General features: G+C 70.9%; 78 protein-coding genes, 3 tRNA genes, 2 pseudogenes and 1 riboswitch. Of the genes and pseudogenes, 41 read left to right on the forward strand and 42 right to left on the reverse strand.

From position 1 onward, the window contains the following. Positions 1–244 precede the first annotated feature (244 nt). The 5 genes from ACTWQF_RS31530 to ACTWQF_RS31550 form a co-directional block, all read right to left on the reverse strand. Entirely contained in the window at positions 245–1,198 is a 954-nt protein-coding gene (locus tag ACTWQF_RS31530; RefSeq protein ID WP_443283151.1) for an aldo/keto reductase, read from the reverse strand. Between the two features lie 199 nt (positions 1,199–1,397). Continuing rightward, positions 1,398–2,546 carry a M23 family metallopeptidase gene (locus ACTWQF_RS31535; RefSeq protein ID WP_443283152.1) on the reverse strand — a complete coding sequence of 383 codons (1,149 nt, stop codon included), beginning with the start codon at positions 2,544–2,546 and terminating at the stop codon, positions 1,398–1,400. A 10-nt stretch (positions 2,547–2,556) separates the two neighbouring features. Then, a riboswitch (cyclic di-AMP (ydaO/yuaA leader) is annotated at positions 2,557–2,731 on the reverse strand. Between the two features lie 140 nt (positions 2,732–2,871). Next, positions 2,872–4,101, reverse strand: a complete 1,230-nt coding sequence (locus ACTWQF_RS31540) for a PP2C family protein-serine/threonine phosphatase (RefSeq protein ID WP_443283153.1) — start codon at positions 4,099–4,101, stop codon at positions 2,872–2,874. Positions 4,102–4,352: 251 nt separating this feature from the next. Beyond that, a complete protein-coding gene (locus tag ACTWQF_RS31545; RefSeq protein ID WP_443283154.1) occupies positions 4,353–5,207 on the reverse strand; it encodes a DUF4232 domain-containing protein in 855 nt (284 codons plus the stop codon). Positions 5,208–5,577: 370 nt separating this feature from the next. Beyond that, positions 5,578–7,494 carry a protein kinase domain-containing protein gene (locus ACTWQF_RS31550; RefSeq protein ID WP_443283155.1) on the reverse strand — a complete coding sequence of 639 codons (1,917 nt, stop codon included), beginning with the start codon at positions 7,492–7,494 and terminating at the stop codon, positions 5,578–5,580. Between the two features lie 18 nt (positions 7,495–7,512). Between ACTWQF_RS31550 and ACTWQF_RS31555 the strand changes: the two genes are divergently transcribed. Both ACTWQF_RS31555 and ACTWQF_RS31560 read left to right on the forward strand, forming a co-directional pair. After that, the gene (locus tag ACTWQF_RS31555; RefSeq protein WP_443283156.1) at positions 7,513–8,151 is read left to right on the forward strand and encodes an RNA polymerase sigma factor; all 639 of its coding nucleotides are present in this window, start codon (positions 7,513–7,515) and stop codon (positions 8,149–8,151) included. Between the two features lie 190 nt (positions 8,152–8,341). Beyond that, the gene (locus ACTWQF_RS31560; RefSeq protein ID WP_443283157.1) at positions 8,342–9,160 is read left to right on the forward strand and encodes an SDR family oxidoreductase; all 819 of its coding nucleotides are present in this window, start codon (positions 8,342–8,344) and stop codon (positions 9,158–9,160) included. Between the two features lie 96 nt (positions 9,161–9,256). Here the strand turns inward: ACTWQF_RS31560 and ACTWQF_RS31565 are convergent, their stop codons facing one another. Together ACTWQF_RS31565 and ACTWQF_RS31570 are read right to left on the reverse strand one after the other, a co-directional pair. Then, complete coding sequence (locus tag ACTWQF_RS31565; protein WP_443283158.1) at positions 9,257–10,921, reverse strand: amidohydrolase; 1,665 nt, start codon at positions 10,919–10,921, stop codon at positions 9,257–9,259. Further along, entirely contained in the window at positions 10,918–12,447 is a 1,530-nt protein-coding gene (locus ACTWQF_RS31570) for an APC family permease (RefSeq protein WP_443283159.1), read from the reverse strand. The genes ACTWQF_RS31565 and ACTWQF_RS31570 overlap by 4 nt, the downstream gene beginning before the upstream one ends. Positions 12,448–12,664: 217 nt before the next feature. Here ACTWQF_RS31570 and ACTWQF_RS31575 point away from each other — a divergent pair, with 217 nt between their 5' ends. Both ACTWQF_RS31575 and ACTWQF_RS31580 read left to right on the forward strand, forming a co-directional pair. After that, positions 12,665–13,441 carry a TetR/AcrR family transcriptional regulator gene (locus ACTWQF_RS31575; RefSeq protein ID WP_443283160.1) on the forward strand — a complete coding sequence of 259 codons (777 nt, stop codon included), beginning with the start codon at positions 12,665–12,667 and terminating at the stop codon, positions 13,439–13,441. A 12-nt stretch (positions 13,442–13,453) separates the two neighbouring features. Beyond that, positions 13,454–14,281 carry an alpha/beta fold hydrolase gene (locus ACTWQF_RS31580; RefSeq protein ID WP_443283161.1) on the forward strand — a complete coding sequence of 276 codons (828 nt, stop codon included), beginning with the start codon at positions 13,454–13,456 and terminating at the stop codon, positions 14,279–14,281. Here the strand turns inward: ACTWQF_RS31580 and ACTWQF_RS31585 are convergent. After that, complete coding sequence (locus ACTWQF_RS31585; RefSeq protein ID WP_443283162.1) at positions 14,244–15,317, reverse strand: aldo/keto reductase; 1,074 nt, start codon at positions 15,315–15,317, stop codon at positions 14,244–14,246. The two genes, ACTWQF_RS31580 and ACTWQF_RS31585, sit on opposite strands and share 38 nt — an antisense overlap. Before the next feature lie 233 nt (positions 15,318–15,550). Here ACTWQF_RS31585 and ACTWQF_RS31590 point away from each other — a divergent pair, with 233 nt between their 5' ends. Further along, positions 15,551–16,111 carry a TetR/AcrR family transcriptional regulator gene (locus ACTWQF_RS31590; RefSeq protein ID WP_443283163.1) on the forward strand — a complete coding sequence of 187 codons (561 nt, stop codon included), beginning with the start codon at positions 15,551–15,553 and terminating at the stop codon, positions 16,109–16,111. A gap of 158 nt (positions 16,112–16,269) precedes the next feature. On the opposite strand, the gene ACTWQF_RS31595 is transcribed toward ACTWQF_RS31590, so the two are convergent. After that, entirely contained in the window at positions 16,270–17,193 is a 924-nt protein-coding gene (locus tag ACTWQF_RS31595; RefSeq protein ID WP_443283164.1) for a LysR family transcriptional regulator, read from the reverse strand. 138 nt (positions 17,194–17,331) lie between these two features. On the opposite strand from ACTWQF_RS31595, the gene ACTWQF_RS31600 reads away from it, so the two are divergent. Continuing rightward, complete coding sequence (locus ACTWQF_RS31600) at positions 17,332–18,807, forward strand: MFS transporter (protein ID WP_443283165.1); 1,476 nt, start codon at positions 17,332–17,334, stop codon at positions 18,805–18,807. A 52-nt stretch (positions 18,808–18,859) separates the two neighbouring features. Then, the gene (locus ACTWQF_RS31605) at positions 18,860–19,945 is read left to right on the forward strand and encodes an NAD-dependent epimerase/dehydratase family protein (protein ID WP_443283166.1); all 1,086 of its coding nucleotides are present in this window, start codon (positions 18,860–18,862) and stop codon (positions 19,943–19,945) included. Between the two features lie 131 nt (positions 19,946–20,076). On the opposite strand, the gene ACTWQF_RS31610 is transcribed toward ACTWQF_RS31605, so the two are convergent. After that, the gene (locus tag ACTWQF_RS31610; RefSeq protein WP_443283167.1) at positions 20,077–21,237 is read right to left on the reverse strand and encodes a sensor histidine kinase; all 1,161 of its coding nucleotides are present in this window, start codon (positions 21,235–21,237) and stop codon (positions 20,077–20,079) included. A gap of 6 nt (positions 21,238–21,243) precedes the next feature. Beyond that, positions 21,244–21,963, reverse strand: coding sequence for a response regulator (locus tag ACTWQF_RS31615; protein WP_443283168.1), 720 nt, complete (start codon positions 21,961–21,963; stop codon positions 21,244–21,246). A gap of 124 nt (positions 21,964–22,087) precedes the next feature. Here ACTWQF_RS31615 and ACTWQF_RS31620 point away from each other — a divergent pair, with 124 nt between their 5' ends. From ACTWQF_RS31620 to ACTWQF_RS31630, 3 genes are read left to right on the forward strand one after another with little or no spacing between them, the layout of a single operon-like run. Then, positions 22,088–22,804 carry a glycosyltransferase family 2 protein gene (locus ACTWQF_RS31620; protein ID WP_443283169.1) on the forward strand — a complete coding sequence of 239 codons (717 nt, stop codon included), beginning with the start codon at positions 22,088–22,090 and terminating at the stop codon, positions 22,802–22,804. Continuing rightward, the gene (locus ACTWQF_RS31625) at positions 22,801–23,544 is read left to right on the forward strand and encodes a TIGR04282 family arsenosugar biosynthesis glycosyltransferase (protein ID WP_443283170.1); all 744 of its coding nucleotides are present in this window, start codon (positions 22,801–22,803) and stop codon (positions 23,542–23,544) included. The genes ACTWQF_RS31620 and ACTWQF_RS31625 overlap by 4 nt, the downstream gene beginning before the upstream one ends. Beyond that, positions 23,541–24,257, forward strand: coding sequence for a class I SAM-dependent methyltransferase (locus ACTWQF_RS31630; protein WP_443283171.1), 717 nt, complete (start codon positions 23,541–23,543; stop codon positions 24,255–24,257). Before ACTWQF_RS31625 ends, ACTWQF_RS31630 begins: the two co-directional genes overlap by 4 nt. On the opposite strand, the gene ACTWQF_RS31635 is transcribed toward ACTWQF_RS31630, so the two are convergent. Then, positions 24,209–24,742 (reverse strand): hypothetical protein, encoded by a 534-nt coding sequence (locus tag ACTWQF_RS31635; RefSeq protein ID WP_443283221.1) that lies wholly within the window; start codon positions 24,740–24,742, stop codon positions 24,209–24,211. The genes ACTWQF_RS31630 and ACTWQF_RS31635 overlap by 49 nt on opposite strands. A 44-nt stretch (positions 24,743–24,786) precedes the next feature. Then, a complete protein-coding gene (locus ACTWQF_RS31640; protein ID WP_443283172.1) occupies positions 24,787–26,190 on the reverse strand; it encodes a molybdopterin-dependent oxidoreductase in 1,404 nt (467 codons plus the stop codon). 217 nt (positions 26,191–26,407) lie between these two features. Here ACTWQF_RS31640 and ACTWQF_RS31645 point away from each other — a divergent pair, with 217 nt between their 5' ends. After that, positions 26,408–27,907 (forward strand): hypothetical protein, encoded by a 1,500-nt coding sequence (locus ACTWQF_RS31645; RefSeq protein WP_443283173.1) that lies wholly within the window; start codon positions 26,408–26,410, stop codon positions 27,905–27,907. 160 nt (positions 27,908–28,067) lie between these two features. After that, positions 28,068–30,353, forward strand: coding sequence for an ATP-binding cassette domain-containing protein (locus ACTWQF_RS31650; protein ID WP_443283174.1), 2,286 nt, complete (start codon positions 28,068–28,070; stop codon positions 30,351–30,353). Positions 30,354–30,367: 14 nt separating this feature from the next. On the opposite strand, the gene ACTWQF_RS31655 is transcribed toward ACTWQF_RS31650, so the two are convergent. Together ACTWQF_RS31655 and ACTWQF_RS31660 are read right to left on the reverse strand one after the other, a co-directional pair. Next, a complete protein-coding gene (locus ACTWQF_RS31655; protein ID WP_443283175.1) occupies positions 30,368–31,153 on the reverse strand; it encodes an SDR family NAD(P)-dependent oxidoreductase in 786 nt (261 codons plus the stop codon). Beyond that, a complete protein-coding gene (locus tag ACTWQF_RS31660) occupies positions 31,150–31,767 on the reverse strand; it encodes a cupin domain-containing protein (protein WP_443283176.1) in 618 nt (205 codons plus the stop codon). Before ACTWQF_RS31660 ends, ACTWQF_RS31655 begins: the two co-directional genes overlap by 4 nt. A gap of 486 nt (positions 31,768–32,253) precedes the next feature. Here ACTWQF_RS31660 and ACTWQF_RS31665 point away from each other — a divergent pair, with 486 nt between their 5' ends. The 4 genes from ACTWQF_RS31665 to ACTWQF_RS31680 all read left to right on the forward strand — a co-directional run bounded on the left by ACTWQF_RS31665 (position 32,254) and on the right by ACTWQF_RS31680 (position 35,911). Continuing rightward, positions 32,254–32,622 carry an STAS domain-containing protein gene (locus ACTWQF_RS31665; RefSeq protein ID WP_443283177.1) on the forward strand — a complete coding sequence of 123 codons (369 nt, stop codon included), beginning with the start codon at positions 32,254–32,256 and terminating at the stop codon, positions 32,620–32,622. 245 nt (positions 32,623–32,867) lie between these two features. Beyond that, positions 32,868–33,851 carry a Bug family tripartite tricarboxylate transporter substrate binding protein gene (locus ACTWQF_RS31670; protein WP_443283178.1) on the forward strand — a complete coding sequence of 328 codons (984 nt, stop codon included), beginning with the start codon at positions 32,868–32,870 and terminating at the stop codon, positions 33,849–33,851. Next, positions 33,848–34,402, forward strand: a complete 555-nt coding sequence (locus tag ACTWQF_RS31675; RefSeq protein ID WP_443283179.1) for a tripartite tricarboxylate transporter TctB family protein — start codon at positions 33,848–33,850, stop codon at positions 34,400–34,402. The genes ACTWQF_RS31670 and ACTWQF_RS31675 overlap by 4 nt, the downstream gene beginning before the upstream one ends. A 3-nt stretch (positions 34,403–34,405) precedes the next feature. Then, the gene (locus tag ACTWQF_RS31680) at positions 34,406–35,911 is read left to right on the forward strand and encodes a tripartite tricarboxylate transporter permease (RefSeq protein ID WP_443283180.1); all 1,506 of its coding nucleotides are present in this window, start codon (positions 34,406–34,408) and stop codon (positions 35,909–35,911) included. A gap of 99 nt (positions 35,912–36,010) precedes the next feature. On the opposite strand, the gene ACTWQF_RS31685 is transcribed toward ACTWQF_RS31680, so the two are convergent. Next, positions 36,011–37,060: a DedA family protein gene (locus ACTWQF_RS31685; protein WP_443283181.1), complete on the reverse strand. Its 1,050-nt coding sequence runs from the start codon at positions 37,058–37,060 to the stop codon at positions 36,011–36,013. A 496-nt stretch (positions 37,061–37,556) separates the two neighbouring features. On the opposite strand from ACTWQF_RS31685, the gene ACTWQF_RS31690 reads away from it, so the two are divergent. The 3 genes from ACTWQF_RS31690 to ACTWQF_RS31700 all read left to right on the forward strand — a co-directional run bounded on the left by ACTWQF_RS31690 (position 37,557) and on the right by ACTWQF_RS31700 (position 40,577). Beyond that, positions 37,557–39,188, forward strand: a complete 1,632-nt coding sequence (locus ACTWQF_RS31690) for a M28 family metallopeptidase (protein ID WP_443283222.1) — start codon at positions 37,557–37,559, stop codon at positions 39,186–39,188. Positions 39,189–39,415: 227 nt separating this feature from the next. Next, on the forward strand, positions 39,416–39,712 hold the full coding sequence (locus ACTWQF_RS31695) for a type II toxin-antitoxin system VapB family antitoxin (protein WP_003999914.1): 297 nt from the start codon (positions 39,416–39,418) through the stop codon (positions 39,710–39,712). A 139-nt stretch (positions 39,713–39,851) separates the two neighbouring features. Next, the gene (locus ACTWQF_RS31700; protein ID WP_443283182.1) at positions 39,852–40,577 is read left to right on the forward strand and encodes a LytR C-terminal domain-containing protein; all 726 of its coding nucleotides are present in this window, start codon (positions 39,852–39,854) and stop codon (positions 40,575–40,577) included. 101 nt (positions 40,578–40,678) lie between these two features. Here the strand turns inward: ACTWQF_RS31700 and upp are convergent, their stop codons facing one another. After that, a complete protein-coding gene (gene upp, locus ACTWQF_RS31705) occupies positions 40,679–41,314 on the reverse strand; it encodes a uracil phosphoribosyltransferase (protein WP_443283183.1) in 636 nt (211 codons plus the stop codon). A 249-nt stretch (positions 41,315–41,563) separates the two neighbouring features. On the opposite strand from upp, the gene ACTWQF_RS31710 reads away from it, so the two are divergent. The 9 genes from ACTWQF_RS31710 (at position 41,564) to ACTWQF_RS31750 (ending at position 48,889) form a co-directional block, all read left to right on the forward strand. Beyond that, on the forward strand, positions 41,564–41,815 hold the full coding sequence (locus tag ACTWQF_RS31710) for a hypothetical protein (protein WP_443283223.1): 252 nt from the start codon (positions 41,564–41,566) through the stop codon (positions 41,813–41,815). 279 nt (positions 41,816–42,094) lie between these two features. Beyond that, complete coding sequence (locus ACTWQF_RS31715) at positions 42,095–42,646, forward strand: tRNA adenosine deaminase-associated protein (RefSeq protein ID WP_443249236.1); 552 nt, start codon at positions 42,095–42,097, stop codon at positions 42,644–42,646. Positions 42,647–42,677: 31 nt separating this feature from the next. Further along, positions 42,678–43,289: a tRNA adenosine(34) deaminase TadA gene (gene tadA, locus ACTWQF_RS31720; RefSeq protein ID WP_443283184.1), complete on the forward strand. Its 612-nt coding sequence runs from the start codon at positions 42,678–42,680 to the stop codon at positions 43,287–43,289. A gap of 10 nt (positions 43,290–43,299) precedes the next feature. Beyond that, positions 43,300–43,386, forward strand: a tRNA-Ser gene (locus ACTWQF_RS31725). 929 nt (positions 43,387–44,315) lie between these two features. Next, positions 44,316–45,263, forward strand: coding sequence for an NADP-dependent oxidoreductase (locus tag ACTWQF_RS31730; protein ID WP_443283185.1), 948 nt, complete (start codon positions 44,316–44,318; stop codon positions 45,261–45,263). Positions 45,264–45,485: 222 nt separating this feature from the next. Beyond that, the gene (locus ACTWQF_RS31735) at positions 45,486–45,650 is read left to right on the forward strand and encodes a hypothetical protein (protein WP_209267574.1); all 165 of its coding nucleotides are present in this window, start codon (positions 45,486–45,488) and stop codon (positions 45,648–45,650) included. Between the two features lie 287 nt (positions 45,651–45,937). Next, on the forward strand, positions 45,938–46,783 hold the full coding sequence (locus tag ACTWQF_RS31740; RefSeq protein WP_443283186.1) for an RNA polymerase sigma factor SigF: 846 nt from the start codon (positions 45,938–45,940) through the stop codon (positions 46,781–46,783). A 199-nt stretch (positions 46,784–46,982) separates the two neighbouring features. Continuing rightward, positions 46,983–47,960: an RNA polymerase sigma factor SigF gene (locus ACTWQF_RS31745; RefSeq protein ID WP_443283187.1), complete on the forward strand. Its 978-nt coding sequence runs from the start codon at positions 46,983–46,985 to the stop codon at positions 47,958–47,960. 98 nt (positions 47,961–48,058) lie between these two features. Then, positions 48,059–48,889, forward strand: coding sequence for a hypothetical protein (locus ACTWQF_RS31750; RefSeq protein WP_443283188.1), 831 nt, complete (start codon positions 48,059–48,061; stop codon positions 48,887–48,889). Positions 48,890–49,073: 184 nt separating this feature from the next. Here the strand turns inward: ACTWQF_RS31750 and ACTWQF_RS31755 are convergent, their stop codons facing one another. Then, positions 49,074–49,298 (reverse strand): hypothetical protein, encoded by a 225-nt coding sequence (locus ACTWQF_RS31755; RefSeq protein ID WP_443283189.1) that lies wholly within the window; start codon positions 49,296–49,298, stop codon positions 49,074–49,076. A gap of 215 nt (positions 49,299–49,513) precedes the next feature. Between ACTWQF_RS31755 and ACTWQF_RS31760 the strand changes: the two genes are divergently transcribed. The 3 genes from ACTWQF_RS31760 (at position 49,514) to ACTWQF_RS31770 (ending at position 53,715) form a co-directional block, all read left to right on the forward strand. Beyond that, on the forward strand, positions 49,514–49,990 hold the full coding sequence (locus tag ACTWQF_RS31760) for a MarR family winged helix-turn-helix transcriptional regulator (RefSeq protein ID WP_443283190.1): 477 nt from the start codon (positions 49,514–49,516) through the stop codon (positions 49,988–49,990). 11 nt (positions 49,991–50,001) lie between these two features. Next, positions 50,002–52,668: an MFS transporter gene (locus ACTWQF_RS31765; protein WP_443283191.1), complete on the forward strand. Its 2,667-nt coding sequence runs from the start codon at positions 50,002–50,004 to the stop codon at positions 52,666–52,668. Positions 52,669–52,854: 186 nt separating this feature from the next. After that, positions 52,855–53,715 (forward strand): YceI family protein, encoded by an 861-nt coding sequence (locus ACTWQF_RS31770; protein ID WP_443283192.1) that lies wholly within the window; start codon positions 52,855–52,857, stop codon positions 53,713–53,715. A 53-nt stretch (positions 53,716–53,768) separates the two neighbouring features. On the opposite strand, the gene ACTWQF_RS31775 is transcribed toward ACTWQF_RS31770, so the two are convergent. Then, complete coding sequence (locus ACTWQF_RS31775) at positions 53,769–54,590, reverse strand: TetR/AcrR family transcriptional regulator (RefSeq protein WP_443283193.1); 822 nt, start codon at positions 54,588–54,590, stop codon at positions 53,769–53,771. Positions 54,591–54,688: 98 nt separating this feature from the next. Then, positions 54,689–55,051: pseudogene (locus ACTWQF_RS31780) on the reverse strand (winged helix-turn-helix domain-containing protein); the annotation flags it as partial. A gap of 176 nt (positions 55,052–55,227) precedes the next feature. On the opposite strand from ACTWQF_RS31780, the gene ACTWQF_RS31785 reads away from it, so the two are divergent. After that, a complete protein-coding gene (locus ACTWQF_RS31785; RefSeq protein ID WP_443283194.1) occupies positions 55,228–55,743 on the forward strand; it encodes a hypothetical protein in 516 nt (171 codons plus the stop codon). 61 nt (positions 55,744–55,804) lie between these two features. Beyond that, positions 55,805–55,942, forward strand: coding sequence for a hypothetical protein (locus ACTWQF_RS31790; RefSeq protein WP_443283195.1), 138 nt, complete (start codon positions 55,805–55,807; stop codon positions 55,940–55,942). 30 nt (positions 55,943–55,972) lie between these two features. Here ACTWQF_RS31790 and ACTWQF_RS31795 read toward each other — a convergent pair whose 3' ends face one another. Continuing rightward, positions 55,973–56,443: an NUDIX hydrolase gene (locus tag ACTWQF_RS31795; RefSeq protein WP_443283196.1), complete on the reverse strand. Its 471-nt coding sequence runs from the start codon at positions 56,441–56,443 to the stop codon at positions 55,973–55,975. Between the two features lie 267 nt (positions 56,444–56,710). Here ACTWQF_RS31795 and ACTWQF_RS31800 point away from each other — a divergent pair, with 267 nt between their 5' ends. Next, positions 56,711–57,226 carry a hypothetical protein gene (locus tag ACTWQF_RS31800; protein WP_443283197.1) on the forward strand — a complete coding sequence of 172 codons (516 nt, stop codon included), beginning with the start codon at positions 56,711–56,713 and terminating at the stop codon, positions 57,224–57,226. Positions 57,227–57,409: 183 nt separating this feature from the next. On the opposite strand, the gene ACTWQF_RS31805 is transcribed toward ACTWQF_RS31800, so the two are convergent. The 3 genes from ACTWQF_RS31805 to ACTWQF_RS31815 all read right to left on the reverse strand — a co-directional run bounded on the left by ACTWQF_RS31805 (position 57,410) and on the right by ACTWQF_RS31815 (position 59,842). Then, complete coding sequence (locus ACTWQF_RS31805; protein WP_443283198.1) at positions 57,410–57,775, reverse strand: hypothetical protein; 366 nt, start codon at positions 57,773–57,775, stop codon at positions 57,410–57,412. 1,696 nt (positions 57,776–59,471) lie between these two features. Further along, a tRNA-Arg gene (locus ACTWQF_RS31810) sits at positions 59,472–59,544 on the reverse strand. A 206-nt stretch (positions 59,545–59,750) separates the two neighbouring features. Then, positions 59,751–59,842 (reverse strand) — tRNA-Ser (locus ACTWQF_RS31815). 336 nt (positions 59,843–60,178) lie between these two features. On the opposite strand from ACTWQF_RS31815, the gene ACTWQF_RS31820 reads away from it, so the two are divergent. Beyond that, on the forward strand, positions 60,179–60,670 hold the full coding sequence (locus ACTWQF_RS31820; RefSeq protein WP_443283199.1) for an SSI family serine proteinase inhibitor: 492 nt from the start codon (positions 60,179–60,181) through the stop codon (positions 60,668–60,670). 333 nt (positions 60,671–61,003) lie between these two features. Beyond that, positions 61,004–65,872, forward strand: a complete 4,869-nt coding sequence (locus tag ACTWQF_RS31825; RefSeq protein ID WP_443283200.1) for a PAS domain-containing protein — start codon at positions 61,004–61,006, stop codon at positions 65,870–65,872. A gap of 43 nt (positions 65,873–65,915) precedes the next feature. On the opposite strand, the gene ACTWQF_RS31830 is transcribed toward ACTWQF_RS31825, so the two are convergent. The 9 genes from ACTWQF_RS31830 to ACTWQF_RS31870 form a co-directional block, all read right to left on the reverse strand. Further along, on the reverse strand, positions 65,916–67,574 hold the full coding sequence (locus ACTWQF_RS31830) for a long-chain fatty acid--CoA ligase (protein ID WP_443283201.1): 1,659 nt from the start codon (positions 67,572–67,574) through the stop codon (positions 65,916–65,918). Positions 67,575–67,828: 254 nt separating this feature from the next. After that, complete coding sequence (locus ACTWQF_RS31835) at positions 67,829–68,467, reverse strand: SigE family RNA polymerase sigma factor (RefSeq protein WP_443283202.1); 639 nt, start codon at positions 68,465–68,467, stop codon at positions 67,829–67,831. A gap of 147 nt (positions 68,468–68,614) precedes the next feature. After that, entirely contained in the window at positions 68,615–69,715 is a 1,101-nt protein-coding gene (locus ACTWQF_RS31840) for a glycoside hydrolase domain-containing protein (protein WP_443283203.1), read from the reverse strand. A gap of 81 nt (positions 69,716–69,796) precedes the next feature. Next, positions 69,797–70,957 carry a lipid-transfer protein gene (locus tag ACTWQF_RS31845; RefSeq protein WP_443283204.1) on the reverse strand — a complete coding sequence of 387 codons (1,161 nt, stop codon included), beginning with the start codon at positions 70,955–70,957 and terminating at the stop codon, positions 69,797–69,799. Continuing rightward, positions 70,954–71,412, reverse strand: a complete 459-nt coding sequence (locus tag ACTWQF_RS31850) for a MaoC family dehydratase (RefSeq protein WP_443283224.1) — start codon at positions 71,410–71,412, stop codon at positions 70,954–70,956. The genes ACTWQF_RS31845 and ACTWQF_RS31850 overlap by 4 nt, the downstream gene beginning before the upstream one ends. 59 nt (positions 71,413–71,471) lie before the next feature. Continuing rightward, positions 71,472–72,602, reverse strand: a complete 1,131-nt coding sequence (locus ACTWQF_RS31855; RefSeq protein ID WP_443283205.1) for an acyl-CoA dehydrogenase family protein — start codon at positions 72,600–72,602, stop codon at positions 71,472–71,474. Beyond that, positions 72,602–73,537: a Zn-ribbon domain-containing OB-fold protein gene (locus ACTWQF_RS31860; protein ID WP_443283206.1), complete on the reverse strand. Its 936-nt coding sequence runs from the start codon at positions 73,535–73,537 to the stop codon at positions 72,602–72,604. The genes ACTWQF_RS31855 and ACTWQF_RS31860 overlap by 1 nt, the downstream gene beginning before the upstream one ends. Next, a complete protein-coding gene (locus tag ACTWQF_RS31865; RefSeq protein WP_443283225.1) occupies positions 73,534–74,664 on the reverse strand; it encodes an acyl-CoA dehydrogenase family protein in 1,131 nt (376 codons plus the stop codon). The genes ACTWQF_RS31860 and ACTWQF_RS31865 overlap by 4 nt, the downstream gene beginning before the upstream one ends. Before the next feature lie 150 nt (positions 74,665–74,814). After that, entirely contained in the window at positions 74,815–75,096 is a 282-nt protein-coding gene (locus tag ACTWQF_RS31870) for a hypothetical protein (protein WP_443283207.1), read from the reverse strand. A gap of 319 nt (positions 75,097–75,415) precedes the next feature. On the opposite strand from ACTWQF_RS31870, the pseudogene ACTWQF_RS31875 reads away from it, so the two are divergent. Further along, positions 75,416–75,881 (forward strand): annotated as a pseudogene (locus ACTWQF_RS31875) (bifunctional DNA primase/polymerase); the annotation flags it as partial. A gap of 8 nt (positions 75,882–75,889) precedes the next feature. Here the strand turns inward: ACTWQF_RS31875 and ACTWQF_RS31880 are convergent. The 9 genes from ACTWQF_RS31880 to ACTWQF_RS31920 form a co-directional block, all read right to left on the reverse strand. Beyond that, complete coding sequence (locus tag ACTWQF_RS31880; RefSeq protein WP_443283208.1) at positions 75,890–76,570, reverse strand: TIGR03086 family metal-binding protein; 681 nt, start codon at positions 76,568–76,570, stop codon at positions 75,890–75,892. 137 nt (positions 76,571–76,707) lie between these two features. Beyond that, positions 76,708–79,062 carry an ATP-binding cassette domain-containing protein gene (locus tag ACTWQF_RS31885; RefSeq protein ID WP_443283209.1) on the reverse strand — a complete coding sequence of 785 codons (2,355 nt, stop codon included), beginning with the start codon at positions 79,060–79,062 and terminating at the stop codon, positions 76,708–76,710. 402 nt (positions 79,063–79,464) lie between these two features. Beyond that, complete coding sequence (gene tgmC, locus ACTWQF_RS31890; protein ID WP_443283210.1) at positions 79,465–80,703, reverse strand: ATP-grasp peptide maturase system methyltransferase; 1,239 nt, start codon at positions 80,701–80,703, stop codon at positions 79,465–79,467. Then, positions 80,700–81,662, reverse strand: a complete 963-nt coding sequence (tgmB, locus tag ACTWQF_RS31895; RefSeq protein ID WP_443283211.1) for an ATP-grasp ribosomal peptide maturase — start codon at positions 81,660–81,662, stop codon at positions 80,700–80,702. The genes tgmC and tgmB overlap by 4 nt, the downstream gene beginning before the upstream one ends. After that, on the reverse strand, positions 81,662–81,907 hold the full coding sequence (gene tgmA, locus ACTWQF_RS31900) for a putative ATP-grasp-modified RiPP (RefSeq protein ID WP_443283212.1): 246 nt from the start codon (positions 81,905–81,907) through the stop codon (positions 81,662–81,664). Before tgmA ends, tgmB begins: the two co-directional genes overlap by 1 nt. A 317-nt stretch (positions 81,908–82,224) precedes the next feature. Continuing rightward, positions 82,225–82,449: a hypothetical protein gene (locus ACTWQF_RS31905; protein ID WP_443283213.1), complete on the reverse strand. Its 225-nt coding sequence runs from the start codon at positions 82,447–82,449 to the stop codon at positions 82,225–82,227. Next, positions 82,442–82,624 (reverse strand): hypothetical protein, encoded by a 183-nt coding sequence (locus tag ACTWQF_RS31910; protein WP_443283214.1) that lies wholly within the window; start codon positions 82,622–82,624, stop codon positions 82,442–82,444. The genes ACTWQF_RS31905 and ACTWQF_RS31910 overlap by 8 nt, the downstream gene beginning before the upstream one ends. 175 nt (positions 82,625–82,799) lie before the next feature. Then, entirely contained in the window at positions 82,800–83,063 is a 264-nt protein-coding gene (locus ACTWQF_RS31915; protein ID WP_443283215.1) for a hypothetical protein, read from the reverse strand. After that, the gene (locus ACTWQF_RS31920; RefSeq protein WP_443283216.1) at positions 83,060–83,260 is read right to left on the reverse strand and encodes a hypothetical protein; all 201 of its coding nucleotides are present in this window, start codon (positions 83,258–83,260) and stop codon (positions 83,060–83,062) included. Before ACTWQF_RS31920 ends, ACTWQF_RS31915 begins: the two co-directional genes overlap by 4 nt. Before the next feature lie 440 nt (positions 83,261–83,700). Between ACTWQF_RS31920 and ACTWQF_RS31925 the strand changes: the two genes are divergently transcribed. The 4 genes from ACTWQF_RS31925 to ACTWQF_RS31940 form a co-directional block, all read left to right on the forward strand. After that, positions 83,701–84,531 carry a Scr1 family TA system antitoxin-like transcriptional regulator gene (locus ACTWQF_RS31925; protein WP_443283217.1) on the forward strand — a complete coding sequence of 277 codons (831 nt, stop codon included), beginning with the start codon at positions 83,701–83,703 and terminating at the stop codon, positions 84,529–84,531. Then, entirely contained in the window at positions 84,528–84,737 is a 210-nt protein-coding gene (locus ACTWQF_RS31930; protein WP_443283218.1) for a DUF397 domain-containing protein, read from the forward strand. Before ACTWQF_RS31925 ends, ACTWQF_RS31930 begins: the two co-directional genes overlap by 4 nt. Positions 84,738–85,998: 1,261 nt before the next feature. Further along, positions 85,999–86,883, forward strand: coding sequence for a tyrosine-type recombinase/integrase (locus tag ACTWQF_RS31935; RefSeq protein ID WP_443283219.1), 885 nt, complete (start codon positions 85,999–86,001; stop codon positions 86,881–86,883). Positions 86,884–87,628: 745 nt separating this feature from the next. Then, positions 87,629–89,069 (forward strand): ice-binding family protein (locus ACTWQF_RS31940; protein WP_443283220.1); only part of this gene is annotated, 1,441 nt, incomplete at its 3' end.

The raw sequence follows: 89,069 nt of genomic DNA on the forward strand, positions 1-89,069 counted from the left end.
CGGCTCGGCGTCACGCACGTGTACGGGCAGCAACCGCGATGACGCGCTGACGCCGAGCCGCACGGCCAGGGGGCTACTCTCCCCCGACGAGGGCAACCCCGAGCCGCAGGGCCACGACTACTCCGAGCCGCCCGGCCAGGGCTATCCCGAGCCGTACGCCGGCCAGGACTGCTCCGAACGGCGTGGCCGGCCACGACCCCGCCGAGCGGCCCGACGAGGGCTACCCCGAGCCGCCCGGCGAGGGCTACGCCGAGGCGTCCGTCAGGAGGCGGAGTTCGTCGTTGGTGAGGCGTAGGTGGGCGAGGGCCAGCAGGGCGGGGAGCTGTTCCACCGTGCGGGCGCTGGCGATGGGAGCGGTGATGGTCGGCTGGGCGGCGAGCCAGGCGAGGGCGACGGTGGCCTCGGAGACCTGGTGGGCGTTGGCCACGGTGGTCAGTGCGGCGAGGACACGCTGGCCGCGCTCGGTGGCGAGGTGCTGGGCCGCCTTGTCGGTGCGTGCCCCCTCGGGCGCGGTCTCGCCCGGCCGGTACTTGCCGGTCAGGAAGCCGGAAGCCAGCGCGTAGTACGGCAGCACGGCGAGGGATTCACGCCGGGCGAGTTCGGCCGGCTCTCCCTCGTACGTGTCGCGCGAGACGAGGTTGTAGTGCGGCTGGAGCGCCACGTACCGGGCGAGGCCCTCCCGGTCGCTGAACGCGAGCGACTCGGCGAGGCGGGACGGCGAGATGTTCGACGCGGCGATCTCGCGGACCTTGCCCTCCCTGACGAGGTCGTCGAGGGCGCCGATGATGTCGGAGACCTCGACCGACTCGTCGTCGAAGTGCGTGTAGTACAGGTCGATGCGGTCCGTCCGCAGGCGGCGCAGCGAGTCCTCGCAGGCGGCCTTGATGGTGGCCGGGGCGAGGCCCATGTGGTCGGGGTGGCGGGCGACCTTGGTGGCGATGACGACGCTGTCACGTACGGACGAGCCACGTGCGGCGAGCCATTCGCCGATGACGGTCTCGGACTCGCCGCCCTTGTTGCCCTCGACCCAGGCCGAGTACGCGTCGGCCGTGTCGATGGCGTTGCCACCGCCGTCGGTGTAGGCGTCGAGGACGGCGAAGGACGTGGGTGTGTCGGCCGTCCAGCCGAAGACGTTGCCGCCGAGCACGAGCGGCGAGACGGACAGCTGACCGATCTTCTTGTCGGCATTCATCTGCATGCCGCGACCGTAACTCGGGGGCGGGCGGTGGCGCGTGACCTCGCTCACCGGGCCGCCCCCCGGTCAGCCCCCGTCAGCCCCTCTCGGCCCTCGGGGCCAAGCCCACGGGCTGCCGTCGGACCCACCGCCCGTCAGCCCGTCGGGCCCATCGCACCTCAGCCGCGTCGGCGCTGCCGGTCCCTCGGCCCTGGACCGGGCCTCAGACGTCGACGCCCTTGGCGCGGAGCCATGGCAGCGGGTCCACCGGGTCGCCGCCGTCGGGGCGGACCTCGACGTGCAGGTGCGGTCCCGAGGAGTTGCCGGTGGAGCCGACCCGGCCGATGACGTCGCCCGTGCCGACCTTGTCGCCCGCCGACTTGGTCATGGACGAGAGGTGGCAGAACGAGAGTTCGGTTCCGTCCTCCAGCTGCAGCACGATGCGGTAGCCGTACGAACCGGCCCAGCCCGCTTCCTTGACGGTGCCGCTGTGGATGGCCTTGACGGGTGTGCCGTTGGGGGCGGCGAAGTCCTGGCCGGTGTGGTCGTTCTGCCACATACCGCCGGCCTGGCCGAACCCGGCGGTGAGCTGGAAGGAGGCCAGCGGCGCCGTGTAACTGCGGGCGAGCTTGGCGCGGCGTTCGGCCTCGGCCTTGCGCTTCCTCTCGGCCTCCGCCTTGCGCTTCTCCTCGGCGGCCTCGCGCGCGCGTTCGGCCTTGGCCTGCTTCTCGGCTGCTGCGGCCCGCTTCGCGGCTTCTTCCGCTGCCGCGTTCGCCGCCTGCCGGGCAGCCTTCTCGCGGGCTTCCGCGTCCTCCGCCGAGCGATGCTGTTCGGCCTGCGCGAGGATGCGGGCGCGCAGTGCCTCGCCGGCGTTGGTGCCGGCCGCCGCGTCCCCCTTGCCCGTACCGGAGACGTCCGCACCGGCTGCGCCGTCCGAGTCGGCGGATCCGTCGGAGTCGTCCGAGTCGTCGGAGAGGAGGGAGCCGATGCCGGGCAGGTCCTCGGCGTCGGGCAGCTGGTCGGGGATGCCCCGTACGGTGTCGGCCGCGGTGTCCAGGTCCGGTACGGATATCGCGCCGGGGTCCTTGTCCTGGGCGGTCGCCATGCCGCCGGCGCCGACCGCCGCGATCATGCCGACGCCGAGTACGGCACCGCCGCGCGCCACGCCGCCGGAACGCTGTTTGGCGACCCGGTGCTTGCCGCGGAGTGGGCGGGTGGACTCCTCGGTGGGGTTCCACTCGTCCCACGGTTCGGCACCGGGCGGCTCGCTGGGGACACCGTAGGGAACGGAGGAGCCGGCCTGGTCGGCGTGCGGGTCGTAGGCGACGGTCTGGGGCGCATGACCGGCAAAGCCCTGGGTTCTGGACGCCACGGGGGCGCTCTCCTTTCCTTCCTCTCGCCTACCGGGTTAGCTGACGGGTTCGGAGCAGGAAGGTCTCCTACGGGCGTCCTCTCGCAAGGGCGTCCGATTCACCCCATCCTCCTCGTCTGGCTGACGAGAAGAGGTGGTTCCCCGGTTCCCACGGTGCGGTCCAGTCGGTTGGGCGCTGCTGGTGCCCCGTATGCGGGATTCGGCGATGGCGCACGGTGCCGTCTTCGTGACGACAGTGACGACCGTGCTGCGTTATCGGACGGTAATAGAACAGGGGCCGTGATTCCAAGTTGTTCCCCGTAATTGGTGGCTGAGCCGGCTGAGCTCAGGAGCGGCTGTGCGACTCGTGGGCGACGGCGAGCAGCGCCATGTCGTCCACGGACCTGCCGCCGGTGTGGGCCGCGACGTCGATCAGGACCGTCTCCAGAAGCTCCTCGGGGTGGGCGAAATAGGTGCGGGCGAGTCGTTCGGCCGGGTCGTAGAAGACACCGTCGGAGTTGCGCGCCTCTGACAGACCGTCGGTGTAGAGGAGCAACTGAGCACCCGGAGGGAAGGGAACCTCCTCCTCGTGGTCCGGCCATCCGCCCAGGTCGGACATGCCGAACGGAAGCGCCGGCAGTTGGGGCTCCAGAAGGGACGCCCTGCCGCGGTGGAGGAGGACCGGCGCGGGGTGGCCCCGGTTGACGATGCGCACAACTGTGGGGCTGTCGCTGTCGGCGCTGCCGTCCCCGGCGCGCTGCGGCGGGCTCTTGCCGGGGGCGGAGGCGTGGGCAGGGGGGTTCTCGGGGGCGGAGGCATGAGCAGGGGGGTTCGGGACCTCCACCAGCACCGCCGTGCTGAAGCCCTCCAACTGTGCCATGCCGAGCTGCCGCCGTCCCTCCCGGTCGAGGGCCCGGTCGAGGCGGGCGGCCACGCCGGAGAGCGATTCCTCCTGCTCGGCCGCCTCACGGAACGTTCCGACGAGGAGTACGACGGCCGACACCGCGTCGAGCCCCTTGCCGCGTACGTCACCGAGCAGCAGCCGTACGCCGTGCGGGGTCTCCTCCGCGGCGTAGAAGTCACCGCCGATCCGGGCTTCGGCCTGCGCGGCACGGTAGCGGGCGGCCACCGCCAGGCCGCCGACCCGGGAAGGTGGGGCGGGCAGCACGGCGAGCTGCACAGCCTCGGCGATACCGCGCGCCGAGGCCAGCCGGCTGCCGCTGCGGAGCAGCACATAGTTGACGCCCACGGCGAGGGCGGAGACGGTCAGGCTGGTGATGGCTCTGGCTTCGGCCTCGATGGCGCTGCCGGTGTCGTGAAAGATGGCGAACAGGATGGTCGCGCCGGAGGAGACGACTGCCGTGACCATCGTGCCCCGGAGGGACAGGAAGGCCGCGGCGGCCAGCGGGGCCGCGGCGAACGGCGCCGAGACGGTCACGTCCCGGGGCGTCGCCATCTCCAGGACGACGCCCAGGACGAACAGCACAACGGGAGTCTGCCGCGCCAGGCGCCACAGCCGTCCCACGTTGTCCTCGTACCTGTTCGCCTTCTTGGTCCCGGCCTCCCTCTCCCGCACGGTCCCAATCTGGCCTGAGAGCGGACTCCGGGCCACTCGGGAGCGTTCGGAGAGGTACGGGGTGCGGGGTACGGGGCAGGCACGGCCACGGGCGCGGATGGAGGGCGGCGGCGGGCGTACGGAGCGGATACGAGCAGCAGGCGGTCCCTACCACGTACGGGACCGCACCGCCTGCGGGCCTGCGCCGATCGGGGCCAACGGTGGGGAGGGGAGGGAAAGGGACGGCAGGCGGGGGGAATCGGGTCGGGGGCTCAGCCGCCGGTGCCGGGGGCCAGTGGGCCGATCTTGGGAACGGATGCCTTGCCGGTGTTGGTGACCGGTCCGCCGGACCAGGACGTCCGGAGGGAGGCCCGCTCGTCGGGCGGGGTGATCCGCACGGCGCTCGGCGTGACCGTGGTGACGTTCGTCAGCTCCGGGTTGGTGTACGAGAGCGGCGCCCAGGCGCTCTTGCCGGGCGCGAGCGTGACGGTCCGGACCTGACCATCCGTCCGGTGGGGGTCGAAGGACACCTGCTCGCCGCTGCTGTTGACGAAGGCGAGCCCGGGATAGCCGCGTACGGTGCATGTGCTGTCGGACCGGTTGGTCAGGACCAGGGCGAAGTTCTCCTGCCCGGCGCCCGGGTGGTTCGGGCCGAACGATGCCTTCAGGTCGGCCGTGTGGCACCGGGAGCCGGAACCGGAGCCCGGTCCCGACCCGCTGCTGCCGGTGTCCGAGCCGCTGCCGCTGGACGAGGAGCCCCCGGAGGAGTCCTCACTGTCCGAACCGGAAGAGTCCGAGCCGCCCGTGCCACCGCTCTGCGAGCCGCTCCCGCCGGTTCCGTTCTCACCGCTGCTGCCGTTCCTGTCGCCGCTCTTGGAGCCACCGTCGGAGTTGCCGGCGGCGGGCGCGGCCTCGCCGTCGACCTTGTCCGGGGACGCCTCCGGGTCCTTGTCGCAGCCGATCAGCAGTGCGCCCGCCGCCAGCACCGCTGTCGTGGCGGCCGCGATGCGGGCCACCCGGCGACGGGGGCGGTACGGGGCGGCCGGGCGGCCGGGCGCCGGGGCCTCGGTGTCGTACAGGGCCTGTGAGAGGTGGGGGGTGGTCGTCGGGTCCTGTCGCTTCGTCATGGCTGCCGTCCCTGGTCGTCCTGTCTGCGGTCGTCCGGCCTCCCGGCGGCTCGCGCGCTGGCTCGTCCTCGTTTCCCAGCCTGCCCTCGGGCATCTGCGCCGTACACAGCCTTCGATGGGCGACTTCCCGGGAAAGTTCCCGGCCCCCGGGGAGTTTTTCCACAGCACCTCGGGCGGGCAACTCTGCACCGTGGCGGGCGGTTTTCAGGTGACGTAAGAGACGGGACAGGACGTGTGGGAGACGGCCCGAACGGCTGGAACCCGACTGCAGATGGCGGACGTCGGATCCCGAGCGCCGGTTTCCGTACGCCGGGGTCGTACGCCGGGGCCAGGAACATTGGAGGGGCGGCGCAAGGACCGCGGGGTACGCCTACAACGGTTTGACGCGCAAGCTGGTCAGCACTCGGTCCGTCCGGGCCGAGCAGTCCTTGTCGCAGCGGATCTGCACGTACACCGGGGGCTTGCCCTTCTGCTTGGGGGACAGGCCGATCTCTTCCAGCGAGTGTCCGGGGGTGGAGCAGGCCGACCAGGTACGGATCCGTCCCTGCCAGCTTCCGTTCTGGAACTTGCGGCTCCCTGTGTACTGGCAGCCTTTGTGGGTGAGTTCAGCCACCTTGTCGGGCAACCGCGGCTGGGTGTCGGCGTTTCCCTGGGGGCGCAGCGTGGTCCGGGGTGTGGGCTCGGCGGCTTCGGCGGCCCTGTCGTCCTTGTCGGCCGGGGCACCGAGCCCCACGAAGACGCCGCTCGTCCCCGAGGTGAGGTCCTGCCAACGGCCCACGTCCTCCGCCACGAGCAGCCCGGGGGCCTTGTCCGCGGAGAGCCCCAGCGCGGAGGGGCTCCAGCCGGAGTCGGTGGTCTCCTGCGCCCACGCTCCGGGCACATGCACACTGACCCGCCCGCTCGCGTCGTCCACCCGTACCGCGGAGGGCTGCCGCGTACGGTCCGGCCCCAGTACCTCACTGACAACTCCCGCCCCGGCCAGCACCACCACGGCGGACCCGATGGCGACGGCACGCCGCCGACGGCGAGTACGCACCGGCCGAGCGGTCCCCCGGGACACCCCGGGCAGCTCGGCGGCGGCCGACTTGGGCGCAGACGTCTGCGGCGCGGAGGCCCCGAGGCGAGAGTTCTCGGACGCGGAGGTTCCGGCCGCGGAAGTCTCGGACGAGGGCGGTTCCGTCGCGGAGCTCTCCACCGCGGAGTTCTCGGATGCGGGCTTCTGGGTCGCCGACGAGGGCGGCTCCGTCGCGGCTGTCGGCGGCTGACCGGGCACCTGGGACACGGGTCGTACGGCCAGGAAGGACAGTTGGGCCGCCGATGGTGCGAGGCTTTCACGTCCGTCGGTGCTCCGGCCCTGCTCCCCCGCCAACCCGCTCGACCGGTCGGACGCGTCCGGCCCGGCCGACCCGGCCGACCCGGCCGCCTTTTGCTGCGGCCCCTCCGTCGGCCCGTCCGGCGCGTTCGTCCCGCCCGCAGGGGCCGAGTTCCGGTCGAGTTCCGTCGCGATCCGGTCAAGTTCGTCCGCGAACTCGGCCGCCGTCGGCCAGCGGCGCTCGCGGTCGGGCTCCATCGCGCGCGCAACGGCCTCCGTCACCGCCCACGGCAGCCCGGGACGCAACTCGTCCAGCGGCATCACCCGCCCCGGATTCCCCGGCACAGCGCCGGTCACCAGGTGGTAGAAGACGGCGCCCAGGCTGTAGATGTCCGCGCGCGCGTCGATGCCCTCGAAGGGTTCGGCCTGCTCAGGCGCCATGTAGCCGACCGATCCGGCAACCACGGTCAGCCCCGACGCGTGCGCGAGGTTCTTGGCCAGGCCGAGGTCGGCGACCAGCACCCGCTCGCGGCCCTGCGCTCCGCCGCTCGTCAGCAGCACGTTGGACGGTTTGATGTCGCGGTGCACCACGCCCGATTCGTGCAGCGCCTCCACTCCGTGCGCCGCCTCCGAGGTGAGCCGCAGCGCCTCGGTCACCGGCAGCGGCCCCGCCGTCATCCGGTCGGCGACCGTGCCCCGGTCCGCGTATTCCATGACGAAGTACGGCCGTTCGTCGTCCAGTTCACCCACGTCGAAGACCTGGACGACACCGCCCGACGACGCCCTGCGCAGCAGCCGCGCCTCGGCCAGGAAGCGCTCCCGGATATCCATCCGGTGGGCCCAGTTGTCGGCCATCACCTTGACTGCGACAGGCGCCTCCAATCGGTCGTCATGTGCGAGCCACACGACTGCGAAGGCACCGGAGCCGAGACGACGGTCGACCCGGTAGCGGCCGATCTGATCAGGTGAAGGCATGCCCCTTATGATGCCTGGATGTGCCCACCGTCCTCCCCCCACACCGTGAACCAGCCATCCGGACGGCCTGAGTCGGCGGGCTCCGGCGATTCGCCATCGGCCACCGACACCGAAGCCCTCGCCACCCGAGCGGCGAGCGGCGACAGCGCGGCGCTCGACGCACTGCTGCGCGCCATCCGCCCCGACGTAGTACGACACTGTGGTCGGTTCCTCCTCTTTCGCGAGGATGCCGAGGAGGCCGCGCAGGACGTACTGCTGCAGGTGTCCCGGCACATCGAGCGCTTCCAGGGCCGTAGCCGCTTCAGCACCTGGCTGCACACGATCGTTGCCAACTGTTCACGTCAGAAGTACCGCGAGCTCAAGCGCCGGTCCGCCGAGCAGCCGGTGCTCCCGGACCAGCCGGGAGCACCGGAAACCCGCCCCGACCCGCGTACGACGAGCGTGATCGCGGGCTCTCGGGTGGACCTCCTCGAAGCGCTGGAGCGGCTGGAGCAGGAAAGCCCGCATCTGGTGGCGCCGCTGGTCTACCGGGACCTGTGCCAGATGGACTACGCCGAGATCGTCGACAGGCTCGGCATCCCGCTGGGCACCGTCAAGTCGCGCCTGCACCACGCCCGTCGGCAGATCCGGCCTTGGCTCTCCTCACAGGAGCCGTGAGCCTGTCGGCCGGACGGAGGGCCGCTGCGAACGCTCGGCTTCACGGGCACGCTCGATGAAGGCGTCGGCGGCCCGGTTGTCGGCCGGTCGGGTAGGCGAGTTGTCACATCCGGGGCCGCTGTCCAGTCCTCAAGGGAGAGCGCAGACAGACTCCTGAGAGTGCAGACAGACCCCTGGAGGAACGAGTTCCATGGCCCCTTCGAACAACGCCACCGACCCCGCCGCGAACGCCGCTGCCGACCATGACGGGCCCGTACTGGTGACCGGCGGCACCGGGACCCTCGGCCGTCCCCTGGTGGACAGACTTCTGGCTGACGGCGTCGCTGTTCGCGTCATGAGCAGGCGGCCCCGCCGGACGGGCGACGGCAGGCCCTGCGAGTGGGCGGTCTGCGATCTCACCAAGGGCGTCGGACTGGCCGCCGCCGTGTCCGGTGTGCGGGCGATCGTGCACTGTGCCACCGACCAGTGGCGGGAGACGAAGGTGCTCTCCCGGGTGGTCGAGGCGGCGCGGGAGGCAGGCGTTCCGCACCTCGTCTACATCTCCATCGTCGGCGTCGACCGGATCCCCCTCCCGTACTACAAGGGCAAGTTCGAGGCCGAACGGCTGCTGGAGACGTCGGGGCTGCCGTACACGATTCTGCGGGCCACGCAGTTCCACAACCTGGTCGCCGCCGTGACGACCGGGCAGCGGCGGCTGCCCTTTGTCGTCCTGCCGGCCGGTTTCCGCGTCCAGCCGGTGGAGGTCACCGAGGTTGCCCACCGCCTTGCCGAGCTGGTGCGCGGCGAGCCCGCGGGCCGGGTGCCGGACATGGGAGGGCCGCAGGTGCACAGCGCGCGCGAACTCGCCGAGCAGACCCTCCGGTCGACCGGACTGGCCCGCCGCATCGTCGACGTGCGCTTTCCCGGCCGTACGGCCCGCGCCTTCCGCCAGGGCGGCAACCTGGCCCCGGACCACGCCACGGGAAAGGTCACCTACGGCGAGTTCCTGGCGGCGCGGAGGGCGGACTAGGGCTTGTCCGGGGGCCCTTGCGTACCCGCAGCCCGCGGCCGTCGGGCAGGGCCCCCCAGAACCAGGAGAGCGGCGCCGGAGAGCGCTCTCACCCGCTCAGGCGTCGTCGGCGGCATACACCCGCTCCCCGCCCACATAAGTCTCCAGCACCCGCGCCTCGGCGATCTCCTCCGGGGGACGGTCGAAGATGTCGCGGTCCAGCACCGCGAGGTCGGCGAGGCCGCCCACCCGGAGGGAGCCGGTGTGGTCGAGGTGGTGCACATACGCGCTGCCCGCCGTGTACGCGGCCAGCGCGGCGCCCAGGTCGATGCGCTGCTCGGGCAGGAAGACGGGAGCGGCCGGGGGCGCGCCGGGAAGCCGCCGGTTGACGGCGACGTGCAGCGCTTCGAGCGGGTCCGGGCTCGATACGGGCCAGTCGCTGCCCGCGGCGAGGACTGCCCCGCTGCGCAGCAGATCCCCGAACGGGTACTGCCGCGCGGTGCGTTCGGGACCGAGGAACGGGATGGTCAGCTCGTCCATCTGCGGTTCGTGCGCCGCCCAGAGTGCCTGGATGTTTGCGGTGGCGCCGAGCCGGCGGAACCGGGGCACGTCGTCGGGGTGGACGACTTGGAGGTGGGCCAGGTGCGGCCGGTTGCCGCTCCAGCCGTTGGTCCGCCGGGCGGCCTCCACGGCGTCCAGCGCCTCCCGTACCGCCCGGTCGCCCAGCGCGTGGAAGTGCACTTGGAAGCCCTCGGCGTCGAGGCGGGTCACATAGCCGCGCAGCAGCTCCGGCGGCACGAAGGAGATGCCGCTGTTGTCCGAAGTGCAGCCGCACGCGGTCAGATAGGGGCCGAGCAGCGCGGCAGTGTGGTTCTCCGCGATCCCGTCCTGCATGATCTTGACGGTGCGGACCCGCATCCGCCCCTGCGTCAACTCCGCTGCGCGCTCCCTCAGTTCGGGCAGCTGCTCCAGGCCACGGGCCCGGTCCCACCACAGGGCGCCGGTGACCCGCGCGGTCAGCAGCCCCCGGCGGGCGGCGTCCGCGTAGGCGGGCGAGGGGTCGTGCATACCGGCGTGGTCACCCAGCAGCGCGTCCTGCCAGGCGGTCACACCGTAGGAGTGCAGCAGCTGCTGGGCACGCAGCAGCCCCTCGGTCAGTTCCTGCGGCGCCGGGTCCGGGACGGCCGAGGAGACCAGCGTCATGGCGCCTTCCTGCAGCATGCCGGTCGGCTCGCCGCCCTCGTCGCGCTCGATACGTCCGTCGGCCGGGTCCGGTGTGGCGGCCGTGACGCCGGCCAGCTCCAGCGCGCGGGTGTTGGCCCAGCCGCCGTGGTGGTCGCGGTTGACCAGATAGACCGGCCGGTCGGGCACCAGCTCGTCCAGCAGTCCCCGGGTCGGGGTGCCGCCTGGGAACGCCTCGAGGGACCAGCCGCCGCCGGTGATCCATGGCGCGTCCAGGTGGCTGTCGGCGTACGCGCGGATGCGGCGTCGGTACGCGTCCACCGTGACCTCACCGGTCAGATCGCACTGCCCCAGCTCCACCCCGCCGCCGACCGCGTGCACATGCGCGTCCTGGAAGCCCGGGATCAGCAATTTGCCCGCCAAGTCCACGACTTCGGTGCGTGGCCCGATCAGCTCGCGCACCTCCTCGTGCCCGACAGCGACGATCCGCCCCTCGCGCACCGCGAGGGCACTCGCCCGGCTGCGGGCCGGGTCGACGGTGTGCACGGGGCCGCCGGCCAGAACGAGGTCGGCAGCGGCCGGATGCCGGCGGGTGGTCATGAGGGGGCTCCCTTCCGGGGTGCGGGTTCGGATACCGGTTCGGGTGTGGTCCCGCCCGCGGGCAGATGGACGGTGTCCGCGTCGGTGCCGCGGCCGGTGGTGAAGTAGGGCGAGCGGCGGCGCCACTTCGCCCAGGCGGCCACGCCCAGTCCGGTCGTCAGGAAGAGTCCCGGGACCAGCAGCATGAACCAGCCGTTGTCCGGGCGGGCCGCGAAGTGGTCGCTCATGGTGGCGTAGTGGTGCGCGAGGGTGGCACCGAGACCGAAGAGCGTGACGGAGCTGAGCGCCGGGACGATCACCGAGCACAACGCCTCGACCGGGCCCGCCCGCAGCCGGTGCCGGAAGCGGACCGCGCAGGCCAGCGCGGTGAGTCCGTAGTAGAGGGAAACCAGCAGGCCGATCGAGTTCACGGCGGTGAGGATCATGTCGTTGAGCTCGGGAATACCGAAGGCCAGCACGGCCAGCCCCGCGGCGAGAGCCATGATCAGCACCGTCCCGGTCGCGGGGGTGCCGAAGCGGGGGCTCACCCGTGTCCACACTCCGCCGAGCGTGCGGTCCCGGCCCATGGCCAGGGCGCCGCGCGCTGTGGGGATCACGCTCGACTGGAGCGAGGCGAACGCCGAACACATGAGCGCCGCCAGCGGCAGCGAAGCCCACGGCTCCGGCGCCAGATGGCTGCCGAGGAAGGTGAGGGCCTGCGGGCCGTTGCGTACCAGTTCCGCGTCGCTCATCACCCGTTCGAAGGCGATCGAGCCGAAGAGGAACAGTCCGAGCATCGCCAGCAGCGCGATGAGGCCGCCGCGTGCCGCGTCCCCCGGGTCGCGGGACTCCTCGGTGACGGAGAACGCCGCGTCCCAGCCCCAGTAGATGAAGACCGCCAGCACCAGGCCCTGGGACAGCGACTCCACGGAGCCGATCGCGAAGGGGTTCAGCCAGGAGAGCGAGAAGCGCTGGTCGCCGACGACGAGCGCCCAGCCGCAGAAGACGAACAGCACCACGTACTCGAAGACGAGCAGCCAGAGTTGGAGACGGGTGGCGGCTCGTACACCGGTGACTGCCGTCAGCGTGACCGCCACCAGAGCCGCCAGCCCGACAACCGTGCTGACGCCGGTGGAGGTGGGATCGAGCGCGACGCCGAACGCGCTGTGCAGCCCCGTCTTGTTGAGGAACTGGAGCACCACCGAGCCGGTGACCGCCCCGGTGTACGCCATGAACACCACGGTGCCCGCCAGCAGCACCCAGCCCGTCAGGAACCCGGCCCACGGACTGAGCGAACGGCCCACCCAGACGTAGGCGTTGCCACAGTTGGGCTCGGTGCGGTTCAGCCGCGAGTAGGCCACGGCGATGCCGAAGACAGGAAGGAAGGCGAGCAGCAGCAGGCCCGGGATCTGCCTCCCGGCACTGACTGCCAGCGCCCCCATGCCGATGCCGAGGCTGGTGGTGGCCGCAGTACTGGAGGCGGCAATGGCCATGCCGTCCCGCACCCCGAGAGTGCGCCGCAGGGCAGGCTGCCCTTCGCTTCGCATGGATCTCCTCCTCCGCTCGCCGGACGCCTCGCCGTGCGGCGCCGGCCGCCGGTGTGCGGACGATGAAACAGCTGGGCCACTTCTTACGTCAATGCTGTTGACGTAACTTCCTCCGAGAGGGCCGGAGAGGCCGGTGGTTAACTGGGGGCCACGGGGTCGGGGGCGGGCCCGCGACAGGAGGGCTCACGCCCGGACCGAAGCACCGAAAGGGGACGACGTGGTGCCGCGCGAACGCGTCGCGACCGAACGCAAGCGGCGGCGGCCGACCAGGTCAGGGGTGGTACTGACGGCGGACATGATCGTCGACCGGGCCCTTGGACTGATCGACGAGCACGGCGGCGAGGCCCTGACCGTCCGCCGGCTCGGCACGGCGCTCGGCGCGGACCCCAGTGCCGTCTACCGCTACTTCCGCAACACCGATGAACTCTTCCTCGCGGTGGCCGACCGCCTCATCGGCGAGGCCCTGGAAGGCTTCTCCGCGCAGGGTCCGTGGCCGGAGCGGCTGCGGGAGCTGGGGCTGCGCGTCTACCGGTCCGCCCTTCGCCATCCCAAGATCGCCGCACTGAGCACCAGCCGAGTCACCCGTCGCCCGCACGAGTACCACGCCGTCGACACCGGCATCGGGCTGCTGCTGCGCGCCGGATTCGACGAGGCGGCAGCCGTACGGCACTACCACGCCTTCATCGACACCGTGCTGGGCCACGCCGCCCTGGACGCCGCCGTACTGCGGCTGCCGGCCGCTGCCCAGGAGGGTGACGCGCAGGCGTGGCGGGAGGCGTACGCGCAGGTGCCTGCCAACACCTACCCCCATCTGCACGCGGTCCGTGCGGAGTTGCCTGCCATGGCCGACTCCGCCTTCGAGAGCTCCCTGGACCTGCTCCTGGAAGCCCTGACCGCCCGCGCGGCGAGCCTTCCCGACGAGGCGGGGCAGGACCGCGGCGAGGGCCCTCCCGGCAGTGCGGGGCCCGACGGCGATACGGGTCCCGCCGCGTGAGAGCGTGACGGCATGCCCTTTGCTGTCGCGGCAGACGGTGCCGCCCTGTACTACGAGGTCCACGGCGCGGGTGGTCCGCCGCTGCTGCTGTTGAGCGGGCAGGCCAACAGTCACCGCTGGTGGGACTCGGTACGGGCCGGGTTCGAGGGCGACTTCACCACCGTCGTCATGGACTACCGGGGCACCGGCGCGAGCGACCGGCCGGACACCGACTCCTACAGCACACCGGGCTTCGCCCGGGACGCACTGGCGGTGCTCGACCACGCGGGGATCGGCCGGGCGCATGTCTACGGCACCTCGATGGGCGGCCGCGTCGCCCAGTGGCTGGCCGCCGACCACCCCGAGCGTGTCGACCGGCTCGTGCTGGGCTGCACATCGCCTGGCGCGCCGCACGGCATCGAGCGTGGGCCCGGGATACGGCGCGCCCTCGCCGGGCCCGACCCCGAGGCGGCCCGCCAAGCGCTGCTCGACCTGATGTACACCCCTTCCTGGACCGCCCGGCACCCCGGCCCCTTCCACACGCTGGGCGATCCCTCGATGCCGGGCCACGCGCGCCGTCGCCATCTGCGGGCCAGCTCCGAGCACAACGCCTGGGGAGCGCTCCCCCGGATCTCGGCGCCCACCCTCGTGGTGCACGGCACGGACGACCGCTTCAACCCGACGGCCAACGCGCCGCTGCTCGCCGAGCGGGTGCCGGGCGCCCGGCTGGAGCTGATCCCGGGCGGCCGGCACGCCTACTTCGAGGAGTTCGCCGACGTCACCACCCCGCTGGTGCTGGACTTCCTGCGGGGCGGCGAGGAGGTCAGGCCGCCTGCGAGCCGGGCGGAGCAGGCTGGTTGAGGGTGACGGGCGGCGGGGTCAGCCGGGCGAAGCCCTCCTGCCGCTGGTACGGGAAGTAGGGATAGGCCGCGTCCTTGGCGCCGGCCTCGTCCAGCCTGGCGACCTGCTCGGGCGTGAGACTCCAGCCGACCGCGCCGATGTTCTGCCGCAGTTGCTCCTCGTCGCGGGCGCCGACGATGACGGAGGAGACGCTCGGGCGGCGCAGCAGCCAGTTCAGCGCGACCTGTGGGATCGTGCGCCCCGTCTCCTCGGCGACGACATCGAGCGCGTCGACCACCCGGTGCAGGAGTTCGTCGTCGACGGGTGGGCCGAAGGCGGCGGTGCGGTGGAGGCGGCTGTGCTCGGGCAGCGGCTGCCCGCGCCGTATCCTGCCGGTCAGCCGGCCCCAGCCCAGTGGGCTCCACACGACCGCGCCGACCCCTTGGTCGAGCCCCAGGGGCATCAGCTCCCACTCGTAGTCGCGGCCGATCAGGGAGTAGTACACCTGGTGGGCAACATGCCGGGGGTAGCCGTGCTTGTCCGCCGTGGCCAGGGACTTCATCAGCTGCCAGCCGGAGTGGTTGGAGACGCCGGTGTAGCGGATCTTCCCCTCGCGCACAAGCTGGTCGAGGGTGGCGAGGACCTCTTCCTGCGGGGTCGCCGCGTCGTGGGCGTGGAGCTGGAAGAGATCGATGTAGTCGGTGCCGAGGCGGCGCAGCGCATCCTCGGTCGCCTTGACGAGGCGGGCCCGTGAAGTGCCGTACTCGGCCGGTCCGTCGCCCATGGGCAGGCCCGCCTTGGTGGAGATGAGCACCTGGTCACGGCGGCCCTTGACGGCCTGGCCCAGCACTTCCTCGGAGGCTCCGGCCGAGTAGACGTCGGCGCTGTCGAACATCGTGATTCCGGCGTCGAGGGCGATGTCCACCAGACGGCGCGCGGCGCGGGCGTCGGTGTCGCCCCACTCGCCGAACAGCGGTCCCCGGCCGCCGAAGGTGCCGGTCCCCAGGCTCAGCGCCGGGACCCGTAGCCCGGAGGCACCCAACTGTCGATATTCCATGGCTCGTTCCCTCTTCCCTCTTTGCAGGCACCTCTGCATGTGCCTCTGAGCACCCTGGCGAGTCTTAACGGTACTGTAGTTCCGTTAAATCTGCCAGTACCGTAGCAGGTGCGAGCCGTTAAGGGAACTGGAGACCCGTTGTGAGATCAGGGCCGGGAAGCCGGCGGAAGACGACCGCGCCGGAGGCCGGCGCCGTACCCGGCACAGTGCGACCCGGGGGGCGCACGGCGCGGGTGCGCGAAGCAGTGCTGCAAGCCGCCGGCGACGCACTCGCCGAACACGGGTTCGCCCACCTCGACCTCGCCGAGGTCGCCCGCCGCGCCGGGGTCGGCAAGACGACCGTCTACCGGCGCTGGGGAACGGTCACAGCGCTGCTGGCAGACCTGCTCGAGGACATGGCCGAGCAGTCGGAGCGCCGCACTGAGATGCCCTCTCTGCTGGCCAACCTGGAGGCGAACGCCACGCTGGTGCGGCGCACCCTGACGGACCCCCGGCAAGGCGCGCTGTTCAAGGCCGTCATCGCCGCCGCGACGTGCGACGCCCTCGCCGCCGAAGCACTGCACCGGTTCTACGCGGCCCGCGTCGCGGAATGGGCACCATGTGTGCAGCAGGCCGCAGAACGGGGAGAGGTACCGGCGGACACCGACCCCGAACAGGTCATCCGCGCCGTCTCGGCGCCCCTGTACTACCAGCTGCTGACCACCGGGACGCCGCTCGACCAGGCAGCCGCCGAGCGCGCGGCCCGGTCCGCGTACGAAGCAGCCCGCGCGGGAGCCTTCCGCCGCGACCAGTGACGCCTGCCCCGAACAGTGACGCCCGTCCGAGCGGTGACCCGCCACGCGCCGTGACGCCCGTCCCGACAACAGTGACCCCGCCGCGAGCGGTGACGCCCGTCCCGACAACAGTGACCCCGCCACGAGCGGTGACGCCCGCCGCGGACGGCCGGGAGCCCCTACAGCCGCCCTTCGGACCGAGCCGTCTCCGTCATCGCCTCCGTGAACGCCTGGAGCTGCGGCGTGAGGGGGCCTCGGCGGCGCACCAGTCCGTACGCCAGTGACGCGGCCTCCGGGAGAGGGACGTAGCTGACGCCGGGGCGGGGGAAATACGTCTTGGCGTGCGCGCCCGACAGCAGGGCGCCTTTGCCCGCCGCCACCAGGACGAGGGCCTCCTGCAGGCTGGTGACCGGCAGCCCCGGCGGGATCGAGCGTCCCGCCGGCGTGCGCGCGGGGGCCAACTGCTCGCGGCAGAGCACCGGCAGCTCATCCCGCAGGGTCAGCAGAGGTGTCTCCCGCAGATCGGCCAGGTCCTCCGGGGACGCCATCCCGCGCAGCGCCAGCGGATGCGCCGCCTGCACGGCCAGCACCCGAGGCTCGCTGAACAGTTCGGGTCCCTCCAGCAGGTCGGCCTCCCCGGCCGGGAGTTCCGCGAGCTGTACGTCGAAGGCGCCCGCCCGGAGCTTTCCGAACGGGTCGGCCAGCGGGACCTCGCAGGGCTCGACCGTGAGCCCGGGCCACCGTTCGGCCAGTGCTTTCGCCGCGCGCATCACGACCTCCCCGGCCAGTGGGCCGGAGAAGCCCACGTGCAGCGCGCCTTTCAGCTCCCCGGCCGCCCGCCGTGCGGCGGTCGCCGCGGCGCGGGACAGCGCCGCGTCCATGGCCTGCTGGTGCGGCGCGAGGTCGTCGCGGAGCTGCCGCCCCAGCTCGGTGAGCGTCACGGTGCGGCTCGTACGGTGGAACAGCGGGGCGCCGACCCGCCGTTCGAGCCGCTGCACGAGCTGGCTGACGCGGGCGCGGGAGAGGTGCATGCGCTCCGCAGTGCGGCCGAAGTGCAGCTCCTCGGCCAGGATCAGCAGGCACATCACCTCGTCGCGTTCCATACCGACGCCACACCTCCCGCATCATTCAGTCCGGCTGAACGCAACGTTGCGTTGTTCACCGTTGTTCCCCGCGCCCGCCCGACGGAGGGTGGGAGCGTGGCAACTCACCTGAAACCCCAGAATTCCGCTGCTCTCCCCATGTCTCCTCGCGAAAGGGGCATCCTGCTGGTGCTGTGTGGTGCCGTCTTCCTGGAGGGCATCGACATCGGCATGCTCAACGTGGCCCTGCCCGCCATCCGGGCCGATCTCGGCATGCCGGTGGGCGAGTTGCAGTGGGTCATGAGCTCGTACGTGCTCGGCTACGGCGGTTTCATGCTCCTGGGCGGCCGCGCGGCCGACCTGTACGGGCGGCGGCGGATGTTCGTACTGTCGCTCGCTGTCTTCCTCGCCTTCTCCGGACTCGCGGGGCTGGCCGGCGAGGGCTGGACGCTGATCGTGGCCCGCTTCGTCACCGGCGTCGCGGCAGCGTTCATGACCCCGGCCGGGCTGTCGCTGATCACCACGAGCTTCACGGAGGGCAGACAGCGGAACAAGGCGCTGCTCGTCTACTCCGGCACCGGTGCCGCGGGCTTCTCCACCGGGCTGGTCTTCGGCGGGCTGCTGACCGTACTCGGCTGGCGCTGGGTGTTCTTCGCCCCTGTCGCGCTCTCCGCGCTGATCCTGGCCGCCGCGCTCATGCTCGTACCGCGGGAACCCCGAGCCGAGCTCCGGGCCGAACCCGGCGCCGACGCGGAACCGTGCCGCAGCTTCGACCTGGCGGGCGGAGTGACGATCACGGCAGCTCTCGTCCTGCTGGTCCTCGGCATCGAGCGGGCCACACACAGCAGCTGGCCACAGACGCTGACCGTACTGGCTGCCGGTGCCGTCCTCCTCGGCGTCTTCGTACTCATCGAACGTCGCACTGCTGCACCGTTGATACGGCTGGGCATGTTGCGTTCCGGCCCCCTCGTACGCGCCAACGCGGCGGCGCTGCTGTTCGCCGGTGCGTTCTTCGGCTTCCAGTTCCTCGTCGTCCTGTACCTCCAGGAGCTGCGGGACTGGTCGACGCTGGAGACGAGCCTGGCGATGCTGGTGGCCGGTGTGGACGCTGTGCTCTCTCCCACGATCGTGCCGCGGCTGGTCAACCGCTTCGGGAGCGCGCGGGTGGCCTTCGCCGGAGTGCTGGCCGCCGCACTGGCCTACGCCCTGTTCCTGCCCGTCGGCGCTGAGTGGTCTTATCTGGCGATGCTGCCGAGCCTGACCCTGGTCGGGGTCGCCTTCGCGCTGGCCTACGGGCCGCTGACCATCATGGCGACCGACGGCGTCGCCGAGGAGGAGCAGGGTGTGGCAGGCGCCCTGCTGTTCGCCTCCGTCCAGTTCGGAGCCGCACTCGGCCTCTCCGGTGCGGCAGCCGCCAACATGGCGGCCACCCGGGCGGACACCCCCGCAGCGCTGCTGGACGGCTACCAGGCCGGGCTCCTGGTCCCCCTTGCCGCAGCGCTGCTGGCCGCAACCGTTGCAGCGTTCGGACTGCGCGGGCGGCGCGGGCAACGCACCCTGGCACAGCAGCCGGTGGCGGGGGGCGAGCCCGGTGGGGCCGAGCCTGTCGAACCCGTGGTTCTTACGGAGCGGTGACACGGGCGCCGCGTAGCGGTACGCGGCGCCCCGGCGCGCCTAGCGTGACGGTATGCGCGTTCTTGTCACCGGCGGTGCCGGGTTCATCGGTTCCCACATCGTGGAGGCCCTGACGGCCGTGGGCCACGAGGCGGTCGTCCTGGATGCCCTGCTGCCGTCGGCGCACGGGGGAGGCGCCGAACCTCCGGCCACCGCACCGGGGGTTCGGCACCTGCACGGTGACGTACGCGACCAGGAAGCGCTCGCCGACGCGTTGCGCGGCGTGGACGCGGTGTGCCACCAGGCGGCGATGGTCGGCCTGGGCAAGGACTTCTCCGACGCACCCGAGTACGTCAGCTGCAACGACCTGGGCACAGCAGTGCTGCTGACCGCAATGGAGCGCGCCGGGGTGCGTGCACTGGTGCTGGCCGGTTCGATGGTCGTCTACGGCGAAGGGCGCTACGAGTGCCGGCTGCACGGGGTCGTGCGACCGGGGCCGCGTACCGTGCCGGCCCTGCGCGCCGGGCAGTTCGAGCCGCCGTGCCCCGACTGCGGTGCCGCGCTGCGCCCCGGGCTGGTCGGCGAGGACGCTCCGCCGGACCCGCGCAACACCTACGCGACCACCAAGCTCGCCCAGGAGCACCTGGCCGCGGCGTGGGCGCGGGCCGTCGACGGACGTGCCGTATCGCTGCGCTACCACAACGTCTACGGTCCCGGGATGCCCTGCGACACCCCCTACGCGGGTGTGGCCTCGTTCTTCCGCTCGGCGCTCGCCCGCGGTGCGGCCCCCACCGTCTACGAGGACGGTGCGCAGCGGCGGGACTTCGTCCACGTACGGGATGTCGCAGCAGCCAACCTCACCGCACTGGAAGCCGTGCACACGGGAGCGGCGGGGCACGGGCCCGGCTCCTTCGCGGCCTACAACACCGGCAGCGGCGACCCGCACACCATCGGAGAGATGGCCGCCGCACTGGCCGAGTTCCACGGCGGCCCCGACCCTGTGGTGACGGGTGAGTACCGGCTGGGCGACGTACGGCACATCACCGCGTCCTCCCAGCGGGCAGCGCGCGAGCTCGGGTGGCGGGCACACATCGGCTTCGCGGACGGCATGAAGGAGTTCGCGGCCTCGGAGATGAGGGCACCGTTGCAACGGGCGTAGCAACGGCGTTGCAGCGGGCGTAGCAACCGCCTTGCTGTGGCCGTAGCAACCGCCTTGCAACGGGCGTAGCAACCGCCTTGCAGCGGACGTAGCAACGGCGTTGCGGGGGGGGGGACGTAGAGCCACCCCTCTCAGCCCACCTCCGCGCTCGTTCTCCGGCCCGGCAGTGCCCTCGGCGCCCTCGGCAGGGTGAGCTCGAAGCAGCAGCCGCCGGTCACGTTACGTACCGCCGCTGTGCCCTGGTGGGCCTCGACGATGCCGCGGACGATGGCCAGCCCCAGGCCCGCGCCTGGCGGCGTACGGGCGTGGGTGCCGCGCCAGCCGGTGTCGAAGACGCGCGGCAGGTCCTCCTCGGGGATGCCGCCGCAGCCGTCCGTGACGGACAGTACGACTTTCTCGTCCTCCTCCGCGCTGCGCACATGCACGGCCACGGTGCCGTCCGCCGGGGTGCGCCGGATGGCGTTGACGAGCAGATTGCCGAGCACCCTGGTCATCTCGCGCGGGTCCACCTCGACAGGCACGGAAGCCACCTCGTCGCCCACCAGACGGACGCCGTTCTGCCGGGCGAGCGGGTCGGCGCCCGCCAGTGCCTCTTCGACAAGCTGGGACATGGGCACCTGGTGCGGGGTCAGGGCCAGCGTGCCCGCGTGGATACGGGAGAGCTCGAACAGGTCGCCGACCATCGAGTTGAGCCGTTCCACCTCGATACGGATCTGCCGCAGACAGCGCCCGGTGTCCTCCACCATGCCGTCCTCCAGCGCCTCGGACATGGCACGCAGTCCGGCCAGCGGGGTGCGCAGGTCGTGCGAGATCCAGGCGACCAGTTCGCGCCGTGAGCTCTCCAGTGCCCGCTCGCGGTCCCGGGAGGCGGCCAGTTTCTCGCTGGTGGCGGCGAGTTCGCGGGTGAGCGCCGCGAACTCGGCCGGATCGCCCGCCTCGGCCTCACCGGGTGCCGGAAAGCTGCCGCCGTCCCCGAAGGACCGCGCGGCCTGGGTGAGGGCGTTGCTGCGGGCCGCCACCCAGCGGCCCAGCAACAGCGCGGTCGCCAGCGAGACGACGGCCGCCATGGCGACGACCGTGGTGACGACGAACAGGTCGTGCCGGGAGAGGAACATGGCCCAGGCGACGGCGAGCGTCCCGGAGAACATGGCCGTCACGGCGACTGTCGAGACGACCATCAGCGAGACGACGAGCGAACGGTGCCGCAGTGCCCGCAGCACCAGGGCGCCCAGCAGTCCGGCCACGGCGGCGCCGAGGAAGGCGAACAGGGCGATCAGCAGCATGTCGTACACGGCGGTTCAGCCCTCCTGCACGGTGGCGTCCGGGTCGAGCCGGTAGCCGACGCCCCATACCGTCTGGATCAGCCGGGGGTGCGCGGGGTCGTCCTCGATCTTGGCGCGCAGGCGGCGGACATGGACGGTCACCGTCGAGAGGTCGCCGAAGTCCCAGCCCCACACCTCGCGCATCAGCTCCTCGCGCGAGAACGCTCTCGCCGGGTGCCGCAGCAGATGGGCCAGCAGGTCGAACTCCCGTACGGTGAGGGAGAGCTCGGCCCCGTTCCTGGTGGCGAGCCGGGCGCGCGGGTCGACGGTCAGTCCTGCGGCGCGCAGCGGCGGCGCCGGGCGCGACACGTCCTCCGCGCGGCGGCTGCGGCGCAGTACGGACTCGACGCGCAGCACCAGTTCGCGCGGGCTGAACGGCTTGGTGACGTAGTCGTCGGCGCCGACCTCCAGGCCCAGCACCCGGTCGCCCTCGTCCCCGAGCGCGGTCAGCATGATGACGGGCACGGGCCCCTTCTCGCGCAGCCGGCGGCAGACTTCCAGGCCGTCCAGCTCGGGCAGCATCAGATCGAGCACCACGAGGTCAGGCCAGTGCGCCGCAGCACGCTCCAGGGCGCGGAGTCCCGTCTCCGCACGGTCGACGGCGTACCCGGCGCGGTGCAGGTACCCGGTGACGACTTCGGCGACGGTGGGGTCGTCGTCGACGACCAGGACGCGCCCGGTGGCTGATGGCTGCATGGCATCAGGGTGGCACCAGACAGGTGGGCGCGGAGGGCCGGTCGGCGGCAGCACCGGGCGATGTCCGTGTTTCGTAAGAACGCGAAGTCCGGAATGCCCGTTTTGTTTTCATAGGGTGTGCGGCGTGATCGAACCTCGCTCGAAGGAGGCCGCGCCCGTGCCCGGTGTCGATGTCGTACTCCCCTGCCTCGACGAGGAGCAGGCGCTGCCCTGGGTGCTGGAACGGATACCACCGGGCTGGCGTGCAATCGTCGTGGACAACGGCTCGACGGACGGCTCCGCTGCGACGGCACGCGAACTGGGCGCGACCGTCGTGTCCGAGCCCCGGCGCGGCTTCGGCGCCGCCTGCCACGCCGGGCTGACGGCCGCCGAGGCGGACATCGTCTGCTTCTGCGACTGCGACGCCTCTCTCGACCCGTCCCTCCTGGTGCCGTTCGCCGAGGCGGTACGCGAGGGCCGCAGCGACCTCGTACTGGGCCGCAGGCGCCCGCAGACGCGCGGCGCCTGGCCCGCGCACGCCCGTGCGGGCAATCTCGCGCTCTCCCGCATGCTGCACGCGCGTACCGGCGTACGGCTGCACGACCTGGGCCCGCTGCGGGCCGCCCGCCGCGAGGGACTGCTGGCGCTCGGGCTGACCGACCGGCGCAGCGGATACCCGCTCCAGATGGTCGTACGGGCCGCCGACGCCGGCTGGCGGATCGAGGAGCGCGACGTGCCCTACCTCCCCCGCACCGGCAAGTCCAAGGTCACCGGCACCTGGCTGGGCACCTGGCATGCGGTACGCGACATGCGCGCGGTGCTCCAGGAGCCGCCCGCCACCGGAGCGGAGGCTGCCCGATGACGGACCGCTGCTGTCCCCCGGAAGGGACCACCACGCTGCTCGTCATCGCCAAGGAGCCGGTGCCCGGCCGGGTCAAGACGCGACTGTGCCCGCCGTGTTCGCCGCACCAGGCCGCGATGCTGGCAGCCGCCTCGCTGCACGACACCCTGGAAGCCGTACGGGCCATGCCCGCAAGGCGCCGCGTGCTGGTGCTGTCCGGACGGCCCGGCGAGTGGCTGCCGCCCGGTTTCGACGTCGTCCCGCAGTGCGCCGGAGGGCTGGACGAACGGCTCGCCGCAGCCTTCGCCGAAGCGGGCAGCGGGCCGGCGCTGCTGGTCGGGATGGACACCCCGCAACTGACCCCCGCACTGCTGGCTCCCGCGCTCGGCCCGGACAGCTGGCGGGAGTGCGACGCCTGGTTCGGACCGGCCCTGGACGGCGGTTTCTGGGCGCTGGGGCTGGCCCGCCCCGACCCCGCACTCCTGCGCGGAGTTCCCATGTCCACCCCGACGACCGGACAGGCGCAGCTCGCCCGGCTGGCACGGGAGGGGCTGCGGGTGCGCCACCTTCCGGCGCTGCGCGACGTGGACACCGCCGAGGACGCCGTACGGGTCGCCGCCGAGGCACCCGGCGGCCGGTTCGCGGCATCCGTCGCCACGCTCCCGGAACTGCGGCCCGAACGCTTCCCGGCCGTACCCACCGTCCCCAGGAGACAGGTCCGCGGGGACGGTCTCGACGTACGCTGGACGGCCATTCCATGACGACCACCACACCCACCACGGCAGCCACAGCGTCGACGGCAACCCCGGCGGCCACGGCACCAGTGACGCAGTGGAGTGCCGACCCGTACGCCGACGCGCTGCGCAGCGGCTGCGGGCCGCTGTTCCTTCGCCGCAGCGACGGCTGGCTGCTGCCGCTGGAGGTGGAGCGCTGGTGCGCGAGCGCGGACGCGGCCGACATGTCGGTGCTGCGCCGCTGCGAGGGAGCCGTGCTCGACATCGGCTGCGGCCCCGGCAGGCTGGTGGCAGCACTGTCCTCGCTCGGCCACCGGGCCCTGGGCATCGACGTGAGCCCGGCGGCTGTCGCGCGCACCGTCGGCCTCGGCGGTACGGCACTGTGCCGCTCGGTCTTCGACCCACTGCCCGGGGAGGCCCGGTGGGGAAGCGTGCTGCTGCTGGACGGCAACATCGGGATAGGCGGCGCCCCCGAGGCACTGCTGGAGCGGTGTGCCCGGCTCCTCGCCCCGCGCGGGCTGCTGCTGGCCGAGACCTCGCCCCTGGACATCGACGAGCGGGCCGAGGTGCACATCGACAACGGGCGCAGCGCGCACACCCGCCCCGGCAGTGGGCAGTTGTTCCCCTGGGCCCGGCTGGGTACCCGCGCACTGCTGCGGTACGCGCTGCCCGCCGGCTGGTCGGCCGCGGGTCAGTGGGAGTCCGGCGGACGCTTCTTCGTCGCACTGCGGCGCGCCTGAGACACACTGCGGCGCAGCTGATACGGCCTGTGCGGGGGCCGCCTGCCGCGCACTGTCCGTACGGCCAGCCACAACCCCGAAACGGCGAACAGCCCGACCGTCACCCACAGCCAGTGCAGCGCGTAGCCGTTGTTCCCCTCCGGCCGCCCGGTGAGCTTCGGGTACCGGTCGGCCGGACCGACGATCAGCGGGAGCCAGACCAACAGCAGCAGAAGGGACAGCAGGGCGGGGATCCGAAGGTGGTTCACATACCGGCCGGTCAGTCTGGGCACCCGGTCCGCGAGCGAGTACAGCGGCAGCAGCACCAGATCGTGCAGCAGCGCTGCCCCCACGAACCACACAGCGACGCCCAGCCAGTCGTCCGCCAGCAGCCGCACACCCGCATAGCCGGTCAGCACGAAAGAGGCCAGCAGCAGGACGATCTGGAGCGGGCTGCCCACCGAGCGGCGCAACCGCCCGGCGCCTGCTGCCGGACCGGCCTCCATCCGGCCGCCCGCCGCGGGCCCCCGCGACCGGCCCGGTCGGCCCCTCATCGGTCCGCTCCGAACGCCAGCCGGGTGACCCATTTGGTGTTGTGCACCCCGGGTGCCGCCGGAACGATGACGCGGGCCGGATAGCCGTGGTCGAGGGAGAGGTCCTCGCCACCCACCCGCAGTGCCAGCAGGGACCGCGAATCGCGTACTTGGTTGTCCCGCAGGGACGCGTGCCGGAACGCGCCGGAACGCTGGAGTGACGCCACGAAGACGCCGGGCAGCCCCTCCCTGGGGTCGAACCCGGCCAGCTCCGCCAGGTCGCGCAGCCGTACGCCGCTCCAGTGCTGGTCCGAGGTCGACCAGCCCTCCACGCAGGCGATCGGCAGCGCCGCGGAGTGCTGCGGCATCTTCAGCAACTCGGCCCGGGAGAGCCGCAGCTTCCGCCCGCGCGGGCCCTCGATCGTCAGCCGCCAGCGGTCACCGGCCTCCTCTTCGGTGACGCCGACGGCGGCGGCCGTTTTGTTGATCTGGAAGGCGTTCGCCCCGGTTCCGGGGTCGGTGCCGCCGTGCGGTGCCAGCAGCGCGGTGCGCCGCAGCGGCCCGTCGAAGTTCTGGCCGATCGTCACGCCCAGCAGCAGTACCGAGCCGCCGCCCACCGCGCCGAGCGCTCCGCGCCGCGTCAGCGTGGGCGCGGCCGGACGGGGCGCGACCAGCCCGGTGTCGAGACCCGGCTCGCGCACCCCCTCGCCCCCGGGTTCCTCACGACTGCGTTCCCCGCTCCGCTCCGCACCGTCCGCCGGCCCTCTGCGTTCTCTCCCGCCTGATGGTTTTCTCCTGCCTGATGGTTTTCTCCTGCCTGATGCGAAGTCGTCCGGGGGCCCGTCCCGCAGCACCCGCACGGCCTTGGGCAGCCGCAGCGCGACGTGCACCAGGAACGCGGCGATGAAGACCCACGCACCGTAGAAGTGCAGCGTGTAGAACGAGCCGGGGAACAGATAGTCGAGCTGGATGTTCAGCAGCCCCGTCACGAACTCGAACAGCACACCGCCGACGAGCAGCAGCAGCGAGATCCGCTCCAACGCGTGCGCGGCAGAGCGAGCGGGCGGCATGGTGAACAGCTTCGGGATGACCGACCAGAGCTTCGCCAGCAGCACCGGCACCAGCACTACGCCGAGCGTGGTGTGCAGTCCCTGGGTGAGCCGGTAGAGCCAGTACGGATCGGTCGGCCAGGCGAACAGATAGAAACCGAGCAGCCCATGGTCCGGTGTCCGGTCGTTGGACCGCAGATCCGGGTTGTACGCCGCGTAGGACAGCAGGCCGGTGACGAACAGCACGGTGATACCGGCCAGCAGTACGGCACCGAGCAGCGCCGTCAGCCACGGGCCGCGCAACGGACTGCGCCAGAAGCCCGGGTCCGAGGGGAGCCGGGTGGGCCGGGGAAGGGTGCGGTGGTCGCCCATGCGGTGACCGTAAGCGCCGGTACGGCCCGGGAGAGGGCTGCGACCCATGACGAAACGCTGACGTCCTCCGCCGGTGGCCCCTGTGCGGCCCCGCGCGGCCTAACGTGCCCCTGTGCCTGCCGACCCGAACCCCCCACGCGCCCCGAAGGGGCGCGGGGAACTGCGCGCCCAGCCACAACCCACCCGCAGCCGGCAGGCGCCGAACAGGGGCACCCCCTTGCCGGAACAGCCGAAAAGGCTGACGCCGGAAAGGCAGGCACCGAAGGGCCGGGCAAGAACCGCCGCACACGGCCTGGTGCCCGACCTGATCGTCGTCACTGCGGCCGGGGCACTGGTGACCGCGGCCGTCCTCATCGGCTGGGCCATCGAACGGGAGCACGGCACGCTGCGCGTCCACCTGCCGCCCTTCTACGCCGAGCTCGAACCCCACCTGGGCCCGGGCACACCGGCCGCGCTGCTGGTCGCTGCGGTCGTGCTCGGCTACGGCCCTGCGCTGGCGTCGCGCCTGCCGTGGCGGCGGCTGCTGGCGGCGGCCTGGGGCGCCTCCATGGCGTGGATCTGGTCGCTCGCCCTGGTGGACGGCTGGCACCGGGGTGTGGCGAACCAACTCACCTCCGCCTACGAATACCTCCAGGAAGTCGACCGGTTCGGGGACGTCGGCGCCGCACTGCGCACCTTCACCGACCACATCCTGCTGCACTCCCCCGACAACTGGGTCCCGCACGTGGCGGGCCATCCGCCCGCCGCCGTCCTCACTTTCGTCGGGCTCGACCGCGTGGGGCTGGGCGGTGGCCCATGGGCGTCCGCGTGGGTCATCACCGTCGGCTCGTCGTCAGCCGCCGCCGTACTGGTGGCGCTGCGTGCCCTGACGGACGAGCAACAGGCCCGCAGAGCAGCGCCGTTCCTCGTCCTGGCGCCCACTGCGGTCTGGATGGGCGTGTCGGCCGACGGCTACTTCACAGCAGTGGCCGCCTGGGCACTCGCGCTGCTCGCCCTGTCCGCGCGTTCCACACGTGCCGTACGCACAGGGCAGCACGCGCCCCGCGCCCCGCGCACTGCTGCGCTCGGTGCGGGGCTGCTGTTCGGGCTCACCTGCTATCTGTCGTACGGGCTCACCCTGTGCGCGCTGCTCGGGCTCACTGTCCTCGCACTGTCCCGCACCCTGCGGCCCCTCCCATGGGTGCTCGCGGGCGTCGCCGTGGTGGCCGCCGCCTTCACTCTCGCGGGGTTCAACTGGTGGGAGGGCTATCGACTGCTGACCGAGCGCTACTACGAGGGCGCCGCCCGCGTACGGCCGTACAGCTACTGGGTGTGGGCCAACCTCGGCTGTGCGGTGACAGCTGCGGGACCCGCGGTAGTGGCCGGGGTACGACGGGCACTGGTGTGCGGCGCGGCAGCCGGGCACCAAGTGCCGCTCCGGCTGCGAAAGCGACGAGCGGACAGCGCGCCGGGAGCTGGCGGCCTGGCGGACGGCCCCGCCCACCGCCTCGGCAGCCGCGAACGCCTCGCCCTGCTGGTCCTGGCGGCCCTACTGACGATCGCCGTCGCCGATCTGTCCGGCATGAGCAAGGCGGAGACCGAACGGATCTGGCTGCCCTTCCTCACCTGGCTGCTCCCTGCCGCAGCGCTGCTGCCCCGCCGGGGCGCACGGTACTGGCTGGCGGCCCAGGCGGCAGGCGCACTGGCGGTCAACCACATCCTGCTGACCGGCTGGTGAGGCTCAGCCCAACCCGGGGCAGACCGCGCCGAGTTGGCGATCGCACCGGTTCCGGCGGTGAACCGCGATTGTCAGACCCTCCGCCTAGGCTGGCCAACCAATCGCTTCAGCAGGACTGTCCGGGTGCGGGGCGCCCGGACAGGGACCGAGGAGAGCCAGGATGCCAGCCCAGAACACGCCGCTGACGCCCGCCGACAGCCACAATGTGATCGAGGTGCGCGGGGCGCGGGAGAACAACCTCGCGAACGTCTCCCTCGACGTGCCCAAGCGCAGGCTGACGGTCTTCACAGGGGTGTCGGGTTCCGGCAAGTCCTCGCTGGTCTTCGGGACCGTCGCGGCCGAGTCCCAGCGGCTGATCAACGAGACGTACACGGCGTTCATCCAGTCGTTCATGCCGAGCCAGGGCCGCCCCGACGTGGACAGCCTGCGCAACCTGAGCGCGGCGATCGTCGTCGACCAGGAGCGGATGGGCGCCAACTCCCGCTCCACCGTGGGCACCGCCACCGACGCCTACACGATGCTGCGGATCATCTACAGCCGTCTGGGCACCCCGCATATCGGCACCTCGACCGCGTTCAGCTTCAACAGCACGGAGGGCATGTGCGCCGAGTGCGAGGGGCTGGGCGAGACCACCACCATCGACATCGACCAGATCGTCGACCGTGAGCTGTCCGTGCGCGAGGGCGCCGTCACCGCACCGGGGTTCGCCGTGGACACCTGGTTCTGGCAGGTGATGGTCAACTGCGGGTTCTTCGACCCGGACAAGAAGGTCCGCGACTTCACCCAGCAGGAGTGGGACGCGCTGCTGTACCAGCCGACGACGAAGGTCAAGGTCGGCACCTCGAATCTCACCTACGACGGCGTGATCACCCGCATCCAGCGCACCTACCTGTCCAAGGACCGGGACGCGATGCAGTCCCACATCCGGGAGTTCACCGACCGGGCCGTCGTCTACACCAGCTGTCCGGCGTGCGGCGGCAGCCGGCTCAGCCAGGCGGCGCTCTCCTCGAAGATCGACGGCGTGAACATCGCGGACTGCGCCCGCATGCAGATCAGCGACCTCGCCCCGTTCGTCCGGGGCCTGACCGACACCTCCGTGGCGCCGCTGCGCGACACGCTCTGCCAGACGCTCGACTCATTGGTGGACATCGGGCTGGGCTATCTGAGCCTGGACCGGCCCGCGGGCACTCTCTCCGGCGGCGAGGCACAGCGCGTCAAAATGGTCCGCCACCTCGGCTCCAGCCTCACCGACGTCACCTACGTCTTCGACGAGCCCACCATCGGCCTGCACCCGCACGACATCCAGCGCATGAACGAACTGCTGCTCCTCCTGCGGGACAAGGGCAACACGGTGCTGGTGGTCGAGCACAAGCCGGAGGTCATCGCCATCGCCGACCATGTGGTCGACCTCGGCCCCGGCGCGGGCACCGAGGGCGGCCGGATCTGCTACGAGGGGGACGTGGCGGGCCTGCGCGGCTCCGGCACGCTCACCGGCCGCCATCTGGGCCACCGCGCCCGCCTGCGCGAGACGGTCCGGGAGCCCAAGGGGACGATCGAGATCCGGGGTGCGAATCTGCACAACCTCAAGGATGTCGACGTGGACATCCCGCTGGGCGTCCTCACGGTCGTCACGGGTGTGGCGGGCTCCGGCAAGAGCTCCCTCATCCACGGCTATCTGTCCGGCCGGGACGACGTACTGGTGGCCGACCAGTCGCCGATCCGCGGCTCGCGCCGCAGCAACCCGGCAACCTACACCGGGCTGCTGGGCCCGGTCCGTACGGCCTTCGCCAAGGCCAACGGCGTCAAGGCGGCGCTGTTCTCGGCCAACTCGGCGGGCGCCTGCCCGAACTGCAACGGCATCGGGCTGGTCTACACCGACCTGGCGATGATGGCCGGGGTCGCCTCGGTGTGCGAGGAGTGCGAGGGCAAGCGCTTCACGCCCGAGGTGCTGGAGTACACGCTGCGCGGGAAGAACATCAGCGAGGTGCTGGCCATGTCGGTGGCCGAGGCACGCGAGTTCTTCCCCACCGGCCAGGCCGCCGCGATCCTCGGCCGCCTCGCCGATGTGGGCCTGAGCTACCTACGCCTGGGCCAGCCGCTGAACACCCTCTCGGGCGGCGAGCGCCAGCGACTCAAGCTGGCCATCCACATGGCGGAGAAGGCCGCCACCTACGTCTTGGACGAGCCGACGACAGGGCTGCACATGGCGGATGTCGACCAGCTGCTGTCGCTGCTGGACCGGCTGGTCGAGGACGGCAACTCGGTCGTCGTCATCGAGCACCACCAGGCGGTGATGGCCCACGCGGACTGGATCATCGATCTGGGCCCGGGCGGCGGCCACGACGGCGGCGAGATCCTGTTCACCGGCCCCCCGGCCGAACTCATTTCCAAGGCGGGCACATTGACGGCACAGCATCTGCGCAGCTACGTGGGTGAGGACGCCTGACCCAGGCGCCGCCGTCACCACGAGGGCCGTGCCGACACCCCGCCGTCCAGCACCAGGTCGTGGCCGTTGATCCAGCGCGCCTGCGGCGAGGCGAGGAACACACAGGCGTCGCCCACGTCCTCGGCCGTCCCCAAGCGGCCGTCCGGAGCCGCCGCGCGCCAGCGCCGTACACCCTCGGGCCACTGCTCCTCGATGCCCTCCCGCTCCACCAGCCCGGGCGAGACGGTGTTCACCCGCACCCCGAGCGGCCCGTACTCCAGCGCGGCGGCCCGCGCGTGCGTGACGATCGCGGCCTTGGAGGCGGCGTAGTGCGCGTGCCCCGGCGCGGGCTGCGTCGCCTCGATCGAGGCGACGTGCGTGATGCTGCCGCCATCGCCCTCCGCGAGCAGCGGAGCCGCCGCCTGCGTACAGCCGAAGACGCTGGAGAGATTGGTGTCGACGACCGCTCGCCACTCCTCGGCCGTCATCCCGCGCAGCTCCCGTACGGGCTGCACGCCCGCGTTGTTGACCAGCGCACCCAGCCCCGCGGGACGCCACTGCGCGGCCTCGGCGACCACGGCACGGCAGCCGTCCGCCGTGGCCAGGTCGCCGTGCACGGCGAGGGCCGCGCCGCCCTCCCGCAGAATCAGCTCGACCGTCCGGTGCGCCCCCGCGGCGTCGCTGCGGTAGTGGACCACCACCGGCATGCCCGCCGCCGCGAACCGGCGGGCGATACCGCGACCGATACCGCCGGAGGCGCCGGTGACCAGCACGGTGCGTGGCTCGGTGGGCGGGGCAGTGGGCGGGGCCGGCGGCCTCATCGGGCCAGCTCCCTGATGAGCTGCTCGTGCTCCGGGTAAGCCCGGGCGAGCGCGTCCGCGTCGCCGTGCTCGTACCCCGCGTCGGTGTAGCCGGGCGCCATCGTGCAGCCGAACAGCGTCCACGCACCGCCCGCCCTGCCGACACCACCGGACCCGCCGACACCACCGACCCCGCTCACCCTGTCGGCCCCGTCCACGCTGCCTGCCCCTCCCGTACCGTTCACGTCCCCCGGCGCGACCCGGGCTCCCATCCACGTTCCGGCCGGCACGGTGAGCTGCACCTGGTGCCCTGCGCCGAGCACATCGGGACCGAGCACGGGGGTGCTGACAGCCGTACGCTCCCCGCGCTGGGCGAGCAGCAGCAGTTGGAGCGGGGCGCCCAGGTAGTAGTGCCAGACCTCGTCGTTGGGCAGCCGGTGCAGCGCGCAGTAGTCGCCGGGTTCGTCGGTCAGCAGCATCACGATCGCGGAGCCCTCCGGCCGTCCGTCACTCCGCTCGGGCCCCGCCCACAGCCGCCGGAACCGTCCACCCTCGCGTGGCAGTGGCTCCAGTCCGAAGTGCGCGGCCAGTGCCTCAGCCGTAGCGCGCGCCTCATCTCCCACCTCACGTCGCATCCTTCAGCCCTGCCCTCACAGCACACGGGCCATGCGCCCTTCATGCGCCCCCACCGGCGCCGCCGGACCCCGCCATCACTCGGACGGGTGAGATCAAGGCACTGAGGGGTTCGGTGTCCGCACTCACGCCTCAGCGCCCTCAGGACGTGCTTAGAGTGCACATGTTCGGCCCCGGACCCCGGCCGGACGACCGTGTCGCCGCCCGCGCACGAGACCCACCTGGCCTGCCGCCGAACGCACGCGCCGCGCGGCCGCACGCCGTATCGCCGACAATGCAGGTCCGCGGTCATGCCGCACCGCCGCGAGGCTGCACCGCACGCACCACCGCACCACCCACGCCACCGCACCGCCACACACCACCGGCCCACACACACCACCGCACCGCCACACACCACCGGCCCACACGCGCCGCCACACACCACCACACCGCCCGCACCGCCGTACCGCATGCACCGCCGTACCGCCCGTCAGTGGAAGGGGTCTTCCATGGTCGCCGTCCCGCGCTCCGACACCCCGGGCCCCGCCCGGTTCCGGACCGTACGCGCGAGGGGCGAACTGGACATCGCGACGCTGCCCGAGCTGGAGACCGACCTGGTCCGGGCACTGTCGGACGCCGCTCCGCCCCGCGTCGCACTGGACATGCGCGACGTGACGTTCCTGGACTGCTCGGTGGTCCGCGTCCTGCTGCGGGCCCGCACGGCAGCGCTCTCCCGGGAGGGCTGGCTGGTGCTGGTGTGCGAGCAGGTACCGGTCGGCAGGCTGTTGCGGCGGCTCGAACTGGAGCACCGCCTGCCGCACTACCCCTCCCTCGATGCCCTCGACGCGGCACTGGTCCCCGCCGAAGACACCAGCTGAAGACACCAGCTGAAGCCACCACCGAATTCGGCGGCAGAAGACAGCGGCAGAAGACGGCAGCAGAAGACAGCGGCAGAACCGACCACACCCCACCATTCCGGTCACCCCGCCCTCGAGACCACAACGAACACAACGACCAATACTTTTCTTGCCGTACGAGGGCAGACACCGCCCCGCCACCCGGGCAGCATGTGGGCCTCCCCCACCCCCGTCCCCCGGACTGCCCTGGAAAGGCGGTGTTCCGCGTGCGTACGCGCGCCCTTCTCTCCCCCCTGGCAGCCGCGGTCGTCGTGCTGCTCGTACCGCCGCTGATCACCTCCGGCAGCGGCGCCGCAGGCGGTACGAACATCCCCGGCCTGCGCTTCATGGTGCCCAACACCCCCGGCGGCGGCTACGACATCACCGCGCGTACGGCCGCCAAAAACGCCGAGGACGCCGAGCTCAACCACAACATCGAGGTCTTCAATCTGCCCGGCGCCGGCGGCACCGTCGGCCTCAGCCGCCTCGTCAACGAGCGCGGCAACGGCAAGCTGACGATGTCCATGGGGCTCGGCGTGGTCGGCGCCGTCCACACCAACCACGCGCCCTCCACGCTCGCCGACGCGACACCGATCGCGCGGCTCACGGAGGAGCCGGACATCGTGGTCGTCGCCAAGAACTCCAAGTACAAGACGTTCGAACAGCTCCTGGCCGACTGGAAGAAGCACCCGCGGTCCATGCCTGTCGGCGGCGGTTCCTCGCCGGGCGGCCCCGACCACCTGGCGCCGATGCTGATGGCCCGCGCGGCAGGCATCAAGAGCAGGTCGGTCAACTACGTGCCGTTCGACGGCGGCGGCGAGCTGCTGGCCTCCGTACTGGGCGGCAAGGTGAAGTTCGGTATCTCGGGCCTCGGCGAGTACCGCGACCAGATCAAGTCCGGCGAGCTGCGACTGCTCGCCGTCACGGGACCGAAGCGGGTCAAGGGCTTCGACGCGCCCACCCTCAAGGAGGCGGGCGTCGATGTGGAGTTCACCAACTGGCGCGGCATGATGGCGCCGCCCGGCCTCTCCCGGGCCCAGCGGGACAAGCTGATCCGCTTCATGCGCGAGCTGCGTGACTCGAAGGAGTGGCGTAAGTCGCTGCGTACCAACGGCTGGGACGACGCCTGGCTCCCCGGCGACAAGTACGGCCGCTTCCTCAAGAGCGAGGACAGGCGCGTGGACTCCGTCCTGAAGGAGCTGGGACAGTGAGCGCAACGGAAACACCGGACACACCGGGCACGACCCCCGACACGAAACCGGCCCCCACCGGCCTGCGCGCCTACTCCGAACTCGGCGTATGCGCCCTGCTGCTGGCCGTCGGCGTGCTCGTCCTCACCGACGCGCTGACCATGGAGACCGTCGCCGGGGCACGCGGCCCCGTCGGTCCCCGTACGGTCCCCCTGATCGTCGGCGCCGCGCTGCTCGTCGTCTCCGTCCTGCTCGCCGTCGACGTACTGCGCGGCGGGCGCGGCGAGGCGGAGGGCGGCGAGGACATCGATCTGTCGGAGCCGGGCGACTGGCGTACGGTCGCGCTGCTCGCGGGCGTCTTCCTCGCCTTCGCCGCGCTGATCGACCCGCTCGGCTTCCCGCTCGCGGGCGCACTGTTGTTCTGGGGCTCGGCCTACGCGCTGGGCAGCCGCACGCACGCGCTCACCCGCGATCCACTGATCGCCGCCGCACTGTCCCTGATCACCTATGCGGTCTTCCACCTCCTCCTCGGCGTCCAGCTGCCGGGCGGACCTCTGATGGGAGTGATGTAACCGATGGACTCCGTCAACTCCCTGATCGACGGCTTCGGTACCGCCCTGACGCCCCTCAATCTGCTGTGGGCCGCAACCGGAGTACTGCTGGGCACCGCCATCGGCGTACTGCCGGGCATCGGCCCGGCCATGGCCGTCGCCCTGCTGCTGCCCGTCACCTACGGTCTCGACCCGACGGCGGCGTTCATCATGTTCGCCGGGATCTACTACGGCGGCATGTTCGGCGGCTCGACGACCTCCATCCTGCTCAACACCCCGGGGGAGAGCGCCGCGGTGATCGCCGCCATCGAAGGCAATCCGATGGCCAAGGCGGGACGCGGCTCCCAGGCGCTCGCCGCCGCGGCCGTCGGGCACTTCGCCGGCGGCATGATCGGTACGGTCCTGCTCGTCGTCCTCGCCCCGGCCGTGGCGAGCCTGGCCGTGGACATCGGCGCCCCCGACTACTTCGCGATCATGGTGCTGGCCTTCATCGCCGTCACCTCCGTCCTCGGCTCCTCCCGCATCCGCGGCTTCGCCTCCCTGCTGATCGGACTGACGCTCGGGCTGGTCGGGCTGGACCAGATGACGGGCCAGCAGCGGCTGACGTTCGGCAGCCTCCAACTCTCGGACGGCATCGACGTCGTGATCGTCGCCGTCGGCCTCTTCGCCATCGGGGAGGCGCTGTGGGTGGCCGCACATCTGCGGCGCGGCACGGGCGCCTCCATCCCGGTCGGCCGCCCCTGGCTGGCGCGGGAGGAGCTGCGGCGTACGTGGAAGCCGTGGCTGCGCGGCCCGCTGATCGGGTTCCCGTTCGGCGCCGTGCCGGCCGGCGGCGCGGAGATCCCCACGTTCCTCTCGTACATCACCGAGAAGCGGCTCTCGAAGCACCCGAAAGAGTTCGGCAAGGGTGCCATCGAGGGCGTCGCCGGACCGGAGTCGGCCGCCTCCGCCTCGGCCGCCGGCACGCTCGTCTCGATGCTGACCCTGGGTCTGCCGACGACCGCCGTCGCCGCGGTGATGCTCGCCGCGTTCCAGCAGTACGGCATCCAGCCGGGCCCGCTGCTGTTCGAGCGCGAGCCCGAACTGGTGTGGGGCCTGATCGCCTCGCTGTTCGTCGGCATGGTGATGCTGCTCGTCCTCAACCTGCCGCTGGCACCCGTCTGGTCGAAGCTGCTGCGGGTACCCCGCCCCTACCTGTACGCGGGGATCCTCTTCTTCGCAGCGGTCGGCGCCTACGCGGTGGGCGGCGAGGCCGTCGATGTGGTGATCCTGCTGGTCATCGGCCTCATCGGCCTGATGATGCGGCGCTACGGACTGCCCGTACTGCCCGCGATCATCGGCGTCATCCTCGGTCCCAACGCGGAGCAGCAACTGCGCAGGGCGCTCCAGATCAGTGACGGCAGCGTCACCGGCCTGGTCAACACCCCCTTCGCGATCACCGTCTACGCGGTCATCGCCGTCCTGCTGCTCTGGCCCCTGCTGAAACGACTGCTGCCGTCCAGGCGCCGCCCAGCAACTGAGAAGAGCTGAGCGCAAGCGCGGTTCCCCGCGCCCCGTCCGGGGCGCGGGGAACTGCGCGCTCAACCACGACGCACACCTCGGCCGGGGGCACCCCCTTGCCGGAACGGCCTAGCGGCGGGCGTGCCGACCCCGGCCACCGGGCCGGTTCTGCGGAGCCGACGGATCCTGCGGCGGAGCCGGAGGACCCTGCGGCGCCCCGCCCTCCTCGTACGGACCCTGCGGTGCCGCACCAGTGCCGTACTGCCCCTGAGGCGCAGCGCCGGGGCCGCCGCCGTACGGGACCTCCGGGGGCAGCGGGTAGCCGTCACCGTAGGGAGCCCCGGGAGGCATCGCGCCCTCGGGCCCGGAAGGGCCGGAACCCGCACCGTGACCAGGGCCATAGCCGCCGGGAACACCAGGGGCGCCCGGCGCACCGGGGGCACCCGGGTGCTGCCCCGGAGCGCCGTAACCCGCGGAGCCGTAGGGCGTGCCCGGCGCCGGGGGGTAGCTCTCCGGATGGGAGGGAGCAGCAGCGGCCTCCGACTCGGCTGCGGCGGAGCCGCCCTTGCGGCGGCTCCGCAGATACTCGATCACGATCGGGAGGATCGACAGCAGCACGATCCCGATGAGGATCGTCTCGATGTGCTCGTGGACCAGATCGATCTGCCCCAGCGCGGCGCCCAGCAGGGTGACGCCGGCGCCCCACAAGGTGCCGCCGACGATGTTGAAGATCACGAACGAGCGGTACCGCATCCCGCTGACACCGGCGATGATCGGCGTGAACGTCCGCACGATCGGGACGAACCTGGCCAGCACCAGCGACTTCGGCCCGTGCTTCTCGAAGAACTCGTGTGCCTTCTCGACGTTCTCCTGCTTGAAGAACCGTGAGTCGGGCCGCTTGAAGAGCGTCGGCCCCACTTTCTTGCCGAACATGTATCCGACCTGGTCGCCCAGTACTGCGGAGAGCACGATCAGCAGGCACATCAGCCACAGCGGCATGTGCAGCTGGTCGGTCACGATCAGCAGCCCCGTGGTGAACAGCAGCGAGTCGCCGGGCAGGAAGAAGCCGATGAGCAGGCCCGACTCCGCGAAGACGATCGCCAGGATCCCGACAGGGCCGAAGGTCTGGATCAGGAAGTCCGGATCCAGCCAGCTGGGTCCTAGTGCGAGGTTGGTCACGGAAGGCTCCTGATCAGGGGCGCGGGACTGGGGGGGCCGCCCGGCCGGTGGCCGGAGGAGGGCGCGGAGACGACACGCAGGCGGTATCGGACGCTACACGCTACCAACGCGGTTCCCCTCCCCATGCGTTCCCGAGCCACCGTGACAGCAGTACGCGCCACACCGGGACCGGCAGTACGCACGACGACGGTACCCGCAGTACGCGCCACACCGGGATGGGCAGTACGGGCCACACCGGAACCCGCAGTACGCGCGACGCCGGTGCCGGCAGTGCGCGCACAGACGTTCCCTCCGGGCCCGCCGCCCGCTAGCTTCCCTCTGACCGAGTCGGCGCGTCCGTATGCCGGACGCCGCCGGACTCGAAGCACCAGAGCACCAGAGAGCACAAGAGCGCACCAGAGCACCACACGTCGAACGGCCGTTCCCGGAAAGGACCACGACTGTGTCCGTACCGCTCCGCTCCGCCCGCTCCCTGCACGCACTGCGCAGGAGATCCATGGCGGCTCTGGCCGCCACCGCCCTGGCCACCCCGCTGCTCCTCGCCTCCACCACGGCAGCCGGCGCCGCCACCAACGACGCGGACGCACATCCCGCCGGGCAGTCCGCCGAACCGTCCGCCACGCAGTCCGCGAAAGAAGCCGACAAGCTCGCCAAGAAGCTGGTCCGGCGCACCAGTGGACACGGCGCCATGAAGCATCTGAAGGCCCTCAGCAACATCGCGGAGTACAGCGACGGCAACCGGGGCGCGGGCTCCGAGGGCCACGACCGCTCCGCACGCTACGCGGGCACCCTGCTCAAGGCGGCCGGCTACAAGGTCACCTACCAGAAGTTCGAGTTCACCTTCCGCGAGACCCTCGCGGAGAAGCTCTCCGTCGTGAGCCCGGACCAGCGTGACGTCCCGATCACGCTGATGACGTACACCAAGAGCACCCCGGAGGGCGGCATCAAGGCGCCCGTCACGGCCGTACCGGTCGACGCCGACGGCACCAACGGCTGCGAGGCGGGCGACTACGCCAAGGGCACGTACGACGGCCGGATCGCGCTGATCAAGCGCGGCGGCTGTTCGTTCGCGCAGAAACAGGCGAGCGCCGCCGACGCGGGCGCGGTCGGCGCGGTGATCTACAACAACGAGGACGGCACGCTCAACGGCACCCTCGGCAGCCCGGACGCCGCCCGCATCCCCACCGGCGGCATCACCAAGGCCGACGGCGAGGCGCTCGCCGAACAGGTCACCAAGGGCGAGGTCACCGTCAATCTGGAGGTACGGGAGCACCAGGAGCAGCGCACCACCGACAACGTCATCGCCGAGACCCGCGGCGGTGACCCGGACAACACGGTGATGCTCGGCGCCCACCTCGACTCCGTCCCCGAGGGGCCCGGCATCAACGACAACGCCTCCGGCTCGGCGGGCGTCCTGGAGACCGCCCTCCAGCTGGCCAAGGCCGACCCCAAGGGCAAGCACACCAACAAGGTCCGCTTCGCCCTGTGGAGCGCCGAGGAGCTGGGCCTGCTCGGCGCCGAGCACTACGTACAGCAGCTCCCGGCCGCCGAGCGCGCGAAAATCGCGCTCTACCTCAACTTCGACATGATCGCGAGCCCCAACTACGGGATGTTCGCCTACGACGGAGACGACTCCGACGGCACGGGCGCGGGCCCCGGCCCGGAGGGTTCGGCGACGCTGGAGAAGGATCTGGTGGACTTCCTCAACTCGCGCGGCACGCCGACCCGAGGCACCGATTTCACCGGCCGCTCCGACTACGGCCCCTTCATCGAGGCGGGCATCCCCGCGGGTGGCACGTTCACCGGAGCCGAGGGGATCAAGACCGCCGAGGAGCAGAAGCTGTGGGGCGGCACGGCGGGAGCGGCGTACGACGGCTGCTACCACCAGTCCTGCGACACGCTGAAGAACATCAACACCCGTGCCTTCGACCTCAACGTCAAGGCCATCGCCAACGCGGTCGGCCACTACGCCTGGGACACCAGCGGGCTGCCCCACGGCACCGACCGGCCGGCCGGTAACCGCCTGACCACGGCCGATACAACCGGGGAAACGGCCGGAAAGACCACCGGGGATACGGCCTCATCGCCGGTCACAGGTCCGTACAAGGGCGCGCGGCTCATTCGCTGACCCCTGCCCCGTGCAACCACGCGCCCCGTTGTCCACAGCCTGTGGACAACGGGGCGCCGCCCAGCTCCCACACGACTTGCACACCGCCTACACCCGAGCGGCGCCCACCTTCCGCCCGCCTTCCATCCACGGTCTGCCCACTTTCCTCATGCTTCACCGCGAATCACCCGGATTGCACCAGCGGCACAGGGCTGCGCCCGGTACCGGTAGCCCGGTAGGCTTTCCGTGTGATCTTCAAGCGAATCGGAAACGGGCGGCCGTACCCCGACCATGGCCGGGAGAGCACCCGTCAGTGGGCGGATGTGGCCCCGCGCCCGGTGCGCCTTGACCAGCTCGTCACCACCAAAGGCCAGCTCGACCTGGAGACCCTGCTCGCGGAGGATTCGACGTTCTACGGCGACCTGTTCGCCCACGTCGTGAAGTGGCAGGGCGACCTGTACCTGGAGGACGGGCTGCACCGGGCAGTGCGCGCGGCGCTCCAGCAGCGCCAAGTGCTGCACGCCCGCGTCCTCGAACTCGACTGACCCCGCCGCGGACCCGAGTGGGGAGTTCGCGGGCGCAGGAGCACACACATTCCCCCGTTCGGGTACGTGTTTGTGGGCGTATCGAGAAGCCGCTGATCATCTAGTAGGCAGTACTGCCTGCCGCCACTACTCTGCGCACATGAGCATGTTCACTCCCCCGGACATGGGTGGGCAGTACCGCATCACGGGAGACCGTTATCCACGGATGCGCAGGCCACGCAGGCGGGGGCGGATCATCGCCGCCTCGCTCGCCTCCGCGCTGGCCGTCTCGGTACTGGGGTGGGGCACGCTCCAACTCGTCGACATCTTCTCCGGCGGCGGCCCCGCCAAAGCCTCCGGCCGCCCGGCGGAGCACACGAAGTGCGCCTCGCCCAACGGTGCCGAGAAGGCCACAGCGGGCGGCAGGAACGCAGCCATCGGCAGCAAGCACGCTGCCGCCGGCGGCACCGAGAAGGCCGTGACCGACAGCGAACTCCCGAAGCCCGGCGACATCACCGTCAACGTCCTCAACGCCACCTCGCGCAGCGGCCTGGCCAAGGACACCGCCGACGAGCTGAAGAAGCGCGGCTTCAAGATCGGCAAGATCGGCAACGCGCCCGCGGAGTTCGACGAGAAGGTCAAGAAGGCGGGCATCCTCGTCGGCGCCCCCGGCTCCACGACCTCCGACCGCCTGCAAGTCCTGGGCACCCAGCTCGAGAACACCGAGACCCGGTACGACGAGCGGGACGGCAAGGACGTGGATCTCGTCCTCGGCAAGGAGTTCGAGCATCTGACGAAGAAGAAGACGGCCACCGCAGCGCTGGCCGAGCTGGCCGGCTCACCTCGTCCGGGAAAGTCGGCGCCGGCCTCCCCCGCCACCTGCTGAACTCGCCACCTGCTGAACTGCCCCGCGTACTCGCCAACGCACCTTCGCACGCAGGCCCTTCACACCCAGGCCTTCGCGTGCAGGCCCCTCGCGTGCAGGCGCTACCCGGCGGTCCCGTACATCCGGTCCCCGGCGTCGCCCAGGCCCGGCACGATGAAACCCTGCTCGTTGAGGCGCTCGTCAACCGAGGCCGTCACCACGGTCACCGGCGTACCGGCCAGGTCCCGCTCCATGACGGCGACACCCTCGGGCGCCGCGAGCAGGCAGAGCGCGGTCACATCGTCGGCGCCGCGCCGGATCAGCTCGTTGATCGCGGCGACCAGCGTGCCGCCGGTGGCCAGCATCGGGTCGAGGACGTAGACCTGGCGCCCGGACAGGTCGTCAGGCATGCGGTTCGCGTACGTCGAAGCCTGCAAGGTGTGCTCGTCGCGGATCATCCCGAGGAAGCCGACCTCGGCCGTCGGCAGCAGCCGGACCATGCCCTCCAGCATGCCGAGCCCGGCCCGGATGATCGGCACCACCAGCGGGCGGGGCCGGGAGAGCTGCACACCGGTGGTCCCGGTCACCGGCGTGGTGACCGCGACCTCCTCGACCCGCACATCGCGGGTGGCCTCGTACGCCAGCAGCGTCACCAGCTCGTCCGCGAGACGGCGGAAGGTCGGTGAGTCGGTGCGCTCGTCGCGCAGGGTGGTGAGTTTGTGCGCGACCAAAGGGTGGTCGACGACGTGGATCCGCATGCTTCGACAGTATCCGAGGCCGCGCACGGCGGATCCCGCCGGTACCCGACCGGTTAACGCCCGTACGCGCCCGTACGCGCCCGTACGCGCCAGGGTCGCATGCACCGAGCTCCGGACGGAGCACTCGGATACGCCGGGGCGCTCTGGCGTACGCCGGGCGGACCAGGGAAAGTGGGCAAGTACACCGGAGGTGTGCATATGTCAGAGCCACGTGAGCCCGGGCAGCAGCCGCGCCGGCAACCGGGACAGATTTTTCGGCCCCGCAAGGAATCGGACTTCCGTCCGGACTTCCGTGCGGAAAGCGACCGTCGCACGGAGCGCCGCACGGACCGCTCCCCGAAGGCGGACCTCAGCGCGGACGCCGAGCGGCTGCGCCGCCGTGCCCGCTTCCTCCGCGAGCTGAACGAGGCGAAGGAGTTGCGCGAGCGCGTCCATCCACGCCGCTCACGCGCGGTCCGCAGGCGCCGGCAGGCCCTGCGGATGCGTACGTTCCGCTGGTGAGGCCGACCCCCGGGGCCACACCCCGGAACAAGGGGTCCCCAAGCACCGTTGCCCCTTCGGGCAGCACCCCTTCCGGACAGCTCTGAGTCGCGAGTTGTCACAGTGAGTCGTCGCAGGCGAGCGCCCGGGTAAACGTTCGGGCAACAGTCGGGCAAACAGCGTGACGACGCACTGTCGAAGACCCTCCGCACGGCGCGGGTTTCTGCCACGATTCCGATGGGGCGGGGGCACGGTCCTCGTCAGCACTCGGGCACATCTTGAATCAGTGGGAGAGTCACGGTGTATTTCGCCGCGCTGCTCGCGCGCACCGAAGACGGGTGGGAAGCGAGCGACACAGAGCTGGACGATGTGGAGACCCTGGCCGACCTGGCCGACCTGGCCCGTGAGGCCACGACAGACGACGAGACGGTGCTGGTCTGCATCGAGCAGGACGGCGAGTGGTTCGGCGTCGTCCGCGTGGACGGCGAGGACGACCCCCGCGTGTTCGTCTCGGACGCCGCGGCGGCGATGCGCAGCTCGTACGGCGAGATACTGCTCTCGGACGAGCTGCTCGGCCGCCAGCCGGAAGACCCGTCGGCCCTCGACCAACTCGTGGACCTGGACGGCACGGAGGAAGGGGAGCCGGAGGGCAGCGAGGACGACGACGGAGCGGCGGAACGCGCCGCGGTGGCGGAGGCGGAGTCAGCACCCGCGGGTCCGCTGGGCGACGCGGAACTCCTCTCCGACCTCGGAATGGAGGAGAAGGTACTGCTCTCCCTCTCCCCCGAGGACGCGCTGAGCGAGGTCGCCGACGCGCTGGGCTGCACGGACGTACTGGAGGCGGTCCGCTGAGCCGCCGGGCGACAGGCGCGACACTGTCCCCATGACCCCCGCAGCCGACGACCGACCGACCGCCGCGTCCCCCGCCCCCGACCCGGGCAACCCCCCGGGCCCGGGGGCCACCCCGGAAGGCGACCCCGTACGCGATCCCTGGCGCGAGCCCATGCGGCTGGCGCTCGCGGAAGCCGTACAGGCGCCCGGGACGGGGGACGTGCCGGTCGGCGCCGTCGTCCTGGGGCCGGACGGCGCGGTGCTCGGCCGGGGGCACAACGCCCGTGAGGCGAACGGCGATCCGACGGCACACGCCGAAATCCTCGCCCTGCGCGCCGCCGCCCACACCCTGGGCGGCGGCGACTGGCGACTGACCGGCTGCACCCTCGTCGTCACCCTGGAGCCGTGCACGATGTGCGCGGGGGCTGCGGTGCTCGCCCGCGTCGACCGTGTCGTCTACGGCGCCCTCGACACGAAGGCCGGCGCCGCCGGCTCCCTCTGGGACGCCCTCCGCGACCGCCGCCTCAACCATCGGCCCGAGGTCATCAACGGGGTACTGGCACACGAGTGCGCCACCCTCCTCACCGACTTCTTCCGCACCACCGGCCCCCCACCCCCCACCCCTCCGGATACCGATTTCGATCCCGGGCCCTCATTGGGCTAGAGTTCCTCTCGGTAGCGTGTCCGAGCGGCCGAAGGAGCTCGCCTCGAAAGCGAGTGAGGGGGCAACTCCTCCGTGGGTTCAAATCCCACCGCTACCGCTTTGAGCAGGACAGATGAAGGGCCGGACCCGGCGAAGGGTCCGGCCCTTCGTCGTGGGTGGGGCTCGCCGGTCGGGGGTGGGCGGCTCGGTGGGCCGGTCGTCGTGATCCCGCGGCGGACGAAGGTGGGCAGCCCCCGGAGGGCCCTGGCGTACCCGTGGCGGGCAATTCAGGGGATTCCTATTCGGAAATTCCGCATCGATCCTGGAGCCCTGCCCGGCCTTGCTGTTCGGCCGTCCGGCCGAAGGGAAAAGCGCGGCGAAGTTCGCGGGAACAATAATGGCGTTTTTCGCGGGGAAATGCTTGAACGCTGCGGTATCGTCATCTCAACCTCCCGATGAGAGGGGGTGAGGAGTAATGGCCGGTGCGGGCTGGAAGTCTGAACCGGCGAGGACGACGCTTCAGCGATTCGCTGATCTCGCGCGGGCAATCGCCGGCTTCTTCCAGGCGGTGTACTACGCCGTCCGGACGGAGCAACTGTGGTAGCCCCCGTACGAGCTGATGGGCCCACCCCCGGCCCGAGATGAGCCCATCGCAGGTCCTCGTCCGCGGCCCCGCTCTTCGTCGGACCAGAGGTGCGGGGTCCGCGCCGTGCGGACCGGCAGCAATTGTGCTGTTGGTCGCAGACTAGCATTGATTGCGCGGTTTTCGCGTTGCGCGACGACGGCATGCATATTCGTTGCGATGCCGCTGGTTGATCATCCGGCGGCGTCACGATGGGGGTTTGTTTTTCTGCGGGAGATTGGCGGCACCGACGACGTCGCCCGGGATTTCCCCTTTACCGGCGTGCGATGCGTCGCGCCCACGGCGATTTTCCGTACGCGGTATTCGGCGGCAGGGCGGGGAGCGGACGATCTGCGGGTGACCGCGGGCTGTCGTACGTTGAGAGCGTCCGCTGGTCCCAGGGGGGAGCAGGGAGGCGCGGGTGAATGCGTGCTGTCGGTGTGCGGGAGAGGAACGGGCGGCCCGAGGTTCTGCAGGCGCGGCGGCCCGAGCCGGGCGAGGGCGAGGTGCTGGTGCGGGTCGTGGCCGCGGGCCTGAACCCGCTGGACTGGAAAATCGCCGAGGGCATGCTGGAGGAACTGGTTCCGTATGACTTCCCGCTGGTCATGGGGGTGGACTTCGCGGGCGTCGTGGAGGCCGGCGGTCCGGAGACCTATCGATTCGCCCTGGGCGAGCAGGTGTTCGGGCACGTGGTGAGCGAGCCGGTGGGTGGCGGAACGTACGCGGAGTATGTGGTGGTGAACGAGGCGGGCAGCATCGCCCACGCGCCGACGAGCATTCCGCTGACCGCCGCCGCGGGTGCTCCTACGGCGGGAATGACGGCACTGGGAATCATGGGCTCGGCCGCACTCCGCTCGTACGAGAGCCTGCTGATCATCGGAGCCGCGGGCGGCGTCGGTACGTTCCTCACCCAGCTCGCAGCCGCCCGCGGGCTGCGCGTCGTGGCCGCAACCCACGGGCACGACCAGGCCCGGATGGGGGCCTTCGGCGCGGCGCTCACCATCGACACCCGCGAGCGGGAGCTGGCGGACGCGGTGCGGGAGGAGTACCCGCGCGGTGTGGACGCGCTGGTGGACCTGGGGTCGGCCGAGCCGGAGGAGTTCGCCCGGCACGCCGCGCTGGTACGGGACGGCGGCGTGGCGGTCTCCACACTGGACGCGGCATCGGTGGACGCGCTCTACGGGCGCGGCATCGAGGGCATCAACTACCACATCGCGGCCTCCGCGGAGCTGCTGGAGCGGCTCTGCGAGGAGATCGACAGCGGGCCGTTGACCGTGCCCATCGAGGCCGAGGTTCCGCTGGACCAGGCGCCCGGTGCCGTGGCCCGCAACCGGGCGGGCGGCGCCCGGGGCAAGACCGTCCTCCTCCCGTGAGCACTCGTGAGCGCTCGTGGGCCACCCGTGAGCCACCCGTGCGCAGCTCGTGAGCCGCTCGTGAGGGCTTCCGAGCCACCGCTGTCCTTCTACCGGCGGCCCGCTGTTCCCGTCTGCTGGCGGCCCGTTGTTCCCGCTACACTCACACAGCCGCACAGGTGTACAGAGTGTCGATGATCGAACGCGCCCGGGGGGCCGAACGCCCGGGGGAGGGACAGCGCGATGGCGCAGACGAAGAAGATCGCGGGCTATGTGCTTGTCGTCTTCGTGCTGTACACGATCATCACGTCCCCCGAACGCGCGGCCGATCTGGTCCAGATAGGTTTCGAAGGCATCTCCAGCGCCGCGCAGGGCGTCGGCCGGTTCATGACCTCGCTCGTCAACTGAGACCCCTGCTCCGCCCTACTGAGACACCTGTTCCGCCCGTCACGCGCGGGCTCCCGTGACCTCTTCGACCAGGCGCTTCCGGCTGCAACTGGCAAGCAACACGGAGTTATACGGTGCTTGCGCACGGTGCACATGTCTTGTGATGCTATGACCGCTTTTTGGCTGACGAATCCTGCCTGCACGCTCAACGCGGGGCAAGCAAGCGAAGCATCCGAAGCATCTGAAGCACCCGAGGCGATCGAAGCGATCGATCAAGACAGATCTGCACCGTAAGGGGTGGTGGCTGAGTGGACGGGACCCCTACCCCCACCCAGACTCCCTCCGGCGACGCCGAAACGCCCCCCTCCCCCGCCGAGGCGCAGCGGGAACGAGCCGCGCGGACCCGGGCGCTGACGCAGTCCCTCTTCGAGCAGCTCGCCCGGCACGAGCCCGGCTCCGCGGAGCACGAACGCATCCGGGCAGCGCTCATCGAGGCCAATCTGCCGCTCGTACGGTATGTCGCGGCGCGCTTCCGCAGCCGGAACGAGCCGATGGAGGACGTGGTCCAGGTCGGCACCATCGGGCTGATCAACGCCATCGACCGCTTCGACGCCGAGCGCGGGGTGCAGTTCCCCACCTTCGCGATGCCGACCATCGTCGGTGAGATCCGCCGCTACTTCCGCGACAACGTCCGTACGGTGCACGTTCCGCGCCGGCTGCACGAGATGTGGGTGCAGGTGAGCGGCGCAACCGAGGATCTGACGACGCTGCACGGGCGGTCCCCGACCACCGCCGAGATCGCCGAGCGGCTGAAGATCACCGAGGAGGAGGTGCTGGCCTGCATCGAGGCCGGACGGGCCTACCGGGCCACCTCGTTGGAGGCCGCACAGGAGCGCGAGGACGGAATGCCGGGGCTGCTGGACCGGCTCGGCTACGAGGACCCCGAGCTGGACGGGGTCGAACATCGCGACCTCGTGCGCCATCTGCTCGTACAGCTGCCCGAGCGCGAGCAGCGGATCCTGCTGCTCCGGTACTACCGGAACCTGACGCAGTCCCAGATCAGCGCCGAGCTCGGGGTCTCGCAGATGCATGTGTCACGGCTGCTCTCGCGCAGCTTCGCGCGGCTGCGGGCCGCAAATCGAATCGACGCGTAACCGGTTCGAGCTACCTCAACTTCCGTCACATCGCTCTCAACTGTGCAGTTTTATCGACATGAGGCTACGTCGCGTTGCCTACTTGTGACATTCTGCAAGAGCTGCGTTTGCCGCAGTGGCGTGCCCGGTATGGAGGGGGAGGTGCTTCCCTCAGAGCCGAGGGCGCCGCAGCGACCGTCCGCGACCTCAAGGGGGTGGCATGTCCGTAGAACTGGGCAGCTCCAAGGTGCTCGCCGAGAACACGTCCCCGGCCCCGGGGGCACCTCCCGGGCCCGCTGAGCCGGGCAGTGTGTCACCGGTGCTCGACGAGGTGCCGCCGGACGGCCTCGCGGGCGCGGAGCCGGCGGAGCTCGCCGGGGCCGTCGCCACGGTGCCCGACAGCGACACGATCGACACCCGCACGCTCTCCCGCTCGCTCTTCCTGCGGCTCGCCGCACTCGACAAAGCGGCGGCCGATTCCCCGGAAACGGCCAACACCGCGGAGCGGATGTACGTACGGGACACGCTCATCGAGTTGAATCTCCCGCTCGTCCGCTACGCCGCGGCCCGCTTCCGCAGCAGGAACGAGCCGATGGAGGACATCGTCCAGGTCGGCACCATCGGGCTGATCAAGGCGATCGACCGCTTCGACTGCGAACGTGGCGTCGAGTTCCCGACGTTCGCGATGCCGACCGTGGTCGGGGAGATCAAGCGCTTCTTCCGCGACACCTCGTGGTCGGTGCGGGTGCCGCGCCGTCTCCAGGAGCTGCGGCTGGCGCTGACGAAGGCGAGCGACGAACTGTCGCATACCCTGGACCGCTCCCCGACCGTCACCGAACTCGCGGGCTGCCTCGGCGTCTCCGAGGAGGACGTGGTCGACGGTCTGGCCGTCGGCAACGCCTACACCGCCTCCTCGCTGGACTCCCCGGCGCTGGAGGAGGACGGCGGCGAGGGCTCGCTCGCCGACCGGCTCGGTTACGAGGACAGCGCGCTGGAGGGCGTCGAGTACCGCGAGTCCCTCAAGCCGCTGCTGGCCAAGCTGCCGCCGCGGGAGCGCCAGATCATCATGCTGCGCTTCTTCGCGAACATGACGCAGTCACAGATCGGCGAGGAGGTCGGCATCTCCCAGATGCACGTCTCCCGGCTGCTGACGCGCACGCTCGCACAGTTGCGCGAGGGGCTGATCGCAGAAGACTGAGCTACGGGGGGCGGAGTGCGGCGGGGGACACCGAATGGGACATCTGGGTTCGCGGAAGGAGGGTTCACTTCTGACGAGGCGTCAGTGACACTGTCGCCATGCGAAGCCAGGGGAGCAACACGCGAAGCCGCCGGGGCAGCCGGATAGCCGCCTCGGCGGCTCTCGTATGTCTCGGGGCACCGCTGGCCGCGGGGTGCGGCGGAGGCGGGGACGACGGCTATGTGGCGGTCGGCGCCGCGGACCCGTCGGGGCGGAGCGGCGACGGCAACGGTCCTGTACGGCCGGACGACAAGGTGCGGATGGTGCCGCTGCCCGGCGAGGGCGACGGCGCCGAGAAGGGCAACGGGAACGGGACAGGCGACGGGAGAGAAAGCGCCGGTGACCCGAAGGGGGCGCGCGGGAGCGGGGGCGCGGACGAGGGGCGTACCGAAGCCGGGGAGGGCGCGGACAACGGCGCCGGGGGGACGGCGGACGGCGGGCCGGGCACCGGACCGTCCAACTCCGCATCACCGGGCCCGGGCGGCGCGTCGCCGGGTTCCGGCACGGACGGCGGCGGCCAGCAGTCCGGAGGCGGCTCCTCCGGGTCAGACTCCCCGCAGTCGCCGGATACCCCGAGCGGCCCGGCCGTACTGACAGCCGGCGAGCCGGAGCGGGCGAAGGCGGACGACCGGTGGTGCGAGAAGGTGACCGTCCGCTTCACCAATTCCGGCGGCCGTGCGGTCACGGGCGGCAAGGTCACCTTCGGTACGCACATCATCGGGGCGCTCGGCGTCGACTGGGCCACCCGCGAGAGCACGCGTGCGCTGCCCGTACCGATCAAGGCCGGGGAGAAGAAGGAGAAGACCTGGACGGTGTGCGTGGACCCGTGGCGGGTGCCGCTGGGCATGCACATCGAGACCCGCGAGGTGCGGCTCTCCGACTGGAAGTAGTCGGTTGGAGCAGCAGTCAGGCCGTGTCTGGCGAATCCTGCGTGCCCGCCCCTTGTGCCGGTGAGGCGATGCCCCTTGCCCGATCCCGCGGGATACGGGTGGGTTGTGGCTGGGCGCGCAGTTCCCCGCGCCCCTGACGGGGCGCGTCCCCCATGCCGGGTGCGCCAGATTCGCCGGGGCGCCGTCAGGAGAAGGCGAGCCAGGCGACGCCCGCCAGTACGGCGAGCACGACGACGACGCCGACGATCAGGCCGACGCGGGGCCCGCCGGGGGCCGGCGCTGCCGCCTGCCTGCTGCCGGGCCGGGAGGCGCCCTCGTCGACGAAGGCGCGGAACATTTGGGTGTTGCCTGCCGGGTCGGGGTGTCCCTGTCCGTCCGGACCCTGCGGCACCTGCGGGTTGTGAGCCATGTCCCAGGACCCTAGCGAACCGTCCCCCGGATGGCACAGCCGCGCCCGGTCAGCCGCTGTGCGGTCGCTCACACGCCCTCGGGGTGCGCTTACTCGCGCTTCTGCGCCCACGCGCACTCTTTGCGAAGCGTTTGCCTCGGTTGCCCCCAAATCAATTTGCCTACAGCAACCAACCATCTTATGGTTGCCTTAAGCAACAAGTTCATGGGATGCAGATGGCCGAACGCAGTCAGTACGAGGAGCTGGCCCGGCAGATCAGCGCCATCGGCGCCGTCAAACGAGAGATGGCGCGTGGTCTCCCCCCGGAGTGTCCGCCCGCCTCGGCAGTCGTACTGACGCTCCTGGAGAAGCACGGGGAGATCCGCACCAGCCGGCTGGCCGAGCTGATGGCGATCGACATGTCGGTCACCAGCAGGCACGTCACCCACGTCGCCGACCGTGGCTGGATCGAGCGCCGCCCTGACCCGCAGGACGGCCGGTCCCGGCTGCTGCGGATCAGCGAGAGCGGTGAGCGGTTCCTGGCGGACCTCTCGGCACACACGATCGAGGTGCTCGCCGCCCACCTGCACGACTGGAGCGACGAGGACGTCGCCCAGCTCAACACGCTGCTCAGCCGGCTCCGTACGAGCTTCGGGGACTGCCGCGCCCGCGGCGGGCCACCCCACGAGAAAACGACCGCACCACTGAGTTAGAAGGACGCCGAATGGCAACAACCCGACCCCAAACGCCGGTTGGGGGGTCCCGCGACGCCGTACAGGGGACCGGCGGCGGGGCCCGGCACGCGGCGCACGCCGCGTCGTCAGGCCACTCCACCGCCGCCCAGGCCCAGGCTCAGGCCCAGGCCCAGGCCGCCCAGGGCACAGGCACCGCCGCAGCGACGGCATCCGGGAGCGCGGCGCCGATGACGCACCGGCAGATCATGGAGGCGCTGTCCGGGCTGCTGCTCGGCATGTTCGTCGCCATCCTGTCGTCGACGATCGTCTCCACGGCGCTGCCCAAGATCATCTCCGATCTCAACGGCAGCCAGAGCTCGTACACCTGGGTGGTGACGGCCTCACTGCTGGCGATGACCGCTTCCACCCCGCTGTGGGGCAAGTTGGCGGACCTGACCAGCAAGAAGCTGCTGGTGCAGATAGCCCTGATCGTCTTCGTGCTGGCCTCGGCCGGTGCCGGTCTCTCGCAGAACCCGGGGATGCTGATCTCCTTCCGGGTCGCCCAGGGCATAGGCATGGGCGGGCTCTCGGCGCTCGCCCAGATCATCATGGCCGCGATGATCTCCCCCCGGGAACGCGGCCGGTACAGCGGCTACCTCGGTGCCACTTTCGCCATCGCCACCGTCGGCGGCCCGCTGCTCGGCGGCGTGATCACCGACACCAGCTGGCTGGGCTGGCGCTGGTGCTTCTACGTCGGCGTCCCGTTCGCCGTCATCGCGCTGATCGTCCTGCAGAAGACGCTGCACCTGCCCGTCGTCAAGCGGCCGGGCGTCAAGGTGGACTGGGCCGGCGCGTTCTTCATCGCCGCCGCGGCCTGCACCCTGCTGCTGTGGGTCACCTTCGCGGGGGACAAGTACGACTGGCTGTCGTGGCAGACCTACGCGATGGTCGGCGGGGCCGTCGTGCTGGCGCTGATCTTCGTGCTCGTCGAGTCGAAGGCCAAGGAGCCGATCATCCCGCTGCGGCTGTTCCGCAACGGCACCATCACGCTGGCGTCGGTCGCCTCGCTGTTCGTCGGTATCGCGATGTTCGGTGCGACCGTCTTCCTCAGCCAGTACTTCCAGCTGGCGCGCGGCAAGTCGCCGACGATGGCCGGTGTGATGACGATCCCGATGATCGCGGGGCTCTTCGTCTCCACCACGGTCTCCGGCCAGGTCATCACCCGTACGGGCAAGTGGAAGAAGTTCCTGATCGCGGGCGGTGTGCTGATGGCGGCGGGCATGGGCCTGCTGGGCACGCTGCGGTACGACACCGAGTACTGGCACATGTCGATCTTCATGGCACTGCTCGGCCTCGGCGTCGGCATGATGATGCAGAACCTGGTGCTCGCCACCCAGAACCAGGTGGCGGCGGACGACCTCGGGTCTGCCAGCTCCACGGTCAACTTCTTCCGTTCGCTGGGCGGTGCGGTCGGTGTCTCGGCGCTCGGTGCCGTGCTTTCCAACCGGATCACCCACTACATGGAGGACGGCTTCGCCAAGCTCGGCATCAAGCCCGGCGGCGGCGCCACGGGCGGTGGCGGCAGCGCCCTGCCCGACCTGGACAAGCTGCCCCCGCCGGTCCGTACCGTCGTGGAGAGCGCATACGGGCACGGCATCGGCGATATCTACCTGTACGCCGCACCGGTCGCGCTGCTGGCGCTGGTGTGCGTGCTGTTCATCCGGGAGGTCCCGCTGCGGACCACCGCCGGGAACCAGGCGAGCCAGGACGCCGCGGCGCTGTCCGCGACCGAGGCGGCCGGGACGGCCCCGGCAGCCGAGGCAGCGGAGCCGGCCGAGGCACCTGCGCCTGCGCCGCAGGCAGCGACCGCTTCAGCGGGGGGCGACACTCAGCAGCTCAGGGAGTACGCAGCCATGGCCACAGCCCAGCCCTCCGCCCCCATACCGACCAGCCAGTACGGGGTGCACGGCACCGTCCGCAACGCCGACGGCACCGGTGTCGCCCGCGCGGCAGTCACGCTGATCTCGCTCAGCGGACGCCAGCTCGGCCGCTCCATCACCCACGCGGACGGCTCTTACGGGCTGGACGCGCCCGGGCCCGGCTCCTACGTCCTGATCGCGGCGGCGGACGGCCACCAGCCGCAGGCGTCCACGATCGTGGTCGGCGAGGAACCCCTCAGCCACGACCTGCTGCTTTCGGGCACCAGCGGCCTGGCGGGCCAGGTGCGCGGGCTGGCCGACGGCGCCCCGGTGCACGGCGCGATGGTCGTCGTCACCGACGTACGGGGCGAGGTGCTCGCCACCGGCGTCACCGGTCAAGCAGGTGACTTCCGTTTCGACGACCTGGTCACCGGCAGCTTCACGCTCGCCGTGAACGCCGCCGGCTACCGGCCCACCGCGGTCCCGGTCGAGGTGCAGGGCCAGGGCACCACCCGGCTCGACGTCGACCTGGCGGCGGGCGCCCGGGTGACCGGCACCGTCCGGGCCGGCGCACAGCACAGGCCGCTGCCGGACGCCCGCGTCACGCTCGTGGACGCGGCCGGCAACGTCATCGCCACGTCCACCACCGGTGAGGACGGCGCGTACGCCTTCACCGACCTTGACGCGGGCGACTACTCGGTCATCGCCGGCGGCTACCCGCCCCAGGCGAACGCCCTGCGGGTGACCGGGCCCGGAGTGGACGCGTACGACATCGAGTTGCACCACCCGGACGAGTGACCCCCCGGTCCTGGCGGCGCGTGAATCGAGCGGAGCGCGCGCCGTCGGGTCCGGTTCGGGAAAGGGCCCCGGCGGCCCGGAGAAACGCACTGAGCGAGCGCGGGCAAGGGACGGCCCGCCGCCGAGGCGCCGGGGCCCGTCGGATGCGAGGCCGGGGCCGTCGGATGTGAGAAGGAGCTGGAAGAGATGACAGGCGGGGCAAGCGGAGCAGACCCGGCCGGCGGCGCCCGAGGCGGCGTACGGGCGCGGGTGCGTACCCGGGACGGCTGGGCGGTGCAGCACGCCGTGCTGACGGTCACCGATATGACGGGCAGCCAGGTACTGCGCGCGGAGGCCGACGAGGAGGGCATCGTACGCGGCGGGGAGCCGCTGGCCCCGGGCGCGTACACCGTCATCGCCACGGCCATCGGCTACGCGCCGGCCGCCTCCACGGCGATGGTCACCGCCTCCGGGCGCGCGGAGCTGGGCACGCTGGTGCTGGCCCGGCAGGGCGGCGTCGAACTGCCGCCGCCGGGCCCGTGGGCCATCGACCCGATGCACTCCACGGTCGCCGCGACCGCGCAGCACCTGGGGATGACCAGCGTGCACGGCCGGTTCACCGAGTTCGGCGGCCGGATCGAGATCGCGGAGGACCCGGAGAAGTCGTCCGTCGAAGCCGTGATCAAGGCGGAGTCCGTCAACACCGGCAACGACATGCGCGATCAGCATCTGCGCTCCGGTGACTTCCTCAATGTCGAAGCCCATCCCGACATCACCTACCGGAGCTCCGGCATCGACGTGGCGGGGCCCGACCGGTGGACGGTACGCGGCCACCTCGGGATGCACGGCGCCGTCCGCGACGTCGACCTGGACCTCACCTATCTGGGCAGCGGTCCCGACCCCTGGGGCGGACTGCGTGCCTCCTTCCACGCCACGGCCGAACTGCGGCGCTCGGACTTCGCGATGAACTACAACCAGGTCGTCGCGGCCGGGATCGCGGCGGTCGGTACGACGCTGCGGGTGGACCTGGACATCCAGGCGGTGCAAGGGGAGTCGCTGCCGTTCTGACAGCGCCCCGCTGACGCAGCCGGCATCCGCCCGAGCCGGAGGCCGAGGCGAGTTCAGCGGTCCTCAGGAGCCGGAGGCTGCGGCGGAATCACCAGCGCGGCGCGGTCCTGCGGGACCGCGCCGCGCCCGTACCGGGCCATGGCCTCGATGCCCGCGACGACGCAGTCCAGCGCGACGCCGAAGTCCCGCTGCTCCATGGAGCGTACGGCCTCTCCGCGTACGCCCTCCCCGCACTCCGCGTACTCGGGACGTGCCCCCACCGTCGCACGCAGCGCATCGACACAGTCCTGCGAGCTGACGCCCGCCTCACTGCACCGGCGCTGCCAGCTGGCCTCGACGGCGGCGTGTCCGTAGACGAACGAGAACAGCGCGGCCAGCGCCCCGTCCGCCTGCTGCTCGGGGAGCCCGGAGCGCAGCAGTACGCGGCGCACGCCCAGCTGGAAGGACATCGCGCTCGGCCCGACGTTCAAGAAGCTGCCCAGCGTGCCGGACGCCCACGGGTGACGGCGCAGCAGCCCGCGCAGCGCGTACGCCGCCTGCCGCAACTGCTCACGCCAGTCGATGTCTTCGGCGTCCGCGTCGGGCACCTCCAGTTCGCCCTCGACGGCGTCCAGGGCGAGTTCGAGCAGGTCGTCCTTGCGGTCCACGTACCAGTACACCGACATGGCGGTCACCCCCAGGTGGGCGGCCAGCCGGCGCATGGAGAACTTCGCCAGCCCCTCGGTGTCCAGCAGCCGTACGGCAGCTGCCGTGATCTTCTCCCGGTCCAGCCCCTCGGTCTGTCCGCTCCCGGCCGCTCTGCGGCGCGTCTCCGTCCGCTCCTCCAGCCATACGCTGGTCCTGCGCATCCGGCTCGTGCGGCTGCCGTCGCTCATGGCACGCGCTCCTTCGGGGGCCGGCTCCGAAGGCCGGTCGGAGAGACGGAACGGGGCGGCAACGGCCGAGGTGACTTACGGACCGTTACCCCTTGATGCTAATCCGTATCCGACCCTTCATCCGCCTTCGGCGACCCGAACGCCGGTATGACGGACTCACCGGGTTTGAAGACGTAGCCTGCCCCGCGCCGCGTGTGGATCATCCGCTCCCGGCCCACATCGATCTTCCGCCGCAGATACGAGATGTAGAGCTCCACCAGGTTGGCGTGCCGGCCCACGTCGTAGTTCCACACTCTGTCGAGGATCTGCGCCTTGCTGAGCACCCTGCGCGGATTGCGCATCAGAAAGCGCAGCAGCTCGAACTCGGTTGCGGTCAGCCGTATCCGGTCCCCGCCCCGCCACGCCTCGCGGGTCTCCTCGTCCAGCACCAGGTCCCCGACGACGAGCAGCCGTTCGGGCCGGTGCGTGCGCTCCCGCGGGGTGCGCACGCGCGGGGCGCGCTCCCGGGGGGCGAATTCGCGCGGGGCGCCCGTCCCACTCCTGCAACTCCCACTCATGGTTCCACCCTCGAACACCCACGTGAGAGAAGGCTTTCCCGCATCTGTGAATCGCCTGAGAAAGACCTAAGGTCGGGCGGGTGAGCGCAGTCATAACAGCGATGATCACGGCCGTCGTCGGCGTACTGGGCACCTTGTTCGCCCCCGTACTCACCCAACGGGTTGCCGCTCGGCAGCGGGAGGAAGAGCGCGCGGAGGCCGACCGACTCCGCCGCCTCGACGAGCGCCGCGCCGCATACACCGCGATGAACCGCGCGTCCCGTCAGTTCAGCACCCTCCTCAAGGACGCCCTGCACCGGCTGCGCGACGAGGTCTACACCGACCAGGAGCGCACCGCCCTGGAAGAGGTCCGTCTCGACTACCGCGACCGCTATGCGGAGGCCCAGATGATCGTCCCCGAGCACATCATCGAAGCCTCCCGCGCCGTCAACCGCGTCCTCGCCGAGGCCGACGGCGCCGTCAAACGACTCGACCGCGGCCGCGCCCACCCCACCGAGACCCCCGACTCCGTCCGCCACACCCTCACCACCGAAGGCGACCCCCGACTCGCCGCCATGCGCCAACTGATGCGCGAAGACCTGGGCGTCCGGGACTGAACGACGGCCGACGAACCGGAACGAGGAAGTCAGACGAACAGGAAAGAGGGAGGTCAGCGGAATGGGCAGCGTCCTTGAGGCAGTGGGCTCAGAACTCCTGAGCGCCGCCGTCGCGGCAGCGCTCACCGGTCTGGTCGCATGCCGCGTTCTCCCCGACGGACATGTCTCCCGCCCCCGTCTCCTCCAGCTCAGCCGGTGAGCCGCGCCGATGTACGTACGCTGTAAGGGGTCAGCCCAGGTGGGGCCGTTCGCGGTGCTCCAGGAAGTGGCGGAGCCTCAGCCGCTGCGTGTGGTGCATGGGCAGTTGGTCGATCTCCGCCGGCGGGACAAATCGCAGCTCCGTCGACTCGTCCGAGATCGTGAGTCGGCCGCCGACAACGCGGGCGGTGAAGCAGATGTTGAACTGTCGGCGCACCTCGCCGTCCGAGTAGGCGATGACGTGGCGAGGGTCGGTGTACGTGCCCACGAGGCCGGTGATCTCCACGTCCAGGCCCGTCTCCTCCTTCACCTCCCGGACGGCCGCTCCCGGCAGTGACTCGGTCATCTCCATGCCGCCCCCGGGCAGCGCCCACAGATCGTTGTCCCGTCGACGCTGCAGGAGAATGCACCCTTCGTCGTCGGTGACCACGGCGGACGCGGCAACCACCAAGCTGTTCGGCTCGGGTGCCGCCGGGTCGTCGTGATACTCGGTCCGCGCCATGGCCACCCTTCTCCCACCGGCGTCGCGCACTCCCTCACCACGTCGCAGCTCTCGACGCACGTGCCGACCAACCGTCCTTCCCCCCGCACCGAAGATGCCACACGGAAGCGCCGCCCCTCCTCCACTGCGCGCCAGGCCTCACCATCCCGCGCCGGAGCACGGGCCGCGCAATAGTCACAGAATGGACTCCTCTCCCCTATACCCCTCACACTTCGCTCTGCCGAGCACTACGGTCACTCCACCCGAAACGCTCTGGGGGGGGACGAGATGACCAACCCGTACACCACGCCCATACGGCCGACACCGCGCCCGCCCGACGCCCGCCCGCTGCGCAAGCGCGTACTCGTGTGGGTCGGAGGCTCGGCTCTCTTAATCGCAGGCGTGATCATCGGCTCCACCGACGACGGGAAACAGCCCGTCGACAACAAGGCCAAGCCCGCGACGACCATCACCGCGACCGCCACCGCCACGCCCAAACCCAGCCCGACCGTCACCGAGACCGTCAAAGCCAAGGCGAAGCCCGGCCCCACGGTCACCGTCACCAAGACCGCCACCGCCACCGCCAAGGCAGCCGACAATGGCAGTGACAGCGACAACGGCAGCGACAACGGCGGTGATCAGGACAGCGCCGGCGCGTGCACGATCGTCTCGAACTCGGGGAACTGCTATTCGGCGGGACAGTTCTGCCGGAGCAGCGATCACGGCGCCATCACCTCCACCGCGAGCGGCAGGAAGATCAAGTGCGCGCACAGCTCGAACGCCTGGCGCTGGACCTACATCTGAGGCGACAAGCCCAACGCGGCGACCGGTCACAGGCGTGCTTGCGCGGCTGCCCTGTGCGTGGTCGAGACCCGCGCGGGGTGACGGACTTCGAGCGCGTGCTGTGTCTTTCGGGGAGGGAGGCGCGGGGCGGGCCCCAGTCGGAGGCCCGCCCCTGAAACAGTGCTGTCAGGTGAAACAGTGCTGTCAGGCCGGGATCACGCACATGTTGGGCACATAGCCCTTGGTGCCGCGGTACGAGATGTAGCCCCAGCCGTCCCAGTCGTCGGGTGCGCCGCACTTGCTGGTCTTGCCGCCGGAGACGCCATCGATCCAGCAGCCCTTGGTGTTCTTGTACATGAGGCGCAGCGACGTGGAGTTGTGGCTGGGCTTCTTGTGGATCTTGACGTTGTTGGGAGCCTTGATGGGCTCCTTGCACGCCTTCGCCTCCGCGCTGGAGGCGGCAGTCGTCTTCGCGCTGCCCGCGGCGGCGGTGCTCGCCGTTGCCGCCGGGGCTATCCCCATCAGAGCGAGGGCGGTCAAGGCCGCGGGGACGATCAAGCGCTTCTTCATCCAGGTGCTCCGTACTTTGTGCATCGAGCCTTGTGCATCGAGCGGGGTCGTATCTTTTCCTAGATCGCATATCCGCTCAACTGGCTGGCAGCCAGCCCACTTTGAGCTCCCCCGGCAGTCCGGGCGCTCACACCCTTGTCGTACGTCTCGACGAGGTTCCGCGAGGAAGGCGCCCAAGCCTCGCGTGCCGCAGTTGTGTCTACGGCCTCAGCAGAGGGAGCGCGACGGAAGTCCCCCTGAACAGGCCCGTGTCCACAACGACGTCAGCGGCACGGTGTGAACGGGCCCGTGGGCCAGTTCGGCGCCTGCACGGCAAGTCCGTATGCACGGGCGGGAAGAGCGGGTGAGGTCGAGTACGCGTACTCCGGGGACGGCGGAGGCTGACAGCCGTTGCCTGCCGTCGTTGCCGTCATTACTGCCGTCAGAGAGGGCATCGCACGGAGCCTTCAAGGCGCGGCTCCACCTTCCCTTCCGCATGAGGCGAAAGCGGAAGTACGGCCAACTTGTTCTGGTCCCACCCAGCGCTCCACGACGGCAACCCCGGGCTCCGTTCCGTCGTCCCCATAAGGGGTGATGCAGATGAGACGAGACAGCACTGCGGCCAAGGTCGCCTGTTGGGCTTGCGCGGTTCTCCTGTCACAGGTCGCAGCAATCTCCCTGCTCGCAGCGATTTCCGGCTTCTTGGACGGGAAGTTCGAAGTCGGCATCCTTCTGGTGGGCCTGATGGGCTCCGTGGCCGCAACTGCGGTATGCATAGCCCATATTCCCTACGGACCGATCAGACGAACCACCCCACCGGCGCGAGTCCCTGCGGCGTTCCCCGATCTCGCCAACCGCCCTCACTCCACCTCCTGGAGCATCACCTTGGCCGACGGCGGAGGTGGAGGGGACGGCGGGGGCGGAGGGAGCGGAGGAGACTGACGACCTCCACCGTAGGACCAAGAGGAACGTGAACGGCGAAAGGACGCACACGACAAGCTCACCCGACTCAAGGCCAACTCCCACAGCGGTCTGCCAGTGGCTGCGAACAAGATGGCAATCGGCTGCGGGCTGCGGGCTGCGTACGAGCTGACCGTACGGCTCGGCCTGCGGTGGGAAGGCGTGGCTGTACGAGAGCGTACTGACCGTGCGGCAGGCGCTTCAGAGGGTCGGCGGCGTGCTGGTGACCGTCCGCCGAAGACCCAGCGGTCCGCACGCCGTACCCCCTCCCGCGCGAGCGCGTCACGGCGCTCCGCGCCCAGCGGGCACAGCAGCTTGCGGACAAGCGGCTAGCTGGAGACAAATGGCGGGGCACGGGAAGCGCGCTGATCTTCACGACGAAGAATGGCACCCCGATCGGCCACCGCAACCTCAACCGCTCGTCCCAGGCGCTGTCGGCTCGCGCCGGCGCGCGCAAGGTCCGGTTTCACGATCTGCAGCACACCTGTGCCCCGCCCTTGCACGACACGAGCAGGGTGCCGACCCCCGGACGATCACGCAGGTTCTCGGGCACAGCTCGATCCGGGCGACGATGGACATCGGCACCTTCGTGCGCCTGGACGAACAGCGCGACGCGATCGGACGGCCGGCCGACGCCCTCAGCGGGGACATCGACCCGGAAGAGCCGTGATCCACTAACCGGTTGCCGTCAACATTGCCGTCAATGGGATACACCAAGGGCCCTGTCCGATACCGAACAGGGCCCTCGATCTTGCTGCGCGCTCGGCAGGATTCGAACCTGCAACCTTCTGATCCGTAGTCAGATGCTCTATCCGTTAAGCTACGAGCGCTTGCTGTCCGGCTGATTTTTCGGCCGGGCGGCGTTGCGGGAACAACATTACATGACCTGCGGGCGTAGGTGAAATCCTTAACGTTCACCCCCGCTGACCTGCGGAAACAGTGCCGTGGCGGGTGGGCGGAAATGAGAGAAGCCCCGGACTGGCCGGGGCTTCGGTGATCTTGAATCCGTGGATATCCGGGATCCGGAGATCATGAGCGGAGGCTGAGGGATTTGAACCCTCGATCAGGGGGTTACCCCGAAACCGCATTAGCAGTGCGGCGCCATAGACCAGACTAGGCGAAGCCTCCAGACACACTCGGGACGCCCGAGGGGCGGACAAAGTGTGTGCCGATGATGGCACAGCCCGGGGGGCTGTCTCCAATCGGCCCCTACCGTACTCGGTCGGCGGACCCCTGGGCAAAGCCTTAAAGCGGTGGTCCAGGAGGTGGGGCCCTCCCGACCGGCACCGGTGCGTCCGGACGGGGGCGCGCTGCGTCCGGACGGGTCCGCCCGCGCAACGGCGCGGGCTCAGGGACGTTAGGCAAAAGGGGCGTACTCGCGGCGCCCCCCACCTCCCTCCCACCGGGAAGGGCAGGCACCCGTCCAGCCAGGCGGGAGCCGCTCTCGAACCTCTGGAGCCCGCCATGCCGCGTCGTACCGTCCCCGTATCCTTCCGCGTCCGCCCTCTCCTCACCCTCACCGCGGTCAGTACCGCGGCGGCCGGCCTGCTCTCTCTCGTCGGGGCGCCCGAGGCGACGGCCATCAGCCGGTCGGCTGCGGGCGGCGGGTCCACGGCCACCGTGCCGCCCGCCGACGAGCTCAGGTTCAAGGTCGCCCATACCGGACGCGCGGCGGGCGACGGGTCGTACACCCTCCGCTGCCACCCTCCGGGCGGCAGACACTTCGCGCCGAGCCGGGCCTGTGCGACGCTCGATCGGGCGACCTCGGACGGCCGGGATCCCTTCGAGCCGGTACCGGCGGATGCGACGTGCACGATGATCTACGGCGGTCCTGCGACGGCACATGTGACGGGTACCTGGCGCGGCCGGAAGATCGATGCCTGGTTCAAGCGGACCAACGGGTGCGAGGTGGCGCGGTGGAACAGGCTCGTTCCGGCACTGCCCCGGACGTCCTGATCCCGGTCTCTTCCTTTCGCACCTGCTGTCCGTCTCCTGCTCCCCCGCTGTCCGTCTCCTGGCCGTCCCGCTGTCCGTCCCCTATTCGCCGTTGTGCGCCGCGTGTTGGCCCGCGGCGGCGACAGGGGCGGCCTTCCGTGCGGCGACGCGGCGGTGGCCTCGCCCGGATCCGCCGCCGCGCGCAGGAGTGTGGCCCGTAGACTCCCCCCTAGTGACACGCCCGGGGTGAACGGCAGACTGGCAGCCGTGGCCCGCCCGGACCAACACGACCAACAGGGAAGAAACGGGCGGAAGGTCACGAGCACCTGAGGTCAGCAGGAGGGAATTGTCGCCGTGAGCAGCAGGCCATCCCGAGGCGCTGCTCGCCTCGCCGCCATACTCGACGCACTGCCCGACGCGCTCCTCCTGGTGAACTGCAACGGCACGGTGGTGAACGCCAACGCCATCGCGTTGGAGACCTTCGAGACACCCGGCACCGCACTCGTGGGGCGCGGACTGCTCGACCTGCTGCCCGAGTTCGACTCGAAGCGCATCCCGGGCTCGATGCGGCGTCCGGACGAGGCCGCGCAGGCCCAGGGCCGCCAGAAGCCGACCCGCATGGTGGCACGGCGTACGGACGGCAGCGAGTTCCCGGTCGAGGTGACCAGCGCGAACCTGGAGGACGGGCGGACGCCCTACGCCTCCGCGTTCGAAGCCGCCTTCGCCGACCACCCGAGCGGCGGCGGGTACACGGGCGACGAACTGCTGATGCTCGTCGTACGCGACCTCACCGGCACTCTTGACACCGAGGCCGAACTGGCGCGCCAGCAGCGTCAGACGGAGATGATCCTGCGGGCCGCGTCCGAGGGTGTCGTGGGGGTGGACGCCGAGGGCCGGGTGGTGCTCGTCAATCCGGCGGCGGCCCAGCTCCTCGGCTACCGCGCCAGCGATCTGGGCGGCCGGGAACTGCACCCCCTCGTGCACCACTCGCGCCCCGACGGCTCCGCCCTCCCGTTCGAGGAGACCCCGCTGGCCGACACCCTGCGCTCGGGCCGCAAGCACCGGGTACGGGCCGGGCAGGTGCTGTGGGCGAAGGACGGGCGCGCGCTGCCGGTCGACATGACGACGGCGCCGGTACGGGACGGCGAGCAGCTGGTCGGCGCTGTGCTGACGTTCGCCGACCGCCGCCCCTACGACGCTGTCGCGGCGCGCCAGACGCAGTTGCGGGCCGTGCTGGAGGAGTCGCTGCGCGGACCGCTGGAGCAGCTGCGCCAGGAGCTGTCGGGGCTGACCTCCGATCCGGCGGCGCAGCTGTGGCCGGAGGCGAACCAGATCCTTCACCATCTGTCCGCGGGCTACGCCCGGATGACGACGCTGGTCGACAACGTCCTGGGCTACCAGCGGCTGGACGCGGGCCAGGAGCGGCTGCGGACCGAGCCGGTGCCGATGGACGCGGTGGTCTCCGCAGGCGTGGAGGGCGCCACCGAGCTGATCGGTCCGGGGCGCGCCCAGTTCGCCGTGCACGCGCCGCCGATCGAGGCCGAGGTGGACCCGGAACGGCTCGCCGTGGCACTCGCGCATCTGATCGCGGACGTGGCGGGCGTGGACGCGACGGGCCGCGCGCTCTCCACCCCGCCGCCCGGTGTCGACCCGACGATCGTGGTCGCCGCGGCACAGCGCGGCGAGGTCGTACGCGTCGAGGTACGCGGCCCGCACAGCGGCGGCAGCCCGGTGCACGAGCCACTGGTGCGCGGCATCGTCAACCAGCACGGCGGTGTGCTCCAGACCCATGAGGTGCCGGGCTCGGCGGGCGGCAGCGCGTATGTGCTGGAGGTCCCGGTCAAGGCGGTCGGCAACACGACCCGCCAGTCCGGCAGCCGGGCACGCAAGGCAGGGCCCGGCGACACGAGCGGTACGGGCAGTACGGGCGGCGGCCGGAGCTTCGGCGGTACGGGGCACGACGGGGACGGTTCGACCGGTGCGGGCCGCTCAACGGGTGGCGGCCGGTCGACCGGCGGCGGGCGCAGCGGAAGTCACGCCCGGGGCGGCAGCCATGCCCGCGGGGGCCCCTCGCAGGGCGGCGCGGGCGGGGCCTTCGGGGTACCGAGCGTCGTGCCCGGCACGGAGCGCGGCGAGACGACGGTGATGCCCGTACCGTCCGCTCCGGCACGGGGGACCGGGACCGCCGGGCACCCGCAGGAGGACAGCAGCCAGGGCCGGGCCCTGGAGCCGGCCGGGCGCGCAGGCGGTACGGAGCCCGGGCAGGACCAGGCGGCCGACAGCGCGTCGGCGGCTGCGCTGGAGCCGGTGGCGGATCCACGGCAGTCGGCGGGCGCGCTCGCCCCGGCGCCCGACCCGCGGCAGAGCATCGAACTGGGGCCGGGCCCGTCCGCGGGTGGCGGTGGCCAGGGGCGGCTCGAGTTGGGGCCCGCGCGGCCTTCCGTAGGGAGCGAGCAGCCGGACGCGGGGGCGGCCCCGGCGCCGACGCCCGTCGAGGCCCCGTACCAGGAGGATCGGCGCCAGGAGGGCGCGTACGCGGATGCTTCGGCCATGCCCCGGCCCACCGGGCGGCGGCGTGGGCGGCCGAGTCCGGCCGAGGAGCAGCACGAGCAGGCGTCGCTCGGAGGCGGGGTCGGTGCCCGTAGCGCGTCCGGGGCTCTTGAACTCCCCTCGGGAAGCTCGGGCGAGGGCGGGGACGAGGGCGCGAACATGCCTGTGCCCGCGCAGGGTTCGGGTCGGCGTGCGCGGCGTGCACTGGGCGAGCGCGTGGAGAGCGCATCCGCCCCGCAAGGCGCGGAGACGGGCCAGGACGCCGTAGCAGCACCGGGGCCGGTCCCGCAGGACATGGGCGCCGCCGAGGGCGCGGAGGCGGGCGGCGGTCTGGAGCTCCCGCCGGCCGGCGGAGGGCGCCGGGCACGGCGTATCGCGGCGGCCCGTGCGCGGGCGCAGGCGGAGGCCGAGGCGCAGCAGGGGCCGCACCATGCGCCGTTCGCCCTCCCGCCCGCCCCTGCGGAGGACACTTCGGCACCTTCGCCCTCCGGCGCCCCCGCGGCCGCAGCCACTGCCGGGGCCACCGACTTCCCGGCTCTCTCCCCCGCGACCTCCGGTCCGGACGCCGGTCCCGGCAACCCGGGGCCCGCCGACCCCGCGTACGACACGAGCGGGGGCGCGGGAGGCGCGAGCACGGGCGCAGGGACGGATGCGGGCACGGACGCGGGCACCCCGGAATCGCAGCAGGAGAGCGGCGGCCGTCCGCAGCGGAACGAGCACTCGGTCGTCGCCGCCAGCCCGATCCTGGGCGGCGGAGCATTCCAGCAGACACAACAGGCGCAGCAGGATCAGGAGTCACAACAACCACAGCAGGCCCAAGCGCACCAGCAGCGCGGTCCGTCCATGCAGGAGCAGGGGCAGGGGCAGCCGGGCGGTGCGTCCGGCCCGTACGGCACCGACCACGGTCCCCGCGTACGGACACTGGGGCAGGGGCTGCCGTTCGCCGAGCAGATGGCCGAGCAGAACGCCGCGCAGCAATGGCCTCCGGCGCAGACCTCGACGCCGTCGGCGGCCTCCGCCATACCGTCCACCCCCTCCACCCCAGGTCTGCCCCCCGGCTCCGGCCGCCGCCGGAAGCTGGCCACCCCGGAGGAGCGGGCGCAGGGCAGCACGCCTTCCGGATCGCCCCAGGACGGCACCGCCCAGCCGGGAGAGCCCCCGCACGCCGAACCGCAGCATGGACAGCACGGTCAGCCCGCCCTGCACGGACAGCACGGGGCGGGTGACGGCGAGCAGGCCGAGCACGGCGCGAACCATGGCGCGATCCCGGCGGACCAGCCCGCCCAGCCGGGGCCGGGAACGGCACTCGGCGTCCGGCCCCAGCCGGGATCGCCCCAGCCTTGGGGAGCCCCGGACCACGGCCAGCCGCAGCCCGGGCAGCCGCAGCTCGAACAACCGCAGCCCGGCGGACCCGATCACGGGCAGGCCCGGCCCGGCGCACTCCCCGCGGGCCCGGCCCGGCCCGGTACTGGCGCGCCCGGTCAGGCGCAGCCCTGGGCCGGCGTACCCGGCCAACCGGAGACGGGTGCGGGGGCCCAGCCGGGCGTCCCCGGGAACCCCTCCGGGCAGGTCCCCGCACTTGGCCAGGCGCAGGGCGCGGCACAAGGCGCAGTCCCCGGCCCGAGGGCGCAGCCGCCCGCGCTGCGCCGGCCGCAGGGACAGGGTCAAGGCCAAGGGCAGCCCGGGACGATGCCGGGCCCGATGCCCATGCCACAGCCCGAAGCGGGGCCCGCGGGGACTGCTGATCCCCGGCACGGTCGCGGTCAGGGCCAGGCCCATGGCCACGGCCGGAACGGCGGCCCGCAGCAGTTCGCCGTCGGCGCCTCCGGCGGTGCCCCGGACGCGGAGGTGACGGAGGGGCCGGAGCCGCTGGACGGGCCGGACAGCCCGGTCGAGATGACGGACGGACGGGGCTTCGGCGTACCGCCGCACGTCAGGGACGACGAGCTGCCGCCCGAACCGCTCGACAACCCGCGGCGGCTGCTGGTCTGGCCGGAGCCGGACGTCTCCACCCAGCAGGCGCTCTCCGAACGTGGTTACCGTCCCGTCCTGGTGCACTCGCGTGAGGAGGTGGACGCGCAGATCGCGGCCTACCCCGCCGCGCTGTTCGTCGACCCGCTGACGGGGCCGATCACCAGGACGGCGCTCCAGTCGCTGCGGACGGCGGCCGTTGCGGCGGAGGTTCCCGTACTGGTGACGGCGGGGCTGGGGCAGGCCACCCGGGAGGCTGCCTACGGCGCGGATCCGGCGGTGCTGCTGAAGGCGCTGGCGCCGCGCGACAGCGAGCAGCATCCGCCCCGGGTGCTGCTGGTCGAGGAACAGCAGGCGATCGCCGCGGCGTTGGCGGCGACGCTGGAGCGGCGCGGTATGCAGGTCGCGCACGCGCCGACGGACTCCGACGCGGTGCACGTGGCCGCGCAGATCCGGCCGAACCTCGTCGTGATGGACCTGATGCAGGTGCGGCGGCGGCGCGCGGGCATCATCGACTGGCTGCGGGTGAACGGGATGCTCAACCGCACCCCGTTCGTCGTCTACACCTCGGCGGACCTGGACCCTGGCGAGCTGCCCCGGCTGGCCTCCGGCGAGACGGTGCTGTTCCTGGCGGAGCGTTCCACCAGCGCGGAGGTGCAGGCCCGGATCGTCGACCTGCTGACGAAGATCGGCGCCCACTGACCGAGCCGGGGGCTGCCCGGACAGCCCCCGGCCCAGGGCCCGTTCAGCCCAGCTTGGTCACATCCAGCTCACCCGCCGCGTACTGCCGGCGCAGCACCTTCTTGTCGAACTTCCCCACGCTCGTCTTCGGTACGGCGTCGACGGTGGCCCAGCGCTCGGGGAGCTGCCAGCGAGCGACGGTCTTGCCGAGGAAGGTACGCAGCTCCTCGTAGGAGACCGGCTCGCGGTCCTCCTTGAGGACGACGCAGGCGAGCGGGCGCTCGCCCCACTTCTCGTCGGTGACGGCGACGACGGCGGCCTCGGCAACCGCCTCGTGTGCCATCAGCGCGTTCTCCAGCTCCACGGAGGAGATCCACTCACCGCCGGACTTGATGACGTCCTTGGCACGGTCGGTAAGCGTCAGATAGCCGTCCGGACTGATCACGCCGACGTCCCCGGTGCGCAGCCAGCCGTCCGGGCTGAACTTCTCCTCGGGGCGCAGCGGCGGCTCGCCCACGCCGCCGAAGTACGCCGCGGCGATCCACGGGCCGCGCACCTCCAGCTCGCCGGGCGACGTGCCGTCCCAGGGCGCGAAACTGCCGTCGGGGGCCGCCAGCCGGGCCTCCACGCCTGCGGGGAAGCGGCCCTGGGTGACCCGGTAAGGCCACTCCTCCTCGGGGGAGAGCCCTCCCGGCGGGTGCGCGAGGCTGCCGAGCGGCGAGGTCTCGGTCATCCCCCAGGCGTGGCACACCCGTACCCCGTGCAGGTCCTCGAAGGCCCGCATCATGCTCGGCGGGCAGGCGGAGCCGCCGATGGTGACGGTCTTGAGGCTGGAGATGTCGCGCGGGGTGGCGGCGAGCTCATCCAGCAGGCCCTGCCAGATCACGGGGACGGCGGCGGCGTGGGTGGGCCGCTCAGCCTCGATCATCTCGGCGAGCGGCGCGGGCTGGAGGAAGCGGTCGGGCATCAGCATGCTGACACCGGTCATGAACACGGCGTGCGGCAGCCCCCAGGCGTTGACGTGGAACATCGGCACCACGGGGAGGGTGGTGTCGGCCGAGGTGAGGCCCATCGACTCGGCCATGTTGACCTGCATGGAGTGCAGATAGACCGAGCGGTGCGAGTAGACGACGCCCTTGGGGTCCCCGGTGGTGCCGGAGGTGTAGCACATGGCCGCGGCGCTGCGCTCGTCCAGCTCCGGCCAGTCGTAGGAGGTGGGTCGCCCGGCCAGCAGCTGCTCGTAGTCGTGCACCTGTGGGGCGCAGCCCGCCAGCAGTGACGTGTCGCCCGGGCCGACGACGACCAGGTGCTCGACCGTCTCCAGGCGGGGCAGCAGCGGCGCCAGCAGCGGGATCAGGGTGCCGTTGACGAGGATGACGCGGTCCGCCGCGTGGTTGACGATGAAGACCAACTGCTCGGCGGGCAGCCGCAGGTTGAGGGTGTGGAGCACGGCGCCCATGGAGGGGATCGCGAAGTACGCCTCAACATGGTGGTTGTTGTTCCACATGAGGGTGGCAATCCGGTCTTCCGGACGCACACCCAACTCGTCGCGCAGGGCGTGGGCGAGCTGCGCGGCACGTTCGCCGGTCGCCCGGAACGTCGTGCGGTGCGGCTCCGCCTCGCCGGTCCACGTGGTGATCCGCGCGTCCCCGTGGACGGTCATTCCGTGGCGCAGGATGCGCGAGATGGTCAGCGGTACGTCGTCCTGCATCGTGCTCAGCACCGGGGCCTCCCCTTGAGCGGTGGTTACGCGGAGCAAGCGCATATCACGCACGTTCCCGTCCCGGAGCGTTCACGCCCAGGAGTGGCTACGCACGGGTGCGTCTCACCGCACCGGTGCGTTAACGCGCGAGTAATGCGCCGGTTCCGCGGAAGCCTGCCACCGACCGGTCGGTATGTCACGGGTACCTGCCCGAATCCGCTGCCCGGACCGGCCCGCGGCCCGGTGCCGTGGGGAGCCGTACGCCGACGAGGTGCTCAGGCCGCGACCGGCTCCTGGTCGGCTGCGCCGTGCCCCTCCGTCTGGGAGTCCGCACGGACGTCCGCCGCCAGCTGCGGGTCTTCGCGCAGCTTGGCCAGGGCGCGCGAGACGGCGCTCTTGACCGTGCCGACGGAGACGCCGAGCACCTCGGCCGTCTGTATCTCGCTCAGGTCCTCGTAGTAGCGCAGCACCACCATGGCGCGCTGCCGGGCGGGCAGCTTGAGCACGGCACGCCACATGGCGTCCCGTACGGCCTGCTGCTCGGCGGGGTCCGGCGCGGGCAGCGGGTCGGGCTCCGGCAGCTCGTCGCAGGAGAACTCGTCCACCTTGCGCCGGCGCCACTGCGAGGTGCGGGTGTTGACCAGCGCCCGGCGGACGTAGCCGTCCAGAGCGCGATGGTCCTCTATGCGCTCCCAGGCCAGATAGGTCTTGGTCAGCGCCGTCTGGAGCAGGTCCTCGGCGTCGCTGGGGTTGGCGGTCAGGGAGCGGGCGGTGCGCAGCAGCACCGGGCCCCGTGCTTGGACGTAGGAGGTGAACGTCAGTGGCTGTCCCCCGGAGCCTGGCTGCATCGCAAGGGACCGCGCGCGCTTCGCATTGGTGGTCCGGGGAGTCCGAACTGTCCCAGGCGTGGTCATGGCACCCACGCTATGAGCCGCCCGGCTTCCCCGGATCGCCCCAAGGTCCCGATGCCGCGTCCGCCTCAGGGTGTAGTGGTGGTGTTTCCTACACCTCCTGAAGGTGGAGAGCATCCACCACGCGGATCAGGGCTGACCCTGGGGACCTCATCCGAAGACCGCCACCGGAGCGTCCACCAGGTTCTGGTCGATGTGCACCGTGTGACCGCCGTAGGTCCGCTTGACGTTGCCCGTGTGCTGGTGGATGCGGCGGTGCGGCTGCCACGCCCGGGGGTGCAGATTCCGTTCGCCGTTCACCGACGGGCGCGTGTGCCAGCGGGCGAACCATACGGCGGTGGGCAGCCCCCGCGCCCCCGCCGCACGGGCCCTCTCCAGGTGCGCGATGCCGTAGTTCGCGCTGCTGTAGTAGCCGGCGACGTACCCCCGGGCGCGCACCGCGCTGTTCCAGCCCTGGATGAAGCGCAGCGTGGTGTCGGCACAGCCCTTCCGCTTGTACCGGTACGCCTCCATGTCGAGGTAGACGGCGCTGCGCTTTGCCATGCCCAGCTGCTGCGCCCGGCGCACCGCGTCCAGTCCCTCGCGCTTGCCCTGCCCGTAGGGGTGCTTGCCGGACATCCGGAACTTGCGCTTGTTCTTGGCGATGACGCAGGGCGACTGGGAGCCGACGTAGACCGGCAGCAGCTTCCAGCCCTGCCAGGCGACGCTGCGCACCCAGCCGGGGCTCAGGTGCTTCTGCTTCGGGCACGCCCTGCCGCGTCCGCCGATGTAGACCCCGGCGGCGCCGAACGGCGAGGCCCGATGCCATGCCCGCATGGTGGCAGCGGAGGGGGCCTGGCAGGTGTCGAAGGCTTTGCCCTTGAAGATCTGCGCCCCGAAGTGGCGAGGGTCGCCCCGCACGAGCGAGGGCTGCCCGGCCGGCACCCCCGCGGCGCCGGGCGCGCCCGGGTCGGCGGGCGCATCGGGAGCCGCCGGGTCGATCATCCCCCGCGGATCGGTGGGCCCGCCGGGGGTGCCGTGCCCGGCGGTTGCGCCCGGCTCGGCGGGGGAGAGGGCCGTGGTGCCGGGCAAGGGAGCGGCATCAGGCGCCGGAACGGTGCCTGATTGGGGCGCGGTTGCGGGGTGGCTGGTGGCGGGGGCCGGGGGTTTGGGTTCCGCACCGGAGGCGGGGACAGCACCTCCGGTGAGCACGGTGGCGAGTGCGGCCGACAGCAGGGCCGTCCATCGCATCATCTGATTTTTGGTCGCCATGGGCCGAGTGAACGAGCCGCCACCCGCTGTGCCGGTCCGCCACGCCCATCGCGCTTCAGGATTCAGCCATCTGCTCGACGGTCACCGGGTGAGCAGCAGCCCGGACGTCGGAACGCCGGTGCCTGCTGTGACGAGCACTCGCGCACAGTCGTCAACCTGATTGACGGCAGTGCCGCGGAGCTGGCGTACCGCCTCCGCGATGCCGTTCATGCCGTGCAGATACGCCTCCCCAAGCTGCCCTCCGTGTGTGTTGAGCGGCAGCGTCTCCGCGGCGACGAAATCCGCGCCCCCACCGCGCGCACAGAAACCGAACTCCTCCAGTTGCATGAGCACGAACGGGGTGAAGTGGTCGTACAGCACGGCCACGTCGATGTTCTCCGGTCGCAGCCCACTGGTGCGCCACAGCTGCTGCGCCACGACACCCATCTCCGGCAGTCCGGTCAGGTCGTCGCGGTAGAAGCTCGTCATCTGTTCCTGTGCGCGCCCGGCGCCCTGGGCCGCCGCCGTGATCAGCGCGGGCCGGTGCGGCAGGTCGCGGGCGCGCTCGGCCGAGGTGACGACCAGCGCCTGGCCGCCGTCCGTCTCCTGGCAGCAGTCCAGCAGCCGCAGCGGCTCCGCGATCCAGCGCGAGGCGGCATGCTCGGCCAGGGTGAGGGGTCTGCCGTAGAAGTAGGCGGCCGGGTTGGTCGCCGCGTATTTCCTGTCCACCACCGCGACCTGTCCGAAGACCTCCGGACGCAGCCCATAGGTGTGCAGATAGCGCTGCGCCGCCATGGCGACCCAGGAGGCGGGGGTCAGCAGTCCGAAGGGCAGCGACCAGCCGAGCGCCGCTCCCTCGGCCGAGGGCTCGCGCTGCTGCACACCCGAACCGAAGCGCCGCCCGGAGCGCTCGTTGAACGCCCGGTAGCACACGACCGTCTCCGCGAGGCCGCAGGCGACCGCCAGTGCCGCCTGCTGCACGGTGGCACAGGCCGCACCACCGCCGTAGTGCACCCGCGAGAAGAACGACAGTTCCCCGATCCCGGCCGCCTGCGCGACGGTGATCTCGGGGCTGGTGTCCATGGTGAAGGTGACCATGCCGTCCACGTCGTCCGGCGAGAGCCCCGCATCGTCCAGGGCCGCGCGTACGGCCTCGACGGCGAGCTTCAGTTCACTGCGCCCCGAGTCCTTGGAGAACTCCGTCGCACCGATGCCGACGACGGCCGCCCGGCCACCGAGGGAGTCGGCCTTCCGCAGGCTCATGCCGGAGCCCCTTCCGGGCCGGCGGGCGACTCCCGGAGGGTGACGGTGACTGTGCCGGTGACGTGGCTGCCGAGCCGGTTGGTGCCCCGTACGGCGATCTCGACAGTGGCGCCCTCGCCCTCGGGCGCATCGGCGGCGGGCGGCGTGACCGCGGTGACGTGTCCGGACAGTGCCATGGTGTCGCCCGGATAGTTGGGCGCGCCCAGCCGGATGGCGACCTTGCGCAGGACGGCATGCGGGCCCGCCCACCCGACGACGTAACGGCCCACCAGGCCGTTGGTCGTCAGGATGTTCATGAAGATGTCGGGGGAGCCCTTTTCGCGTGCCGCCTCGGCGTCGTGGTGGACGTCCTGGAAGTCCCGCGAGGCCAGGGCGCCGGAGACGATGAGGGTGCGGGTGATCGGCACCTGCAGCGTCGGCAGCTCGTCCCCCTCGCCGGGCTGCGGCGGCGGCACGGTGGGGGTGCTGGTGCTGGTGCTGGTGCCGGTGCGGGTGTGGGACCGGGCGTGCGGGGTCACAGCTCCTGCCTCCATTCGGTGTCGTGTTCCGGGTCGGACAGCGCCTCGCCCAGTTCGGCCAGCAGTGCGCCGGGGGAGCCGAGGCAGGCGTCGAGCTGCCGCCCCCACAGGAAGTGCCGGTGCACCGGATGGTGGAGATCGGCTCCGATGCCGCCGTGCAGATGCTGTCCCGCGTGTACGACCCTGCGGCCCGCCTCGGCGGCCCACCAGGCGGCAGTCAGTGCGTGTGTGTGCGCGGGCAGCCCTTGGTCGAGCCGCCATGCCGCCTCGTAACAGGTGACACGGATGGCCTCGGTGTCCATATAGGCGTCGGCGGCGCGCAGTTGCACCGCCTGGTTGGTCGCCAAGGGACGGCCGAACTGCTCGCGCTGCGAGGTGTGTTCGACCGCGCGGGCCAGCGACCCCGCGCACACGCCCGCCTGGAGCGCGGCGAAAGCCGTACGGGCGCGGGCGAGCGTCACCCCGTACGCCGCCGTCCCGCGCGCCAGCGGTTCGCCGCACACGTCCGCCAGTTCCAGCCGTCCGGCGCCCCAAGGAGCGGTCGTCTCCACCGGCGTGACGGTGATGCCCTGTTGCGCCCTCTGCTCCGGCCTGCGTGCCGCCTCAGCGAGCTCCACGAGGTACAGCTCGACCGTGCCGTCGTCCGGCGGTACGGCCGAACGCCGGGCGGGCACCAGCACATACGTCGCCTCCCGCAGCCATGGCACCATCGGCACCGTCCCCCACAGCCGCCCGTCGTCCCGTACGGCCACTCCCGCGCCGGTTCCCGCAGGCGGCAGCGGGAAGGCGCCGGTCGCCACCGCCGTACCGTCCCGCAGCCCGGGCAGCAGCCGTGCGCGCTGCGCCTCCGTGCCGTGGGAGGCGACCGGCAGCAGCCCGTACACACAGGTCGCCGCCAGTGGCACCTGTGCCGTCCGGCGGCCCTGCTCCTCCAGGAGGAGCGCCAGCCCGAGCAGTCCGGTCTCCTCCACGGCCGCGACGAGGCCCGCGCCGGACAGCGCCTTCCACAGCTCCGCGTCGGTTCCCGTGCCGAGTGCGGAGAGCCGTTCGTGGGTGGCGAGATCGGCGAAGATCTCGGCCGCAAGACCGCGGGCCGCGCGTTGCTCCTCGGTGGGGGTGAAGTCCATCAGGCGGCTCCCCGGAAGACGGGCAGTTCCAGATCGTCGTCCACCCGCAGGAACTCCAGCTCGACCGGCATCCCGATCCGCACCTCGTCGTGGCGGACACCGATGAGGTTGCTGACGATCCGTACCCCCTCCGCCAGCTCGACCAGCGCCACCGCGTACGGCGGATCGAAGGCCGGGAAGGGGGGATGGTGCATGACGACGTACGAGTAGACGGTGCCGCGCCCGCACGCCGCGACGGCCCGCCACCCGGCACAGCCGCAGGCGTTGCAGCCGGGCAGCCACGGGAACCGCGGGGTGGCGCACTCCGTGCAGCTCTGGAAGAGCAGCTGGTGCCGGGCGACGCCTTCCCAGAAGCCCGCGTTGTCCCGGTTGACGACGGGGCGGGGCCGCCGTGGCTTGTCGGCAGCGGGGCCGGGCACGGTGGAAGTGCGCTTTTCCGGGCGGTATTTGAGGATCCGGAAGCGGTGTGTTCCGACGAGCGCGGTACCGACCCGCACATCCATCCGGGTCGTCACGAAGTACCCGGTGCCCAGCTTTGTCGTCTTGCGGGGGGAGACCGACTCGATCACCGCATCGAAGGTGATCTCGTCCCCGGGGTACAGCGACCGCACGTACTCCTGCTCGCAGTCGGTCGCGACGACCGAGGTGCAGCCCGCACCGTCCAGCGCCCCCAGCAGCTCGCCGTACGGCCCCGAACGTCCGCCCCCAGGGCCCGCGAGCCCGGCCATCGTCCAGACCTGGAGCATCGTCGCGGGCGCCGAGCCGTCGGGCGGTACGGGGTGGCCCAGCGCCTCGCACCAGTGCCGGATCATCGGCTCGTTGACGGCGTCCCGGCCGCGCGCCGAGTGCGCTGCCGGACGGCCCGCGTACGCACGCAGCCGCTCGTACAGCGCGTCGCCCTCACCCACCCCGCGCGTCTCCCCCGCACCGCTCACCGCCGCCCCCTCCGCATGCCGAGCCGCATCGTCGCGACGATCTCCCGTTGGATCTCGCTCACTCCGCCCCCGAAAGTGTTGATCTGGGCGGCCCTGTTCATCCGCTCGACCTCGCCGTCCGCGAAAGCGCCCGGCGATCCGGCCCGTACCGTCCCGGCGTCCCCCAGCACCTCCTGGCACAGCGCGTAGACCGCGACGGTGCTCTCCGTGCTCGCGAACTTGACGCCGCTCGCGTCGCCCGGCGCGAGCGTGCCCGCGCCGACGTCCCCGACCAGCCGCCGGCTGAGCAGCCGGGTGGCGGCCAGTCGGGCGTGCGCCTCGGCGAGCCGTGCCCGCACCCATGGTTCGCGTACGAGACCGGTCTCGCGAGCGTGTGTCAGCACCGCGTGGTAGTGGTCCTCGGCCTGCATACCGAGCGCCGCCAGGGCGACCCGTTCGTGGTTGAGCTGGTTGGTGATCAGCTGCCAGCCGGCGTTCTCCTCCCCCACCAGGTTCCCGGCCGGGACGTGGACGCCGTCGTAGTACGTCGCGGTGGTGGTCAGCCCGCCGACGGTCTCGATCGGCGTCCAGGAGAAGCCGGGCGCATCGGTGGGCACCAGGAGGACCGAGATGCCCCGGTGTTTGGGTGCTTCGGGGTCGGTGCGGCAGGCGAGCCAGATCCAGTCGGCCTGCTGCGCGTTGCTGGTGAAGCTCTTCGCGCCGTCGATCCGCCAGCCGCCGTCCGGCTCGCGTACCGCGCGGGTGCGCAGCGCGGCGAGGTCCGTACCGGCCTCGGGTTCGGTGTAGCCGATGGCGAAGACGAGCTCCCCGCGCAGGATGCGGGGCAGGAAGTACGCCTTCTGCGCGTCCGTCCCGTACCTCATCAGGGTCGGCCCGACGGTGTTGAGCGTGACCATCGAGATCGGGGCGCCCGCGCGGTACGCCTCGTCGAAGAAGACGAACTGCTCGTCCGGGCCGCGCCCTTGGCCGCCGTACTCGACCGGCCAGCCGAGCCCCAGCAGTCCGTCGGTACCGATACGGCGCAGCAGTGCGCCGGAGTCGGCGTCGGGCTGGGACATCAACTCACGGAAGTACGCACGCAGGTCGGCACGGAGGCGGCGCTGTCGCTCGGTGGGTGCGAAACGCATCATCTGACTGTCCGTCAGCTATGGAGGGGTGTCAACAGCACGGAGACGCCCGAAGACGACCGCGCGCCCGCGATACGGAATCGCGGGCGCGCGGCCTCAGCCCCATCCCCATGAGCGCCCGGCGTCCCGGACCGGGCACCCGTCAGTCCGTCACCACAGGTTGCCGAAGACGACGGTGCCGGTCTCGTTGTGCGTCTCGTTCTCCTGGTTCACGACAGCACCGTTGCCGTTGACGGTGGCGTTGTTGGCATTGTTGGTGTTGTTCCCGTCGCCTACTGCGCCCTGCACCTGGGTGTTGGCGCTCGCGTTGGAGTTGGATCCGTCGTCCGCGAGGGAGCCGTTGTCCGCCTGGGCCACGCCGGACATGACGGCGAGGGCGAACGGTAGGGCGCCGGCAGCCGCGATGACGCGGGCGGAACGGATGCGTGCCATGTTCATTCCTCCAGGAACGGTAAGTGCGCCCCAAGGGACGCTGCACCGGAATTGCGCTCTCGCCGAGGACAGTTGGCCCGCTGTCTTCGGCCTCGCTTGCGACGTCGCGGGTCCAGAGTTGCCCACGGCGCCGGGGACGGATTCGCCCGGACAGTCTCTTTCCCCCGCACGAATGACGACGTGTCGATAAACCCCCCGTACGCTCCCAACACCGCTCATTCCACCCGCTGTGACCCGCTTCGGGCTGCGGCGGCGGCACGTGGGAGTACAGGGGGAGCACGTAAGGACACGTCAAGGGACGTGGTGGAGGGGCTGATGCGGGCGGCCGACCCCCGGCATCGATGTCCGGGGCACGGGCGGCTACCTGGGGGCCCGGCTCCGTCACCGTACGCGGCACCTACCGGCTCGCCCCCGGATCGGGGACCCGGCCGTCCGCCCGCGTACCACCGGCGCTGCTGGCCCTGCTGCTGCCGCCACCCATCACGCGCGACGGCGCTGCGGCGGGAGCGGAGGCGCGGAGTGCGGCGGGCAGGAGGGGCGCGGCAGCCGGGCGGGCCGCGGCGGACGCCGGCGGCGCGCTGGTGCGCTTCGTACGGGGCGCGCCGGTGGGTCAGCGCAACGCACGGCTGTTCTGGGCCGCCTGCCGGGCCTATGAGGGCGGCCGGGGCGACAGCCTGGCGGAGCCACTGGTCAGGGCCGCCCTCGCGCTCGGCCTGCCGGAACGCGAGGCCCGCTCGACCGTCGCCTCCGCGGCCCGGCGCGCGGGCCGGTACGCGGCGGGGTGAGAGGGCCGTCAGCTGCCGGGGGCGTGCCACGCCGGGTCGCGGCCGGCGAGGCCCACGACCTTGTCGAGCAGCGGAGCGTCCTCGGGGACGTGCACGACCGGGCCGAAGATCCCCACTTCCCCGTCCTCGCTCACGGCACCCGCCAGAAAACCGTGGACGGCCCGCAGGCCCGGCTCGTCGACCTGGTACTCCTGACCGGTGGCGCGGGCTAGGTCCCAGCCGTGCACGACGAGCTCGTCCAGCGTGACCAGGCCACCTTCCGTGCCCGTCAGCATGAAACCGCCCGCCTGGGTACTGCCCGTCCAGGCGTCCGGCGCCGACCAGGCGACCGCCAGATCCGCCAGATCGTGCGGCAGCCGCTCGCGCCAGTCGTCCGGCAGGGGCTCTTCCCGCGGATGCTCGGCCGGGCCTGTTGCCGTGACCTCGCCCAGCTCCTTGCGCGCGGTGTACTGGAGGCCCACGGCGAGCTCGCCGATGTGCCGCAACAAGTCGCGTACGGCGAACTCCGTGCACGGGGTCGGGTCGTCGAGCTGGGCATCGTCCACCCGGGTCACGAGCGCCGCCGTACGACGTGCCGCGGGGCGCAGATCGACGGGTGCTCCGCCGCCCCCGCCCGGTCCGGGACCGAGCCCTGCCTCCGGCACCGCTCCCGGCCCTGGTCCCGCCGCACCGTTCGCACCGTCCGCCATGTCGCTCGCCTCCCGTTCCGCAGACACTTCGCCGCCGCACGTACGAGCAGCCTGTAAGGGCCGTGCACAACAGCCTCCGTGGATACGGACCATCCGGCACGGCGAAACTCATCGCCCTGCGGTCCGGTACCCGGCCGTCACCCGGGAAGGGCTCGCCGCAGGTACTCCGCCGTATGGGTGGCGGCGGCGTGCGCCAGCTCTTCGGGCGTCCCGGAGAAGAGGACCCGCCCGCCGTTCGCGCCCGCTTCCGGACCGATGTCGATCACATGGTCGGCATGCTTGACCATGTCCAGATCGTGTTCGACCACGACCACCGTGTTGCCCGCGTCCACCAGCCGGTCGAGCAGCGCCAGCAGGGCCGCCACATCGGCCATGTGCAGCCCGGTGGTGGGCTCGTCGAAGACATAGATGCTGCCGGTCTCGTGCAGCCGGTGGGCGAGCTTGATCCGCTGACGTTCACCACCGGACAAATGGGAAAGCGGCCGTCCGAGCGTCAGATAGCCCAGCCCGACCTCGTGCAGCGGGCTCATCCTGCGCCGAACCGTACGGTCCGCCTGGTCGCCCTGCGCCGCGAAGTGTTCCAGCGCCTCGTCGACGGTCATCGCCAGCAGGTCGGCGACGTTTTTGCCCGCCATACGGTACGAGAGAACGTCGTCCCGGAACCGCCGCCCCTCGCACACCTCGCACACGGTGGTCACCGGATCCATGAACGCCATATCCATGGTGACCGTGCCGCGCCCCTGGCAGCCGGGGCAGGCGCCGGTGGAGTTGAAGCTGAACAGCCCGGGCTCGACACCGTGCTCCCGCGCGAACATCCGGCGTATCGGGTCCCAGATGTCGGTGTAGGTCGCGGGGGTCGAGCGCGGAGAGATGCCGACCGCGGACTGATCGAGAATGATCGCTTCGGGATAGGTGCTGGCGAAAACTCCCACCAGGGTGCTCTTGCCGGACCCGGCGACCCCCGTCACCGCGGTCAGCACCCCGGCCGGAAAGTCCACGCTCACCTCGTGCAGGTTGTGCACCGAGGCGTTCCGTACGGGCAGCGTCCCCGTGGCCGTCCTCCGCCGCGCCGACGGCTTGAGGCCCTTCCGCTTCCGGAAGTGCTCGCCCGTGACCGTTCCGCTCCGTTCCAGCTGAGCCACGCTGCCCTCGAACACGATCGTTCCGCCCTGTGTGCCGGCGCCCGGCCCCATGTCGACCACATGGTCGGCCAGCGCGATCACATCCCGGTCGTGCTCGACGATCACCACGGTGTTCCCTTTGTCGCGCAGCGCCCGCAGCAGCCCACCGAGCCGGTCCACATCACGGGCGTGCAGCCCCACGCTGGGCTCGTCGAAGAGGTACGTCATACCGGTGAGGCTGCTGCCCAGGTGCCGCACTGTCTTCAGCCGCTGGCCCTCGCCGCCCGACAGCGTTTTCGTAGGTCTGTCCAGCGTCAGATAGCCCAGCCCCACCGCGTCGATCCGGCCCAGCGCGGCCAGCGCGGCCGACACTGCGGGCCCGCCCACGGGATCGCGCGCCACCTTCGCGTCCGCCAGCCACTCCACCAGCTCGCGGACCTCCATCGCACACAGGTCCGCCAGCGACCGCCCCTCGATACGCGAGGCCAGGGCACGCGCATTCAGTCGCGCGCCCTGACAGTCCGGGCAGACGCCCTCGCTGACCACCCGCTCGGCGTGCTTGCGATCCCGCTCGCTCAGCGATTCGAGCCCCGGTTCGATGAAGCGCCGGGTGAAGCGCGGCACCAGTCCCTCGTAGTCGTTCACCGCGATGGACGGAGGGCCCTGGTCACCCTGCGGCCGGTGCGGCCGCTGAGTCCGGAACCCGCCGCCGTGCAGCAGCAGTTCGCGCTCTTCCGGTGAGTAGTCGCGCAGCGGCTTGTCCGGGTCGAACAGCAGCTCGGCGTCCTCCCACGCGGGGGAGGCAGCGCCGTCGTACCTCGTGACCTCCGCGTAGCGCTTCCAGTAGTTCGTCCCCACCGCGAAGGCCGGGTGCCGGATCGCGCCCTCGTTCAGCGACTTCGACTGATCCAGCAGCTTGTCCGGATCAAGCCGCACCCTCCGCCCGAGCCCCTGGCACCCCGGGCACATGCCCTGCGGATCGTTGAACGAGTACAGATGCGAGAGTCCCGCACTGGGCTCGCCGCAGCGCGAGAAAAGCACCCGCAGCACCGGGTTGACCTCGGTCATCGTCCCCACGGTCGACCGGGCCCCGCCGCCGACCGGCTTCTGGTCCACGATGATCGCGGGCGTCAGGTTCTCCACGAACTCGAACCTCGGCCGCTCATGTCGCGGCAGCCGGTTGCGGACGAACCACGGAAAGACCTCATTCAGCTGCCGCTGGGACTCCACTGCCAGGGTGCCGAACACCAGCGACGACTTCCCCGACCCGGACACCCCCGTCACCACGGTCACCCGCCCCAACGGCACCCGCAGTGTCACCCCCCGCAAGTTGTTCTCGCGCCCCCCACGCACCACGAGCTCCCCGCGCAACCCGATCTCCCTCCGCTCCGCATCTCACCTCATGCCGAGCCCTCAACCCTCACCCCGAAACCAGACACCCTCTGTCCCCTTTCCCAGCACTCGGCCCCCCGGCACAGCGAAGGGGCACCACCCACAGGTGGTGCCCCTTCACGTCTTCAGCTCTGCAGCGGTGCCACCGCCGATGCTGAGGCGGTGGGATTTGAACCCACGGAGATGTTGCCACCTCTACGGTTTTCAAGGGGGCTGTGACCAATACGGCGGTTGCAGCCCTCATCTGCGCAAACGTCCTCTCTGACTGCCCGTTAGCGGCTTCGTGGTCCACCAGGGGTCCGCAGCCTCGTCAGAACGCCCCGGGGCGCGTTCCCTCATGGCCCCCAGGGCGGGAATGATCTACACCCGCCAGCCTGGACATCAAGCAGTCAAGGGTGGATGTGAGTGTTTCCAGCGAAGGGCCGATTCCTTCCCTCCGAGCCAGTACGACCGTTGGTCGTTGGTGATCTGCTTGCCGCCGATCCAGTAGGCGTGCGCGTCCCGCGTAACCGCCATGCGGACAGAAGTGATGTCGGGCTTTCCTGCCTTCTCCCAGGCGGTTACCGCCTCTTCGATGGCGTCCCAGATGGCGACCGGGCCGCCCTGGCGGACGTTCCACTGGTCCCCGTCGGCAGTGAGGGCCGCGAACGCCTCCCGGCCGGTGTCGAACAGATACACCGTCTCCCGGCTGTCGCTGATCGCACGGACTAGCTGGGCGCCGGGGGCGGCGAGCTGGGCCAGGAAGGCGGGCATCCAGTCGTTCAGCGTGTCCGGGGACAGGCTGGTCTTCCGCTCGGTGTCGGCGTACGCGGCACGGGCCGCAAGGTCCCCGGAGAGCGGGACGACCGCCTCCGCGCGGGCGGGCATGAAGGAGGTAAGGCCGATGATGCGTCCCTCCGCTGTCCCGTCGTCCTTCACGGTGAGCTTGGCCAGTCCGGTGCCGTAGGACCAAGAGCTGGGGCCGAGGGTGGCCAGGATGATGCCGCCGGGTTTGGTCTGCCTCACCCACGAATACGGGATGCGGCGGAGTGCGCACGTGGCAATGGTGCGGTCGTAGGGTGCCCGGCGGGGGTGGCCCAGGAGTCCGTCCCCGGTGACGGTCCAGGTGGAGTATCCGGTGGCTTCCAGGGCATCGTCCGCCCGCCGGGCCACCTCGGGGTCCACTTCCACACTGGTGACGTTGTCCTCCCCCAGGCGGTGGCACAGCAGGGCTGTGGAGTAGCCGGTCCCGGTGCCGATTTCCAACACGGTCATGCCATCTTCCACGTCCAGGGCTTCGTTCATCCCGACCACGGTTGCGGGCATCGTGGAGGAGGAGGTGGGAAAGCCGGTCATCGGGCCGTCTGCGGTGTCGGCGGTTACGTGGTCGTCCAGCTGGGTCACCCACGTTTCATTCCGGTAGACGAGAGCCAGCCACTCCTCCTCGTTGGTGTCCGGGCTGATGGGTGTGTATCGGAGGTGGCCGTCAGGACCGGGAGCGTCTTTGAAGAAGAACCGGAGGAATTGTTCCCGGGGCACCTCTTCGACCGCCTTTCGCCACGCGGCGGTCTTCAGGACGCCTCCCTGTTCCAGGATGTCCGCGAGGCCGTGGCGGAGGGTGGTGGAGTCGGGACGGGTCACGTTGTGGCTCCTTGCTCCAAGAGATCAGCGAACGCGGCGGCGATGGGTAGTCCGGTCTCGTCTTCGAGCCAACCCCATTGGCCGTTCGGGTTCAGCTCCAGCCAGTGGAGGTCATCGTCACGGGTGATGCACAGGTCGTAGCTGCCGGAGGCCAGGCCGAAGTGGTCAAGGTGCGCAGTCAGGGCCTTTTCCACTGCGGCGGGGAGGGCCATGGGGGTGTAGGTCAAGGCGCTGTAGTCCGCGCGCCAGTCCAACAGGTCGGAGTCGATACGGACGGCGAACACCCTCTGGCCGACCACGACCACCCGCACGTCCGCGACCTTGGGGACCTGGGCCTGGAAGAGGTGGGGTACCACGGTCACGCTCTCGTCCACGTCATCGGCGGAAACCGGTTCGGTCCACGTGGTCATCCCCACGCCGTCGCTCCGGCGGTAGGGGGTCCAGCGAAGGGTCTTGAAGATCACCGGGGCGTGTTCGGTGATAAAGGACCGGATGGTTTCCAGGTCGTTGGAGATCAGAGTGGGCGGGACCGTGAGGCCCAGGCGTTGGGCCACGGCCAGTTGAAGAGGCTTGTGTTCGGCGGCACGGTTACTCAGGGGGTGGTTGACGTAGCGGCAGTTCGGCAGCGCGTACAGCGTCCCGCCGAGACCGTGGCGGACGTGGGCCTCCGCGTACCGAGCGTCCTGGGCGTCCAGGTGCTCAAAGTGGGGCCAGGTGGGACGGCGCCAGTACATGGCCCGCACCCCCTCCAGGTTGGCGGTTCTGGAGGGGGTACGGAGAATGCCGGCCGGAGTGACCGAACCGGCGCCGAACCGGGCAGAGAGCGTAAGACGGTCGCCTATCTCGGAGGGGTCGAACCGCACGACGGGGACACCACGCTTGTTGAGTTCAGTAATCACCATGTCGGCTGTCACGTCGTCCACTTCGGTGACGACCGCGACCGGTTCAGCGCCGCTCATCAGTCCTGCTCGTCGTCCTGGTCGTGGTCGGTGTCGTTGCGGCTGTCCTGGTTGGTGGACTGCGGGCTGGTCTCGGTTCCCTTGGCGGTGCCGTGCTTGCCCATCTCCACGACGCCGCCGCGCTCGTCGCGGAAGACGGTGACCTGGGTTGCGGGGTCCAGTTCGGCAGTGGCGTACCCGGGCTGGTAGGTGCTCGGGTAGGGGCGCATGCGAGTGATGCCCCAGGGGGTGAGGGGACGATCCATGGTGGTAGCCGACATGAAGTGCCCTTCTCTTCGCGGCGCGGCGGGGTCGCCGCGCTCCAGGTGTCCATCCTTCGCGGTGGTCCTACCCGCCTCCGCCGGATCTCCGATGGGAGTGGGAGAACCTCTCGGTGTCGTCGGCGGAGGCGGGGCGTTGATGGCCCGTCCCTGCCGGTGAGAGCGCACACCTTGGTATCCGGCAGGGACAGGGGTCTAGTGGCCGAATCGGACGGCTTGGCCGATCACGAACTCGCACGATCCGCTGACGGCCACGATGAACAGGGAGCCGGCGTACGCGGCCACACCGTGGTAGAGGCGCTTCACTGGGCACCGCCTCCGCCGGTCAATTGCTCGCCGTACAGCGGAGGCAGCTCGCCCACATGCTTGCGGTCTCCCGCGCTGTAGCGGACCTTCAAGCCGAACAGTCCGCCGCCCCACAACTCGTAGCCGTACCGATTGCAGAGCGCCACCAGCTCCTCCTTGAACTGGTCTGCATGAGGCCGGTGTTCCGGGTCGGGGGTTGCGTATCGCTCCCACTCAGCCATGGTTAGCTCCGTCTCCGGTGGGCGGCTGAACGGGCGGAGAGAGACGGGCGCGCATCCGGTCCAGGAGGTCCGCGCGGCGGGCGTTCTGCTGCTTCACTGCCTGGTCGTCCTTGTCCACGGTGCTTCCGCCCTTCGTCTTGCCGGACGGTCGGCGGAGGTGCTGGGGCCTGCTCACGAGGATTTCCCTCCAGGTCTGGAACGTCATGGTCGAGGGCCTTCCGCCGGGGCAGGAGGGGCGCCGTGGTCGGGGTGTCGGCGGAGCAACACTCGGCAGTCCACGGCCCGGGACGCGTCCCCGGACTCTTCGGCTTGGGCCAGCCTCTTCTTCAGTTCCTGGCACGTCGGGCACTTCACGTCAGCCCCCGGCGTTGGGCGCGGTGCAGACGGGCCAGGGCGCGGAGCTGGTGCGCGTCCCGTGAGGTGCCGGGACGGAGGCGCCGGTATTGGGCTTCCCAGGCCAAGCCGCTGGGACGTTCCACGGTGACCAACTGGCCGACCACCTGCCGGGCGACGGCCACCATTTCCTTGTCCCGGTCGAAAACCACAGTCCCGGGGCGGATTTGGGCCGGGGAACGGAAGTACGCGAGGGCAGGTCTCTCGGGTGCGGTCGTCACTGGTCCGACTTCCGCTGGTGGGGGTGTCCGGCGATCACGGCGTTGCAGCTCCGGACGGTGAGCGTGTGCCCGTTTGCTCGGGCGTCTTCCCTGTCTTTGGCGAGTAGTTCGCACACGTCGCACTCGGGTACGGGGACAGGCTCCAGCTTCGGGGTGCACTCGGCGGGAACCACGGGGGCCTCTTCACGAATGCTCACGGGACACCCTCCTCAGCCCGGCCTCCACACTCCGCAGGAGGGCCCCGTCCGATACGCAGTGCGGGTCACTCCCGCCGGGCACGTCCACGTGGAAGGGCACCCAGGCATCAGGGCGGAGGCGTTTCCACTCCCACGCCAGGACTCGTTCGTCCTGAGGCGTCAACTGCGTTGACAGGCGGGGTTTTTGGGCACGGGTACCCATAGGAATCTCCTCTGCCGGACTGGTTGAGCTACGTTCCCCCCAGGAGCGCGCCGAGCGGCCACCACCGCGGGCTCACGCTGTGCGGTGGACTGGTCACAAGAGTGGGCCACGACTCGGTACGCTGGCGAGCGTTCCAACTTCCAACCTGGGATTTGGCACTGGCGGCATATGCACAAGCCACTGACCGCCGAAAACAGCAACCCGCAAGGCGCGACCAGAACTGTGGTCAGGGGGAGATATGAGCGCAGAGGCCCCGGAAGATGCGCAGGACCCGCGCCGCCGGTTCGCGGAAGAGTGTCGAAGCGAACGGGAGTTGTACCCGGGCAGGCCGCTGACACAGACCGACTTGGCCAAGATGACCCGCACGTCGAAGAGCACGATTTCGCGCGTGGAGAGGTGTGAAGGACCTATCCCGGCGGCTCTTCCTCCACTCTTGGACCAGGTGTTCAACACGGATGGGAAGTTCAAGCGCCTCTACGAAGAGGCAATCGCTTCCTCGTTCCCATCCCTGTATCGACGACGGATGGCGTTGGAGCGCTCCGCCGTGGTCATCCGGGAGTGGTCCCCTACCATCGTCCCTGGTCTCTTCCAGACGGCTGACTACGCGCGCTACCTCGTCAAGGGTGGCTCCCCTCTCGCGGGTAAGGATGAGGTGGCGGGATTCGTAGATAACCGGGTCACACGGCAAGCGATCTTCGATGGCGAGACGCCACCCGATGTGCGCTTGGTGCTGTGCGAATCAGTCCTGCGTCGTCGTTTCTGCCCGTCGGACATCATGCGCAGCCAACTGCAAGCCCTGTTGGACGCAGGGGAGCGTCCCACGGCCCGGGTTCAGATCCTCCCGCTTGACGCTCCGGCGCATCTGTTCATTGACTGGCCGGTCACGCTGCTCACCTCACCGAGCCAAGCCGTCTCGGTCTGTGTGGAGAACTACCGAACAGCGGGCATCGTTGAGGATTCCGCTTACGTACAGACGGCGTTGCGGACCTACGATGCACTCACCAGCGACGCACTGTCGCCCAGGGAGAGTGCGCGCCTGATCGTAAAGCAGATGGAGACTCTGTCATGATGATCGGACCAGCCCAGTGGGTTAAGTCGAGCTACAGCAGCCCCGAGGGCGGCAACTGCCTGGAGTGGTCCCCCAGCGTGGCCCAGACGACGGGTGTCGTCCCTGTGCGGGACAGCAAGGACCCAGCGGGCCCTGTCCTGTCGTTCCCGCCTGACTCGTTCGCTCAGTTCGTCGCGGGCGTCAAAGCCGGGGAGTTCCTTGTCTGACCACGGAGCGCTTCTGTCGGCCTAGCTGTGCGTGGGCAGCAGTACGGCCCTCCTCGTCGCGTGGCGAAGGGGGCCGTTTGCCTGCTGCTGGCTGGCCGTACACCTTCAGCTCGCCCGGATGTCCTTTGATGCGGCTTGCGACGGTCACCACCGACAGCACGCCACCGCGAAAGGGATAGACGCCCGAGCACGTGCACGTGTGCCCCCTCAACCACCCACCTTCATCAGCCACGCTTCGATGTTTTGATCTTTGACCCGCAGACGCCTCCGCTCTGCCTCACCCGGCCACCTGGAGCTGGCGGGACCGGCCCGCAGACCGCAACGAGATCTGGGCGCCGCGCCACGGGCCTTGTCGGTAGGCGGTGCCAGTCGTCCAGGGCTGTGGCATGCGGGAGACGCGAGGCCGGGCTGTGCTCCGGCGCTCCTGGCCCTCGGGCGGCTACTCGTCGGCGGGGGCGCAGGGGGCGTATCAGAGTTGCCACGGGACAGGCGTTGTCGCTGTCGTCTTCTTGCGGCGCGAGCGGCGGGGCCGTCGCGAAGTGGGGCGGCAGACAGGAACGAAGCGGCGGCACGGCCGCCGCGCCGCGAGGGCCGCGCCAGCGGCCCACCTTTAAGCAGTAGGGAAACTTTTAACAGCCCCCGTGTGCCTTCGTGCTGCCGGGGCTGCGCGCGTTGCCAGCAAGCAGTCCATGCGTGTGGGCGGGCCCTGCATCCTCCAATCGCGTGATCACGTGCCCAGCTGGTGGCAATGTCCGGCACCGAGAGCTCTATAGACGGGTGATGAGGCCGGTTCAAAGTTCCGTTGTCCGCTTGGCGTGCTGGGCTGCGATCGAAGAGACCGAGAAAATCTCGGCCGCGCTGTCACAAATCGCGCTTTCAAGCCCCGTTCTTGGGTCGCCGCTGGCGAGTAGGGGCACAACCGCACTCCAAGAGCTACACCCTCAAGGCGCAGGCGGACGGGCGGCGGGCGGAACTACTCACGGCCCTCCGGAACCGCGAGCAGTTCGACACTGTGACGGGACTGCCCAGCTCGGAGCTGCATGAACAGCAGTCCCCAACCTGGTACGCGCACGCATGCGCCTATGCGCTCATGAAATGGCCCGACGCGTCAGCCAAGCACCGCGCGAGCATCGCGGACGCCCTTGCGACGGTCACTCCCGCGCTGGTGTCCGACTCACGCGGCGCCCCCGCGCCCCGCGTGTTGCGACGGGCGCTGTACTCGTGGGCATTCAGCTTCCGGACCGCCAAGGATGGCGCGCTCGTGCCCCGCACACAGCACGAAGAGCCTCCTTCGGAGATCACAGCGGCCCTCGACCGGATCGCCCGGAAGTCCATCAAGGTCAACGAGCTGGACACGCCCACAGTGCTTCGCCGCGCACTCGACGCCCTCAAGCTGAAGCTCGACGGCAAACCGGCTGCTGCGAACACGGTGCATCGCAAGTTCCCAGTCTTCACGAACTGCCTCCGGTACGCGGTGGAGCGCGAACACCTCCCAGCGCTCCCGCTCCACAAGGTGGACTGGAAGGCGCCCGAGACGGACGACGAAGTGGACTTCCGCTTCGTTCCTGGCCCGGCTCTGGCTCGGAGGCTGATTGCTGCGGCCGGCGGTCAGGGAAGGCGCGGCCAGCACCTCCACGCCTTCTTCGGCTGCCTGTACTACACGGCCATGCGACCGGCCGAGGTCACCGACCTGCGCCTGTCGAGCTGCACCCTGCCCCAGTCGGGCTGGGGCGAACTGGTGCTGTCGGGAACCTCGCCGCAGACGGGGTCAGCCTGGACGGACTCCGGCGAGTCCCACGACTCTCGGGGCCTCAAGAAGCGCGCACGCAGGGTCACCCGCTCCGTGCCGATCCCGCCCGTCCTGGTGCGGATGCTCCGCGACCACATCGCCATGTACGGCGTCGCCGAGGACGGCCGCCTCTTCCGCGCCAGTCGCGGGGGACGCGTGACGAACAAGGAGTACGGCGAGATCTGGCAAAAGGCTCGCTGTGCGGTGCTCTCCGCCTCGGAAGCGGCCTCCCCGCTCTCAGAGGTCCCCTACTCGCTCCGCCACGCGGGCGTCTCGCTCTGGCTCACCTCTGGCATGTCTCCTACCGAAGTGGCACGCCGCGCGGGCCACAGCACCGCTGTGCTGTACCGGTTCTAGGCCAAGCTCATCTACGGCAGCCAGAAACAGTCGAACGCGAAGATCGAGCGGGCACTGGAGGCTGCGGAGAAGGAGGGCCAGGGCCTGTCCGATGGGTCGTGTGACCGGGCGCCTGCGGATCGATCGAATTGGCGTGGCTGGCCGGGCTCGCACGGTCGAATGGTGGCAGAGGCGCCGGAATCGAGCCCGGATTCGCCTGTGGCCGCACCAAATGCAATTGAAGCTCAAATTATATTACCTTCGATATCGCGTAATGGTGCCTTTCCGTCGACTATCTGCATCGGAGGCAAACTGCTCTGACCTGTCGCGCAAGGCAGCATGTGGCGGCGGCCGACGGCGGGACGCCACGCCCGGATTCATTCTCTTTGGACTGTTCGGGAAGCTCGCCTGGCGATGGAGGTCGGCACGATTAAAAGCTTCTTCATCCTGTTTGACATGCAGTTTCTTGCTTACGGCGTCAGCTCGCCTTAGGCGAGATGGTCGTGTCGAACGGATTGCATGCGCACATACCGCGGTTCAAATGCGTATGGTGTGCCAGTGCTCCGCCCCGACGTTGCAGTCAGTTTTCAGGGGGCGCGCAACGGCGCGAGTCGCCTCGCTCAGACCTGACCCGTCAAGCGAATGCCGTTCGCTGCCCCTGGTCTCGCCCCAACCATGCCGCTGGCATGTGATGCAGCGATTCTCTGATGAAGCGCGAAGGGTCGTGAAATTGTCCGCAGAGTTTCGTACACGGGTAGGAATCTTCATGAGATCCAGCCTCAGTGGTGCGCTCAACCGACGCGCCATCCCCGCCTGGCTCGCGACGATCGCGGTGATCACCGCAATCATGGTCGCAGTAACCGCTTCGCGAGCGCAGGCCGTCGCGACAGCTGTCCCTCTCGGTACGGCACAGAGCTACGCCGTTCTCGGAGGCCAGTCCGTCACCAACACTGGGCCGACCGTGGTCAACGGCGACCTCGGGGTGCACCCCGGGACCGCTGTCAGCGGGTTCCCGCCCGGAACAGTCAACGGTGCCACTCACGTGGCAGATGCCGCAGCCCTACAGGCCCAGAGCGACCTGACCACCGCGTACAACAACGCTGCGGGTCAGGCTCAGGATGCCAGCATCTCCGGTGATCTGGGTGGACAGACCCTTCTTCCGGGGGTCTACAACGCGTCGAGTTCCATCGGTCTCACGGGCACGCTGACGCTGGACGCTCAGGGCGACCCCAACGCGGTCTTCGTCTTCCAGATCGGATCAACGCTCACGACGGCGTCTGCCAGCCGTGTGCTCCTCGTGAACGGCGCTTCGCCGTGCAACGTCTTCTGGCAGGTGGGCAGCTCCGCCACGCTCGGAACCAACTCAACCTTTGTGGGCAGCATCCTGGCCCTGACCTCGATCAGCGCGAACACCGGGGCGACCATCCAAGGCCGGGCGTTGGCGCGCAACGGGTCCGTCACGCTGGACAACAACGTGATCACCCGGCCTTCGTGCAACGGCGGCACCACGACCGGCACGACCACGGGCACCACGACCGGGACCACCACGGGCACCACGACCGGTACGACCACGGGCACCACGAACGGAGGGGCCACTACAGGCACCACGACCGGGACCACCACGGGCAACACGAACGGGGGGGCCACCACAGGCACCACGACGGGCGTTCTGGGCGGCGTTCTGGGCGGCACAGGCGTCCTCACAGGCGGCACCGGCGGCTTGGTCACGGGCGGCGGCGGATCGATCGCAGGCAACACTGTGGGTGGCGACACCCAAGGCAACGTCCAGGGGAACACTGCCGGTACCACGTCAGGAAATGACGGCAACACGGCAGGAAACGACGGCAACACCTCCGGCAATACCTCTGGGAACACCCGGGGCAACACCGCCGGAATCACCCAGGGCAACACCGCCGGGAACACCCAGGGCAACACCGCCGGGAACACCGCGGGTGACGGAAAGGGTGGGCACCACAAGCCGTGCAAGGGCCACGGCCACGGCAAGTGCGAGCACCACAAGCCGTGCAAGGGCCACGGCCACGGCAAGTGCGAGCACCACAAGCCCTGCAAGGGCCACAGCCACGGCAAGTGCGAGCACCACAAGCCCTGCAAGGGCCACAGCCACGGCAAGTGCGAGCACCACAAGCCCTGCAAGGGCCACAGCCACGGCAAGTGCGAGCACCACAAGCCTTCTGCAAGGGCCACAG

It is taken from the genome of Streptomyces sp. 8N114 (assembly GCF_052245835.1).
Lineage (GTDB): Bacteria > Actinomycetota > Actinomycetes > Streptomycetales > Streptomycetaceae > Streptomyces.

Coding starts and splice junctions, on each gene's coding strand:
- ACTWQF_RS31530 (WP_443283151.1), bottom strand. CDS start 1,198: ATGCAGATGAATGCCGACAAGAAGATCGGTCAGCTGTCCGTCTCGCCG.
- ACTWQF_RS31545 (WP_443283154.1), bottom strand. CDS start 5,207: ATGACGAAGCGACAGGACCCGACGACCACCCCCCACCTCTCACAGGCC.
- ACTWQF_RS31550 (WP_443283155.1), bottom strand. CDS start 7,494: ATGCCTTCACCTGATCAGATCGGCCGCTACCGGGTCGACCGTCGTCTC.
- ACTWQF_RS31555 (WP_443283156.1), top strand. CDS start 7,513: ATGTGCCCACCGTCCTCCCCCCACACCGTGAACCAGCCATCCGGACGG.
- ACTWQF_RS31560 (WP_443283157.1), top strand. CDS start 8,342: ATGGCCCCTTCGAACAACGCCACCGACCCCGCCGCGAACGCCGCTGCC.
- ACTWQF_RS31565 (WP_443283158.1), bottom strand. CDS start 10,921: ATGACCACCCGCCGGCATCCGGCCGCTGCCGACCTCGTTCTGGCCGGC.
- ACTWQF_RS31570 (WP_443283159.1), bottom strand. CDS start 12,447: ATGCGAAGCGAAGGGCAGCCTGCCCTGCGGCGCACTCTCGGGGTGCGG.
- ACTWQF_RS31580 (WP_443283161.1), top strand. CDS start 13,454: ATGCCCTTTGCTGTCGCGGCAGACGGTGCCGCCCTGTACTACGAGGTC.
- ACTWQF_RS31585 (WP_443283162.1), bottom strand. CDS start 15,317: ATGGAATATCGACAGTTGGGTGCCTCCGGGCTACGGGTCCCGGCGCTG.
- ACTWQF_RS31595 (WP_443283164.1), bottom strand. CDS start 17,193: ATGGAACGCGACGAGGTGATGTGCCTGCTGATCCTGGCCGAGGAGCTG.
- ACTWQF_RS31600 (WP_443283165.1), top strand. CDS start 17,332: ATGTCTCCTCGCGAAAGGGGCATCCTGCTGGTGCTGTGTGGTGCCGTC.
- ACTWQF_RS31605 (WP_443283166.1), top strand. CDS start 18,860: ATGCGCGTTCTTGTCACCGGCGGTGCCGGGTTCATCGGTTCCCACATC.
- ACTWQF_RS31615 (WP_443283168.1), bottom strand. CDS start 21,963: ATGCAGCCATCAGCCACCGGGCGCGTCCTGGTCGTCGACGACGACCCC.
- ACTWQF_RS31625 (WP_443283170.1), top strand. CDS start 22,801: ATGACGGACCGCTGCTGTCCCCCGGAAGGGACCACCACGCTGCTCGTC.
- ACTWQF_RS31630 (WP_443283171.1), top strand. CDS start 23,541: ATGACGACCACCACACCCACCACGGCAGCCACAGCGTCGACGGCAACC.
- ACTWQF_RS31635 (WP_443283221.1), bottom strand. CDS start 24,742: ATGGAGGCCGGTCCGGCAGCAGGCGCCGGGCGGTTGCGCCGCTCGGTG.
- ACTWQF_RS31640 (WP_443283172.1), bottom strand. CDS start 26,190: ATGGGCGACCACCGCACCCTTCCCCGGCCCACCCGGCTCCCCTCGGAC.
- ACTWQF_RS31650 (WP_443283174.1), top strand. CDS start 28,068: ATGCCAGCCCAGAACACGCCGCTGACGCCCGCCGACAGCCACAATGTG.
- ACTWQF_RS31655 (WP_443283175.1), bottom strand. CDS start 31,153: ATGAGGCCGCCGGCCCCGCCCACTGCCCCGCCCACCGAGCCACGCACC.
- ACTWQF_RS31660 (WP_443283176.1), bottom strand. CDS start 31,767: ATGCGACGTGAGGTGGGAGATGAGGCGCGCGCTACGGCTGAGGCACTG.
- ACTWQF_RS31665 (WP_443283177.1), top strand. CDS start 32,254: ATGGTCGCCGTCCCGCGCTCCGACACCCCGGGCCCCGCCCGGTTCCGG.
- ACTWQF_RS31680 (WP_443283180.1), top strand. CDS start 34,406: ATGGACTCCGTCAACTCCCTGATCGACGGCTTCGGTACCGCCCTGACG.
- ACTWQF_RS31690 (WP_443283222.1), top strand. CDS start 37,557: ATGGCGGCTCTGGCCGCCACCGCCCTGGCCACCCCGCTGCTCCTCGCC.
- ACTWQF_RS31700 (WP_443283182.1), top strand. CDS start 39,852: ATGAGCATGTTCACTCCCCCGGACATGGGTGGGCAGTACCGCATCACG.
- upp (WP_443283183.1), bottom strand. CDS start 41,314: ATGCGGATCCACGTCGTCGACCACCCTTTGGTCGCGCACAAACTCACC.
- tadA (WP_443283184.1), top strand. CDS start 42,678: ATGACCCCCGCAGCCGACGACCGACCGACCGCCGCGTCCCCCGCCCCC.
- ACTWQF_RS31730 (WP_443283185.1), top strand. CDS start 44,316: ATGCGTGCTGTCGGTGTGCGGGAGAGGAACGGGCGGCCCGAGGTTCTG.
- ACTWQF_RS31735 (WP_209267574.1), top strand. CDS start 45,486: ATGGCGCAGACGAAGAAGATCGCGGGCTATGTGCTTGTCGTCTTCGTG.
- ACTWQF_RS31745 (WP_443283187.1), top strand. CDS start 46,983: ATGTCCGTAGAACTGGGCAGCTCCAAGGTGCTCGCCGAGAACACGTCC.
- ACTWQF_RS31750 (WP_443283188.1), top strand. CDS start 48,059: ATGCGAAGCCAGGGGAGCAACACGCGAAGCCGCCGGGGCAGCCGGATA.
- ACTWQF_RS31755 (WP_443283189.1), bottom strand. CDS start 49,298: ATGGCTCACAACCCGCAGGTGCCGCAGGGTCCGGACGGACAGGGACAC.
- ACTWQF_RS31760 (WP_443283190.1), top strand. CDS start 49,514: ATGGCCGAACGCAGTCAGTACGAGGAGCTGGCCCGGCAGATCAGCGCC.
- ACTWQF_RS31765 (WP_443283191.1), top strand. CDS start 50,002: ATGGCAACAACCCGACCCCAAACGCCGGTTGGGGGGTCCCGCGACGCC.
- ACTWQF_RS31770 (WP_443283192.1), top strand. CDS start 52,855: ATGACAGGCGGGGCAAGCGGAGCAGACCCGGCCGGCGGCGCCCGAGGC.
- ACTWQF_RS31775 (WP_443283193.1), bottom strand. CDS start 54,590: ATGAGCGACGGCAGCCGCACGAGCCGGATGCGCAGGACCAGCGTATGG.
- ACTWQF_RS31790 (WP_443283195.1), top strand. CDS start 55,805: ATGGGCAGCGTCCTTGAGGCAGTGGGCTCAGAACTCCTGAGCGCCGCC.
- ACTWQF_RS31795 (WP_443283196.1), bottom strand. CDS start 56,443: ATGGCGCGGACCGAGTATCACGACGACCCGGCGGCACCCGAGCCGAAC.
- ACTWQF_RS31800 (WP_443283197.1), top strand. CDS start 56,711: ATGACCAACCCGTACACCACGCCCATACGGCCGACACCGCGCCCGCCC.
- ACTWQF_RS31805 (WP_443283198.1), bottom strand. CDS start 57,775: ATGAAGAAGCGCTTGATCGTCCCCGCGGCCTTGACCGCCCTCGCTCTG.
- ACTWQF_RS31820 (WP_443283199.1), top strand. CDS start 60,179: ATGCCGCGTCGTACCGTCCCCGTATCCTTCCGCGTCCGCCCTCTCCTC.
- ACTWQF_RS31835 (WP_443283202.1), bottom strand. CDS start 68,467: ATGACCACGCCTGGGACAGTTCGGACTCCCCGGACCACCAATGCGAAG.
- ACTWQF_RS31840 (WP_443283203.1), bottom strand. CDS start 69,715: ATGGCGACCAAAAATCAGATGATGCGATGGACGGCCCTGCTGTCGGCC.
- ACTWQF_RS31845 (WP_443283204.1), bottom strand. CDS start 70,957: ATGAGCCTGCGGAAGGCCGACTCCCTCGGTGGCCGGGCGGCCGTCGTC.
- ACTWQF_RS31855 (WP_443283205.1), bottom strand. CDS start 72,602: ATGGACTTCACCCCCACCGAGGAGCAACGCGCGGCCCGCGGTCTTGCG.
- ACTWQF_RS31865 (WP_443283225.1), bottom strand. CDS start 74,664: ATGCGTTTCGCACCCACCGAGCGACAGCGCCGCCTCCGTGCCGACCTG.
- ACTWQF_RS31870 (WP_443283207.1), bottom strand. CDS start 75,096: ATGGCACGCATCCGTTCCGCCCGCGTCATCGCGGCTGCCGGCGCCCTA.
- ACTWQF_RS31880 (WP_443283208.1), bottom strand. CDS start 76,570: ATGGCGGACGGTGCGAACGGTGCGGCGGGACCAGGGCCGGGAGCGGTG.
- tgmB (WP_443283211.1), bottom strand. CDS start 81,662: ATGAGCGGCGCTGAACCGGTCGCGGTCGTCACCGAAGTGGACGACGTG.
- tgmA (WP_443283212.1), bottom strand. CDS start 81,907: ATGGATCGTCCCCTCACCCCCTGGGGCATCACTCGCATGCGCCCCTAC.
- ACTWQF_RS31905 (WP_443283213.1), bottom strand. CDS start 82,449: ATGGCTGAGTGGGAGCGATACGCAACCCCCGACCCGGAACACCGGCCT.
- ACTWQF_RS31925 (WP_443283217.1), top strand. CDS start 83,701: ATGAGCGCAGAGGCCCCGGAAGATGCGCAGGACCCGCGCCGCCGGTTC.
- ACTWQF_RS31930 (WP_443283218.1), top strand. CDS start 84,528: ATGATGATCGGACCAGCCCAGTGGGTTAAGTCGAGCTACAGCAGCCCC.